This window comes from Streptomyces sp. NPDC014801 (assembly GCF_043082085.1).
GTDB lineage: Bacteria > Actinomycetota > Actinomycetes > Streptomycetales > Streptomycetaceae > Streptomyces.
Window position 1 is genome coordinate 168,956 of the sequence record NZ_JBIBXG010000003.1, and the last position, 115,343, is coordinate 284,298.

The 115,343-nt window shown below is 72.7% G+C and carries 78 protein-coding genes, 1 tRNA gene and 1 pseudogene (2 of these 80 running past the window's edge); 46 read left to right on the forward strand and 34 right to left on the reverse strand.

Annotation, left to right across the window (positions count from 1 at the left end; translation table 11 throughout):
• A protein-coding gene (locus ACF1AL_RS07525; RefSeq protein WP_391825525.1) for a glycoside hydrolase family 48 protein crosses the window boundary here: on the reverse strand, positions 1–1,808 show its 5' portion. It extends 1,132 nt beyond the left edge of the window; the window shows 1,808 of its 2,940 coding nt (coding positions 1–1,808); its start codon is at positions 1,806–1,808; its stop codon lies off the left edge, out of view.
• Between the two features lie 271 nt (positions 1,809–2,079).
• On the opposite strand from ACF1AL_RS07525, the gene ACF1AL_RS07530 reads away from it, so the two are divergent.
• On the forward strand, positions 2,080–3,573 hold the full coding sequence (locus ACF1AL_RS07530) for a cellulose binding domain-containing protein (RefSeq protein WP_391825526.1): 1,494 nt from the start codon (positions 2,080–2,082) through the stop codon (positions 3,571–3,573).
• A gap of 31 nt (positions 3,574–3,604) precedes the next feature.
• Positions 3,605–5,347: a glycoside hydrolase family 6 protein gene (locus ACF1AL_RS07535; RefSeq protein ID WP_391658141.1), complete on the forward strand. Its 1,743-nt coding sequence runs from the start codon at positions 3,605–3,607 to the stop codon at positions 5,345–5,347.
• A gap of 64 nt (positions 5,348–5,411) precedes the next feature.
• Here ACF1AL_RS07535 and ACF1AL_RS07540 read toward each other — a convergent pair whose 3' ends face one another.
• Positions 5,412–6,182, reverse strand: coding sequence for a phytanoyl-CoA dioxygenase family protein (locus ACF1AL_RS07540; protein ID WP_391658142.1), 771 nt, complete (start codon positions 6,180–6,182; stop codon positions 5,412–5,414).
• 137 nt (positions 6,183–6,319) lie between these two features.
• Between ACF1AL_RS07540 and ACF1AL_RS07545 the strand changes: the two genes are divergently transcribed.
• Together ACF1AL_RS07545 and ACF1AL_RS07550 are read left to right on the forward strand one after the other, a co-directional pair.
• On the forward strand, positions 6,320–7,213 hold the full coding sequence (locus ACF1AL_RS07545) for a class I SAM-dependent methyltransferase (RefSeq protein WP_391658143.1): 894 nt from the start codon (positions 6,320–6,322) through the stop codon (positions 7,211–7,213).
• 104 nt (positions 7,214–7,317) lie between these two features.
• Positions 7,318–7,654, forward strand: a pseudogene (locus ACF1AL_RS07550) (SDR family oxidoreductase); the annotation flags it as partial.
• A 13-nt stretch (positions 7,655–7,667) separates the two neighbouring features.
• On the opposite strand, the gene ACF1AL_RS07555 reads toward ACF1AL_RS07550, so the two are convergent.
• From ACF1AL_RS07555 to ACF1AL_RS07570, 4 genes are all read right to left on the reverse strand, one after another.
• Positions 7,668–8,378, reverse strand: a complete 711-nt coding sequence (locus ACF1AL_RS07555) for a glycoside hydrolase family 75 protein (protein ID WP_391695384.1) — start codon at positions 8,376–8,378, stop codon at positions 7,668–7,670.
• A gap of 97 nt (positions 8,379–8,475) precedes the next feature.
• Complete coding sequence (locus ACF1AL_RS07560) at positions 8,476–9,312, reverse strand: aldo/keto reductase (protein WP_366836748.1); 837 nt, start codon at positions 9,310–9,312, stop codon at positions 8,476–8,478.
• A gap of 98 nt (positions 9,313–9,410) precedes the next feature.
• On the reverse strand, positions 9,411–11,237 hold the full coding sequence (locus ACF1AL_RS07565; protein WP_391695386.1) for an AMP-dependent synthetase/ligase: 1,827 nt from the start codon (positions 11,235–11,237) through the stop codon (positions 9,411–9,413).
• Positions 11,238–12,029: 792 nt separating this feature from the next.
• Positions 12,030–12,911: a LysR substrate-binding domain-containing protein gene (locus tag ACF1AL_RS07570; protein WP_391825527.1), complete on the reverse strand. Its 882-nt coding sequence runs from the start codon at positions 12,909–12,911 to the stop codon at positions 12,030–12,032.
• Positions 12,912–13,074: 163 nt separating this feature from the next.
• On the opposite strand from ACF1AL_RS07570, the gene ACF1AL_RS07575 reads away from it, so the two are divergent.
• Entirely contained in the window at positions 13,075–14,109 is a 1,035-nt protein-coding gene (locus ACF1AL_RS07575) for a bile acid:sodium symporter family protein (protein ID WP_386420356.1), read from the forward strand.
• On the opposite strand, the gene ACF1AL_RS07580 is transcribed toward ACF1AL_RS07575, so the two are convergent.
• Positions 14,059–15,903, reverse strand: coding sequence for an exo-alpha-sialidase (locus tag ACF1AL_RS07580; RefSeq protein ID WP_391825528.1), 1,845 nt, complete (start codon positions 15,901–15,903; stop codon positions 14,059–14,061). The genes ACF1AL_RS07575 and ACF1AL_RS07580 overlap by 51 nt on opposite strands.
• A gap of 22 nt (positions 15,904–15,925) precedes the next feature.
• Entirely contained in the window at positions 15,926–16,843 is a 918-nt protein-coding gene (locus ACF1AL_RS07585) for a zinc-binding alcohol dehydrogenase family protein (protein WP_391825529.1), read from the reverse strand.
• A 103-nt stretch (positions 16,844–16,946) separates the two neighbouring features.
• Between ACF1AL_RS07585 and ACF1AL_RS07590 the strand changes: the two genes are divergently transcribed.
• Both ACF1AL_RS07590 and ACF1AL_RS07595 read left to right on the forward strand, forming a co-directional pair.
• Positions 16,947–17,384 carry a MarR family transcriptional regulator gene (locus tag ACF1AL_RS07590; RefSeq protein WP_366836754.1) on the forward strand — a complete coding sequence of 146 codons (438 nt, stop codon included), beginning with the start codon at positions 16,947–16,949 and terminating at the stop codon, positions 17,382–17,384.
• A gap of 19 nt (positions 17,385–17,403) precedes the next feature.
• Entirely contained in the window at positions 17,404–17,943 is a 540-nt protein-coding gene (locus ACF1AL_RS07595; RefSeq protein WP_391825530.1) for an isochorismatase family protein, read from the forward strand.
• A gap of 136 nt (positions 17,944–18,079) precedes the next feature.
• On the opposite strand, the gene fdhD is transcribed toward ACF1AL_RS07595, so the two are convergent.
• Genes fdhD through ACF1AL_RS07620 form a run of 5 tightly spaced genes read right to left on the reverse strand, consistent with a single transcriptional unit; the run spans position 18,080 to position 24,543 of the window.
• Positions 18,080–18,928 (reverse strand): formate dehydrogenase accessory sulfurtransferase FdhD, encoded by an 849-nt coding sequence (gene fdhD, locus ACF1AL_RS07600; protein WP_366836756.1) that lies wholly within the window; start codon positions 18,926–18,928, stop codon positions 18,080–18,082.
• Positions 18,916–19,806: a 2Fe-2S iron-sulfur cluster-binding protein gene (locus ACF1AL_RS07605; protein ID WP_391825531.1), complete on the reverse strand. Its 891-nt coding sequence runs from the start codon at positions 19,804–19,806 to the stop codon at positions 18,916–18,918. The genes fdhD and ACF1AL_RS07605 overlap by 13 nt, the downstream gene beginning before the upstream one ends.
• The gene (locus ACF1AL_RS07610) at positions 19,803–21,626 is read right to left on the reverse strand and encodes an NAD(P)H-dependent oxidoreductase subunit E (protein WP_391825532.1); all 1,824 of its coding nucleotides are present in this window, start codon (positions 21,624–21,626) and stop codon (positions 19,803–19,805) included. Before ACF1AL_RS07610 ends, ACF1AL_RS07605 begins: the two co-directional genes overlap by 4 nt.
• A gap of 6 nt (positions 21,627–21,632) precedes the next feature.
• Positions 21,633–23,552, reverse strand: a complete 1,920-nt coding sequence (locus ACF1AL_RS07615) for a molybdopterin oxidoreductase family protein (RefSeq protein ID WP_391825533.1) — start codon at positions 23,550–23,552, stop codon at positions 21,633–21,635.
• 19 nt (positions 23,553–23,571) lie between these two features.
• Positions 23,572–24,543 carry a 2-dehydropantoate 2-reductase gene (locus ACF1AL_RS07620; RefSeq protein WP_391695413.1) on the reverse strand — a complete coding sequence of 324 codons (972 nt, stop codon included), beginning with the start codon at positions 24,541–24,543 and terminating at the stop codon, positions 23,572–23,574.
• 343 nt (positions 24,544–24,886) lie between these two features.
• On the opposite strand from ACF1AL_RS07620, the gene ACF1AL_RS07625 reads away from it, so the two are divergent.
• The 18 genes from ACF1AL_RS07625 to ACF1AL_RS07710 all read left to right on the forward strand — a co-directional run bounded on the left by ACF1AL_RS07625 (position 24,887) and on the right by ACF1AL_RS07710 (position 47,354).
• Positions 24,887–25,834: a beta-ketoacyl-ACP synthase III gene (locus tag ACF1AL_RS07625; protein WP_384206089.1), complete on the forward strand. Its 948-nt coding sequence runs from the start codon at positions 24,887–24,889 to the stop codon at positions 25,832–25,834.
• Positions 25,835–26,058: 224 nt separating this feature from the next.
• The gene (locus ACF1AL_RS07630; RefSeq protein WP_391825534.1) at positions 26,059–26,736 is read left to right on the forward strand and encodes a GntR family transcriptional regulator; all 678 of its coding nucleotides are present in this window, start codon (positions 26,059–26,061) and stop codon (positions 26,734–26,736) included.
• A 313-nt stretch (positions 26,737–27,049) separates the two neighbouring features.
• The gene (locus ACF1AL_RS07635; RefSeq protein WP_391779817.1) at positions 27,050–28,231 is read left to right on the forward strand and encodes an ROK family protein; all 1,182 of its coding nucleotides are present in this window, start codon (positions 27,050–27,052) and stop codon (positions 28,229–28,231) included.
• A gap of 289 nt (positions 28,232–28,520) precedes the next feature.
• Entirely contained in the window at positions 28,521–30,038 is a 1,518-nt protein-coding gene (locus ACF1AL_RS07640; RefSeq protein ID WP_391825535.1) for a sugar ABC transporter ATP-binding protein, read from the forward strand.
• Positions 30,035–31,051: an ABC transporter permease gene (locus ACF1AL_RS07645; RefSeq protein ID WP_366836765.1), complete on the forward strand. Its 1,017-nt coding sequence runs from the start codon at positions 30,035–30,037 to the stop codon at positions 31,049–31,051. The genes ACF1AL_RS07640 and ACF1AL_RS07645 overlap by 4 nt, the downstream gene beginning before the upstream one ends.
• Before the next feature lie 17 nt (positions 31,052–31,068).
• Positions 31,069–32,109, forward strand: a complete 1,041-nt coding sequence (locus tag ACF1AL_RS07650; RefSeq protein ID WP_366836766.1) for a substrate-binding domain-containing protein — start codon at positions 31,069–31,071, stop codon at positions 32,107–32,109.
• A gap of 620 nt (positions 32,110–32,729) precedes the next feature.
• The gene (locus ACF1AL_RS07655; RefSeq protein ID WP_391695418.1) at positions 32,730–33,971 is read left to right on the forward strand and encodes a Gfo/Idh/MocA family protein; all 1,242 of its coding nucleotides are present in this window, start codon (positions 32,730–32,732) and stop codon (positions 33,969–33,971) included.
• 15 nt (positions 33,972–33,986) lie between these two features.
• Positions 33,987–34,985 (forward strand): sugar phosphate isomerase/epimerase family protein, encoded by a 999-nt coding sequence (locus ACF1AL_RS07660; RefSeq protein ID WP_384205798.1) that lies wholly within the window; start codon positions 33,987–33,989, stop codon positions 34,983–34,985.
• Between the two features lie 207 nt (positions 34,986–35,192).
• Positions 35,193–37,673, forward strand: a complete 2,481-nt coding sequence (locus ACF1AL_RS07665) for a PQQ-dependent sugar dehydrogenase (protein WP_391825536.1) — start codon at positions 35,193–35,195, stop codon at positions 37,671–37,673.
• A gap of 12 nt (positions 37,674–37,685) precedes the next feature.
• The gene (locus tag ACF1AL_RS07670) at positions 37,686–39,017 is read left to right on the forward strand and encodes a ThuA domain-containing protein (protein WP_391825537.1); all 1,332 of its coding nucleotides are present in this window, start codon (positions 37,686–37,688) and stop codon (positions 39,015–39,017) included.
• A gap of 85 nt (positions 39,018–39,102) precedes the next feature.
• Positions 39,103–40,215, forward strand: coding sequence for an inositol-3-phosphate synthase (locus tag ACF1AL_RS07675; protein WP_384205791.1), 1,113 nt, complete (start codon positions 39,103–39,105; stop codon positions 40,213–40,215).
• A complete protein-coding gene (locus tag ACF1AL_RS07680; RefSeq protein WP_391825538.1) occupies positions 40,212–41,306 on the forward strand; it encodes an SCO3242 family prenyltransferase in 1,095 nt (364 codons plus the stop codon). Before ACF1AL_RS07675 ends, ACF1AL_RS07680 begins: the two co-directional genes overlap by 4 nt.
• Entirely contained in the window at positions 41,303–42,151 is an 849-nt protein-coding gene (locus ACF1AL_RS07685) for a sugar phosphate isomerase/epimerase family protein (RefSeq protein ID WP_391825539.1), read from the forward strand. The genes ACF1AL_RS07680 and ACF1AL_RS07685 overlap by 4 nt, the downstream gene beginning before the upstream one ends.
• Positions 42,148–42,750, forward strand: coding sequence for an EboA domain-containing protein (locus ACF1AL_RS07690; protein ID WP_384205784.1), 603 nt, complete (start codon positions 42,148–42,150; stop codon positions 42,748–42,750). The genes ACF1AL_RS07685 and ACF1AL_RS07690 overlap by 4 nt, the downstream gene beginning before the upstream one ends.
• Positions 42,750–43,598, forward strand: a complete 849-nt coding sequence (locus ACF1AL_RS07695; protein ID WP_391825540.1) for a TatD family hydrolase — start codon at positions 42,750–42,752, stop codon at positions 43,596–43,598. The genes ACF1AL_RS07690 and ACF1AL_RS07695 overlap by 1 nt, the downstream gene beginning before the upstream one ends.
• 5 nt (positions 43,599–43,603) lie before the next feature.
• The gene (gene eboE / locus ACF1AL_RS07700) at positions 43,604–44,764 is read left to right on the forward strand and encodes a metabolite traffic protein EboE (RefSeq protein WP_391825541.1); all 1,161 of its coding nucleotides are present in this window, start codon (positions 43,604–43,606) and stop codon (positions 44,762–44,764) included.
• Entirely contained in the window at positions 44,761–46,206 is a 1,446-nt protein-coding gene (locus ACF1AL_RS07705) for an alkaline phosphatase family protein (RefSeq protein WP_391818656.1), read from the forward strand. The genes eboE and ACF1AL_RS07705 overlap by 4 nt, the downstream gene beginning before the upstream one ends.
• On the forward strand, positions 46,203–47,354 hold the full coding sequence (locus tag ACF1AL_RS07710; protein ID WP_391695444.1) for a sugar phosphate isomerase/epimerase family protein: 1,152 nt from the start codon (positions 46,203–46,205) through the stop codon (positions 47,352–47,354). The genes ACF1AL_RS07705 and ACF1AL_RS07710 overlap by 4 nt, the downstream gene beginning before the upstream one ends.
• Positions 47,355–47,420: 66 nt before the next feature.
• On the opposite strand, the gene ACF1AL_RS07715 is transcribed toward ACF1AL_RS07710, so the two are convergent.
• From ACF1AL_RS07715 to ACF1AL_RS07735, 5 genes are all read right to left on the reverse strand, one after another.
• A complete protein-coding gene (locus ACF1AL_RS07715) occupies positions 47,421–48,803 on the reverse strand; it encodes an OFA family MFS transporter (RefSeq protein WP_366836780.1) in 1,383 nt (460 codons plus the stop codon).
• Position 48,804: 1 nt separating this feature from the next.
• Positions 48,805–50,064 carry an MFS transporter gene (locus ACF1AL_RS07720; RefSeq protein ID WP_391825542.1) on the reverse strand — a complete coding sequence of 420 codons (1,260 nt, stop codon included), beginning with the start codon at positions 50,062–50,064 and terminating at the stop codon, positions 48,805–48,807.
• A gap of 221 nt (positions 50,065–50,285) precedes the next feature.
• The gene (locus tag ACF1AL_RS07725; RefSeq protein WP_391825543.1) at positions 50,286–52,418 is read right to left on the reverse strand and encodes an acetate--CoA ligase family protein; all 2,133 of its coding nucleotides are present in this window, start codon (positions 52,416–52,418) and stop codon (positions 50,286–50,288) included.
• A 4-nt stretch (positions 52,419–52,422) separates the two neighbouring features.
• On the reverse strand, positions 52,423–53,655 hold the full coding sequence (frc, locus tag ACF1AL_RS07730) for a formyl-CoA transferase (RefSeq protein ID WP_391825544.1): 1,233 nt from the start codon (positions 53,653–53,655) through the stop codon (positions 52,423–52,425).
• Positions 53,656–53,666: 11 nt separating this feature from the next.
• Complete coding sequence (locus tag ACF1AL_RS07735; RefSeq protein WP_391779829.1) at positions 53,667–55,349, reverse strand: thiamine pyrophosphate-binding protein; 1,683 nt, start codon at positions 55,347–55,349, stop codon at positions 53,667–53,669.
• A 136-nt stretch (positions 55,350–55,485) separates the two neighbouring features.
• On the opposite strand from ACF1AL_RS07735, the gene sucC reads away from it, so the two are divergent.
• Genes sucC through ACF1AL_RS07750 form a run of 3 tightly spaced genes read left to right on the forward strand, consistent with a single transcriptional unit; the run spans position 55,486 to position 59,106 of the window.
• Positions 55,486–56,616, forward strand: coding sequence for an ADP-forming succinate--CoA ligase subunit beta (sucC, locus tag ACF1AL_RS07740; RefSeq protein WP_391825545.1), 1,131 nt, complete (start codon positions 55,486–55,488; stop codon positions 56,614–56,616).
• Between the two features lie 12 nt (positions 56,617–56,628).
• Positions 56,629–57,513 (forward strand): succinate--CoA ligase subunit alpha, encoded by an 885-nt coding sequence (gene sucD, locus ACF1AL_RS07745; protein WP_391825546.1) that lies wholly within the window; start codon positions 56,629–56,631, stop codon positions 57,511–57,513.
• Between the two features lie 51 nt (positions 57,514–57,564).
• Entirely contained in the window at positions 57,565–59,106 is a 1,542-nt protein-coding gene (locus ACF1AL_RS07750) for an aldehyde dehydrogenase family protein (protein ID WP_391825547.1), read from the forward strand.
• A 42-nt stretch (positions 59,107–59,148) separates the two neighbouring features.
• Here ACF1AL_RS07750 and ACF1AL_RS07755 read toward each other — a convergent pair whose 3' ends face one another.
• On the reverse strand, positions 59,149–60,048 hold the full coding sequence (locus ACF1AL_RS07755) for an LLM class flavin-dependent oxidoreductase (protein WP_391695473.1): 900 nt from the start codon (positions 60,046–60,048) through the stop codon (positions 59,149–59,151).
• A 71-nt stretch (positions 60,049–60,119) separates the two neighbouring features.
• Here ACF1AL_RS07755 and ACF1AL_RS07760 point away from each other — a divergent pair, with 71 nt between their 5' ends.
• The 3 genes from ACF1AL_RS07760 to ACF1AL_RS07770 all read left to right on the forward strand — a co-directional run bounded on the left by ACF1AL_RS07760 (position 60,120) and on the right by ACF1AL_RS07770 (position 62,033).
• Positions 60,120–60,599: a MarR family winged helix-turn-helix transcriptional regulator gene (locus tag ACF1AL_RS07760; RefSeq protein ID WP_391695476.1), complete on the forward strand. Its 480-nt coding sequence runs from the start codon at positions 60,120–60,122 to the stop codon at positions 60,597–60,599.
• Between the two features lie 126 nt (positions 60,600–60,725).
• Positions 60,726–60,813 (forward strand) — tRNA-Leu (locus ACF1AL_RS07765).
• 275 nt (positions 60,814–61,088) lie between these two features.
• On the forward strand, positions 61,089–62,033 hold the full coding sequence (locus ACF1AL_RS07770; protein ID WP_391825548.1) for a serine/threonine-protein kinase: 945 nt from the start codon (positions 61,089–61,091) through the stop codon (positions 62,031–62,033).
• 34 nt (positions 62,034–62,067) lie between these two features.
• On the opposite strand, the gene ACF1AL_RS07775 is transcribed toward ACF1AL_RS07770, so the two are convergent.
• The 4 genes from ACF1AL_RS07775 to ACF1AL_RS07790 form a co-directional block, all read right to left on the reverse strand.
• The gene (locus ACF1AL_RS07775) at positions 62,068–64,335 is read right to left on the reverse strand and encodes a UvrD-helicase domain-containing protein (RefSeq protein WP_391825549.1); all 2,268 of its coding nucleotides are present in this window, start codon (positions 64,333–64,335) and stop codon (positions 62,068–62,070) included.
• Positions 64,332–71,270, reverse strand: coding sequence for a DEAD/DEAH box helicase (locus ACF1AL_RS07780; protein ID WP_391825550.1), 6,939 nt, complete (start codon positions 71,268–71,270; stop codon positions 64,332–64,334). Before ACF1AL_RS07780 ends, ACF1AL_RS07775 begins: the two co-directional genes overlap by 4 nt.
• Before the next feature lie 366 nt (positions 71,271–71,636).
• Entirely contained in the window at positions 71,637–71,765 is a 129-nt protein-coding gene (locus ACF1AL_RS07785; protein WP_391825551.1) for a hypothetical protein, read from the reverse strand.
• A gap of 68 nt (positions 71,766–71,833) precedes the next feature.
• Complete coding sequence (locus ACF1AL_RS07790) at positions 71,834–72,301, reverse strand: ATP-binding protein (protein WP_391825552.1); 468 nt, start codon at positions 72,299–72,301, stop codon at positions 71,834–71,836.
• Positions 72,302–72,764: 463 nt separating this feature from the next.
• On the opposite strand from ACF1AL_RS07790, the gene ACF1AL_RS07795 reads away from it, so the two are divergent.
• Complete coding sequence (locus tag ACF1AL_RS07795; RefSeq protein WP_391825553.1) at positions 72,765–73,670, forward strand: hypothetical protein; 906 nt, start codon at positions 72,765–72,767, stop codon at positions 73,668–73,670.
• Positions 73,655–74,884 (forward strand): hypothetical protein, encoded by a 1,230-nt coding sequence (locus ACF1AL_RS07800; RefSeq protein ID WP_391825554.1) that lies wholly within the window; start codon positions 73,655–73,657, stop codon positions 74,882–74,884. Before ACF1AL_RS07795 ends, ACF1AL_RS07800 begins: the two co-directional genes overlap by 16 nt.
• Positions 74,885–75,004: 120 nt before the next feature.
• On the opposite strand, the gene ACF1AL_RS07805 is transcribed toward ACF1AL_RS07800, so the two are convergent.
• Positions 75,005–76,141 (reverse strand): hypothetical protein, encoded by a 1,137-nt coding sequence (locus ACF1AL_RS07805; RefSeq protein WP_391825555.1) that lies wholly within the window; start codon positions 76,139–76,141, stop codon positions 75,005–75,007.
• A gap of 363 nt (positions 76,142–76,504) precedes the next feature.
• Here ACF1AL_RS07805 and ACF1AL_RS07810 point away from each other — a divergent pair, with 363 nt between their 5' ends.
• Together ACF1AL_RS07810 and ACF1AL_RS07815 are read left to right on the forward strand one after the other, a co-directional pair.
• A complete protein-coding gene (locus tag ACF1AL_RS07810; protein WP_391825556.1) occupies positions 76,505–77,320 on the forward strand; it encodes a Scr1 family TA system antitoxin-like transcriptional regulator in 816 nt (271 codons plus the stop codon).
• Positions 77,317–77,520 (forward strand): DUF397 domain-containing protein, encoded by a 204-nt coding sequence (locus ACF1AL_RS07815; RefSeq protein ID WP_391825557.1) that lies wholly within the window; start codon positions 77,317–77,319, stop codon positions 77,518–77,520. Before ACF1AL_RS07810 ends, ACF1AL_RS07815 begins: the two co-directional genes overlap by 4 nt.
• A 70-nt stretch (positions 77,521–77,590) precedes the next feature.
• On the opposite strand, the gene ACF1AL_RS07820 is transcribed toward ACF1AL_RS07815, so the two are convergent.
• From ACF1AL_RS07820 to ACF1AL_RS07835, 4 genes are all read right to left on the reverse strand, one after another.
• Positions 77,591–82,687, reverse strand: a complete 5,097-nt coding sequence (locus ACF1AL_RS07820) for a class I SAM-dependent DNA methyltransferase (protein ID WP_391825558.1) — start codon at positions 82,685–82,687, stop codon at positions 77,591–77,593.
• A gap of 23 nt (positions 82,688–82,710) precedes the next feature.
• Positions 82,711–85,605, reverse strand: a complete 2,895-nt coding sequence (locus tag ACF1AL_RS07825) for a DEAD/DEAH box helicase (protein WP_391825559.1) — start codon at positions 85,603–85,605, stop codon at positions 82,711–82,713.
• Positions 85,606–85,746: 141 nt separating this feature from the next.
• On the reverse strand, positions 85,747–86,997 hold the full coding sequence (locus tag ACF1AL_RS07830) for a protein kinase (RefSeq protein WP_391825560.1): 1,251 nt from the start codon (positions 86,995–86,997) through the stop codon (positions 85,747–85,749).
• Between the two features lie 168 nt (positions 86,998–87,165).
• The gene (locus ACF1AL_RS07835) at positions 87,166–89,316 is read right to left on the reverse strand and encodes an N-6 DNA methylase (RefSeq protein WP_391825561.1); all 2,151 of its coding nucleotides are present in this window, start codon (positions 89,314–89,316) and stop codon (positions 87,166–87,168) included.
• A 146-nt stretch (positions 89,317–89,462) separates the two neighbouring features.
• Between ACF1AL_RS07835 and ACF1AL_RS07840 the strand changes: the two genes are divergently transcribed.
• Positions 89,463–90,689: a hypothetical protein gene (locus ACF1AL_RS07840; RefSeq protein WP_391825562.1), complete on the forward strand. Its 1,227-nt coding sequence runs from the start codon at positions 89,463–89,465 to the stop codon at positions 90,687–90,689.
• Positions 90,690–90,789: 100 nt separating this feature from the next.
• Positions 90,790–91,368, forward strand: a complete 579-nt coding sequence (locus ACF1AL_RS07845) for a hypothetical protein (RefSeq protein WP_391825563.1) — start codon at positions 90,790–90,792, stop codon at positions 91,366–91,368.
• Positions 91,369–92,030: 662 nt separating this feature from the next.
• Here the strand turns inward: ACF1AL_RS07845 and ACF1AL_RS07850 are convergent.
• Together ACF1AL_RS07850 and ACF1AL_RS07855 are read right to left on the reverse strand one after the other, a co-directional pair.
• Positions 92,031–93,443, reverse strand: a complete 1,413-nt coding sequence (locus ACF1AL_RS07850; protein ID WP_391825564.1) for an aKG-HExxH-type peptide beta-hydroxylase — start codon at positions 93,441–93,443, stop codon at positions 92,031–92,033.
• A complete protein-coding gene (locus ACF1AL_RS07855; RefSeq protein WP_391825565.1) occupies positions 93,440–94,825 on the reverse strand; it encodes an FxsB family cyclophane-forming radical SAM/SPASM peptide maturase in 1,386 nt (461 codons plus the stop codon). The genes ACF1AL_RS07850 and ACF1AL_RS07855 overlap by 4 nt, the downstream gene beginning before the upstream one ends.
• A 288-nt stretch (positions 94,826–95,113) precedes the next feature.
• Here ACF1AL_RS07855 and ACF1AL_RS07860 point away from each other — a divergent pair, with 288 nt between their 5' ends.
• From ACF1AL_RS07860 to ACF1AL_RS07870, 3 genes are all read left to right on the forward strand, one after another.
• Entirely contained in the window at positions 95,114–95,365 is a 252-nt protein-coding gene (locus ACF1AL_RS07860) for a hypothetical protein (protein ID WP_391658178.1), read from the forward strand.
• Between the two features lie 184 nt (positions 95,366–95,549).
• Positions 95,550–99,389 (forward strand): FxSxx-COOH system tetratricopeptide repeat protein, encoded by a 3,840-nt coding sequence (fxsT, locus tag ACF1AL_RS07865; RefSeq protein ID WP_391825566.1) that lies wholly within the window; start codon positions 95,550–95,552, stop codon positions 99,387–99,389.
• Positions 99,390–99,494: 105 nt separating this feature from the next.
• Positions 99,495–100,520, forward strand: coding sequence for a hypothetical protein (locus ACF1AL_RS07870; protein ID WP_391818623.1), 1,026 nt, complete (start codon positions 99,495–99,497; stop codon positions 100,518–100,520).
• Here the strand turns inward: ACF1AL_RS07870 and ACF1AL_RS07875 are convergent.
• The 4 genes from ACF1AL_RS07875 to ACF1AL_RS07890 form a co-directional block, all read right to left on the reverse strand.
• Complete coding sequence (locus ACF1AL_RS07875) at positions 100,504–102,867, reverse strand: hypothetical protein (protein ID WP_391825567.1); 2,364 nt, start codon at positions 102,865–102,867, stop codon at positions 100,504–100,506. The genes ACF1AL_RS07870 and ACF1AL_RS07875 overlap by 17 nt on opposite strands.
• 211 nt (positions 102,868–103,078) lie before the next feature.
• Positions 103,079–104,233, reverse strand: coding sequence for an ATP-binding protein (locus ACF1AL_RS07880; RefSeq protein WP_391779836.1), 1,155 nt, complete (start codon positions 104,231–104,233; stop codon positions 103,079–103,081).
• Positions 104,230–105,060, reverse strand: coding sequence for a hypothetical protein (locus tag ACF1AL_RS07885; protein ID WP_391825568.1), 831 nt, complete (start codon positions 105,058–105,060; stop codon positions 104,230–104,232). Before ACF1AL_RS07885 ends, ACF1AL_RS07880 begins: the two co-directional genes overlap by 4 nt.
• Before the next feature lie 440 nt (positions 105,061–105,500).
• Positions 105,501–106,727 carry a hypothetical protein gene (locus ACF1AL_RS07890; RefSeq protein ID WP_391818616.1) on the reverse strand — a complete coding sequence of 409 codons (1,227 nt, stop codon included), beginning with the start codon at positions 106,725–106,727 and terminating at the stop codon, positions 105,501–105,503.
• 446 nt (positions 106,728–107,173) lie between these two features.
• Here ACF1AL_RS07890 and ACF1AL_RS07895 point away from each other — a divergent pair, with 446 nt between their 5' ends.
• The 6 genes from ACF1AL_RS07895 to ACF1AL_RS07920 all read left to right on the forward strand — a co-directional run.
• On the forward strand, positions 107,174–107,860 hold the full coding sequence (locus tag ACF1AL_RS07895; RefSeq protein WP_391779839.1) for a DNA polymerase beta superfamily protein: 687 nt from the start codon (positions 107,174–107,176) through the stop codon (positions 107,858–107,860).
• Between the two features lie 374 nt (positions 107,861–108,234).
• The gene (gene fusA, locus ACF1AL_RS07900) at positions 108,235–110,283 is read left to right on the forward strand and encodes an elongation factor G (RefSeq protein WP_391825569.1); all 2,049 of its coding nucleotides are present in this window, start codon (positions 108,235–108,237) and stop codon (positions 110,281–110,283) included.
• Between the two features lie 518 nt (positions 110,284–110,801).
• Entirely contained in the window at positions 110,802–112,118 is a 1,317-nt protein-coding gene (locus tag ACF1AL_RS07905) for an ABC transporter substrate-binding protein (RefSeq protein WP_391825570.1), read from the forward strand.
• Between the two features lie 7 nt (positions 112,119–112,125).
• On the forward strand, positions 112,126–113,112 hold the full coding sequence (locus ACF1AL_RS07910; RefSeq protein WP_386584930.1) for a carbohydrate ABC transporter permease: 987 nt from the start codon (positions 112,126–112,128) through the stop codon (positions 113,110–113,112).
• A 7-nt stretch (positions 113,113–113,119) separates the two neighbouring features.
• Entirely contained in the window at positions 113,120–113,959 is an 840-nt protein-coding gene (locus tag ACF1AL_RS07915; protein WP_384206086.1) for a carbohydrate ABC transporter permease, read from the forward strand.
• A 41-nt stretch (positions 113,960–114,000) separates the two neighbouring features.
• A protein-coding gene (locus tag ACF1AL_RS07920) for a GH1 family beta-glucosidase (RefSeq protein WP_391779843.1) crosses the window boundary here: on the forward strand, positions 114,001–115,343 show its 5' portion. It continues 22 nt past the right edge of the window; only the first 1,343 of its 1,365 coding nucleotides appear in the window; it begins with the start codon at positions 114,001–114,003; its stop codon lies off the right edge, out of view.

Consider the following 115,343-nt stretch of genomic DNA (forward strand, 5'->3'; position numbering starts at 1 on the left):
ACCGTGCCGGACACCGCCGAGCCCTTGCCCTGCTGCTTGGCCCACACGTCCGCCCAGTAGGCGGCCTGCACCGCACGCGCGTCGGCGTCCGGGGCGTCGGTGTACTTCCACTGCCTGGCGTAGGAGGAGTCGCCGGTGAACAGGTCCAGATAGCCGTTCTTCCCGCCGTACTTGAAGGCGTCGCAGGTGGGCTGCGGGACGGTCTCCCACACCGACTCCTGCGGGCCGCGCTGGAAGGTGTTGATGTACGACGGTCCGGTGGCCGTCGGTCCGGCCTCGCACTTGCCGGGCTCGTTGCCGTAGCCGTAGACGTTGTCGACGTCCTGGATCCAGTGCATGCCGTAGACGTCGTCGGTGCCGTAGGCGGACTTCAGCTCACCGGCGATCGGGTCGGAGCCGACCGGCACCGAGGTGTCGAGCTTGGCCGGGTACTCGTTCGGGGTGTCGTACTCGGGCGCGTAGGTGGCCGGCTTGGAGGCGTTGTAGGACGAGTTGGTCGGCTGGTCGGCGTGGGTGGGGATCATGTACTTCTCCATGATCTCCCAGGCGCCGTTGAACTTGGACCAGTCGCCGGTCACCTTGCCGTACATCGCCTGCAGCCACAGCAGGTAGCTGTACGCCTCGGACGTGGTCTCGTGGCCCTGGTCGGGAGCCTCGACGATCAGCGTCTCGACCGAGTGGTAGGGGATGCCTTCGGGCGAGAAGTAGCCGCTGGCCGGGTTGGTGATCTTCCCGTACAGGTCCAGGAAACGGGCGTCGTACTCCTTGGTGGCGCCGATCTGCGTGACCGTCACCGAGGCCTTGGCGAGCCCGGGGGCCGTCGACTCGAAGGTGGCCGCGCCGGTGCCGGAGGCGTCCGCGGTGACCGTCACCTTCTGCGGGGTGGACCAGTTCGCCGGGGTGAAGGTGAGGGTGGCGCCGCCGGTGACGCTCAGGCCGGTGTTGCCGCTCGCCCGCGCCGTGGTCACGGTGACGTTCCCGCTGGGCTGGGTGGACAGCTTCAGCTCGTAGGAGCCGGTCTTGCCCTGCTGGACGGCCAGCTGGTTGGTGGAGGCGACCACCGACGGCCCGGCGGCGACCGTGATGCCGACCGGCGTCGAGGACGCGGACGCGCCCAGGCTGTCGTAGGCCTTCGCCACCAGCGAATGACTGCCCACGGTCAAGCCGGAGGCGGAGAGCGTGTACGGCGCGCTGGTGTCCGTGCCGAGCAGCGTGGTGTCGTCGTAGAACTCCACCTTGCTGATGGAGGCGTTGTCCGCGGCGGCGGTCGCCGCGAGCGGGACGGCGTCGCCCTGGGTGTACACGGCGCCCGCGGTGGGGCTGGTCAGGACCGTCACCGGCGGCTGGTGCGCGCCGGTGCAGGGGGTGCCGTTGACCGCGAAGGACGTCGGCGCGGTGTTGGTGCCGCTGTAGGTGAACTGGGCGCCGGTGCTCACGCCCGCGCCGGCGGCGACCGTGCCGTTGTACGAGGCGTTCTTGACGGTGATCGTCTGGCCGGACTGGCTCCAGGTGCCGTTCCAGCCGTTGCTGAGCTTCTGGTTGCCCGAGTAGGCGTAGGTCAGGGTCCAGCCGTTGATGGCGTCGGTGCCGCGGTTGGTGAGCGTCAGATCCGCGGTGAAGCCGGAACCCCAGTCGTTGGTCTTGTAGTCGACGCTGCACTGGAGGGCGGCCGCGTGCGCGGTCGTCGCGCCGCTCGCCAGCAGGGACAGCGGCAGCGCGAGGGCCGCGGCGCCGGCCGTCCACAGCCGTCGCGCGGCTCTGCGACGGCGGGGCGGGGGACGCAGGGCGTTCGTCGGTGGGGGACTCATGGTGCTGGTTCCTCCTTGCGGCTCGGGGTGTGCGGGCTCGGAGAGGTCAAGGCTTGAACCAGTGGGAGCGCTCCCATGGTGGGGATCCGCTGAGGGAGCGTCAAGATGCTTGAAGAGTCGAAAAGATTCGACGAGGGCCGCCTTCGAAAATCCGCGCGGGCCCTCTGGTCAAGCCCCGTCGCGTGGCGCTACCTTCCCTCGCACCAGTGGGAGCGGTTCCACCCAGTCGGCGCGTGTGTCACGACGTGCCCGGTCTGCAAGGAGTCGCTCGATGAGACACCCCCCGCACCCCCCGCGTTCAGGACTTTTAGCCGTAGCCGGCGCGATCGCCCTCGTCACCACCGCGGTCGTCCCGGTCGTCACCGCCCAGGCCGCCGCCCCCGCGTGCACGGTGGAGTACTCCGTCACCGGTCAGTGGGACTCCGGCTTCCAGGGCGGCGTCAAGATAACCAACAACACGTCCGCGCTGAGCAGTTGGCGGCTGACGTTCGACTTCCCCGGCGGCCAGAAGGTCACCCAGGGCTGGAACGCCCAGTGGTCCCAGTCCGGTACGACCGTCACGGCGGGTAATGAGAGCTGGAACGGCGCGCTCGCCACCGGCGCGAGCGTCAGCGCCGGCTTCCTCGGCTCCTTCACCGGCACCAACCCCGTACCGACCGTCTTCAAGCTCAACGGCACCCCCTGCAACGTCGACACCGAACCGACACCGCCCCCGACCGATCCACCGCCCACCGACCCGCCCGGCACCGGCACGGCGCCCGCCCTGCACGTCGCCGGCACCCGGCTCGTCGACGCCGACGGCAAGCCGCGCCGGCTGCTCGGCGTCAACCGCTCCGGCGGCGAGTTCATGTGCGTCCAGGGCTACGGCATCTGGGACGGCCCCGTCGACGACGCCGCGATCCGGGCGATCGCCGACTGGAAGGCCGACGCCGTCCGCATCCCCCTCAACGAGGAGTGCTGGCTCGGCCTGCCCAACGTCAAGCCGGAGTACGCGGGCGCCCACTACATCGGCGCGGTCAAGGAGCTGGTGGACCGCGTCAAGGCGCACGGCATGACACCGATCGTCGAACTGCACTGGACCCACGGCCAGTACACCGGCAACTCGGCGGGCTGCTCCGACGTGCACGCCACCTGCCAGAAGCCGATGCCGGACGCGCAGTACTCCCCGTCGTTCTGGTCCTCGGTCGCGAGCACCTTCAAGGACGACCCGGCCGTCGTCTTCGACCTGTTCAACGAGCCCTACCCGGACCGCGCCACGTCCACCACCGCCCAGGCCTGGCAGTGCTGGCGGGACGGCGGCACCTGCCCGGGCATCGGCTACGAGGTCGCCGGCATGCAGGACCTGGTCGACGCGGTGCGCGCCACCGGCGCCAGGAACGTGATCATGCTCGGTGGTCTCGCCTACTCCAACGACCTGAGCCAGTGGCTGACGTACAAGCCGGCCGACCCGGCGGGCAATCTCGCCGCCGCGTACCACGTGTACAACTTCAACGCCTGCGCCGGCGAGAGCTGCTGGGACTCCACGCTCGCCCCGGTCGCCGCCCAGGTGCCCCTGGTGGCGGGGGAGATCGGCGAGAACACCTGCGGCCACTCCTTCACCGACCGGGTCATGAAGTGGTTCGACGACCGCGGCCTGTCCTACCTCGGCTGGACCTGGAACACCTGGGACTGCTCCTCGGGTCCCTCCCTCATCTCCTCCTACGACGGCACGCCGACCGCGTACGGCGTCGGCCTGCGCGACCACCTGCGTGCCCTCACCCCGTAACCCCCTCTCACAGAGAAGGAAACCCGCACCCATGAGTCGTACGAGACTTGCCCTGATCGCCGCCCTGGCGCTGACCGCCGGGTCCGGTGCCGCCGCGCTCTCGGCCGGCACCGCCGGCGCCGCGGCCGCGGCCGCCCCCTGTACGGTCGACTACAAGGTGTCCAACCAGTGGGGCACCGGCTTCACCGCCGCCGTCACCGTCACCAACAACGGCGCCGCCAAGACCGGTTGGTCCCTGAAGTGGACCTACGGCGGCGACCAGAAGGTCAGCAACGCCTGGAACGCGAAGGTCACTCAGTCCGGCGCCGCCGTCACCGCCGCCAACGAGTCCTACAACGGCTCGCTGCCCACCGGCGGTTCGGCGAGCTTCGGCTTCCAGGCGACCTACAGCGGCAGCAACGCGGTCCCGGCGACGTTCACCCTCGACGGCGTCACCTGCAACGTCGACGGCGGCGGCACCCCCACGCCCACCCCGACCGACCCCACTCCCACGCCCACCGACCCCACGCCCGACCCCACCGGCCGGGTGGACAACCCCTACACCGGCGCCAAGGTGTACGTGAACCCCGAGTGGTCCGCGAGGGCCGCCGCCGAACCGGGTGGCAGCCGCGTCGCCAACCAGCCCACCTACGTCTGGCTCGACCGGATCGCCGCGATCAACGGCGTGAACGGCGGCATGGGCCTGCGCGCCCACCTCGACGAGGCGCTCAAGCAGAAGGGCTCCGGCAACCTCGTCGTCCAGCTGGTCATCTACGACCTGCCCGGCCGCGACTGCGCCGCCCTCGCCTCCAACGGCGAACTCGGCCCGAACGACATCGACAAGTACAAGACCCAGTACATCGACCCGATCGCGTCGATCCTGTCCGACGCCAAGTACGCCGGTCTGCGCATCGCCACCGTCATCGAACCCGACTCCCTGCCCAACCTGGTCACCAACGCCGGCGGCACCAACACCACCACCGACGCCTGCGTGACCATGAAGTCCAACGGCAACTACGAGAAGGGCGTCAGCTACGCCCTCGACAAGCTGGGCGCGATCCCGAACGTCTACAACTACATCGACGCCGGCCACCACGGCTGGCTCGGCTGGGACACCAACCTGGGCCCGTCCGCCCAGGAGTTCTACAAGGTCGCCACCAGCAACGGGGCGAGCGTGAACGACGTGACCGGGTTCGTCGTCAACACGGCGAACTACAGCCCGACCAAGGAGCCGTACGTCAAGGTCACCGACAGCGTCAACGGTCAGACCGTGCGCCAGTCGAAGTGGATCGACTGGAACCAGTACGTGGACGAGCAGTCCTTCGCCCAGGGGCTGCGCGACAAGCTCGTCGCGGCCGGGTTCAACAGCAACATCGGCATGCTGATCGACACCTCCCGCAACGGGTGGGGCGGCACCGCCCGCCCGGCCGGCCCCGGCCCGCAGACATCGGTCGACGACTACGTCAACGGCGGCCGCACCGACCGGCGCATCCACGTCGGCAACTGGTGCAACCAGAGCGGTGCCGGTCTCGGCGAGCGGCCCACCGCGGCACCCGCCGCCGGGATCGACGCCTACGTGTGGGTCAAGCCGCCGGGGGAGTCGGACGGGGCCAGCTCCGCCATCTCCAACGACGAGGGCAAGGGCTTCGACCAGATGTGCGACCCGACCTACGCAGGCAACGCGCGCAACGGCAACAACCCCAGCGGGGCGCTGCCGAACGCCCCGCTGGCCGGGCACTGGTTCTCCGCCCAGTTCCAGCAGCTGATGCAGAACGCCTACCCGCCGCTGCCGTAGCGGCACCGCCCGACCGCCCGGGACCGGCAGTGGGGAGCCGGCCCCGGGCCCGCCACCGCCGGGGTCAGGCCTCGCGGCCCAGGCCCCGGCGGATGGCGAACTCCACCGCCGAGTAGTCGCCGTCCGGCCGCTCGAGGCACACCGGCTCGGCCGGGTGCAGCGGCGGCTGCGCCAGGAAACGGGGCCGGGTGCCGTGGTGCGGCTGGGCGGCGTGCACCAGGAACGGATGGCACAGATAGACGTCGCCCGGCCGCCCCGTCGCGTACGCGAGCGGCCGGTGCGCCGAGGCGGCGTCCACCAGCGGCCCCAGCTCAAGGAAGGAGGCACCGTCCTCGCCGTACGGCTCCAGGACCGCCGGCACGTCCAGGTGCGAGCCGACCCTGATCCGGGTCGGCGAGTCCGCCTCGGTGACCTCGCTGAACAGGAACAGCATCAGCAGCGCCCGGTCCCGCGAGCGCAGGTTGGTGTGGTAGTGCTGCGCGCCCCCGGGCAGATAGCTCGCCTCGATGTGCCAGCCGGCGTCGTCGGGCTCCTCCTCGTGCGGGAACCGCAGCGGGAACGTGCCGAGCGAGTACCGGGGCTGCCAGCGCCCCGCCCCGACGAGCAGGTCGAACGCCTCGTGCAGGACGTGCGTGTTGGCCGCGGCGGCGAACGGCCCCTGCGCCATGCCGCCCACCCACACCACCGGGTCCTTCCAGGTGGCCGGGTCGTCGGGGTCGTAGCCCGTCTCCCGCCACAGCAGCCGCGCGCAGTCCTGCGCCACCCGCGGCGGCACGGCCTGCTCGATCTTCACGAACCCGTCCCGTACGAACCGTGTCACTGCCTCGTCGTCCACCGCGCCATGGTGGGCGAGCCGGCGGGGCGCGCGCACCTCATTTTCCGGTGCGCGTTTTTGCCGTCCCGGCAACAGCACTGGCCGTGCGCCGGTGCGTCGGCGCACGCTGGCGGCAACCGGACGAGAGGCTGACCACCATGGCACACGAGCACGACCACCACGAGCACCCGCACGGCCACGCCCACGGCACCGACATCGACTGGGCCGAGATGGCGGCGTACCTGGAAGCGGAGGCCGAGCTGTTCACACCGCTGTACGAACGGGCGCTGGCCTGGCTCGGGAAGGAGGTGACCGAGCCGGGGCTGATCGTGGACGCGGGCAGCGGGCCCGGTGTGCTGTCGTGCCTGTTCGCCGAGGCGTTCCCGGGCGCGCGGGTGGTGGCCGTGGACGGCTCCGCCGAGCTGCTGGAGCGCGCCCGGGCCCGCGCCGAGCGCACCGGCGTCGCCGACCGCTTCTCCACCCTGGCCGGGGAGCTGCCCGAGGCCCTGCAGGAGCTGGACTACCCGGCGGACCTGCTGTGGGCCAGCCGCTCCCTGCACCACCTGGGCGACCAGCGGGCCGCCCTGGCCGCCTTCGCCGAGCGGCTGGCCCCCGGCGGCACCCTGGCCCTTCTGGAGGGCGGGCTGCCGGCTCGCCATCTGCCGCGCGACCTCGGGATCGGCCGCCCCGGTCTGCAGGCGCGCCTGGACGCGCTGCTGGAGGACCGCTTCCAGCGCATGCGGGAGGAGCTGCCGGGCAGCGTCTCGGTCACCGAGGACTGGCCCGCGCTGCTCACCGCGGCCGGTCTGAAGCACACCCGCACCCGTACCTTCCTGCTGGACCTCCCGGCTCCCGCGCCGGACCGGGCGCGCGCCCATGTCGCCACCTTCCTCGGCCGGCTGCGCGAGACGGTCGGCGAGCACCTGGACGCCGAGGACCGGGCCACCCTGGACCGCCTGCTCGACCCGGACGACCCGGCGAGCGTCCACCACCGCCCGGACGTGTTCGTCCTCGCCGCGCACACCGTGCACACGGCGGTCCGGCCGTACTGACCGCACGGCTTCCCGGGGGTGTCCTTGACATCGAGTGCGCTCCAACTGATGGACTCCCGCTCGTTCACGAACGGACGAGGAAACCTGGGGGCCTGTCATGACCGCTGGTCGGCAGCGTCGCCGGGTTCGTCAACACGCCGGGCAATCTGTACGGGGCGACCATGGGGGCACCACCCGCTCGAGCGAAGCCGAGAGTGGGGGAGGGCGGTGACGGGGCTCGCGGAGAACACCCGGCGCCAGGTCACCGAGTTCGGCGTCGGGGTGACGCTGGTGGCGCCGGGCCGGGTGGAGACGCCGTTCTGGGAGTCCTACGGCAGCCTGCCGCCCGGCCGGCTGCTGACCGCCGGCCAGATCGCCGACTCGGTCGTCTGGGCGATCCGTCAGCCGGCCGGGGTCGATGTCAACACCGTGGTCGTACGGCCCGTCGGGCAGCCCAACTAACTTCCGGCGCCCGTCAGTTGTTCGCGACGAACTCCTTGGCCAGCCGGTCGCCGAGGGTCACCGCCTCGCGGTGGCTCTCGATGGGGGTGACCTCGGAGTTCGTGAAGAGGATGTAGGTCACGGGGCCGTCGGTGCCGCCGCGCGCCGGGTCCGGGTCGATGCCCAGGGCCTCGGCGGCGGCGTAGGAGGCCTCGCCGATGATGTTCTTCGGGCCGAGGTCGCCGACGACCGCGTACTCCACCTGGTCGTCGCGGACGATCGCGACCACGCCCCCGCCCTTGACGCCCGCCGCCCGGTAGTCCCAGATCTCGCTCGGGACGGGGACGACGACGTACGGCAGGCGGTCGGCGCGCAGCGCGCGGCCGTCCGACTGGTGGAAGGCGGTGTCGTCCTGGAACCAGGGGTCGGTCTTCTTGCTGCACCGGGCGGTGGGGCGGCCGTCGCAGTCGATGTCCATGTCGGCGGTGAAGTACACCGCGCCCTTGGCCCCGCACACCGGGACGCTCGGCTCCTTCTCCTGGTCGGTGCGGTAGGTGCCGTGCGAGACCTGCTTGCAGGTGCGCACCTTGGCGAGCAGGTCGGCGGCGGGGACGGAACCCTCGTGGGCCAGGGCCGCGCCGCGGCCGGCGAGCGCCGGGAGGGCACCGGCGGCGAGCAGGGCCGCCGCGGCGGCGGCGAGGGCGAGGCGGCGGCGTCGGGTACGCGCTGGGGGAATCGGGTGCACGGGTCAGGGACGCTAGCACCCCCGGCGCGATTCCTGGCGGAAGCGCCACGCCGCCCCGGAATGGATCATTCCGGGGCGGCGTGCGATCGGGTGACGATCAGACGATCTCGAAGGTGGCCGGGTCCGGGCCCAGCCGCCGGTCCTCGTTGAGCGCGCTGATCGCGGCGAGGTCCTCGTCGTCCAGGCTGAAGTCGAACACCTCGATGTTCTCCTTGATCCGCGAGGGGGTCACGGACTTCGGGATCACGACGTTGCCGAGCTGCAGGTGCCAGCGCAGGACGACCTGGGCCGGGGTGCGGCCGTGCTTCTGGGCGATGGCCACGATCGCCGGGATCTCCAGGATGCCCTTGCCGGAGCCGAGCGGCGACCACGCCTCGGTGGCGATGCCCTGCTCGGCGTGGTACTCGCGGGCGGCGCGCTGCTGCAAGTGCGGGTGCAGCTCGATCTGGTTGACCGCCGGGACGACGGAGGTCTCGGCGATCAGCCGCTCCAGGTGCGGCTGGAGGAAGTTGGACACGCCGATCGCGCGCACCCGGCCGTCCGCGTGCAGCTTCTCGAACGCCCGGTAGGTGTCGACGTAGGCGTCCTTGGACGGCAGCGGCCAGTGGATCAGGTACAGGTCCACGTAGTCCAGGCCGAGCTTGGCCAGCGAGGTGTCGAACGCGCGCAGCGTCGCGTCGTAGCCCTGGTCGCTGTTCCAGAGCTTGGTGGTGACGAAGACGTCCTCACGGGGCAGACCGGAGGCGGCGATGGCCTTGCCGGTGCCCTCTTCGTTGCCGTAGATCGCCGCCGTGTCGATGCTGCGGTACCCGGCCTCCAGGGCGGTGGCGACCGCCCGCTCCGCCTCGTCGTCCGGCACCTGCCAGACGCCGAAGCCCAGCTGGGGCATCTCGATGCCGTTGTTGAGGGTGATCGGGGGGACCTTGCTGCTCACGAGCTCTTGATCCTTCGGTTGTCCGTCAGGTGGTACGCATATCGTCAACGATCAACCGGCCCGATGCATTCCTGACCGCGAAATCCGTGGCGGCCGGTTCACACCTGGTACAGGGCCTCGACCTCGCGGGCGTAGGCGTTCTCGATGGCCTTGCGCTTGAGCTTCAGCGACGGCGTGAGCAGGCCGTGCTCCTCGGTGAAGGGCTGCGCGAGGATGCGGAAGGTGCGGATCGACTCGGCCTGCGAGACCAGCGTGTTCGCGGCCACCACCGCGCGGCGCACCTCGGTCTCCAGATCGGCGTCGCGCACCAGTTCGGCCGGGGTGAGCCGGGGCTTGTTCCGCATCTGCAGCCAGTGCTCGACGGCCTCCTGGTCCAGGGTGACCAGGGCCGCCACGTACGGGCGGTCGTTGCCGACGACGATGCACTGGTTGACCAGCGGATGGTCGCGCACCCGCTCCTCCAGCACCCCCGGCGAGACGCTCTTGCCGCCGGAGGTGACCAGGATCTCCTTCTTGCGGCCGGTGATCGTCAGATAGCCGTCCTCGTCCAGCGAGCCCAGGTCGCCGGTGGCCAGCCAGCCGTCGTGCAGCGTCTGGTCGGTGGCCTTGGGATTGTTCAGATAGCCCTGGAAGACGTTGCCGCCGCGCAGCCAGATCTCGCCGTCGTCGGCGATGTGCACCGTCACGCCGGGGACGGGCTGCCCCACCGTGCCGTACCGGGTCCGCTCGGGCGGGTTCGCGGTGGCCGCCGCCGTCGACTCGGTCAGGCCGTACCCCTCGTAGATCTGCACGCCCGCGCCCGCGAAGAACAGCCCCAGCCGGCGGTCCATCGCCGAACCGCCGGACATCGCGTTGCGGATCCGGCCGCCCATCGCCGCGCGCACCTTGGAGTACACGACCTTGTCGAAGAACTGGTGCTGCATGCGCAGCCCGGCGGACGGCCCCGGCCCGGTGCCCCACGCCTTGGCCTCCACGGCGTCCGCGTACTTCACGGCCACCTCGACGGCCTTCTCGAACGGCCCCGCCTTGCCCTCCTTCTCCGCCTTGCGCCGCGCCGCGTTGAACACCTTCTCGAAGATGTACGGCACCGCCAGGATGAACGTCGGCTGGAACGCCTGCAGGTCCGGCAGCAGGGCGGCCGCGTTCAGCTGCGGCTGGTGGCCGAAGCGGACCCGGCCGCGGATCGCCGCGACCTCCACCATCCGCCCGAAGACGTGCGCCAGCGGCAGGAACAGCAGCGTGGAGGCCTGGTCGCCGCGCTTGGAGTGGAACACCGGCTCCCAGCGCTCGATGACCGTGTCCGCCTCGAACATGAAGTTGCCGTGCGAGAGCACACAGCCCTTGGGGCGGCCGGTGGTGCCCGAGGTGTAGATGATCGTGGCGACCGACTCCGGCGTGACCGCCTCGCGGTGCCGGTGCACCAGGTCGTCGTCGAGGTGGGCGCCCGCGTCGTACAGCTCCTGCACGGCGCCCGCGTCCAGCTGCCACAGCCGGCGCAGGTTCGGCAGCCGGTCGATGACGGTGGCGATCGTCATCGCGTGGTCCTCGTGCTCGACGATCGCCGCCGTGCACTCGGCGTCGTACAGCATCCAGAAGCACTGCTCCGCCGAGGACGTCGGGTACACCGGCACCACCTGCGCGCCGATCGTCCACAGCGCGAAGTCGAACAGCGTCCACTCGTAGCGGGTGCGGGACATGATCGCGACCCGGTCGCCGAACCGGATGCCGCTCGCCAGCAGCCCCTTGGCCAGCGCCAGCACCTCGTCGCGGAACTCGGCGGCGGTCACGTCCCGCCACTGCCCGCCCTCGTCCTTGCGGCCCAGCGCCACGTGCAGCGGGTCGGTCTCGGCATGCTGGAAGACGACGTCGGCCAGACCGCCCACCGGCGGTGCCGACGCCGACGGAGGGTTGGTGTACTCGCGCAAACCCGCTCCCCGCTCCCCGGTTCCGGCGCCCGGCTCGTCCTTGGCGCCCGCGCAGCGCCGTGAAAGCTACCCCACGCGGCGGCGGGGCGGGAGGGGCGACGAGTCCGGGCCGGGCGCGGGTCACGGCTGGTCACGGGAGGAAAATGGGCTCACATGCGGAAGGGTCGGACAGAAAACCGACGGTTCCGTAAGTTTCGGGGCCGTAATCTCCACCGAATCTGTACGACCCCCGGCCGGGCGGCCGGGCATCGGGTCGGTGCCTCACTTCGGTCAGCGTCCGCGCCGCCGATTCCGTCACAGCGGTCCGCCGGCGGCGCTTGGCGCGCGGGCTGCCCGGCACCGGGTCGGCGCCGGCACCCGCGCGCACGCCGACCGGGGCGGCCATGCCCGCCGCGACCGACGCGCCGCGCCCACGACGCCCGGCGGGACCGGGCCCGTGCCGCCCGCCCCGCCGGTCGGCGCGTGCGTCCTCTCGTGCCGTGCGCGGGTCTTCCGCATCCGCGAGGTGAGTACCGTGCCGAAGACGGTGATCGGCGAGCGCGCGGCCGAGCCTGCGGAAGACGTTGACCGCGCCACCCGCCATACCCACCCGCTGCGGCTCCGCCACGGCGGGCGTCGCGCCCGCGTTGCCGGGCGTGACCAGACCGTGTCGCCCGCTGGCCGGCAGCCGACCCGGCACCGGCGCCCTCGCCGTCGAGCCCGCGTCCGCCACCGTCGCCGTCGAACCCGCGTCGGCACCGCCGAGGGCGCCCCGCACCAGGGCGCACCCGCCCCGCCCTGGGGGCCCGGTGGCTAGCCCACCGTGCCGCGGGTGCGGCGTTGGAGGCGGTCGCCGCCTGCGAGGATCGCTGTGGCCAGGGCGTCGGCGGCGCCCTGGGCCGAGGGGCGGCGGTCGCCGTGGACCAGGACGAAGTCGACGCCGGACAGTTCCGGCAGGCCGGCCCTGTCGGGGACGCGGACCAGGCCGGGCGGGACCAGGCCACGGGAGTGGGCCATCACGCCGAGGCCCGCGCGGGCGGCCGCGATCAGGCCGTTCAGGCTGCCGCTGGTGCAGGCGATCCGCCAGGGGCGCCCCGCCCGCTGCAGCGCCTCGATGGCGACCGCCCGCGTGATGCCGGGCGGCGGATAGACGATCAGCGGGACCGGCCGGTCCGGGTCGAGCCGCAGCCGTTCCGCGCCGATCCACACCAGCTCGTCCCGCCACACCAGCTCCCCGCGCGGATCCTGCGGGCGCCGCTTGGCCAGCACCAGGTCCAGCCTCCCGGCCGCCAGCTGCTCGTGCAGCGTCCCGGACAGCTCCACCGTCAGCTCCAGGTCGACCTCGGGGTGGTCGTGCCGGAAGCCCTCCAGGATCTCCGGCAGCCGGGTCAGCACGAAGTCCTCCGACGCGCCGAACCGCAGCCGGCCGCGCAGCCGGGTCCCGGTGAAGAACGCCGTCGCCTGCTCGTGCACCTCCAGGATCCGGCGCGCGAAGCCCAGCATCGCCTCGCCGTCCTCCGTCAGCTCCACCGCGTGCGTGTCCCGGGAGAACAGCGTCCGCCCGGTCGCGGCCTCCAGCCGCCGCACGTGCTGGCTGACCGTCGACTGGCGCAGCCCGAGCCGCCGCGCGGCCTGCGTGAAACTCAGCGTCTGCGCCACCGCGAGGAAGGTGCGCAGCTGGGAGGGGTCGTACACGCGGCTCACCCTAGCCGGTCATCATGAAAGGCGATGACAGTCAGAGCCGTATGCCGGATTCCCGATCACGGCGCCGCGGAGCAGGATGGAAGGGGGCCCTCCGGCCCTCGCCGGGGGGCCGCGGGGGCGCCCCGCACGCACCGACGACCGCACGTGGAGCACCGTGAAACGCCTGCAGTGGCCGAGCTGGATGCCGGTCGACCCGTACATCGTCCTGCTGCTCGGGACGGTGGGCCTGGCCGCCCTGTTCCCGGCTCGCGGCACGGGCGCGGACGTGGCCTCCGGAGCCTCCACCGCGGCGATCGCGTTCCTCTTCTTCCTGTACGGCGCCCGGCTGTCCACCCGCGAGGCGCTGGACGGCCTGAAGCACTGGCGGCTGCACGGCACCGTCCTGGCCTGCACCTTCGTGATCTTCCCGCTGCTGGGCCTGGCCTCCCGCGCGCTGGTGCCGGTGTTCCTCACCCAGCCGCTCTACCAGGGCCTGCTCTTCCTCACCCTGGTGCCGTCCACCATCCAGTCCTCCATCGCCTTCACCTCCATCGCCCGCGGCAACGTGCCCGCCGCGATCTGCGCCGGCTCCTTCTCCTCGCTGGTCGGCATCGTCGTCACCCCGCTGCTCGCCGCCGGGCTGCTCGGCAGCGGCGCGGGCGGCTTCTCCGCCGACTCGGTGGTGCAGATCGTGCTGCAGCTGCTGGTGCCGTTCCTCGCCGGGCAGGTGCTGCGCCGCTGGATCGGCGGCTTCGTCGCCCGGCACAAGAAGGTGCTCGGGCTGGTGGACCGGGGGTCGATCCTGCTGGTCGTGTACACCGCGTTCAGCGAGGGCATGGTGCGCGGCATCTGGCACCAGGTCAGCCCGCTGCGGCTGGGCGGCCTGCTCGTCGTCGAGGCGGTGCTGCTCACCGTGATGCTGCTGCTGACCTGGTACGGCGCGAAGGCGCTGGGCTTCGGCCGCGCCGACCGCATCGCGATCCAGTTCGCCGGGTCGAAGAAGTCCCTCGCCTCCGGGCTGCCGATGGCGAGCGTGCTGTTCGGCCCGCAGGCCTCGCTGGCGGTGCTGCCGCTGATGCTGTTCCACCAGATGCAGCTGATGGTCTGCGCGGTGATCGCCAAACGCCGCTCGCACGACCCGGAGGAGCCGGCCGGCGGGTCAGCCGCGGACCCGGTCGAGGGGCAGCCACAGGACCGTGTCCTGCGTTGAGCCGGAGGCCGCCGCGGCGGCCACCTCCGCGTCCGTCAGCGTCCGGTTCCAGACGCGCACCTCGTCGAGGGCGCCGGTGAGGAAGGCCCGGCCGTCCATGCGCTGACCGAGGTGCACCCCGAAGGGGGAGTTCCGGCTGACGGAGCCCGGCACGTCGGCGGTGGTGACGGACCGGCCGTCGACGGACAGGGTCAGCCGCCCGCCGCCGCGCCGCAGCACGGCGCGGTGCCACCGCCCGTCGTCGTACCCGCCCGCGGTCACCACCGTCGCGGTGTGCACGGTCGTCGCGCCCGCCCGCACGGTCATCACACCGCGCACCCGCCCCGTGCCCGGCTCCCCGGTCAGCCGGACCTGCGGCTGAGCGGGGCCCACTCCGCCCATCGACAGCAACGGCCGCTCGCCGGGCCCGGTGGTGTAGCGGAAGGACAGCGCCACGGTGAAGCCGGCGGTGCCGAGCGGGAGCCGCCGGTCGTAGGGCAGGCGCACGGCGTCGTCGACGCCGTCGAACTCCAGGGCGCCGCCGTGCACCCCGGCCGTCGCGCGGGGGTGGCCGAGCACGGTGGCCGGGCGGCGGTGCGGGGCCAGGTCGGGGGTGACCGGGTCGGGTCCGCGCCGCCGGGCGAGGTCCGCCGCGGTGAACCGGGCGAAGCGGATCTCCTCCCGGGAGTCGGCCGTGCCGGCCTCGTGGAGCAGGCCGACGGTGGCCGGGGCGATCCGGGCCAGGTCGGAGTAGCCGGCCCGGTCCCGGGTGACCGGCGTGGCGCGGTCGGTGCTCTCCCAGGTGCGGCCGCCGTCGTAGGAGGAGCGCAGGAGCAGGGTCCGCCGGCGGTCGGGGTCGCCGGGGCTCGACAGCAGCAGTCGGCCGCCCAGCCGCACCACGGACCCCTGAACCTGGGGCGCGTAGAGGTCGGGCAGGGCCCGGAACGGGGAGGCGAAGGTGTCGCCGCCGTCGTGGCTGACGGTCTGGGTGCGGTGGCCGAGGTCGGTGCCGTCCTGTTCCCGGCCGCTCACCAGCAGGGAGCCGTCGGCGCGTTCGGCGACGGTCAGCTCCGACGGCTTCTGCCGGAACGTGCCGTCGGCGGCGACCGGCCAGGTGTCGGTGGCGCCGATGCGCCAGTGGGCGCCGTGGTCGTCGCTGACGGCCAGCGCGGCGTGGTGGGCGGTGATCCGGCCGCCCGACCGGGTCTCGGCGTTGACGCCGACCACGAGCCGGCCGGCGTGCGGGCCGCGGGTGACCTGGAGGCCGTGCCCGGGGCCGGTGGCGTACCAGGCGTTCCAGTGCGGGGGCCGGATCTCGGCGGCCAGCGGGCGCGCCGCCGACCAGGTCCGGCCGTCGTCGTCGCTGTGGCGCAGGTGCGGGGTGCGGACGCAGGGGGCGGCGCAGGCGCGGGCGTCGGTGCGGCCGGGGTTGTAGGTCTCGGCGAGCAGCACGCGGCCCGTGGCGTGGTCGACGACGGGGGCGGGGTTGCCGTGGGTGTCGCCGCCGCCGTCGTCGACGACCGTGAGCGGGCCCCAGGTGCGGCCGCCGTCGGTGGAGCGCCGGACGACGATGTCGATGTCGCCGGCGTCCCCGCAGTCGTGGACGCGGCCCTCGGCGAAGGCGAGCAGGGTGCCGGCGTCCGTCCTGACCAGCGCCGGGATGCGGAAGCAGGCGTAACCGGGCTGGTGGGACGCGGCGAAGAGGACCTGCTCGCCGGACACCGGACGGGCGTGCGCCGGGGCGGGCAGGGGAGCGGCGAGCAGGGTGGCGGCCGCGAGGGATCTCAGGCGGACGCGGCGGTGACGTGACGGCATGGCTTCGCCTTCGGGACGGACGTCAGGGGATCAGCACGACTTTGCCCAGATTCGCCCGGTTCTCTATCACCTCGTGCGCCGTTGCGGCGTCGGCGAGTGCGAACTCCGCGTGCACCGCGGGCTTCAGCGCGCCCTCCGCGAACAGCCGCCACAGCTCCTCGCGCCACCGCTCGTACCGCGCCGGCTCGCCGCGGGCGATGCGGGCCATCTGGAAGCCGATGACGGACTTGGCGCCCACCAGCAGGTCGTACGCCTGGATCGTGCCGCCGCCCGAGCTGTAGGCCACGAGCCGGCCGTCGGGCGCGAGCGCGGCGAGGGCGGGGGTGAGCAGCTCGCCGCCGACGGCGTCGAGGGCGTAGTCGGCCGGCTCGCCCCAGTCGGCGTCGCCGTACGTGACCACCTCGTCGGCGCCGAGCGCCCGCACGAAGGCCGCCTTGGCCGGGTCGGAGACGGCACCGGTCACCCGGGCCGCCCCGCGGGTCCGCGCCAGCTGGACGGCGAGATGGCCGACGCCGCTCGCGGCGGCCGTCACCAGCGCCGCCTCGCCGGGCTCCGGCCGGGCGGCCTCCAGGGCGCCGAGCGCGACGAGCCCGCTGCGCACGAGCGCGACGGCGTCCACGGCCGACGCCCCGTCCGGGACCGGAGAGGCCATGTGGTCGTGCAGAACGGCCAGATCGGCGTAGCCGTGGCCGAAGCACAGCCCGGTCACCCGGTCGCCGGGCGCCCGGCGGGTGACGCCCGCGCCCACGGCCACCACCTCGCCGGCGATCTCGCCGCCGAGCGCGATCGGCTCGGCCGCCTCGGTGACCTTGCGGACCACGGGGAGGGTGACGCCGACGGCCTCGCAGCGCACCAGCAGCTCACCGGGGCCGGGCTCGGGGACGGGGACCTCCTCCAGGTACAGCGGGCCGCCGGGGTGGTCGTAGCGGACACGGCGCATGGCATCCTCCGAGAGTCGTTGGGGTCACCCATGAATTCGTTGGGAGTCCCAACGTATCGACAGGTCGTGGGGAAGTCCAACGGTTTCCGGTTAAGGTGCCCCCATGACCGAAGCCCCGCTGCCCGCGATCCGCTCCCTGCCCAGCTGGCTCCTCGGGCGCGCCGCCGCCCGGGGCCGCGCCCTGGTCGCCGAGGCGCTCGCCGCCGAGGGCATGCGGATGTGGCACCACGTGGTGCTCTCCGCGGTCCGTGACCTCGCCCCGGTCGCCCAGGCCGACCTGGGCCGCAGCGTCGGCCTCGACCCCAAGGACCTCGTCGGCGTCCTCAACGACCTGCAGGCCGCCTCCCTCGTCCTGCGCGAGCCCGACCCCAGGGACCGCCGCAAGAACGCCGTCCGGCTCACCGACGAGGGCGAGCGCACGCTCCGGCGCTGCGAGGAGGCGGCCCGCCGGGCCAACGCAGAGCTGCTGGCGCCCCTGTCGCCGCAGGAGCGGGAGCGGTTCACGTCCCTGTTGATCAGGATCTCCGGTACGGAGCGCTGAGCGCCGATAGCCTTCCGCCGTGACCGCATCCCACGCCGCCGGCCCCGGCCTCGCGCTCGACCCCGCCGCCACCGCGCTCGTGCTCGTCGACCTGATGGAGCGCATCGTCGCCCTGCCGCTGGAACCCCGCACGGGGGCCGAGGCGCTCGCCGTGGGCGCGGACCTGGCCGGCCGCTTCCGCGCGGCGGGCTCCCCGGTCGTCCTGGTGCGCGTCGAGCGCCCCGGTGTCGCCGAACAGCCGCCCGGCAGCGGCCTCGTGGCCGGCCTGCGCGAGGACGGCGATCTGGAGATCGTGAAGCGGACCCTCGGCGGCTTCCAGGACACGGGCCTGCACGAGGCCCTGCGCGCACGGGGGATCACGACGCTGGTGTGCGGCGGCATCGCCACCAACCTCGGTGTGGAGTCCACCGCCCGCGCCGCCTGCGACCTCGGCTACGAGATGGTCTTCGTCGAGGACGCCATGGCTGCGCTCACCGCGGCCGAGCACGAGGCCGCGGTACGGCTCGACTTCCCCCGCCTGGGCACCGTCGTCACCGCGGACGGGCTGCGCTTCGAGTAGACGGCGGAACGCAGGGGCGGACGCCTCCGGCCGGGTGCCGGGTGCCGGGTGCCGGGGTGGGGCGGAGGCAGGGCCCCGGCGGCGCAGGGGGCGCTCCCCGCCGCCGGGGCCCCGGCCGCCGTGCCGCGTGCGGGGCTCAGCCCTGGGTGGCCGCGGCCTCCAGGGCGACGCGCTCCTCGCCCGCGTACACGTTCATGGAAGTGCCCCGCAGGAAGCCCACCAGCGTCAGACCGGTCTCGGCCGCCAGGTCCACCGCCAGCGAGGACGGCGCCGACACCGCCGCCAGCACCGGGATGCCCGCCATCACCGCCTTCTGCGCCAGCTCGAAGGAGGCCCGCCCGGACACCAGCAGGATCGCGCGGGACAGGGGCAGGTCGCCGTTCTGCAGGGCCCGCCCGACCAGCTTGTCGACCGCGTTGTGCCGGCCCACGTCCTCCCGTACGTCCAGCAGCTCGCCCTCCGCGGAGAACAGCGCCGCCGCGTGCAGGCCCCCGGTCCGGTCGAACACCCGCTGGGCCGCGCGCAGCCGGTCCGGCAGCCCCGCCAGCAGCTCCGGCGTGACCCGCACGGGCGGGGTGTCGGCGATGGGCCAGCGGGCGGTGGTGCGCACCGCGTCCAGGCTCGCCTTGCCGCACAGGCCGCACGAGGACGTGGTGTAGACGTTGCGCTCCAGGGTGATGTCCGGGACGACCACCTGCGGGCCCGTCTGCACGTCCACCACGTTGTACGTGTTGGAGCCGTCCACCGTGGCGCCCGCGCAGTAGACGATGTTGCGCAGGTCGGACGCCTCGGCCAGCACGCCCTCGCTGACCAGGAACCCGGCCGCCAGGGCGAAGTCGTCGCCCGGCGTGCGCATGGTGATGGCGAGCGGCTTGCCGTTCAGCCGGATCTCCAGGGGCTCCTCGGCGACGAGCGTGTCCGGGCGGGCGGAGACCGCACCGTCCCGTACGCGGATCACCTTGCGTCGTTCCGTCACTCGTCCCATGTCCCCATCCGTCCCGGTCGGTCCCGGTTCTGTACGTGCTGGTAGCCGAAGCGCCCCTTGATGCAGAGGTGGCCGTGGGTCACCGGGTTGTCGTGCGGCGAGGTGACCTTGACGATCTCATTGTCCTGCACATGGAGGGTGAGGTTGCAGCCCACACCGCAGTACGCGCAGACCGTCGTCGTCTCGCTCTGGCGTGCCTCGTCCCAGGTACCCGCCGCCCGCATCTCGAACTCCGAGCGGAACGACAGCGCCCCCGTCGGGCACACCTCGATGCAGTTGCCGCAGTACACGCACGCCGAGTCGGGCAGCGGCGCGTCGTGCTCGACGGCGATCCGCGCGTCGAAGCCGCGGCCGGCGACGGAGATGGCGAAGGTGTTCTGCCACTGCTCGCCGCACGCGTCGACGCACTGGTAGCACAGGATGCACTTGGCGTAGTCCCGCACGTAGAGGTCGTTGTCGATCCTCGGCGGCTCCTCCACGCGGGCCGCGTCCGGGCCGAAGCGGCCGGGGCGCGCCCCGTACTCCTCGATCCACTGCGCCGCCCGCGGCGTCGTCGACAGGTCGGTTGCGGAGGCCAGCAGCTCCAGGACGACCTTGCGGCTGTGGCGGGCCCGCGCGGTGTCCGTGCGGACCTTCATGCCGGGCTCCGCCGTCCGTGAGCAGGCCGGGACCAGGGTGCGGGAGCCCTCGACCTCGACGACGCAGACCCGGCAGGCGTTCTTCGGGGTGAGCGTGTCGCCGTGGCACAGCGTCGGCACGTCCTTGCCGGCGGCCCGGCACGCGTCGAGAACCGTCGCTCCCTCCGGCACGCGGGCCTCCTCGCCGTCGACCGTGCACTCCACCAGCCGGCGCGGCACTCCGAGCGGTATCGCGGTCATGCGTAGGCCCCCAGACGGTCGATGGCGGATTCCACGGCGTTCCACGCGGTCTGCCCGAGACCGCAGATCGAGGCGTCCCGCAGGGCGCGGCCGACCTCCCGGAGCAGGGCGATGTCGTCCGCGGCCGCCGTGCCCCGGCGCTCCAGCAGCCGGGTCAGCGCCTCCTGCTGGCGCACCGTGCCGACCCGGCACGGCACGCACTGCCCGCAGGACTCGGTGCGGAAGAACTCGGCGATGCGCAACAGCAGCCGGGGCAGCGGCACGGTGTCGTCGAAGGCCATCACCACCCCCGAGCCCAGCGTGGTGCCGGCCGCGCGGGTGCCCTCGAAGGTGAGCGGGATGTCCCGCTCGTCGGCCCGTACGAAACCGCCCGCGGCGCCGCCGAGCAGCACCGCCCGCAGCCCGGCCCGCACCCCGGCGAGGTCCAGCAGCTCGCCGAGCGTGGCGCCGAAGGGCAGCTCGTACACGCCGGGCCGGGCCACCGCGCCCGACACGCAGAACAGCTTCGGGCCGGTGGAGGCGCCGGTGCCGATCGCCGCGTACGCCTCGGCGCCCAGCGTCAGCACCGGCAGCACGTTCACCAGCGTCTCGACGTTGTTCTCCACCGTCGGCTTGCCGAACAGGCCCTTCTCCACCGGGAACGGCGGCTTGGAGCGCGGCTCGCCGCGGCGGCCCTCGATCGACTCGAACAGCGCGGTCTCCTCGCCGCAGACGTAGGCGCCCGCGCCGCGGCGGATCTCGATGTCGAAGGCGAAGTCCTGCCCGAGGATGTCCTCGCCGAGCAGCCCGCGCGCCCGCGCCTGCCCGATGGCGTGCTCCATGCGGCGCAGAGCGCGCGGGTACTCGCCGCGCAGATAGAGGAAGCCCCGGCGGGCGCCGACGGCGTACGCGGCGATGGTCATCGCCTCCACCAGCGCGTACGGGTCGCCCTCCATCAGCACCCGGTCCTTGAAGGTGCCGGGCTCGGACTCGTCGGCGTTGCACACCAGATAGTGCGGGCGGTCGGCCTGGGCCGCGGCCGCCTGCCACTTGCGGCCGGTGGGGAAGGCCGCGCCGCCGCGCCCGGCCAGCCCGGAGTCGGTGACCTCGCGGATCACCCCGGCCGGGCCGAGCGCGAAGGCGCGGCGCAACGCCGTGTAGCCGCCGTGGGCGCGGTAGTCGTCGAGGGAGTCCGGGTCGGCGACGCCGATCCGGCGCAGCAGGATCAGCCCGTCGTCGCCGGCCTGCGGGACGGCGGCGACGGCCGGGGGCTCCTCGGGCGCCGAGTCCGGGGCCGTCGCGGCGAGGACCACGGCGTCGACGGTCGCCGGTGCGGACACCGCCGTGCGCACCGGGTCGCCGGCGCGGATCGCCAGGGCGGCCGGGGCGCGTTCGCACAGGCCCAGGCAGGGGGCGCGCTCGACGTGGACGCCGCTGCCCGGCCCGAGCCGGGACTCGGCGGCCGCGCACAGCTCCTGCCCGCCGGCGGCCGTGCAGGCCAGGTCGGTGCACACGTGCAGCACGGTCGACGGCCGCGGGGTCAGCGAGAACATCGCGTAGAAGGTCGCCACGCCGTACGCCTGAGCCGGTGGGACGGTCAGGCGGCGGCACAGGTAGGCCAGGGCGCCCGGGCTGATCCAGCCGATCCGGTCGTTGAGTGCGTGCAGCCCCGGCAGCAGCAGGTCGCGGCGGTCCCGGGCGGCGCGCCCGCTCCGCGCCCAGCGCAGATCCGCGTCCGTGCGGCCGCCGCCCTCCCAGGAGGAGGGCGGCGGGCCCAGCAGGGCGTCCACGGCCGCCCGTTCCTCGTCCGTCGGTGTGCTGTCGCCGAAGTGCAGGTCCACGTGCGCTCACCTCACGTAGGTCACGACCGGAAGCTTCTCGATGCGGATGGCCGACGCCTTGAACTCCGCGGTGCCCGCGATCGGGCAGTTCGCCTCGATCGTCAGCCGGTTGGTGTCCACCTCGTCGGGAAAGTGGAACGTCATGAACGCGAGCCCCGGCCGCAGCGCCGGGTCGACCCACACGGGCGCCTCCACGGACCCGCGCCGCGAGGTCACCCGTACCCGTTCGCCGACCACGACCCCGTACCGCTCGGCGTCCTCCGGGCTCAGCTCGACGGACTCGCCGCGCCGCAGGGGCGAGGCGTAACCGCCGCTCTGCACACCGGTGTTGTAGGAGTCCAGCCGTCGCCCGGTGGTGAGCCGGATCGGGTAGGTCTCGTCGGTCAGGTCCACCGGCGGGTCGTGCCGCACGATGCCGAACGGCGCCGGCCTGCCCCGGCGCGCCGGGTCCTTCTCCCACAACCGGCCGTGCAGATAGGAGGGTTCGAGCCGGTCGGTGCTCGGGCACGGCCACTGGATGCCCTGGTGCTCCTCCAGTCGCGCGTACGTCATCCCGTGGTGGTCCGGCGACAGCGCGCGCAGTTCGTCCCAGACGGCCTCGGCGCCGGCGTAGGCGAAGTCGTGGCCGAGGCGGGCGGCCAGGTCGCACAGGATGTCGATGTCCTCGCGGGCCTGACCGGGCGGGGTCACCGCCCGCCGTACGCGCTGCACGCGGCGCTCGCTGTTGGTGGTGGTGCCCTCGGTCTCCGCCCAGCCGGCGGTCGCGGGCAGCACCACGTCCGCGAGTTCGGCGGTCCTCGTCAGGAAGATGTCCTGGACGACCAGGAAGTCCAGCGCGCCCAGCCGCCGGATCGCCTGCTCGCTGTCCGCCTCGGACTGGGCCGGGTTCTCGCCGATGCAGTACACCGCCCGCAGGGAGCCGTCCTCCATCGCCTCGAACATCTCCGTCAGCGTCATGCCGTAGTGCCGCGGCAGCACGGTGTTCCACGCGGCCTCGAACTTCGCCCGGACGTCGCCGTCGAGGATGTCCTGGAAGCCCGGCAGCCGGTTGGGGATGGCGCCCATGTCGCCGCCGCCCTGCACGTTGTTCTGCCCGCGCAGCGGCTGCAGCCCGGAACCGTAGCGGCCGACGTGGCCGGTGAGCAGCGCCAGGTTGATCAGGGCGCGGACGTTGTCCGTGCCGTTGTGGTGCTCGGTGATGCCGAGGGTCCAGCACAGCTGCGCGCGCTCGGCGCGGGCGTAGGCGTGCGCCAGCTCCCGGATCGCGCGGGCCGGGACACCCGTCACCTTCTCGGCGAGCGAGAGCGTCCACGGCTCGACCAGCGCCCGGTACTCCTCGAAGCCGGTCGTCGCCCGTTCCACGAACGCCTCGTTCACCAGCCCCGCGTGGATGATCTCCCGGCCGAGGGCGTGCGCCAGCGCGATGTCGGTGCCGACGTTCAGGCCGAGCCAGCTCTCCGCCCACTCGGCGGTCGAGGTGCGGCGCGGGTCGACCGCGTACATCCGGGCTCCGCCCCGGATCCCCTTCAGCACGTGCTGGAAGAAGATCGGGTGCGCGAAGCGGGCGTTGGAGCCCCACATCACGATGACGTCGGTGTGCTCGATCTCCTCGTACGACGACGTCCCGCCGCCGGAGCCGAACGCGGCCGACAGGCCCGCGACGCTGGGCGCGTGGCAGGTGCGGTTGCAGGAGTCGACGTTGTGGGTGCCCATCACCACCCGGGCGAACTTCTGCGCCACGTAGTTCGTCTCGTTGGTGGCGCGCGAGCAGGAGAACATCCCGAACGCGCCGCGGTTGCGGGCCAGTCCGCGCGCGGTGCGCTCCAGGGCCTCCTCCCAGCTCGCCGGGCGCAACGGCGCGTCGCGGGTGTCGCGGACGAGCGGATGGGTGAGCCGGGTGTAGGTCTTCGGCTGACGCTTCCTCATGCGGGGCTCCTCACCGTGGTCATGCGGCGCTGCCGAGCGCGAGCAGGTCGGAGATGGCGTGCACGGTGCGCAGGGTGGGGACCGGGACACCGGTGATGTCCGCGAGTTCGACGACGGCCGCGAGCAGCACGTCCAGTTCCAGCGGCTTGCCGCGCTCCAGGTCCTGGAGCGTGGAGGTGCGGTGCTCGCCGACCCGTTCGGCTCCGGCCAGGCGCCGCTCGACGGACACGCCGGGCTCACAGCCGAGGGCGCGGGCGACGGCCAGGGTCTCGTTCATCATGATCTCGATGACCCGGCGGGTGCCGCCGTGCCGGCACATCTGCGCCATGGTGGCCCGCGCGAGGGCGCTGATCGGGTTGAAGGAGATGTTGCCGAGCAGCTTGACCCAGATGTCCGCCCGCAGGTCGCCCTCCACGGGGCACTTCAGGCCGCCGGCCCGCATCGCCTCGCTGAGGCGCACGCAGCGGTCCGAGACGCTGCGGTCGGGCTCGCCGATCGAGAACCGCGTGCCCTCCAGGTGCCGCACCACGCCGGGGGCCTCGAGTTCGGTGGCCGCGTAGACGACGCAGCCGACGGCCCGTTCCGGGGCGAGCACCGCACTGACCGCACCGCCGGGGTCCACGCTCTCGAGACGACGGCCGTCGTAGGGGCCGCCGTGCCGGTGGAAGTACCACCAGGGGATGCCGTTCTGCGCGGCGACCACCGCCGTGCGCTCGTGCAGCAAGGGGGCGATCAGCGGCCCGCACGCCGCGTAGGAATGGGCCTTCAGGCCCAGGAAGACGTAGTCGGCGGGGCCGACCTCGGCCGGGTCGTCGGTGGCGTGCGCGCGGGCGGTGAAGTCGCCGCGCGGGCTGCGCACCCGGACGCCGTGCCGCCTCATGGCCGTCAGATGCGGTCCACGGGCGATGAGATGGACGTCGGCGCCCGCGCGGTGCAGGGCGGCGCCGACATAGGCGCCGATCGCTCCGGCGCCGAGGACTGCGACTTTCACGGGGACACTCCGTTCGGTTTGAGGGATACCGCGGAGGTGGGGGAGAAGGGCGTGGGGAGAGCCGGGGGAGGGGGCGGGGGAGACGGGGGCTGGACGCCTGGAGGAGCGTGGCTGACGCCTCGGCGGGCGAACCGCCCCGGCATCCTGTCGACGAAATATTGTCTACAGTATGGAAGGTGGGGCGGCAAGGGTCCGCGCAGCAGCAGTCCGACCGGGTGCCGCGCCTCTGACGGAAGCCGACAACGCGCGCGTCCGTTTCCTGTCGCTTCGCCTGCCCTCGTACCCGTCGGTCACTGATCACACTGGGGAATCCGTGTCCGACGCAACGAGGGGGACCATCCACATGAACGGCTCGCGGATCGCCGCCGTCGGCCACTACCAGCCCGCCAAGGTGCTCACCAACGAGGACCTGGCCCGCCTGGTCGACACCAGCGACGAGTGGATCACGAGCCGGGTCGGGATCCGCACCCGGCACATCGCCGGGCCCGACGAGCCCGTCGACGAACTCGCCGCGCACGCCGCTGCCAAGGCGCTCGCGGCGGCCGGTCTCACCCCCGGCGACATCGACCTCGTCCTGGTCGCCACCTCCACCGCGGTCGACCGCTCGCCGAACACGGCCGCCCGGGTCGCGGCCCGGCTCTCCATCCCGCAGCCCGCCGCGATGGACGTCAACGTGGTGTGCGCCGGCTTCACCCACGCGCTGGCCACCGCCGACCACACCGTCCGCGCCGGCGCCGCCCGCCGGGCCCTCGTCATCGGCGCCGACAAGATGTCCGACGTGGCCGACTGGAGCGACCGCAGCACCTGCGTCCTGGTCGGCGACGGCGCGGGCGCCGCCGTGGTGGAGGCCTGCGCGCAGGGCGAGGAGCCCGGCATCGGACCGGTGCTGTGGGGCTCGGTGCCCGAGATGGGGCACGCCGTGCGCATCGAGGGGCAGCCCGCGCGGTTCGCGCAGGAGGGGCAGGCCGTCTACCGCTGGGCGACGACCCGGCTGCCGCCGCTGGCCCGGGAGACCTGCGAACGCGCCGGCATCGCCCCGCGCGACCTGGCGGCCGTCGTCCTCCACCAGGCCAACCTGCGCATCATCGAACCGCTCGCCGAGCGCATCGGCGCCGCGCACGCCGTCGTCGCCCGCGATGTGACCGACTCCGGCAACACCTCCGCCGCGAGCATCCCGCTCGCCCTGTCCAAGCTGGTCGAGCAGGGCCGGGTCACCTCCGGCGACCCGGTGCTGCTGTTCGGCTTCGGCGGCAACCTGTCGTACGCCGGGCAGGTCGTGCGCTGCCCCTGAGGGGTGCCCGGGTCGGGCGTGCGCTTCCTTGAGGGGTGCCCGGGTCGGGCGTGCGCTGCGATGAGGGGCGCCCGGGCAGGTCCTTCGCTGGCCGAGGGGTCCGGGGAGACGGGGCGGGGGGCGCCACGGCGGGATTTTGTGCGCCGTAGACTGTAGACGAAAGACAATCGATACTGATGGTCTGCTGCGCGTGCCGTCCCACCGAGTCCCACCGAGGGGGAGCGATGTTGTCGACCGGACTGCCGCAGGGCGCGGTGCCCCGACTGGAGCGGCCCGGCCCGCTGCGCGAGCGCGTCTACGAGGCCCTGCTCGAACTCATCACCACCCGGGCCCTGCGCCCGGGCCAGCACCTCGTGGAGAGCGAACTCGCCGGGCACCTCGGCGTCTCCCGGCAGCCGGTGCGCGAGGCACTGCAGCGGCTCAACACCGAGGGCTGGGTCGATCTGCGGCCCGCCCAGGGCGCGTTCGTGCACGAGCCGACCGAGGAGGAGGCCGACCAGCTGCTCACGGTCCGCACGCTGCTGGAGGCCGAGGCCGCCCGGCTCGCGGCCGCGGCGGCCGGCAGCGACGGCGTCGCCCGCCTCGAAGAGCTGTGCGCGCAGGGCGAGGAGGCCGTCGCCGCCGACGACGTCGACGCCGCGGTCGCCCTCAACGCCCGCTTCCACGCCGCCGTGATGGAGCTGGCCGGCAACACCGTCCTCGCCGACCTCGCCGCCCAGGTGGACCGCCGGGTGCGCTGGTACTACACGCCGGTGGCCCGCCGGCGCGGGCGCCAGTCCTGGATCGAGCACCGGGAACTCATCGCCGCCATCGCCGACGGGGACGAGCAGCGCGCCACCCGGCTGATGCGCGAACACACCGAGCACACCCGGCGGTCGTACCACGACCGCGAGACGTCCTGACCCCCACGCCCGAACCGCCGCGTCCCCGGTGAACGCCTTGCGCCCACCGGGGACGCGGTCTGTACGGCGCCCCTCCGGCGCGGACTGCCGCACGGGCGCCGCAGGCCACCGTTCCCGCAGGTGATCGGGGTTGGGCCGGTCCCAAGAGCCGTACGTATCAGGGCCGTTGTACGCCGGTCTTTGTCCTGCCAGTGGAGAAAGTCTGCGCGAATTGCTGCGCTACTTCTTCCCACATTCAACCGTCACTGCTACGTTCCCCTCGAAAGCCCGACGACGGTGGCCGAATTGAGGCGGGGAGGGGCACGTGAGACGCATGACGGCACGACCCGCGAACACGCATCAGGCCCGGCTGCTGAAGCTGCTGCGCGACGGAGGACCCAACTCCCGGGCGCAGCTGGGCGATCAGGTCGACCTCTCGCGGTCCAAGCTCGCCGTGGAGGTGGACCGGCTGCTGCAGACGGGTCTGGTCGTGGCCGACGGACTCGCCGCCTCGCGCGGCGGGCGCCGCTCGCACAACGTCCGGCTCAACCCGCAGCTGCGCTTCCTCGGCGTCGACATCGGCGCGACCTCGGTCGACGTCGCCGTCACCAACGCCGAGCTGGAGGTCCTGGGACACCTCAACCAGCCCATGGACGTGCGCGAGGGACCCGTCGCGGTCTTCGAGCAAGTCCTGTACCTGGCCGCGAAGTTGCGCGCCTCGGGGCTCGCGGAGGGGTTCGACGGCGCCGGCATCGGCGTCCCCGGCCCGGTCCGCTTCCCCGAGGGCGTCCCGGTGGCCCCGCCGATCATGCCGGGCTGGGACGGCTTCCCCGTACGGGAGGCCCTCAGCCAGGAACTGGGCTGCCCCGTCATGGTCGACAACGACGTGAACCTGATGGCGATGGGGGAGATGCACGCGGGCGTGGCCCGCTCCGTGGGCGACTTCCTCTGCGTCAAGATCGGCACCGGTATCGGCTGCGGCATCGTGGTGGGCGGGGACGTCCACCGCGGTGTGACGGGCAGCGCGGGCGACATCGGCCACATCCAGGCCGTGCCCGACGGCCGTCCCTGCGCCTGCGGCAACCGCGGCTGCCTGGAGGCCCACTTCAGCGGTGCCGCCCTGGCCCGCGACGCCGCCGAGGCGGCGCGGCAGGGGCTGTCACCGGAACTGGCGTCCCGGCTGGAGACGAACGGCACGCTCAGCGCCGTCGACGTGGCCGCGGCCGCCGCCGCGGGTGACGCCACCTCCCTCGACCTCATCCGGGAGGGCGGCACCCGCACCGGCCAGGTCATCGCCGGCCTGGTCAGCTTCTTCAACCCCGGCCTGGTGGTGATCGGCGGCGGGGTGACGGGCCTCGGCCACACGCTGCTCGCCGCGATCCGCACCCAGGTCTACCGCCAGTCGCTGCCGCTCGCGACCGGCAATCTGCCCATCGTCCTGGGGGAACTGGGACCCGTCGCCGGAGTCATCGGCGCGGCCCGGCTGATCAGCGACCACCTGTTCTCACCCGCGTAGTCACCGACCGACCGCAGTCCGGCTCACCAGTACGGGGACCCTTGCCCGGCCGCGCCCGGCCGAGCCCAGCACGCCGCTCCGCCCTGCCCAGCTCCGGAAAACGCTCCACACCAGGTCCGCTCACCGCTCCGCCCCAGGTCCGCACCTTGCGCCACCCTGCCCGGCCGGGCTCACCGCGCCACCCCGCCCGGCCCGGCCCACCGCTCCACCCCGCCCACGGTCACAGATCGCTCCGCCCTGCCCGAAACCGCCCTGACCCGGCCCGCACGCCCGCCGAGGGGATTGACGCATGGCACCACAGACACCTCTGCTCAGCATGTCCGGCATCACCAAGTCGTTCCCCGGAGTCCGGGCCCTCGACGGCGTCGACCTCGACGTCCAGGCCGGTGAAGTGCACTGCCTGCTCGGTCAGAACGGCGCCGGGAAGTCCACCCTCATCAAGGTCCTCGCCGGCGCCCACCAGCCCGACACCGGCACGATCCGCTGGCGCGGCGAGGACGTCACCCTGCGCTCGCCGATCGCCGCCATGCGCCTCGGCATCGCCACCATCTACCAGGAACTCGACCTGGTGGAGCACCTGTCGGTGGCCGAGAACGTCCACCTCGGCCACGAACCCACGGCGGCCGGCTTCGTCGTACGGCGGGGCGCCGCCAAGGCGTCGACCGCCCAATTGCTCAAACGGCTCGGTCACCCGGAGATCGATCCGGGCCGCCTGGTGGGGGAGTTGTCCGCCGCCCAGCAGCAGATCGTCTCCATGGCCCGGGCGCTCTCCCACGACGTACGGCTGATCGTGATGGACGAGCCGTCCGCCGCGCTCGACCCCGACGAGGTGGACAACCTCTTCCGGATCGTCGGCGACCTCACCGCCGACGGTGTCGCCGTCGTCTACATCTCGCACCGCCTGGAGGAGATCCGCCGCATCGGCGACCGCGTCACCGTCCTGAAGGACGGGCGCGCCGTCGCGGGCGGGCTGCCCGCCAAGACCACCCCGACCAGCGAGGTCGTCGCCCTGATGACCGGCCGCAACGTCGAGTACGTCTTCCCCGAGCGGCCCGCCGAACCGCCCGCCGGCACCCCCGTGCTCCAGGTGCGCGGGCTGGCCCGCGACGGCGAGTTCGCGCCGCTCGACCTCGAGGTGCACGCCGGGGAGATCGTCGGGCTCGCCGGGCTCGTCGGCTCCGGACGCTCGGAGATCCTGGAGACGATCTACGGCGCGCGCAAGCCGACGGCCGGTCAGGTCCTGGTCGACGGACGGCCGTTGCGGCCCGGCAGCGTCCGCGCCGCCGTCCGCGCCGGCCTCGGGCTCGCCCCCGAGGAACGCAAGGCTCAGGCCCTGCTGATGCTGGAGTCCGTCACCCGCAACGTCTCCGTCTCCTCGCTCTCCCGCTTCTCCCGCGTCGGCTGGATCGACCGCGGGGCCGAGAACGGCGCCGCCCGCGCCGCCGTCCGCGAGCTGTCGCTGCGGCCCGACAACCCGTCCGTGCCCGTGCGCACCCTCTCGGGCGGCAACCAGCAAAAGGCCGTCCTGGCCCGCTGGCTGCTGCGCGGCTGCCGCGTCCTGCTGCTCGACGAACCCACCCGCGGCGTCGACGTCGGCGCCCGCGCCGAACTGTACGCGGTGGTCCGGCGCCTGGCGGACGAGGGCCTCGCGGTGCTCCTCGTCTCCAGCGAGGTGCCCGAGGTGCTCGGCCTCGCCGACCGCGTCCTGGTGCTGCGCGAAGGCAGCGTGGTGCACACCGCGCCCGCCCGGCAGCTCGACGAACACCGCGTCCTCGACCTCGTCATGGAAGGAAGCCCGGCGTCATGACGCAGCACGTCTCCCCGCCGCGGGACGGCACCGGAAAGGTGCCGCCGGTCCCTCTGCCCGCCTGGCGCACCCTGCTGGCCCGCGCCGACGTCCGCACCCTCTCCCTGCTCGGTGTGCTCGCCGTGCTCGTGGTCATCGGCGGCGTCACCAAGCCCGACGAGTTCCTCGACACCCGCAACCTGCAACTCGTCCTCACCCAGGCCTCGGTGATCGGTGTCGTCACCGTCGGCATGACCTTCGTCATCACCTCCGGCGGCATCGACCTGTCGGTCGGCGCGATCGTCGCCCTGGCCTCGGTGTGGGCGACGACGCTCGCCACCCAGGAGTTCGGCTTCGCCGGCATCCTGTTCACGGCGGTCGTCGTCGGCCTCGGCTGCGGCCTGGTCAACGGCCTGCTCATCGCCTACGGCGGGATGGTCCCGTTCATCGCCACCCTCGCCATGCTGGCCTCCGCCCGCGGCCTCGCCCTGCAGATCACCGACGGCAAGACCCAGATCGTCACCATCGACTCGGTGCTGAGCCTCGGCGAACGCGACTCCTACGTCCTCGGCATCCCGCCGCTCGTCCTGGTCTTCGCACTCGTGACGATCCTCGGCTGGCTGCTGCTGAACCGCACCACCTTCGGCCGGCGCACCGTCGCCGTCGGCGGCAACGCCGAGGCCGCCCGGCTCGCCGGCATCGACGTCCGCCGGCAGCGGCTGTACCTATACCTGCTGTCGGGGCTGTGCTGCGGCATCGCCGCCTTCCTGCTGATCGTCCTGTCCGGCTCCGGGCAGAACACCAACGGCAACCTCTACGAACTCGACGCCATCGCCGCCGCCATCATCGGCGGGACCCTGCTCAGCGGGGGCCGCGGCACCATCACCGGCTCCGTGCTCGGCGTCCTGGTCTTCACCACGATCACCAACATCTTCGCCCTGAACAACCTGCAGAGCGACGTCCAGCAGATCGCCAAGGGCGCGATCATCGTCGCCGCCGTGCTGGTCCAGCGCCGTACCGCAAGCACGACCTGAGGAAAGGGTTCCCCGCCATGCCACAGCTGCCCACCCGCAGAGGACTGCTCTTCGGATCCGCCGCCGTCTCCGCCGGAGCCCTCCTCACGGCTTGCACCAGCAACGAGCCGAAGGACTCCGAGCCGGCCGCGGACAGCCGGCCGGCCGCCGACGACAAGCCCGGCAAGCACGTCACCATCGGCTTCGCCGGACCGCAGGCCGACCACGGCTGGCTCAACGCCATCAACGACAACGCCAAGAGCCGCGCGAAGAAGTACTCCGACGTCACCCTGGAGATCACCGAGGGCTCCAACGACACCGCGCAGCAGATCGGCCAGATCGAGACCCTCATCAACAAGAAGGTCGATGTGCTGGTGGTGCTGCCCGCCGACGGCAAGGCCCTCACCCAGGTCGGGCTGAAGGCCATGCGGGCCGGCATCCCCGTGGTCAACCTCGACCGCGTCTTCAACACCCCGCAGGCGTACCGCTGCTGGGTCGGCGGCGACAACTACGGCATGGGCCTGAGCGCCGGGCACTACATCGGCGAGAAGCTCAAGGGCAAGGCCAACGCCAAGGTCGTCGAGCTGGCCGGCCTGGACAACCTGGAGCTGACCAAGCAGCGCACCCAGGGCTTCGACGACGCGCTGAAGAACTACCCCAACATCCGCAAGGTCGCCCGCCAGGCCGCCGAGTTCACCGTGGAGTCCGGGCAGGCCAAGATGGCCCAGCTGCTGCAGGCGCAGCCGGACTTCGACGCGCTGTGGAACCACGACGACGACCAGGGCGTCGGCGCGCTGCGCGCCATCGAGCAGGCCGGGCGCGACGACTTCCTGATGGTCGGCGGCGCGGGCGCGCTGTCCGCCTTCCAGGCCATCAAGCAGGACAACGGCGTGCTCAAGGCGACCGTGCTCTACCCGCCCACCATGGCCGCCTCCGCGATCGACCTCGCCCGCGCCCTCGGCCAGGGCAAGGGCATCGGCGGCCTAGCCGAGTTCGAGATCCCGGCGTCGATCACGCTCTACTCGGCCGTCGTCGACAAGACCAACGTCGACCAGTACATGCCCACCGGCTTCCGCTGACCGGCGCCCGCCGGGCCCGCGGCCCGGACCGGGCGGCCTGCGCGGGGCAGGGGGCCGGCCCGGCCCCGGCTCGCGCCGGACGGGGGGCCGGCCCGGTCCGGCTCGCGCCGGGCGGGGGGTCCAGCCCGGGCCCAGCTTGCGCCGGGCGGGGGGCGAGCCCCTCCCCGGCTCGCGCCGGCCGGGCGGGGACCGGGCCCGTCCCCGGCTCGCGCGGGGGTCACGGGGGTGTCCCCGCGCGAGCGCGCCAAGCCCTCCGCTGGAGGACGCGGCGCGAGCGCACCAGGCCTTCGGTCGCAGGACCCGGCGCGGAAGCGTCAGGCCCCGGCCCGCCGGTGGCCCGGCGTGGACGTGTCAGGCCCCCGCCGCGGGACCTGGCGCGGAAGCGTCTGGCCCCCGGTCGCAGGACCCGGCGTGGAAGCGTCAGGCCCCGTTCCGCCGGTGGCCCGGCGCGGCTCCGGGCCCCGCAGCCGGTGGTCCGGAGCCGCGCGCCAGGCCCCCCGGCCGGTGGATCCGACGCGAGGGCGTCCGCCCCGCAGGGATCCGTACGGCCGGACCGCACGCCCCGCACCCCCCACCGCACCGCCACGACGTCATCACGACGAGGACGGAGGACTCACCCCATGGCACAGCCGCAGCAGTCAGACGCATCGGAGAGCCCGGGCACACCGGGCTCCGCGCAGGGCCCCGGCCGGCCGCCGCTGCGCGTCGGGATGGTCGGCTACGCCTTCATGGGTGCCGCCCACTCCCAGGGCTGGCGCACCGCGGGCCGGGTGTTCGACCTGCCCCTGACTCCGGTGCTGTCCGCGATCTGCGGCCGGGACGCGGCGGCCGTGCGCGCGGCGGCCGACCGGCACGGCTGGGCGGCAGCGGTCACCGACTGGCGGGAGATGGTCGAACGCGACGACGTCGACCTCGTCGACATCTGCACCCCCGGCGACAGCCACGCCGAGATCGCCCTCGCGGCGCTCGCCGCCGGCAAGCACGTGCTGTGCGAGAAGCCGCTGGCCAACACCGTCGCCGAGGCGGAGGCGATGGTACGGGCGGCCGAGGAGGCGCAGTCCCGCGGCCTGGTGGCGATGGTCGGCTTCAACTACCGCCGGGTCCCGGCCACCGCGCTGGCCCGCCGGATGGTCGCCGAGGGCCGGCTCGGCACCCTGCGGCACGTGCGGGTGTCGTATCTGCAGGACTGGCTCGTGGACCCGGCGTTCCCGCTGACCTGGCGGCTGCGCAGGGAGCAGGCGGGCTCCGGCTCGCTCGGCGACCTCGGCGCGCACATCGTGGACCTCGCCCAGTACCTCGCGGGGGAGCACCTGGCCGGGGTGTCCGCGCTGACCGAGACCTTCGTGCGGGAGCGCCCGCTGCCCGCGGGGGCCGTGCAGGGCCTGTCCGCGGGCCCGGCCGGCGCCCGTACCGGCACGGTCACCGTCGACGACGCCGCCCTGTTCACCGGCCGTTTCACCTCCGGCGCGCTCGCCTCCTTCGAGGCCACCCGGTACGCCACCGGCCGCAAGAACGCGCTGCGCATCGAGCTGAACGGGGAGCGCGGCTCGCTCGCCTTCGACCTGGAGCGGCTCAACGAGCTCTGGTACCACGACGGCACCGAGCCCGGCGAGCACGCCGGTTTCCGCCGCATCCTCGTCACCGAACCCGGCCACCCCTACCTGGAGGCCTGGTGGCCGCCGGGGCACGGCCTCGGCTACGAGCACACCTTCGTCCACCAGGCCCGTGACCTCGTCCACGCGGTCGCCGAGGGCACCCGCCCCGAACCCTCCTTCGCCGACGGGCTGCAGGTGCAGCGCGTGCTCGCGGCGGTGGAGGAGAGCGCCGAGAAGAACTCCGTCTACACACCCGTCACCGTCTGAGGAGGGGGCACCCCCGTGCCGCGCCAGTTCACGCTCTTCACCGGCCAATGGGCCGACCTGCCGCTCGAGGAGGTCTGCCGGCTGGCCCGCGACTTCGGCTACGACGGCCTGGAACTCGCCTGCTGGGGCGACCACTTCGAGGTCGACAAGGCCCTCGCCGACCCCGGCTACCTCGACTCCAGGAAGGCCCTGCTCGACAAGTACGGCCTGATGTGCCGGGCGGTCTCCAACCACCTCGTCGGGCAGGCCGTCTGCGACGCCATCATCGACGAACGCCACCAGGCGATCCTGCCGGCGGCGATCTGGGGCGACGGCGAGGCGGAGGGCGTCCGGCAGCGGGCCGCCGCCCGGATGAAGGACACCGCGCGGGCCGCGGCCGCGTTCGGCGTCGACACCGTCATCGGCTTCACCGGCTCCGCGATCTGGCACCTGGTCGCGATGTTCCCGCCGGCGCCCGAGTCGATGATCGACCGCGGCTACCAGGACTTCGCCGACCGCTGGAACCCGATCCTGGACGTCTTCGACGCCGAGGGCGTACGGTTCGCGCACGAGGTCCACCCCAGCGAGATCGCCTACGACTACTGGACCACCCAGCGGGCCCTGCAAGCGGTGGACCACCGCCCGGCCTTCGGCCTGAACTTCGACCCCTCGCACTTCGTGTGGCAGGACCTGGACCCGGTCGGCTTCCTGTGGGACTTCCGCGAGCGCATCTACCACGTGGACTGCAAGGAGGCCCGCAAGCGCCTCGACGGCCGCAACGGCCGCCTCGGCTCCCACCTGCCCTGGGGCGACCCGCGGCGCGGCTGGGACTTCGTCTCCGCCGGCCACGGTGACGTGCCCTGGGAGGACGTCTTCCGGATGCTGCGCTCCATCGGCTACGAGGGGCCCGTCTCGGTGGAGTGGGAGGACGCCGGCATGGACCGGCTCCAGGGCGCCCCCGAGGCGCTGGCCCGCCTGAAGGCGTACGACTTCGAGCCCCCGTCGGCCTCGTTCGACGCGGCGTTCGGCAACTGACACACACTCCGCGGCCCTCCGGGACGACGTCCCGGAGGCGACCTCCGCCGGGCGCCGGGACCCCGTCCCGGTGACCCGAACCGCCGGGACCTCGTCCCGGTGACCCGAACTCCCGGGACCTCGTCCCGGTGACCCGCGCTCCGGGATGACGGCGCATCCCGGCGTCCGCACCCGCCCGTACAACCGGCCCCTCATCTGGAGGCATTCGTGCACGGGAACGACCGCACCACCAGATCCCCTCGCTCACGTCTGCGCACGGCACTCGCGCTGTTCAGCGGTGCCCTGCTCGCGGGCGCCACCCTCACCCTCACCACACCCCCGGCCGGCGCAGCCGTCGCCGACACGGGGAGCGCGGCGGCCGCCGAGGACTTCCAGCAGGTCACCCTCGCCAAGGGCGAGGCGGAGGTCGGCGAGCCGATGTCGCTGGCCGTGCTGCCGGACCGCTCCGTCCTGCACACCTCCCGCGACGGCGAACTGCGCCTGACCGACGCCGCCGGCAACACCAAGCTCGCCGGCAAGCTCGCCGTGTACTCCCACGACGAGGAAGGACTCCAAGGCGTCGGCGTCGACCCGGACTTCGCGAGCAACCGCTTCATCTACCTGTACTACGCGCCGCCGCTGAACACCCCCGCGGGCGACGCCCCCGAGACCGGCACCGCCGCCGACTTCGCGCCCTTCGACGGCGTCAACCGGCTCTCGCGGTTCGTGCTGAAGACCGACGGCACCCTCGACCTCGCCAGCGAGAAGCAGATCCTCGACGTCCCCACCACCCGCGGCCTGTGCTGCCACGTCGGCGGTGACATCGACTTCGACGCGGCCGGCAACCTCTACCTGTCGACGGGCGACGACACCAACCCGTTCCAGTCCGACGGCTACACCCCGATCGACGAACGCGCGGACCGCAACCCCGGCTTCGACGCCCAGCGCACCGCCGGCAACACCAACGACCTGCGCGGCAAGATCCTGCGCATCAAGGTCAACGCCGACGGCTCCTACTCCATCCCCGACGGCAACCTGTTCGCGCCGGGCACGGCGAAGACGCGGCCCGAGATCTACGCCATGGGCTTCCGCAACCCGTTCCGGTTCAGCGTCGACAAGAAGACCGGCATCCTCTACGTCGGCGACTACGGCCCCGACGCCGGCTCCGCCAGCCCCACCCGCGGCCCCGCCGGCCAGGTCGAGTTCGCCCGGGTCACCGCCCCCGGCAACTTCGGCTGGCCGTACTGCACGGGCGCCAACGACGCCTACGTCGACTACGATTTCGCCACCAAGACCTCCGGCGCCTCCTTCGACTGCAACGCGCCGAAGAACACCTCCCCGCACAACACCGGCCTGACCGACCTGCCCCCGGCCCAGCCCGCCTGGATCCCCTACGACGGCGGCTCCGTGCCCGAGTTCGGCACCGGCTCCGAGTCCCCGATGGGCGGCCCGGTCTACCACTACGACCCGGCGCTCGACTCGCCCGTGAAGTTCCCCGAGGCCTACGACGGCAACTTCTTCGCCGGTGAGTTCGGCCGCCGCTGGATCAAGCGGATCGTCACCGACGACGCCGGCACCGTGCAGTCCATCAACCCCTTCCCCTGGAACGGCACCCAGGTGATGGACATGGCCTTCGGCCCCGACGGCGCGCTCTACGTCCTCGACTACGGCCTGGCCTGGTTCGGCGGCGACGACAACTCCGCGCTGTACCGCATCGAGAACGCCACCGACGGCCACTCCCCGGTCCCGCAGGCCGCCGCGAGCCGCACCAACGGGCAGGCGCCGCTGAAGGTGACCTTCTCCTCCGCCGGCACCACCGACCAGGACGGCGACGCCCTGACGTACAGCTGGGACTTCGGCGACGGCGGCACCTCCACCGAGGCGAACCCGACGTACAAGTACAAGAAGAACGGCACCTACACCGCGACGCTGACCGCCAAGGACCCGAGCGGCCGCACCGGCAGCGCGAGCGTGCAGATCGTCGTCGGCAACACCGCCCCCACCGTCACCCTGGAACTCCCGCAGGACGGCCAGCTGTTCAGCTTCGGTGACGCCATCCCGTTCAAGGTGAGGGTCACCGACCCCGAGGACGGCAAGGCGATCGACTGCTCCAAGGTCACCGTCACCTTCGTCCTCGGCCACGACAGCCACGGCCATCCGCTGACCTCCGCCACCGGCTGCTCCGGCACCATCCAGACCAGCGCCGACGGCGGCCACGACGAGGACGCCAACATCTTCGGTGTCTTCGACGCCCAGTACACCGACAACGGAGGCGGCGGCCAGGCCCCGCTCACCACGCACGCCCGGCACGTCACCCAGCCCAAGCACCGCCAGGCCGAGCACTTCGGCAACAGCTCCGGCGTCGACGTCATCACCAAGGACACCGCGCACGGCGGCCGGACCGTCGGCAACATCGACAACGGCGACTGGATCTCCTTCACGCCGTACGTCCTGAGCAACGCCACCAAGATCACCGCCCGGGTCTCCTCCGGCGGCGCCGGAGGCACCCTCGAGGTGCGCGCCGGCTCCCCGACCGGCACCCTGCTCGGCACGGCGGCCGTCCCGGTCACCGGCGGCTGGGAGACCTTCCAGGACGTCCAGGCCGACCTGTCCCGCGCACCGCGCGGCACCACCACGCTGTACCTGGTCTTCAAGGGCGGCACCGGCGCGCTGTTCGACGTGGACGACTTCACCTTCACCACGAGCTGAGAGGAGGACGCCATGCGAACCGTCGGCAGAGTCACCACCGCCGCCGCGACCGCCGCGCTGCTGCTCGGCTGCGCCACCGGCCCGGCGACCTCCCAGCCCGGTGACGACGGCAAGCGGGTGCTGGTCTTCTCCAAGACGGCCGGCTTCCGCCACGACTCCATCCCGGACGGCGTGGCCGCCCTGAAGCAGCTCGGTGCCGGCGGCGGCTTCACCGTCGACGTCACCGAGGACGCGGGCGCCTTCACCCCGGGCAACCTGCGCCGGTACGACGCGGTGGTGTTCCTGTCCACCACCGGGGACGTGCTGAACCCCGCCCAGCAGCGCGCCTTCGAGGACTACGTCCACCGCGGCGGCGGCTACGTCGGCATCCACGCCGCCGCCGACACCGAGTACGACTGGGCGTTCTACGGCGGCCTCGCCGGCGCGTACTTCCAGTCGCACCCGGCGATCCAGCCCGCCACCGTGAACGTGGAGGACCGCGCCCACCCGGCGACCGCCCACCTCGGGCCCACCTGGGAGCGCACCGACGAGTGGTACAACTACCGCTCCGACCCGCGCGAGCGGGCCCACGTCCTCGCCTCAATGGACGAGTCCTCCTACTCCGGCGGCACCATGAACGGCGACCACCCGATCGCCTGGTGCCAGGAGTACCAGGGCGGCCGCGCCTTCTACACCGGCGGCGGCCACACCAAGGAGTCCTACGCCGACCCCGCCTTCCGGCAGCACCTGCTCGGCGGCATCCGGTACGCCATCGGCGCCGCCCAGGCCGACTGCCGCCCGGAGAACGGCTACCGGCCGCTCTTCGACGGCACCTCCCTGGACGGCTGGCGGCAGGCCGGACCCGGCTCCTTCACCCTGTCCGACGACGGCACGCTCACCTCGTCCGGCGGGATGGGCCTGCTGTGGTACGCCGACCAGAGCTTCGGGTCGTACTCCCTGAAGCTCGACTGGAAGACGGCCGGCGACGACAACTCCGGTGTGTTCGTGGGCTTCCCGCCCTCGGACGACCCGTGGTCGGCCGTGAACAACGGATACGAGGTCCAGATCGACGCCACCGACGTCCCGGAGAAGACCACCGGGTCCGTCTACGGCTTCCAGTCCGCCGACCTGAAGAAGCGCGACCTCGCGCTGAACCCGCCGGGGGAGTGGAACACGTACGAGATCCGCGTGCAGGGCGAGCGCCTGCGCGTCTGGCTCAACGGCGTGCAGATCAACGACTTCACCAACACCGACCCGGCCCGGAGCCTCACGGACGGCCACATCGGCATCCAGAACCACGGAGCGGATGACGAGGTGTCCTTCCGCGACATCCGGATCAAGGAACTGCCCGCCCAGGGCGACTGAGCGGCGGCGGGCGGGGGACGCCGGACCCCCGCCCGCCGCTTTCCCACCCGTCACGGGTTTCCCGTACGCGACAAGGAGGCTGCCCATGTCCGCGTCCAGAACCGGAGTGTGGCTGATCGGCGCCCGAGGTTCGGTCGCCACCACCGTGGTGGCGGGCTGCGCCGCGCTGACGGCGGGCCTGCACCCGCCGACCGGGATGGTCACCGAGAGCCCGGCGTTCGCCGCGGCCGGACTGCCCCCGCTGGGCGCGCTGGTCTTCGGCGGACACGACACCGTCGACTGCCCGCTGCCCAAACGGGCCGAACACCTGGCGTCGGCCGGCGTGCTGCCGCACGGCCTGCCCGCCGCCGTCGCCGCCGAACTCGCCGCCGCCGACCGGGAGATCCGGCCCGGCGGACCCCTGTCGGGCGACACCGGCACCGCCGACCGGCTCATCGGCACCTTCGCCGCCGACCTGCGGGACTTCCGCGAACGCCACGAGCTGGCACGGGTCGTCGTGGTGAACGTCGCCTCCACCGAACCGGCACCCCGCGACGCGGAGCTGCCCCCGAGTTCCCTCTACGCGGCGGCCGCCCTGCGCGCCGGCTGCCCGTACGTCAACTTCACCCCCTCCACCGGACTGCACCACCCCGCGCTGGCCGACGCCGCCGCGGCGAGCGGACTGCCGTACGCCGGACGCGACGGCAAGACCGGGCAGACCCTGCTGCGGTCCGTGCTCGGGCCGATGTTCGCCCAGCGCGCGCTCACCGTGCGCGCCTGGTCCGGCACCAACCTGCTCGGCGGCGGCGACGGCGCCGCCCTCGCCGACCCGGCCGCCGCGGCCGCCAAGAACGCCGGCAAGGAACGCGTCCTGACCGACACCCTCGGCACCGTCCCCGAGGGCGAGGTGCACATCGACGACGTACCGGCCCTCGGCGACTTCAAGACCGCCTGGGACCACGTCGCCTTCGACGGCTTCCTCGGCGCGCGCATGGTCCTGCAGACCATCTGGCAGGGCTGCGACTCCGCCCTCGCCGCGCCCCTCGTGCTCGACCTGGCCCGGCTCACCGCACGCGCCCACGAGGCGGGCCTGAGCGGCCCGCTCACCGACCTCGGCTTCTACTTCAAGGACCCGGTGGGGGACGGCCCGGCGGCGCTCGGGGAGCAGTACGCGGCGCTGCTGCGCTTCGCCGCGCGGCTGAGCGGGGACCGGCGGTGAGCCCCCGGCTGCGCGCCTGGGCCGAACTGCTGCGGCTGCCCGCCCTGTGCACGGTCCCCGGGGACGTCCTGGCGGGCGCCGCGGCCGCCGGCGTACGGCCCGGCCGGCGCACGCTGCTCGCCGTCGGCGCCTCCGTGTGCCTGTACGAGGCCGGCATGGCCCTCAACGACTGGGCGGACCGCGCCGAGGACGCCGTGGACCGCCCGCACCGGCCGCTCCCGTCCGGCCGCGTCCGCCCCGCCGCGGCCCTCACGGCGGCCGGTGCGCTCACGGCGGCCGGCCTGGGCCTCGCGGCCCGCGCCGGCCGCCCCGCCCTCACGGTCGCCGCCCCGCTCGCGGCCACCGTGTGGGCGTACGACCTGGCCCTCAAGCACACCCCGGCCGGTCCGGCCGCCATGGCGGCGGCCCGCGCCCTCGACCTCCTGCTGGGCGCCGCCACCGCCGGCCGCACCCGGGCGGCGCTGCCGTCTGCGGCCCTGCTCGGCGCCCACACCCTCGCGGTCACGACCGTCTCCCGCACGGAGGCCCGCGGCGGCAACGCCGTCGCCCCGCTGGCCGCCCTGGCGGCGACCGCCCTGCTCGCCCACCGACTCCCGGCAGCCCGCGGCGCCGCAGCCACCCGCGGGCTGCCGGGCCCCACGCCCGCCACCGGCACCGCGGCGCACCCGACGACGGCCCGCACCCGGGCCCCCGCCGCGGGGCCGGCCCGCACACGGACCCCCGCCGCCGGGACGGCCCGCACACGGACCCCCGCCGCGGGGCCGGCAGGCACCCGGACCCCCGCCGCGGGGGCGCCCGCCGCCCGGACGCGGCACGCCGCCGCCCCGGCCGCCTTCGCCCCGCGCCCGGCCGACGCCCTGGTCCCCGCTCTCGCCGCCCTGTACGCCCTCACCGCCGCCCGTCCCTACGCCCACGCCGTCCTCAACCCCTCGCCCCAGCTCACCCAGCGCGCCGTCGGCGCCGGCATCCGGGCCACCGTCCCGCTCCAGGCGGCGCTGGCCGCCCGCTCCGGCGCCCGGGCCGGCGCCCTGCTGGTCGCCGCGCTCGCCCCCCTGGGCGCCCGCCTCGCGAGGAAGGTGAGCATCACATGAGCCTCCGCTTCGGCTACGGCACCAACGGCCTCGCCGACCTGCGCCTGGACGACGCCCTCGGCCTCCTCGCCGACCTCGGCTACGACGGCGTGGGCCTGACCCTCGACCACATGCACCTCGACCCGCTGGCCCCCGACCATGCCGCCCGCACCCGGCACGTCGCCCGGCGCCTGGCCGCGCTCGGCCTGACGGTCACCGTGGAGACCGGCGCCCGCTACGTCCTCGACCCGCGCCGCAAGCACGGCCCCTCCCTGCTGGACGCCGACCCCGGCGACCGGGCCCGCCGCACCGGCCTGCTGCTGCGCGCCGTGGAGATCGCCGCCGGCCTCGGCGCGCACGCCGTGCACTGCTTCAGCGGTGTCACCCCGGACGGCACGGATCCGGACACCGCCTGGAAGCGGCTCGCGGACGCCCTCGCGCCCGTGCTGGACGCGGCGGCCGACGCCGGCGTCCCGCTCGCGGTCGAACCCGAGCCGGGCCATCTCCTCGCCACCCTCGACGACTTCCACCACCTGCGCCACCTGCTCGGCGACCCGGCACCCCTCGGCCTCACCCTCGACATCGGTCACTGCCGGTGCCTGGAGCCCCTGCCGCCCGCCGACTGTGTGCGCGCCGCAGCGCCCTGGATCCGCCATGTGCAGATCGAGGACATGCGGCGCGGCGTCCACGAGCACCTCCCCCTCGGCGACGGCGAGATCGACTTCCCGCCCGTCCTTGAGGCCCTCGACGAAACCGGCTACCGGGGCCTCACCGTCGTCGAACTGCCCCGCCACTCCCACGCGGGACCGCACTTCGCGGCCCTCTCCCTGCCCTTCCTCAGGCACGCCCAAGGGAGCACCTCATGACCCACCGCACCGTCGACGACCTGCGCGAGCGGCTCCCCGGCGCCGCCCGCGCCTGGCTCGACCAGGCCCTGGACGAGGCCGCCGCACACCCCGGCGCGCACGGCCCGATCTCCGTGTGGGAGCTGCGCCTGGCCGAGGCCGGCCGGCGCTGCGGCCCCGAGCACGCGGCGGCCGCCCGCGCCCTCATCCTCGCCGCGGCCCGCCCCGCACCGGACGCCCTGGCCCGCGTCTACCACCAGGGCACCGCCGAGGAACGCCTCGCCGTGCTGCGGGCGCTGCCCCGGCTGGTGACCGGCCCCGAGGCGCTGCCGCTCGTCGAGGACGCCCTGCGCACCAACGACACCCGGCTGCTGGCCGCCGCCGTCGGCCCCTACGCCGCCGTCCACCTCGCCCCGCACGCCTGGCGGCACGCCGTACTGAAGTGCCTGTTCACCGGCGTGAGCGTGGACGCGGTCGCCGACCTGGACCGGCGCGCCGCCGGCGATTCCGAACTCGCCCGCATGCTGCGCGACTACGCCGCCGAACGCACCGCCGCCGGCCGTGCCGTCCCCGGCGACCTGCACCGCGTGCTCGCCCTGACCGAGAAGGGGGACCGGTGATGCGCATCTTCGACCCGCACATCCACATGACGTCCCGCACCACCGACGACTACGCGGCGATGCACGCCGCCGGCGTGCGCGCCGTGGTCGAGCCCGCCTTCTGGCTGGGCCAGCCCCGCACCGCGCCCGCCACCTTCTACGACTACTTCGACTCCCTCCTCGGCTGGGAGCCCTTCCGCGCCGCCCAGTACGGCATCGCCCACCACTGCACGATCGCCCTCAACCCCAAGGAGGCCAACGACCCGCGCTGCCTGCCCGTCCTCGACGAACTGCCCCGCTACCTCGTCAAGGACCGCGTGGTCGCCGTCGGCGAGATCGGCTACGACTCCATGACGCCGGCCGAGGACAAGGCGCTGGCCGCGCAGCTCCAGCTCGCCGCCGACCACGGCCTGCCCGCCCTGGTGCACACCCCGCACCGCGACAAGCTCGCCGGGCTGCGCCGCACCCTCGACGTCGTCCGCGAGTCGGCCCTGCCGCCCGAGCGGGTCCTCGTCGACCACCTCAACGAGACCACCGTGAAGGAGGCCAAGGACAGCGGCTGCTGGCTGGGTTTCTCCGTCTACCCGGACACCAAGATGGACGAGTCCCGCATGGTCGCGATCCTGCGCGACCACGGCCCCGAGCGGGTCCTGGTCAACTCCGCCGCCGACTGGGGCCGCAGCGACCCGCTGAAGATCCGCAAGGTCGCCGACCTGATGCTCGCGGAAGGATTCACCGAGGACGACGTGGACCGCGTCCTGTGGCGCAACCCGGTCGACTTCTACGGCCTCAGCGGCCGCCTCGCGCTCGACGTGACCGGCACCGGCCCCACCCACGAGGGCAACTCCGTGCTGCGCGGCGGGGAGTGACGCCGATGCGCTTCCGCCACCCCGACGGCTCCACCGTCCACCTCGCCTACTGCACCAACGTGCACCCGGCCGAGACCCTCGACGGCGTCCTCGCCCAGCTCCGCGACCACTGCGAGCCGGTGCGCCGCCGCCTGGGCCGCGACCGCCTCGGCATCGGCCTGTGGCTCGCCCAGGACGCGGCGGCGACCCTCGCCGCCGACCCCGCCGCCCTGCGCGGCCTGCGCGACGCACTCGACCGGCGCGGCCTGGAGGTCGTCACCCTCAACGGCTTCCCCTACGAGGGGTTCGGCGCCGAGGAGGTCAAGTACCGGGTGTACCGGCCCGACTGGGGCGACCCGCAGCGGCTGGAGTACACCACCGCCCTCGCCCGCATCCTCACGGGCCTGCTGCCCGACGACGTCACCGAGGGCAGCATCTCCACCCTGCCGCTCGCCTGGCGCACCACGCCGGACATCCGCCCCGCGCTCGACGCGCTGCGCCGGCTCGGCGAACGCCTCGACGCCGTCGCGGAGCTGACCGGCCGCACCGTCCGGGTCGCGGTGGAACCCGAGCCGGGCTGTGTGGTGGAGACGACCGGCGACGCCCTCGCCCCGCTGACCGCGATCGGCCACCCCCGCCTCGGCGTGTGCGTGGACACCTGCCACCTCGCCACCTCCTTCGAGGACCCGGACACCGCCCTGGACGCCCTGACCGCCGCCGGCGTCCCCGTCGTCAAGGCGCAGCTGTCCGCGGCCCTGCACGCCGAGCACCCGCACCTGCCCGAGGTGCGCGAGGCACTGGCCGCCTTCGCCGAACCCCGCTTCCTGCACCAGACCCGCACCCTGACCGCCGCCGGCCTGCGCGGCACCGACGACCTCGACGAGGCCGTGACCGGCGACGCCCTGCCCGACGGCGCGCCCTGGCGGGCCCACTTCCACGTGCCGCTGCACGCCGCCCCCGCCCCGCCCCTGACCTCCACCCTGCCCGTCCTGAAGAGCGCCCTGGCCCGGCTGGCCGGCGGACCGCACCCGCTCACCCGCCACCTGGAGGTCGAGACCTACACCTGGCAGGCGCTGCCGCCCGAGCTGCGCCCCCGCACCCGCGACCGGCTCGTCGACGGCATCGCCGCCGAACTGACCCTGGCCCGCGACCTGCTGACCGACCTCGGCCTGAAGGAGCTGCCGTGAGCCGACCCGAAGCGGACGCCGCCCCGAGCGGCACCGAGCCGACGCCCCTGCTCGTCCTGGACGTCGTCGGCCTCACCCCGCGGCTGCTGGAGCACATGCCGCGCCTGAAGGCCCTCGCCGGCAGCGGCTCCCGCGCCCCGCTGGACACCGTCCTGCCCGCCGTCACCTGCTCCGTGCAGGCCACCTTCCTCACCGGCACCCACCCGGCCGGGCACGGCGTCGTCGGCAACGGCTGGTACTTCCGCGACCTCGGCGACGTCCTGCTGTGGCGGCAGCACAACGCGCTGATCGAGGGCGACAAGGTGTGGGACGCCGCCCGCCGCGCCCACCCCGGCTACACGGTCGCCAACGTCTGCTGGTGGTACGCGATGGGCGCCGACACCGACTGGACGGTCACCCCCCGTCCCGTCTACTACGCCGACGGCCGCAAGGAACCCGACTGCTACACCTGGCCCCCGTCCCTGCACGACGAACTCACCGAGCAGTTCGGCACGTTCCCCCTCTTCCACTACTGGGGACCCACCGCCGACCTCACCTCCAGCCGCTGGATCATCGACGCCACCCGCCACCTCAACCGCACCCGCAGGCCCGACCTGACGCTCTGCTACCTGCCCCACCTCGACTACGACCTCCAGCGCTACGGCCCCGACGACCCGCGCTCCCACCGCGCCGCCGCCGACCTGGACGCCGCGCTCGCCCCGCTGCTGGACGACGCCCGCGCCGAGGGCCGTACCGTGCTCGCCCTGTCCGAGTACGGCATCACCCCCGTGCGCCGCCCCGTCGACATCAACCGGGCCCTGCGCCGCGCCGGGCTCCTCCAGGTCCACACCCAGGACGGCATGGAGTACCTCGACGCGATGGCCTCCCGCGCGTTCGCCGTCGCCGACCACCAGATCGCCCACGTCTACATCCGCCGCCCCGAGGACCTGGCCGCCACCCGCGCCGCCCTCGACGGCCTGCCCGGCCTCGCCGAGCTCCTCGACGACGAGGGCAAGAAGGCCCACCACCTGGACCATCCCCGCGCCGGCGACCTCGTGGCCGTCGCCGACGAGGACGCCTGGTTCACGTACTACTACTGGCTCGACGACGCCCGCGCCCCCGACTTCGCCCGGCTCGTCGACATCCACCGCAAACCCGGCTACGACCCGGCCGAGCTGTTCATGGACCCGCTCGACCCCTATGTGAAACTCCGCGCGGCCGGCGCCCTGGCCCGCAAGAAGCTCGGCCTGCGCTACCGCATGGCGGTCGTGCCCCTCGACCCGGCACCCGTGCGCGGCAGCCACGGCCGCCTCCCCACGAGCGACGACGACGGTCCGCTCGTCCTGTGCTCCACCCCCCGCGCCGTCGGTGACCGTGTCGCGGCCACCGACGTGAAGTCCCTCGTGCTCCACCTCGCCGGTCTGGACGGACCGGCGCACACTGGCGAAGAGAGGCACCCGTGAACGACACGCACACCACCGACGAGCAGCTGCGCCGCTCCCTCGGCATCGGCCGCCGCTCCTTCCTGAGCACCTGCACCGCCGTCGCGGCCGGCGCGATCGCCGCGCCCGTCCTCGGCGCGGCCCCCGTGCACGCCGCCACCCCGGCGGCCGCGGACGGCGGCACCGCCAGAGGCCACGAGCTGGTGCCCGCCGACAAGCGCGGCATCATCCTGTACACCGTGCGCGACGCCATCGGCCGCGACCCGCTGACCACCACCCTGCCCTCCGGTTTCCGCGCCGTCTTCGAGCAGCTGGCCCGGTTCGGCTACCGGCAGGTCGAGTTCGCGGGCTACGGCCAGCACGCCAACGCGCCCGGCGGGGCGAACCTGGAGTCCGTGCAGGGCGCGAAGCTGCTGCGCGGCTGGCTCGACGACTACGGGCTGCGCGCCCAGGGCAACCACGGCTTCATCCCGCCGTCCTGGCCGCTGACCAGCGCCGACCTGGACACCTTCAAGAAGCACCTGGAGATCGCCAACATCCTCGGCATGGCGCACATGGGCACCGGTGGCGACCCCACCTCCAGTGCCGTCAAGTCCGACTGGGACGTGGCCGCCGAGAAGTGGAACGCCCTCGGCGAGATCGCCCGGTCCGCCGGGATCAAGCTGTACACCCACAACCACGACGCGGCCTACGGCTTCCTGCTGGACGGCGGCCCGCTCGACGCCCAGGGCCGGCCGACCCGCAGCTCCGGCCTGCGCAAGCTGGAGTACTTCCTCACCGTCACCGACCCGCAGCTGGTGTGGCTGGAGATGGACGTCTTCTGGGCGCACGTGGCGCAGTACAAGTTCCGCACCTACACCGCCCACGACGGCTCCACGCAGACGAACATCTTCGACCCGGCCGGCCTGGTCGAGCGGTACAACAAGCGCTACCCGCTCTTCCACGCCAAGGACGGCGTCGTCAACACCACCAACGGCATGGGCTACGACATGGTGCCGTTCGGCACCGGCGTGATCGACTACACCACGTTCTTCACCCGCGTCGGCCACCGCAACTACCACAACCCGATGGTCGAGCAGGACAACGCGCCCAGCGCCACCAACCCGGGGCAGTCGCTGGAGCACGCGGCGATCGGCTACCGCAACATGGCGGCCCTGCGCCGCAAGTGACACGACCCCATGAGGAGGGGCCTCCCCGGCGTCACGGGGAGGCCCCTCCTCATGTGCCCGGGTGCCTCAGCCGGCCGAGGCCCGGCCGCGCCCCGGCTGCCGCAGCAGCAGCGCGATCGCCGCAGCGACCATCGAGACACCGCCGGCCAGCGCGTACGCGCCGTTGTAGCCCCACGCCGAGACCACCAGGGACCCCAGGCCGCCGCCGAACAGGCCGCTGATCAGCTTGCCGCTGTACACCAGGCCGTAGTTGGTGGCGTTGTAGTTCTCGCCGAAGTAGTCCGGGGTGAGCGCCGCGAACAGCGGGTAGAACGCGCCGCCGCCGAAGCCGGACAGGAACGCGAAGAACAGGAACAGCCACTCGTTCTTCACGTCCCCGGCCCAGATGACGCCGAACTGCGCGAGGCCCAGCACCACGATCACGAACACCAGGGTGATCTTGCGGCCCCACAGGTCCGACAGCCAGCCGACCACCGCCCGGCCGACGCCGTTGATGACGGCCATCAGGCCCATCGAGGACGCGGCGACCAGCGGCCCGAAACCGACCTCCTTGGCGAAGTCCACCTGGAAGGAGATCCCGAAGATCGACACTCCGGCCGTCATCACGACGGTGATCCACATCAGCGGCAGCATGCCGGTCCGGATCGCCTCCTTCGGCGTGAACTGCCGTACCGCGGGCGGGTTCTTCGCCAGGCTCGTCGCGCTCTTGCCGTTCCCGGAGTGCGACAGCGGGTCGATGTCGGCCGGCCACCAGTTCTTCGGCGGGTCCTTGAAGAAGAACGCGCACACCGCCACCACGACCAGCACGTACACGCCGATCAGGTCCAGCACCTCGTCGTAGTTCCCGGTGTCGAAGGCGTAGTTGAAGATGAAGATGAACGGCAGCGAGCCGTAGGCGAAGCCGCCGTTGACGAAGCCGGTCTTCGCGCCGCGCCGCTCGGGGAACCACTTGCCGACCATGTTGATGCAGGTCGCGTAGACCAGCCCGGAGCCCACTCCGCCGACCACGCCGAAGCCGAGGATCGCCAGGAGCACGTCGTCGAGGTGGGACAGCGCCAGGAAGCCCAGCAGGCACATCCCCGAGCCGGTGTACATGGCCCGCCGCGCGGTCAGGATGCCCCGCTCGCGCAGCCAGCCCGCCGGGAAGGCGATCCCCGCCTGGAAGAACACCCAGACGCTGAGGATCCAGAAGGTGTTGCTCTGCGTCCAGCCGTGCGCCTGGGAGAGGGTGTCCTCCGCGGAGCCGTAGGCGTACTCGGAGACGCTGATCGCCATCATGGATATCCACGGCAGGTACACCATGAACTTCCGCGAGTGGCCGAGCAGGTCCCGGTCCGTCTCGCCGACGCGGTACACCCGCCCCCGGGAGTCGGTCACTTCACGGTACGCGCGCTGTGCCGTGCCGGGGTCGGCCGGCGTGTTCCTTGCTGCCATCGGATCAGCCGTCATGTCAGGCCATCTCCTCGCCGAGGGGGTGGGGATTGGGGAGGACGCGCCGGGCGATGAGCCGGCCCGGAGCCTTGAGGAACAGCGCCAGTGCGGCGCAGAGAAGCCCCGCGCAGCCCGCCGGGAGCAACGCGCCGTGCGGGGTGCGGACAGCGGGGGCGCACAGGACGGGCAGGGCCCAGGCGGCGGCGAGCAGTCCGTGGACGCTCGCGCTGTGGTTCTCACCGAAGTGGTCGGCCGTCATCGCGGTGACCAGCGCGAGGACCGCCCCGCCGGCCAGCCCCACGGCCACACCGGCCACCAGCGGCGGCCGGGCGGCGCCGGCCGCGAGCACGAACTGTGCGGCGCCCAGCACCAGACAGGCCGCGACGAGGGTGGCGCGCCGCCCGAGGAGGTCGGAGACGGCCCCGGCCGCGGCGACGGCGGCCCCGCCCGCCGCGAGGCCCGCGGGAGCGGGCGGCACCGGCAGTCGGAGGTCGAGGACGACGACCGCGGCCGCGCCCAGCAGACACAGTCCCGTCAGCCACAGCACCGGGCTGCGCGCGGCCTCTGCGGGCGTGTGCTGCCGTACGGCGGGAGGGTTGCGCACCCGGACGCGCCGGGCGAGCGGATCGGCCGGCACCCGCAGCGGGCAGGAGTGCGGGGGCCACCAGTCGCGCGGCGGGTCCCGCAGCAGCCGCCCGGCCGCCGCCACCGCCAGGCAGGCCCCGGCGCCCGTCACCGCGAGCCCGGCCGGCCGCAGCCCGAGCAGGAACGGTACGGCGCCGGCGGCGCACCCGCTCACCACCCACCCGGCCGGCCCGCCCCGGCGTTCCGGATACCACCGGCCCGGCAGCGTCAGACAGACCGCCACCACCAGCCCGGCACCGGCGCCGCCCACCGCACCGGCGACCGCGAGCCGCGCCCCGTCGGCGAGCGCGGGCCCCGGCAGGCCGGTGAGCGTCACACAGGCGGCGAGGACGCCGAGCGCTCCAGCGGTGACGGCCCGGCCCGCCGGGAGCCGGCCGCTCTCCCGCAGCCGCCCGGCCGGGAAGGCCACGGCTGCCTGGGCGAGCACCCACACGTGCAGCGCCCCCGGCCGGGCCGCCAGGCACGCGGCGCCGGCCCAACTGATGCCCGCCATGCCCGCCCAGGGCAGGACGACCATCCAGATCCGGGCCCGGCCCAGCAGATCGGCGTCGCGCTCGCCGACCCGGTACACGCGGCCCCTTCGGTCCCGCACCTCCCGGCAGAGCGGGGAGGCGGGGGGATCGGTCGTTCTCACGGCTGTACCCCTTGCGTCGAAAGTTCTGGCCAGCGCCCCCTGTCCATTGCCTTTCGTGCGCGCGCGGGTCCCGGGACCGGCCGACGCGCACCGCCGGCCGGTCCCGTACGTCACTCACCTCATGAACCACCCCCGAGCAGCCCCGCGGCCCGGGCCCAGCGGGCTGTTCCGCCCGGGGGCAACCCCCGGACCCCCGGCCGGTCGTGTCGGGACCCCGGCCGTCACAGCAGCCCCGCGGCCCGGGCCCACCGGTACTTGGCGCCCAGCACCGCCACCGGCTTCTCCGTCGTGTACGGGTAGGCCACGACCCCCCGCTCGAAGAGGTACTGGCAGGCCTCCTCCACCTCCACGTCCCCGGCGAGCGAGGCCACCACCGGCTTGTCGATGCCGCGCTCGCGGAACTCGGCGACCACGCGCGCGGTCAGCTCCGCGAAGACCATCGGCGGTGTGACGATCGTGTGCCAGTAGCCGAGGACGAGCGCGTGGACGCGCGGGTCCTCCAGGCCCAGCCGGATCGTCGCCTCGTACGTCGACGGCGGCTCGCCCCCGGTGATGTCGACGGGGTTGCCGGCCGCGCCGAACGGCGGGATGAACCGGCGGAACGCCTCGTCCAGGTCGGGCGGGATCTCCATCAGCGACAGCCCGTTGTCCGTCACCGCGTCCGACAGCAGCACCCCGCTGCCCCCGGCCCCGGTGATGATCACGACGTTGTCGCCGCGCGGAGTGGGCAGCACGGGCAGCGCGCGGGCGTACTCCAGCATGGCGTTCAGGCCCGGCGCCCGGATGACACCGGCCTGCCGCAGGATGTCGTCGTACACGGCGTCGTCGCCGGCGAGCGCCCCGGTGTGCGAGCCGGCCGCCCTCGCCCCGGCCGCCGTGCGGCCCGCCTTGAGCACCACGACCGGCTTCTTCGGCACGGTCGCCCGCGCGGCCGCCACGAACGCGCGCCCGTCCTTGAGGTCCTCCAGGTGCATCGCGATGCACTCGGTGTGCGGGTCCTCGCCGAACCAGGTGAGCAGGTCGTCCTCGTCCAGGTCGGACTTGTTGCCCAGCCCCACGATCGCCGACACCCCCGTCTTGGTGGCCCGCGCGAAACCGAGGATCGCCATGCCGATCCCGCCCGACTGCGAGGTCAGCGCCACCCCGCCCTTGACGTCGTACGGCGTGCAGAACGTGGCGCACAGGTCCTGCCAGGTGGAGTAGTAGCCGTAGATGTTGGGCCCGAGCAGCCGCACGCCGTACCGCTCGGCGATGGCCACGATCTCCGCCTGGAGCGCGTGCTCGCCGGTCTCCGCGAAACCGGAGGGGATGAGGACGGCGTTGGGGATGCCCTTGCGTCCCACCTCCTCCAAGGCGCCGGCCACGAAGCGGGCGGGGATGGCGAAGACGGCCACATCCACCTCACCGGGAACGTCCGTGACACTCTTGTACGCCTTGCGGCCCAGAATGTCATCGGCCCTGGGGTTCACCGGATGGATGTCCCCGGCGAAACCGCCGTCGACGAGGTTGCGCATCACCGAATGGCCGATCTTCCCTGGCTCGTTGGAGGCGCCGATCACGGCGACTGCGCGGGGCTGCATCAGGCGGCGCATCGAGGTGAGGATCTCCTCGCGCGTGTAGCCGCGGCGGGCGGCCGGCCGGCCGTCCCCGAGAATGATCCGGATGTCGGCGGCGACCGCCCCGTCCGGCGTGGCGATCACCGGGTTCAGGTCCACCTCGGCGATCTCCGGGAAGTCCGCGACCAGATGGGACACCCGGCGGATCTGCTCGGCGAGCGCCCACCGGTCCACGCCCGCCCGGCCGCGCACCCCGCGCAGCACCTCGGCCGCCTTGACGGAGTCGAGCATCGACAGCGCCTCGTCGCCGCTGACCGGGGCCAGCCGGAACGTCACGTCCTTGAGCACCTCGACGAGCACCCCGCCGAGTCCGAACGCCACCACCTTCCCGAACGTCGGGTCGGTGACCGCGCCGACGATGACCTCCTGCCCGGGCGGCAGCAGCTCCTGCACCTGCACGCCCTCGATACGGGCCCCCGGGTCGTACGCCCGCGCGTTCCCGACGATCCGGTGGAAGGCGGCCCTGACGTCCGGCGCGCCCTCCACGCCCACGACGACCCCGCCGGCGTCGGTCTTGTGCAGGATGTCCGGCGAGACGATCTTCATCACCACGGGCCCGCCGAAGCGCGCCGCGGCCGCCACCGCCTCGTCCACGTCCCGCGCCAGCGCCTCACCGGGTACGGCGATGCCGTACGCGTCCGCGATCACCTTGCCCTCGGGCGCGGTGAGCGCGGTGCGCCCCTCGGCGCGCACGGCGTCGAGCAATGCGCGCACCCTCAGCTCTCGGTCCTCGGCCATCACCTCAGATCACCCCGTTCGCCTTCAGCAGGTGCAACTCCTCGTGGCCGAGCCCCAGTTCGCCCACGTACACCTCCGCGTTGTGCTCGCCGAGCAGGGGCGAGCCGGTGATCTCGACGGGGGAGTCGGACAGCTTCAGCGGGCTGCCGACGGTGACGAACTCGCCGCGCTCGGGGTGCGGGACGCGCACGATCATGTCGTTGGCCGCCAGCGAGGCGTCCTCGATGATCTCCTTGGTGGACAGGATCGGCCCGCACGGGATGTCGTGCGCGTTCAGCCGCTCCAGCACCTCCCACTTGGGCAGCGTGGAGGACCACTCCTCGATCAGCTGGAACATCTTGTTCAGCTTCGGCAGCCGCGCCTCGGGGGTGGCCCACTCGGGGTCGTCGGCGAGCTCGGGCCGGCCGATCAGCTCACTGATCGGCTTCCAGCCGACGGGCTGCACGATGACGTACACGTAGTCGTTGGGGCCGCCCGGCGCGCACTTGACCGCCCAGCCGGGCTGGCCGCCGCCGGAGGCGTTGCCGGAGCGGGGCACCTCGTCGCCGAAGTCCTCGTTGGGGTACTCGGCGAGCGGCCCGTGCGCCAGGCGCTGCTGGTCGCGCAGCTTCACCCGGCACAGGTTCAGCACCGCGTGCTGCATGGCCACGTTGACCCGCTGCCCGCGCCCGGTGCGCTCCCGCTGGAACAGCGCGGCGAGGATGCCGGCGACGGCGTGCACGCCCGTGCCCGAGTCGCCGATCTGGGCGCCGGTCGCCAGCGGCGGGCCGTCCTCGAAGCCGGTGGTCGCCATCGAGCCGCCCATGGCCTGCGCGACGACCTCGTACGCCTTGAAGCCCGTGTACGGCCCCTCGCCGAAGCCCTTGATGGAGGCGTACACGATCCGCGGGTTGATCTCCTGGATGCGCTCCCAGGTGAAACCCATCCGGTCGACCGCGCCGGGCCCGAAGTTCTCCACCATGACGTCGCTGCGGCGGATCAGTTCGGTGAGGATCTCCTTGCCGCGCTCGGTCTTGGTGTTCAGCGTGATGCTCCGCTTGTTGCAGTTGAGCATCGTGAAGTAGAGGGAGTCGACGTCCGGCAGGTCGCGCAGCTGCTTGCGGGTGATGTCCCCGCCGGGCGCCTCCAGTTTGATCACGTCGGCGCCGAGCCAGGCGAGCAGCTGGGTCGCGGACGGCCCGGACTGCACGTGCGTCATGTCGAGGACGCGGATGCCGTCAAGTGCCCTGGCGGTCATGTCCGTTCACCTCACTTGTACATCGTCTGGTTCATGGTTCCGGGGGCGTAGGCGTCCGGGTCGACCCACACGTTGATCAGCGAGGGCTTGCCGGACTCGCGGGCGCGGCGCAGGGCCGGGCCGATGTCGGCGGGGTCGCGGACCTCCTCGCCGTGGCCGCCGAGGATCTGCGCGAACTTGTCGTAGGGGACGTCGCCGAGGGTGTTGCCGACCCGCTCGCGCTCCTTGCCGTACTTGGCGGCCTGGCCGTAACGGATCTGGTTCATCGAGGAGTTGTTGCCGACGATGCCGACGAAGGGCAGGTCGTAGCGGACCAGGGTCTCGAAGTCCCAGCCGGTCAGGGAGAACGCGCCGTCGCCGAAGAGGGCGACGACCTCCTTGTCGGGGCGGGCCTGCTTGGCGGCCAGGACGAAGGGGATGCCGACGCCGAGCGTGCCGAGCGGGCCCGGGTCCATCCAGTGGCCGGGCGACTTGGGCTGCACGACCTGCCCGGAGAAGGTGACGATGTCGCCGCCGTCGCCGATGTAGATCGAGTCCTCGGTGAGGAAGTCGTTGATCTCGCCGACCAGCCGGTAGGGGTGGATCGGCGAGGCGTCGGACCGGAGCTGCGGCAGCCGCTTCTCGATCGCGGTCTGCTCGGCGGCGCGCAGCTCGTCCAGCCACTCCTTGCGCCTGGCGGCGCCGCCGTTGACGCGCCCGGAGGCCGCCTCGGTGACCGCCTTCAGCACGAGCCCGGCGTCCCCGACGATGCCGAGGTCGATGTCGCGGTTCTTGCCGACCGTGCGGTAGTCGAGGTCGATCTGCACGACCGTGGCCGCGGGGGAGAGGCGCTTGCCGTAGCCCATGCGGAAGTCGAAGGGGGTGCCGACGATCACGATGACGTCGGCGTGGGAGAAGGCGTAGCGGCGCGAGAGCTGGAAGTGGTGCGGGTCGCCCGGGGGGAGGGTGCCGCGTCCGGCTCCGTTCATGTACGCCGGGATGTTCAGGGTGCGGACCAGCTCGGTCGCGGCCTCGGTGCCGCGGGTCGTCCACACCTGACTGCCCAGCAGGACGGCCGGTTTCTCCGCGTGCACGAGGAGGTCGGCGAGCTTCTCGATCGCCTCCGGGTCGCCGGCCGAACGGGTCGAGGCGCGGTAGGCGCCGGCCTTCGGCACCCGGGCCGTTGCGGCCGGCACCTTGGCGTCCAGCACGTCGCGCGGGATCTCCAGGAACGAGGGGCCGGGCGCGCCGTGGAAGCACTCGCGGAACGCCATCGACACCATGTCCGCCGCGCGGGCCGTGTCCGGCACGGTCGCCGCGAACTTGGTGATCGGCGCCATCATGTCGACGTGCGGCAGGTCCTGCAGGGACCCCATCTTGTGCTGGGTGAGCGCCCCTTGGCCGCCGATCAGCAGCAGGGGGGACTCCGCCCGGAAGGCGTTGGCGACACCGGTGACCGCGTCGGTGGTGCCCGGCCCGGCGGTGACGACCGCGCAGCCGGGCCTGCCGGTGAGGCGCGCGTAGCCGTCGGCGGCGTGGGCGGCGACCTGCTCGTGCCGGACGTCCACGACGTCGATGCCCTCGTCCACGCAGCCGTCGTAGATGTCGATGATGTGGCCGCCGCACAAGGTGTAGATGCGGTCGACCCCCTCCGCCTTGAGCGCCTTGGCGACGAGGTGACCACCGGAGATGAGGTCCTGGTTGTCGTCGGGCATGGCGACGTCCCGTCCCTTCGTTGGGGGCTCGCTTCGTACATTGCATACAGTCGACGAATACTGTATGAACCTTGTTATCCCGCATCCGATGGGTGGTGTCCAGGGGGCGTGCGGCACTTTCACGACAGGAGCCGGAATGGACCTGTACGAACACCAGGCAAGGCAACTCCTCGCGGACCACGGCGTGTTGGTGCCGAGGGCGGAGGTCACGGACTCGGCGGACCGAGCCCGCGAGCTCGCCCGCGCACTGGGCGGCCGCGTCGTCGTCAAGGCACAGGTGAAGACGGGCGGACGCGGCAAGGCCGGCGGGGTGGTGCTCGCCGCCGACCCGCCGGCCGCCGAACGGGCGGCGCGCCGCATCCTCGGCATGGACCTCAAGGGCCACACCGTCCGCACGGTCATGCTGGCCGAACCCGTCGGCATCGAGGAGGAGTTCTACGTCTCCTACGTCCTCGACCGCGCCGCGGGCGGCTTCCTCGCCATCGCCTCCGCCGAGGGCGGCATGGACATCGAGGAGGTCGCCGCGAGCCGCCCCGAGGCCGTGGCGCGCATCCCCGTGGACCCCGCCGAGGGCGTCACCCCGGCGAAGGCGGCCGCCATCGCCGCGGCGGCGGGACTTCCCCCGCAGACGGTGGACACCCTCGTACGGCTGTGGCAGGTGCTCGTCCGCGAGGACGCGCTGCTCGTCGAGGTCAACCCGCTCGTACGGACCACGGACGGCCGGATCGTCGCCCTCGACGGCAAAGTCACCCTGGACGACAACGCCCGCTTCCGCCACGCCCGTTGGGGAGCGGCCGACGGGGAGCACGACGACCCGCTGGAGGCGGCGGCCGCCGCCAAGGGCCTGCACTACGTCAGGCTCGACGGCGAGGTCGGAGTCATCGGCAACGGCGCCGGCCTGGTCATGTCGACCCTCGACGCGGTCGCCGGCTGCGGCGCCCGGCCCGCCGACTTCCTCGACATCGGCGGCGGGGCGTCCGCGACGGTCATGGCCGACGGACTGGACATCGTCCTGTCCGACCCGGCCGTCCGCGCCGTGCTCGTCAACGTCTTCGGCGGCATCACCGCCTGCGACGCGGTCGCCGACGGCATCCTCCAAGCCGTCGACCGCGTCCGGCTCACCAAGCCGCTCGTCGTGCGCCTCGACGGCAACAACGCGGCGCGCGGCCGGGCCCTCCTCGACGCGCGCGCCCACCCCCTCGTCCAGCAGGTCCCCACCATGGACGGCGCCGCCCGCCGCGCCGCCGACCTCGCCACCGCCGGCTGAAGGAGCCCCGCCATGGCCATCTACCTCACGCAGGACAGCAGGGTCCTCGTCCAGGGCATGACCGGCGGCGAGGGCATGCGGCACACCCGCCGCATGCTCGCCGCCGGCACCCACGTCGTCGGCGGCGTCAACCCGCGCAAGGCCGGCCGCACCGTCGACTTCGGCGACCACGCGGTCCCCGTCTTCGGCTCCGTCGCCGAGGGCGTCGCCGCCACCGGCGCCGACGTCACCGTCGTCTTCGTCCCGCCCGCCTTCGCCAAGGCGGCCGTCCTGGAGGCCGCCGACGCCGGCATCGGCCTCGCCGTCGTCATCACCGAGGGCATCCCGGTCCACGACACGGTCGCCTTCACCGCGTACGCGAGGAGCAGGGGCACGCGGATCATCGGCCCCAACTGTCCCGGCCTGATCACGCCCGGCCGGTCCACCGCGGGCATCATCCCCGCCGACATCGCCAAACCCGGCCGCATCGGCCTGGTCTCCAAGTCCGGCACGCTCACCTACCAGCTCATGCACGAACTGCGCGACACCGGCTTCTCCACCTGCGTCGGCATCGGCGGCGACCCCGTCGTCGGCACCACCCACATCGACTGCCTCGCCGCCTTCCAGGAGGACCCCGACACCGACCTGATCGTCCTCATCGGGGAGATCGGCGGCGACGCCGAGGAACGGGCCGCCGCCTACATCCGTGACCACGTCACCAAACCGGTCGTCGGCTACGTCGCCGGCTTCACCGCCCCCGAGGGCAGGACCATGGGCCACGCGGGTGCGATCGTCTCCGGCTCGACGGGGACGGCCGTAGCGAAGAAGCAGGCCCTGGAGGCGGCCGGGGTGCGGGTCGGCGACACCCCGACCCGCACGGCACAGCTCGTCCTGTCCGCGCTCGACGGAACGTCGTGAGGAGACCCCCATGACCGTGAGGGAGAGCCCCATGACCGTGAGGGAGACCCCATGACCATGACCCTGACCCTGAAGGCCGGGACCTCCTGGGCCGACGCCTGGCGGCGCTGCCTCGCCGCCGCCCCCGAGGCGTTCCGCGACGACCGCGTCCTCAACCTCTGGGACGCGGGCTGGCGGGCCGACGGCCGCGTCCTGCCCGCCACCAGCCCGGTCGACGGCACGCCCGTCGCCGGCCCGCCCCGCCTCGACGGGGACACCGCCCGCCGCGCCGTGCGCGCCGCGCTCGACCAGCACCGCGCCTGGCGCCACGTCCCGCTCGCCGAGCGGCGCGCCCGCGTCGCGGCCACCCTCGACGCGCTCGCCGCCCACCGCGATCTGCTGGCGCTGCTGCTCGTCTGGGAGATCGGCAAACCCTGGCGGGCGGCGCGGGCCGACGTGGACCGGGCGATCGACGGGGTGCGCTGGTACGCCGACGGCATCGAGCCGATGCTGGCCGGGCGGGCCCCGCTGGACGGGCCGGTGTCCAACATCGCCAGCTGGAACTACCCGATGAGCGTGCTGGTGCACGCCCTGCTCGTACAGGCCCTGGCGGGCAACGCGGTCGTCGCCAAGACCCCCACCGACGGCGGTGTCGCCTGCCTGACCCTCGCCTGCGCCCTCGCCGCCCGCGAGGGCGTGCCCGTCACCCTCGTCAGCGGCAGCGGGGGCGAGCTGTCCGAGGCGCTGGTGCGGGCGCCGGAGATCGGCTGCGTGTCCTTCGTCGGCGGCCGCGACACCGGCGCCGCGGTCGCCACGGCCGTAGCCGACCTCGGCAAGCGGCACGTGCTGGAACAGGAGGGGCTCAACACCTGGGGCGTCTGGGAGTACTCGGACTTCGCCGCGCTGGCGAGCGCCCTGCCGAAGCTCTTCGACTACGGCAAGCAGCGCTGCACCGCCTACCCGCGCTTCGTCGTGCAGCGCACGCTGTTCGACGCGTTCCTGGAGGCGTACCTGCCGGCCGTGCGGAGCCTGAGGTTCGGCCACCCGCTGGCCGTCGAGCAGCCCGACGACCCCTTCCCCACCCTCGACTTCGGCCCGCTGATCAACGCGGCCAAGGCGAAGGACCTCACCGACCAGGTGGCGCTCGCCGTCGACCGGGGCGCCGTGCCGCTCTACCGCGGCAGCCTGGCGGACGCCCGCCTCCTGCCCGGCCAGGACACCTCGGCGTACGTCCCCCCGGTCACGCTGCTGAACCCGCCCCCGTCCTCACCGCTCCACCACGCGGAACCCTTCGGCCCGGTCGACACGATCGTCCTGGTCGACACCGAGGCGGAGCTGCTGGCCGCCATGAACGCCTCCAACGGCGCCCTGGTGGCCACCCTGTCCACCGACGACCGGGCCACGTTCGACCGGCTGGCCCCGCAGATCCGCGCGTTCAAGGTCGGGCACGGCGTGCCCCGCTCGCGCGGTGACCGCGACGAACTGTTCGGCGGCTTCGGCGGCTCCTGGCGGGGCGCGTTCGTCGGCGGGGAACTGCTGGTACGAGCGGTGACGTGGGGCCCGGCGGGGGAGAGGCTGCCGGGCAACTTCCCGGAGTGCCGGCTGATGCCGTGAGGCGCGGACGGAGACGCGGACGGAGACGCGGCGGGTGAGGACTCAGTGGGCCTTGGCGATGATCTCGTCGGCCAGCCAGCGAGCGACCCCCTGTGGGTAGGGCCGGGGAAGGCTGAGCACGATGTGGTTCATCCCGGTGGCGACCAGCGCGGCGACCGTCTCGCGGGTCGCCGCCGGATCGTCGTACGAGACGAGCACCTGCACCGAGCGCTCGATCTCCCTCGGGTCGCGCCCGAGGGCCGCGCAGTGCGCGTCGAGGACGCGGGACCGCTCGGCGACGAACTCGACGCCGTGGTGCGGCGGTCCCGGGATGTTCCAGGCGTCGGCGTGCTCGGCCACCAGCCGCAGCAGCCGGGTGCCCCAGCCGCCGATCAGCAGCGGGGGTCCCGGCCGCTGCACGGGCTTGGGCTCGTTGCGGGTGCCCTTGAGCCGGTAGTGGCGGCCCTGGTAGTCGAAGACGTCCTCGGTCCACATCAGCTTCAGGATCTCGGCGGTCTCCGCGAGCCGGGCGATGCCCTCGGCGGGCGGGACCAGGTCGAGCCCGTACGCCGCGTACTCCGCGAGCGCCGGATTGGGTCCGGCGATCCCTCCCGCGCCGGGCGGCTGGTGGGTGCCGCCGACGCCGATCCCGAGGACGAGCCGGCCGCCGGAGATCACGTCCAGGGTGGAGGCCATCTTCCCGAGCAGGGCGGGCGGCCGTATCCGGTTGCTGGTCACCAGCAGCCCGAGGCGCAGCCGCCGGGTCTGCGCGGCGAGCGCGCTGAGCAGCGTCCAGCCCTCGTGGATCTGCCCGTCCGCGGGCCCCGCCACCGGCAGCAGGTGGTCCCACAGCCAGGCGTCCTCGATCTCGGGCACGGCGTCGGCCTCCAGCCAGACGCGGCGGATGTCCTCGTAGCTCACGTGCATGGGAGTGGTCTTGAGGCCGAAGCGCACAGGGTTCATGACGATCAGGCTAACCAATCATCAGCGATGCTGACAATCAGTTGCCCGAATGCAGCCGATAGAGTCATGGAATGCGTGGAACGGACCGCCCTCAGCCCCCGACGCCGCCGACGCCGCTCGAATCCCGGCTCGGCTACCTGCTCAAGCACGCCCAGGCCGCCTTCGCCCGCGCCTCCGCGGAGGCCCTCGCGCCCCACGGCGTGGACGGCCACGAACTGGCCGTCCTGGTCGTTCTCGCCGGCGACGAGCCGCTGTCCCAGGTGGAGGCGGCGGCCCGGCTCGGCGTCGACCGCACGACGATGGTGGCGCTGATCGACGGCCTGGAGGACCACGGCCTGGTACGGCGCCGCCGCAGCCCGCAGGACCGCCGCAAGAACATCGTCGAGCTGACCGAGGCCGGCCGGGAGCGCCTGCACGCCGCGGAAGAGGCCCGCCGGGCGGCCGAGCGCCGCTTCCTCGCCGCCCTGGACGAGGAGACTGCGGCCACCCTTGTCCACGCGCTGCGGACACTCGTCACGGGGGACGCGTCACCACCCGCACACACCCCGTGACCAGCGGCCCAGCCCCGCCCGCGCACCGCACCCCCGCACGGATACGCAGGTGAAACGCACCGCGAAACCTTGGTATGGTTGTCCTCGTCGCCGCGGGGAAGACCCCGGCCGGTCGACAGACACCTTGTCCGGGTGGCGGAATGGCAGACGCGCTAGCTTGAGGTGCTAGTGCCCTTTATCGGGCGTGGGGGTTCAAGTCCCCCCTCGGACACCAGCGAGACCCCTGCGATGCAGGGGTCTTCTTTTTTGCTCCCGCCCGGCTTCCGCCGTACCTCCGGGCCTACCCGGACCATCCTGCCGGGCCGCCTGCCGGTTCATGAGACGGGTCGGCGCGCATCACCCCTGCGAAAGCCGGCCGCCGCTGTCCGGGAGAATCGTCCCGGTGCACGCGAGATCCGGTCGCGCAGCTCCGTTCGGGCTGTCGGCGACGGCCTGTGCCGGGTGTGACGCCCACCGACGTGCCGCTGGAGCTCACCGAGGGAAGTGAACGTGGAGCAGTTTGCCGCAGGCAAAGTTCTGCGCAACAGGTACCGGCTGGACCGGATTCTGGGCAGAGGCGCGATGGGCCAGGTCTGGCAAGGGACGGATGTCTATCTGGACCGGCCAGTGGCGATCAAGACCGTTGCCGCGGATCTTCTGGCCCTGCCGGACTGGCGCCCCACCGCCCTGGCCCGCTTCGAGAGGGAGGCGAAGGCCGCTGCCCGTCTGGACCATGCCAACATCACCACCGTGTACGACGCCGCCGTCACCGAGGACGTCTGCTGCCTGGTGATGCAGCTCGTCGACGGGACGACGCTCGACAACGTCATCGACGGCGCCGACGGCGGGCGCCTGTCCGTTCCCGCGGCCGTCTCCGTGGCTGCGCAGATGTGTTCGGGACTGTCCGCCGCGCATGCGGCCGGCCTCGTGCACCGCGATCTCAAGCCCCAGAACGTGATGGTCAGCTCCAGCGGTCTGGTGAAGATCCTCGACTTCGGGCTGGTCAAGATCCTCTCGGACACCGACCCGCGGCTCACCATGACGGGTGAAACGCTCGGCAACGTGTCCTACGCGTCGCCCGAACTCCTGGCCGGTGAAAATCCGTTGGACGCTCGCAGCGACTTGTATGCGGTGGGGTGCCTGCTGCACCACATGCTCACGGGACGGCCGCCCTTCCATGGAAAGGTGCCCGCCGAGCTGGTGACCCAGCACCTCACGGCGTCCCCGCCCCGGCTGGCCGACTGCGGTACCGAGGCCCCGGCGGAACTTCAGGAATTGCTGCAAGCCTTGCTCGCCAAGCGTCCCGAGGACCGTCCCCGCGGTGCGGCGGAAGTGTACGTGGCGCTCGCCCCGTACCTGCCGGTTCCTGACGCGGCTCTCGCGATCCGCAGGATGCCGCCGGAGGATCCCCGGCGGCCGTTCCTCGTCCCCCATGGACCGGTCGTGCCGCGCTAGCCGGAGCGAGACGCGGCACGGTCCCGGGAGTCGCTCATGCCGCGACGGGCGGCCGAACCTTGATCAGTTCCTTGAGGAACGGGCTCGGCTCCCCGTGCCAGAAGATGTCCAGGCTGTCCCGTGCGCGCGTGGCCGCCACGAAGAGCAGGGAGCGGGAGCGCTGCATCTCCGCCCGGTGGCGTGCGGGGTCCGTGGCCCGCCGCTGCTGGACACTCGCATGGGGCACCAGTCCGTCGGTCACACCGGCAATGATCATGCGCTGGTATTCGAGTCCCTTGAACCGGAACATCGTGCCGACGTGCACGCCGCTGTCGCCGCGGGGCCCGTCCGGGCCGATCTCCAGCGCTCGGATGCCGTGCCGGCCCAGCGCAAAGACGACTTCACTCGCCATCTTGTTGCTCGGCACGGCGATCGCGATCTGCTCGTGGGGCACGTCGCCCCAGGACTCGATCAGCGCCGCGATCGCCTCCAGCTCGTCCTCCCAGTCGTCGAGCCGGTGAAGGTTCGGGACGGCGCCACTGAGCACGGACCGGTAACCGCCCAGAGTCTCCGTACTGCCGTCGAGGTCGTCGTACGTCTCCTCGCCGAGCAGGTTCAGCGCGGAGCGCAGGATCTGCCGGGTGGTGCGGTAGCTCAGCGACAGCTTCGAGGACCGGCCGCGGATGTTGATGCCGAGACTGCCGAGGGTCACCTGGTTCTTGTAGATGCGCTGGTGGGTGTCACCGACCAGGAAAAGGTCGTTCCGGTCGGGAGCGGTCATCGCACGGAGCATCTTCCAGTGCGCGGGCCGCAGGTCCTGAGCCTCGTCCACCACGATGTGCCGGTACCGGTAGCGCAGCCAGCCGCCGGAACCGTCGGCCATGTGGATGTTGTCGAGGCCGCCCGCTTCCTCTCGCTGACGGTCGATGGCCTGGATGCGCCGCGCCCGCTCCGTTTCGAGCTGGGCTGCGCGCTCCGCGATCTGATCCCAGGTCTGGACCTCGAGCCGGTCCAGGCGCTGCGTGAACCGCTCGGCGAGCTGCCAGATCTCAGCGCGTTCGGACCGGCTGACCGTGCGTCCCCGTCCGGCGCGGCGGGCCCGGAAGTAGTCCGTGCGGGACGTGACGGCCTGGCCGAGGATGACTTGCGTCCATTCGTCGTTCAGGAATTCCGCGTCCCAGCTGTCTTCACCGAGTTCGTCGAGGAGCGAGCGCCATTCGCGGACCGCCTGCGCCTCGTCGATGATCCGCTTGCGGTTGCCGGGCTCGGCCTCCCGGACGGTCCGCAGCGCGAGCTGGTCGACGTGGCTGATCTCGACGCGCGACAGCAAGGGCTCGCCTCCCAGGGCGAGAAGCCGTGACCGCAGATCCGCGGCGAGGTTCTTGTTGTACGTGGTCAGCAGGACCGGCTTGTTCCGGCCGGCCGGGAGCTGCTCGACCAGGTGCTTGACCCGGTGCAGTGCCACGATCGTCTTGCCGGTGCCGGGCCCGCCGCCCACGCGGGCCGGACCGCTGTAGTCCCGCGTGACGCGCTTGGCCTGCGTCGGGTGCAGGAACACCTTCCAGCGTCCGAAGTCCCCGCCCTCCAGTGCCTCGCGCAGCGCGTCGTCGGTCGTGGTGACGATGGTGGCGGGACGTTCCACGGCAGCCCGGAAGTCCTCGGTGTCCACAGGTTCCGGCGCCGCAACGGGAGCCGTGACCTGCTCCAGGACATCGTCGTACTCCTTGCCGTCGTACAGCGCCAGCAGCACCTCGCCGGTGAGCTGCGGCGCGTACTCGACGAGCCCGAGGAGCTGGTCCTCGGTGGTCAGCGCAGCGACGACAGGGATCAGCGAGGGTGCCACACCCAGGTCGGTGAGCTGCTGTTCCGACCACTTCTCGAACAGCGGCTGCGGACCGGCGGGCTCGGCCGGGTGAAGCGGCTCGGCCGGCGTGGAGGGCGTGTCCGTCCGCGGGGCTGGAGGACTGAGCACTTCCTCCTGCACGACCTGCAGGTCCACGTACTCGATGCCACCGGTGACGCGGTTGACCGAGTACGTGAGCCGGTCGAGGTGCGCGTACACGTCCTTGCGGTGCTTGACCGAGACGATCAGCCAGTCGTCGTCGGCCAGCCGCAGCAGCAACGCACGGTACTCGTCGTTGATGCGCGCCGAGTACAGCTTGTCGTGTCCCTGCAGCTGCTTGAGACGCAGTCCCGCGGAATCGGGGTTGGTCTTGAACTTGTGCTGGAAGTCGTAGATGGCGCCCTTGACCGGGCGGGGGAGCTTGAGGATCTCCCGGTCCGCCTTGTCGAGCAGGCGCAGCGTCACGTTCTTGCCGGTCACGGCTGTTCGTTCTCCCCGTTGTCCGTGGTGGTGCCGTCTGGCTGGGTACGACCTTCTCGCTCGCCGGAAGGTTGTGCTCCGCCGATTCGGTCCGCGATGTCGCGCGCAGTCCAGTCGGCTGCGGGGCGCACCTCCCAGCCCGCCGCGGCAAACGCTCGATCGCGGTCGGCGGCTTCCTGGTCCTCCGTCTGGCCCTCCGGCGGGCGCGGGGCGAGGACGACGCCGATGCGTGCGCCGGGCCACGCCAGTTCCGCCAGCCAGCCGTTCTCGTCGAGTTCGTAACCGTCCTCGGGGACCGGAAGGCCGCGTGCGGCGAGGGCCTCGGCCAGGGCGAGCAGGCCGGGCTCGTCCGGGTCGAGGTACTCGACGATCCGGGCCCACGCAGCGTCTCGTGCGGGTGGTGCCTGCCCGGCCGCGGACGCCTCCGCGGCGACCGATGGCGAGGGCGCGGTCGTCCCGGCATGGGCGGACTGGCCACGGGCCCTCACGGAGGCCACGGTCGCGGTGTCAGGGCCGGCGGTGGAACCGACCTCGATGCAGACGCTCTCCAGGACTCCACGGCCGCCGGTGATCGCCAGCGTCTCGACGATGAACCCGTCGAGGCGGCTGGTGGTGAGCTGGACGGCGTCACCGCCGCCGGCGTCCAGGAACTGCAGCACGTTCGACCAGTACAGCCACGCCCGCCAGCGACGCTTGTGCGCCTCCTCGTGGGTGTGGACGCCCGGCCCGTCGTCGAGAAGGACGATGCCGGTCCACGAGGGCGGTGTCGCCCGCCCGTCCGCCGCGAACACCAGCGGCAGTCCCGAGCGGTCGGTGACCGTGAACAGCTGCACGGGGCCACGGGGCCCCGAGGGTGTTCCACCGCGCAGCGCCAGCGTGATCTGCTCACCGAGCGCATCGGGCGGCAGCGGCACGGGGCGGACCCCGGCCCCCATGAAGCCCGCGAGGGCCGCCTCAGCACGCCCCTGCCAGCGCTTCGCGTCCGGCTGCCGCAGGTACTCCACGAGTTGCACAGCCGGATTGACCCAGACGGTCTCGGCGAGCTCACCGGGCAGGGCGCGCCACACCTTCTCGTAATAGCCGCGGGCCCGGGCGCGCGCCTGGTCCCCGTACGGCTCCCACACGGGATCAGCGGGGCCGGCACCCGCGTGCCCGATGTCGCGGATGCGGCGCTGCCACTCCTTCACGTCACCGTAAGTGAGCTGGAAGACGCGCAGCCCTTCCGCGCGCAGCCCAGTGCGCTTGTCGGCATCGTCGCCCACGCGGTTGTGCTCACGGCCGGCGTGGAACTCGTAACCATCCAGGTAGACGGCCACGCGGGGCCCCGGGGCGTCGACCCGTTCGAAGAGGACGTCGGGACGGGTTCCGTCGAGGACACGCTGCTGCGACACCCGCCAGCTCAGTGTGGTGCCGTCCGCCGCCGTCAGCCGCAGATCCAGTGCGTGGGTACCGGCCGGCGTTATGTACGCGTCGCCGCTGGCGTGGCTTTCCGGCAGGCCCGCCCACTCGCGCAGGGTGTCGATGAACAGTACTTCGAGATCGCTCTCGGCTTGCCTGTGCATCGGGATGTGCTGGGTGGTGGCGACGGGCGAGGTGTGCCAGCGCTCACCGTCCGCACCGAGCAACTCGTCCAGCATCTGCCGGACCTCGTTGCGGCTGACCTTGTCGTAGTCGGCCGGCGGCACGCGGCGCAGCAGGCAGCGGTGACAGCCGTCGAGCCCCTTCTCCAGGCACCCACAGCTCTCGATCACCTCACGGGCCTTGAGCAGCACCTCGCGGAAACCGTCGGAAGTCGCCAGACGGTGCAGGTAGCCGGTGCCGCCGGGCAGCCGGTCGTACACCACCAGGAACCGGCGCGGCCAGTCGCGGTCCTCGCCGTCCGGCATGGAGGCGGCGGTGATGTCGATGTGGTCGGGGTCGCCGCCGTAGCGGGCGGCTATGCCCGCGAACAGCGCGGCGGTGAAGGAGGCGAGCCGCTCCTTGGCCCGCGCGACGGACGCCGGCAGCAGGATGCGGACGGCCTCCGTCGTCAGCTCGTGCGCGAGAAGCAGTGGTACGTCGAGTCCGGCGCCCTGCTCCTCCCCACTGCCGTGCAGCCGGCGGCGCGGGCACCACAGCTGATGGTGGGCGCTGGCACGCGTGGAGCGGGCCAGGGACGCGGTGAGCGCGTGCTGTGACTGGTCGACGACCGGCCGCCCGTCGGCTGTCGCGCCACCGCAGATGGTGCACACGTAGAACGGGTTCAGCCGCACGTCGTCCCCGGCCAGCGGAACCGTGCTGCTGCCGTCCTGCCGGTCGATCCCGAGGTTCAGGGTGCGGATGACGGCCTTGCGTGTGAAGTCGGCGCCGAAGACCGCGGTGTCGTGCCGCCACGAACCGGCTGCCAGGTGCGCCGGGTCGATGTCGACGGTGGTGAGGACCGCGTACCGCTTCTGGTCCCGTTCGTCACGGTCGTCCCGCACCCGTGCGTCGTCCCGCTTGTCCCGTGACATCACGCGCCGGGGCTCGAGCACGTGGTGCACGCAGCCTGCGTCGGCGATCTCCCGTGACCCGCACCGCGGGCACGGCGAGGTGTCGTTCTTCGGGTCGCCGTGCGTCCGCGCGTAACCGCAGGCCGGGCACATCCGCCAGACTGCCCAGGCACGCCGCTCCGGGCTGCCGATGTCGAGGGCGCGCACGACGTGCCGATAGCCGTTGACGTAGAAGCTGTTGCCGGGCGCGAGTTCGGTCAAGGCCAGTTTGCGGGACCGCTCATAGTCCCGGACCTCGTTGCGGTACACCCAGTCCCGACGCCCCTCGTCGCCTTCCGGATCCTCCGAGCCCTCCTCGTCGCCGGTGGGCTCCTTCCAGTAGAGCGTGGCCTCCAGGGAAGTGGTCGTGTCGGTGAGGCTGTAGTTGGGCAGCAACCCCAGTTCGACGAGGGCCCCGTGGGCACTCGTCTGGCTGATCGCGCGCAGCAGTTCGCCGGTGGCGCGGCGTTCCGCGAGCAGCTCACGCCGCTCGGCGCCCTGTTCACGGTCCTCGACGAGCAGGCCGTCCATCGCGGTGTCGATGGCCGCGATCCGGCGGCGCAACTCCTCACGGCGCGCGGTCCACTCCTCCTCGGCCTCTTGCAGGGCCCGCGCGATCCCGCCGGTGGCGTACGCGCGCAGTTCGTCCGCGGCGTGCTGGGACACCCCCCGGTCGTCGTCCGCCCCGCCGGATGCCTGCGGGAACAGCGCCAGGAACTCCTCCACCAGCCGGGCCCCATGAGTGAGCGCCGCGTCCGACAGGTCCTGGCACCAGCCGGTGGTGCCGAACAAGGCCGACGACAGGCGCGGCACCGGCATGAGCGGCTCGCCGTCCGCGGTGGTCAGCTCGCCGCGCGCCGCCCGGTCCAGCAGATGCGCTGTGTACTGGCGGCGCAGGATCTCGACGGCCGACAGGTAGCAGCCCGGCGGAACGATGTCACCGGCGATCATCTCGGTCGGGTCGTCCAGGTAGTACCGGTCACGGGCCCGGCGTCCGCCGAAGGCGACCACCAGGGCGTTGCCGGTCCGGCGTCCGGCCCGCCCGGCACGCTGCACGTAGTTCGCAGGTCCTCCCGGCAGCGAGCCGAGCAGCACCGCCGAGAGGTCTCCGATGTCGATGCCCAGTTCCAGGGTGGGCGTGCAGGACAGCACGTTGGGGTCGGTGTAGTGGGTGCCCTGCCGGAACGTCCGTTCCACGCGCTCCCGTTCGGGCCGGGTCAGCATGCCGGTGTGCTCGGCCGTGACGACGCGGTAGGTGCCCCCGGTCAGGTACAGACGGCGGTAGTAGTCGGCCCGGTAGTCGCGCTCGAGCTTCCTGCCGAAGCCACCGCTGCCGGCTCCGGTCGACGACATGCCGTTCTGCGGCGGCGTGAGCGTGCCGGTGCAGCGCCAGCGCGGACAGGGGTGCCCGTACCATCGGGTGCGCCGCTCGGGCGGCACCACCTGTTGCCAGCCGCACTCCTCGCAGGACACGAACGCCTTGTTGACCAGGTCGTCCGCCAGCAACCTGACGTGGACGTGGCCCGGCTGCAGCCCGTAGACACGGGTCGTGCGGTCCTTGGCGGTGCGCACCGACAGCACGCCCTCGTCCGCTAGTACCGGCAGCAGCCTGCGCAGGTATTCGGTCGCCTGGGGCGTGTCCAGCCCGAGGCAGCGCCGCGTCCAGTCCTGGTACCAGTTGTTCTTACCGGTGATCGTGTCGAACTTCGTCTTCTCCTTGGGCCCGTCGAGCAGGAACCTCGGCGGCGCGACGCGTCCCTCGGGGAAAGCGGGCATGCCTTCGGGCCGCCGGCCGGAGATCAGGTACTGGTTGACGCCCGCTTCCCTGATCCAGGTGTCCAGCCACCGGTGCCGCACGCCGCCGCGCAGCCGCAGCCGCTCCAGCAGCCCGCGCACGAACGCCATGTACCGCTCGGGCGTGGGCAGCCCGCCGTCGAGTCCCAGTTGCCCGGGCAGGGTGAGGTGGAGGTCACGGGCGAGTGCGACGATCCGGTCCGGGTCGTCGACCACCACCTCCGCGGCCGTGGTCCGTGTCAGCTCCAGGGTGCGCCCGAGCCGGGAGCGCAGCCCGAACTCCATGACGGTCGCGAACGCCAGCCGTTCACCGATCAGTTTCCAGGTCCGCGCGTCCCCGGTGCCGCGCCCCGACAGGAGCCGGTCCACGCCCGGTTCGTCATGCAGGTCCGGCGGGACGACCGCGGCGAGTGTCTGCGGGTCGTCCACCGAGTCCAGGACGTCGCCGATGAGGTCGTTGAGGGGGAGCGGTGCACCGGAGTCGTCCAGCTGGTGCGCCAGCAGGGAGCGCAGCGAGAACTTGTACGAGGCGTTCGCGACGTACCCGGCTCGGTGCGCCGCGTCCTGCGTGGAGTCGTTGAACAGCAGCGTCTTGCGTTCCTCCGGCGCCAGAGCGATCTCGTGGCCGCCGGTGAACAGCTGGGTGACGGCGGCGGAGGCCAGCGCGGCGAGCGCGGTGCCGAGGAACCTGATGCCGTTGTCCGTGTTGCAGGCCGGGCAGGTGTCGTCCTTGGCGGCCTGGTCGGCGGTCTTCTTGTCGAGAATGGCCCGCGCGAACCAGGCGTCCTGCAGCCCCTCCCCGTCCTCGGCGACGGGCAGGCGGTAGGTTCCCTGCGCCCCGTCCAGCACCACCACGGTCTGCGGGTCGACGCCGCCCGCCTGCTTCGGCCCGGTGCCGGTCAGCGCCGCCAGAGCGTCCCGCGCCTCGGCCGGCGTCGCCGAGATGAAGTACCGCAGCCGCCGCTTGTCCCGTCCGACGGACGCCGACCAGATCTTCGTCGGGCTGGTCTCCAGCTTCTGCGGATCGGCCTCCGGGGACAGAGCCGCCCAGCCCGACCGGCCGCACACACGGCAGTAGACGGCGGGCAGATGGGCCTGCGCCGGACGCTGCACGGTGTCCGAACCAGGCAGCGCCTCCGGCCGCCGGGAGTCCGAGGTCGGCCACTCGTCGCTGTCGGACAGTTCCTCCGACGCCGACGCCGCGGTGAGCGCGGAACGCCGCGCGGCGGCGCGCTCGTCCTCGTACCAGCGGAACTCCGGACGGCCGCTCACCCCGCTGAGCACACGCCCCACCGGCCGCACCCACAGATGCGCCTCGATGTGCAGCAGCGGACGCGGCCGGCGCTCGTCGGACTTCGGGTCCCGCGCGGACGACAGCAGCGCCACGAACCGCGACAGCGCCTCCAGCGCGAGCCGCGGGTTCTCCCGCGCGGTGCGTGCCCACGCGTAGCCGAAGCGGGCCATCCGGTCCCGCAGCCCCCACTCGTCGAGCGGCTCCCCGTTCAGCAGCGCGAGGACGCCGTGGGTGAAGTCGTGCTTCTTCAGCAGCTGCCCGATCTGGAAGGCGTCCAGGCCGCGCCGCCCGAGCAGCCGCTCCGCGAGCCCGTCCAGGTCGAGGCGGTCCGGGTCGGACTCCACGCCCGGCCCGCCCGAGACCTCGATGACCTCCTTGGGGCCGGGAGGCTCAGGCAGCTCGTAGTCGATGTCTCCGACGAATTCGTCGGCGCTCAGCCGCTCCTCACCGATCACCGAGTCAGGTCCGAACGGCACGCCGAACACCTGCTCGGCGACGGCGAGGATCCCACCGGAGTCGCCGCCACCTTCACCGAGGGTCGCCGAGGTCGCCACCGGGCAGATCGAACCGAGCGGGCGCTCCGGCTTCGAGGCTCCCACGGCCGCCGCCAGGCGCCGCAGCAGCATCGCCACGTCGGTGCCCTGCGCGCCGTCGTAGGTGTGGAACTCGTCCAGCACCACGTACGCCGGGTCCGCGCCCTCCCACAGCGGCCGGTCCTCCGCCCGCTGCAGCAGCAGGTCCAGCATCTTGTAGTTGGTGATCAGCACGTCCGGCGGTGCCTGGCGCATCTCCTCGCGGCGCGTCATCACCCGCCGGAAGTCCGTGTCTGGCTTGTCCCCGATGTAGAGACCGGCCGTCACCTGCGCCAGCTCCGGCTGCGCCAGGTAGTCGCCGATACGGCCCGCCTGGTCGGTGGCGAGCGCGTTCATCGGGTACAGCAGCACGGCCTTCACCCCGCGCCGGCCCAGCGCCTTCTGCCGGCGGCAGTGGTCCAGCACGGGAATCAGGAACGACTCCGTCTTGCCGGACCCGGTGCCGGTCGTCACGAGCGTCGGCTCGGCCGCCCTTTTGTACGTGCTCAGCCGCTCCCACGCCTTCGCCTGGTGCCGCCACGGCGTGAACGACGGCTGCCACTCCAGCGCCGACTGCCACCCGTCGTCGGCGGGATGGAACGGAGTCCTGATCCGCAGGTACGGCCCTCGGAAGATCCCCGTCTCCGGGTCCCCGAGGAACCGCTCCAGCGCGCGCCGCGTGTCCTCGTCGGCCAGCGCGTACGTCGTCGTGAGGTACTGCGTCAGACTCTCGCGGAGCTGCGCGGCGGCCAGGGTGGGCTTCACGAGGACCTTTCGGGCAGGACGGCTTCCAAGACCGCCGGGCGCACACCGCCGTGACTGTCGGCGAGAGTGGCGTGACGATCAGCATCAAAAATACCGCTCACCTCCGACAACGGGAGCCGCCCCGGCATATTCAGGTCCCGGCCGCGCGCTGCGCACATGCCCGGTAGGGGCTACATGTCCGTAGACGGGCTCGCCCGGCCCCCGCTTGAGTTCCTCCTTGGCGTCCCTGATACGCCCGGTGTCCTTGTCCAGGAGCTTCGAGGGCACCTTCCACCGCGGACGCACCTGCGGAAAGGCGTCCGGAAACAGCAGCAACCAACTCTCGCTCTCCCAGGCAGCGAGCGCGAGAGCCGTGCGAAACCCCGGTCACTGGCGGGCCAGTTCACCGGCGAGCGCCTTGCGGATCCGGTCGTAGCCGGCATCCGCATACCCGCCCAGGTCCTCGTGGACGACGAAGCCGAGCAGGGCGGCGCGCTCCTTTGAGGGCCTTCGCACGGGCCTTCCCGGCCAGGGTCTTCACGGCGGCGGCCAGCTCCGCGCCGGTGTTCGCGCATTCGGCGTGCTCATTCCGCCGGGAGCAGGCACGTGCCCAAGATTGCCCACACGGTCTTGCCGGGACCGCCACGGCGGTCCCTGACGCCCCAGTCGTCGGCCAGGGCGGTGACGAGGAGGAGTCCGCGGCCCGATTCGGTGACGGGGTCCGCGGACGGGAGGACGGTGGGTCGGCGCTCGCCGCGGGTGTCCGACACCTCCAGCCGCAGTTCACCGCTTGCCTCGCTGGTCAGCCGGACGTGGAAGTCCCGGCCGGGGACCCGGCCGTGCCGTACGGCGTTGGCGCACAGTTCGGCGCTGATCAGGGTCAGCCTCTCGTTGACATCGCCGTCGTACGGGTGGCCCCAGGAGTCCAGGCAGTGCGAGACGAACAGCCGGGCCAGGCGCGCGCCACGCGGCGTGGAGGTGAAGGACATGGCGAATTCCGTTGTGGTCGCGGGGGCGGCGGGCGGGTAGTACCGGGACGAGTAAGCGCACATGCCGTCAGCGTCCCGACTGTGATCGGTGTGTCACCAGAGGTGACGTCTGTACGGCGGGCTGCTGTACGCGACGGGGCGAGCCCGTACACGGTCCGGGGAAGGGGGCCTCAAGTGGCGGGACAGGCACGGCCCGTGTCCCTATTGTGAGCGGTCGGCCCTCGTACGGCCGGATTCTGTACGAGCGCCCTGGCCCAAGGTGCCGGGTGGTGAACGGAGACGGGATGTACCACGTTGCAGGGGGACGGGTATGACGACGACCACGTCATCGGACGGGACACCGGAGCCGCAGCCGGACGGTGATGGCGGCACGTCAGGGGAGCCGGCGGGCCAGGGCGGGGACGCGAGCGGCAACCAGACGTCCCAAACCGCGGACTCGTCTCAGCAGGGCGACGCCGACCCGGGGAGCGCACGCCGTGAGGGCTTCTGGGCGAGAGCCTGGGCGGCGATCGCCGAAGCTCTCGGCTTGACCTCCGGCGGTTCCTGGCGCAGGAGGGCGGTGGTGGTGCTGGCGGTGGCGTCGATCTCGCTCGTGGCTGCCTTCCGGGACGTACTGATCGACTACTTCATGACCAAGCCGAACGTGACCAGAGAGAACGACGCCAACACGGAGTACGACGCCTCCAAGCTTCCGTTCACGGTGTCCGTCCAGCCCGAGAAGGGCGACCCCCGTCAACAATGGGTGATGGTTCTCGATCGGGAGCTGACTGCGGCCGAGACACGGAAACTGACGTCCAGCCATGACAGCTCCGTCACCTTCGCATATCTGAAGTCCCTGGGCGGCCGTCTGCTCGAGTACCCGTCCGTGCTGGAACACGCCCCGAAGCAGTACACGCAGCACATGTCGACCGGCCGCACGGAACTTTCCGACACGTTCAAGATGACCGTGCTGAGTACCCGGGCTGCCGCGGTGGTCATCGACAACTGGAAGGTCACCGACGTCGTGTGCCGCAAGAGCACCGCGCAGACGGTCGTCGCCTATCCACCGCAGGGCGGCGCCGTCTACCAGGGCATCCAGCTCCATGTTCCCTCCCATGCCGATGAGCCGGTGCTGACCGACGACACCGAGGGACAGGGCGAGCCCTACTTCGACACCCACTACATCGAGGTCGGAGGCGGTCAGCCCTCGGGCGGACTCAGGGTGGAGGCGATCGCGCCCCGGGGACAGTCGTGCGAGTGGGGCGTCGAGGTCCACTACGTCGACGCCTACCAGAAGGCGCAGTGGCTCCAGCTGAAGGACCGAAAGGGGCAGCCGCTGCGTCTCCGCACGGAGTCCGTTCCGCTGCGCCCACGGCAGGAGTGGTTCTTCGGTTCCACCCCCTGGACGCCGTGTCACCTGAAGCCGAAGGAGCCGGCATGCGACCTGCTGTAGTCGACAAGGCCGTGGCCCTCGTCGTCCTGGCACTCCTGTGTGTCCAGGCGTGCAGCGCGCAACCGGCCAAGGACAAACCCGACTCCCGGCCTTCCACCCCGTCGGCGCCCTACCTGGGCAACCGCGCCTACGCCGTCCCGGACAGCCCGTTCACCCGCAAGAACACGGTCGTCACGGCCACATGCGGGATGGGCTCACGCTGGGCCAGCGTCTCGGTCCAGGCATGGGATCCCGAGACGTGGCAGAAGCGCGCGGAGCGGACGTTCCCCATCCCGAGCGATGCCGCGTTCTCCAACTACGAGGGCGTGAAGGCGGTCAACAGCCCCCTCGTGGAATTCTGCGGAGTGGGCCCGTACAACCCCTCCCCCTACGGCGTGGCCACCTCGGAGTACGTGACTCCCCGGGTCCGCGCCCTCTTCGACCTCGCGTTCACGCGCATGGCGGTGGTCCTCCGCGACCCCCACGACAAGAAGGTCACCCACGTGGGTTACGTGGTCAGCGGTGCCAACCTGGAGGAAGTCGTGCGCCTGGGAGGCGCCGCAGGCGATGTCGAGCAGAACGCGGTGATGGCGCCGGACGGGCGCAGCGTGTGGTTCACGTACACGGCCCCCGACGGCAAGCGGAGGATCGGTTCCCGGTCGGCTGACGGCGACCACCACCTGACGGACGAGGGGCCGGCCGCGGGACTCGGCTTGCCCCTGACCGTCACGGGCAAGCCGGCGCGCGCCGTCCAGGCGAACATGGTGCACCTCGCGCCGAGCGGCCGTCGGCTCACGGCCACCGCACCCAAGGTCTTCGGAACCGTCTTCGACACCTGGAACTCTTCGGGGCCGCTCACCAGGACCTCGGCGCACGGGGCGGTGCTGCTCAGCGGATGCCTCGGCGTCGTGGGCTGGGTCGGTGACGAACGGGTGCTGTGCCGGACGTCTTCCGGCGCTTTCCGAACCATGGACGCACGCACCGGCCGCGCCGTGGGCGCCCCTGTCAACGTGGTCGGGCCGCAGGACGGGATGGTCGCGGAAGGGATGCTGGTGTCGCCGGACGGGAAGAGGTTCATCGTCTCCGTCCACCCGCCCAACGCCCAGCAGAACGACGACGACTACGCATACGAGGACCCCGGCTTCAGGGTGGTGCCGATCACTCCGGGAGGATCGTCGACCCCCATCTCCAACCCCTTCCTGGACCGGCGCACGGTTTTCGTGAGCTGGTCATAGGGTTGGGTGCGGCTTCGGCGCCAGCGCCGTCGCGGTGGCCGTGCTGGTGGCGGGCGCTCGGGTCTGGTGGGTACGGACTAAAGCGGGGGAGTGGCGTGCGGGTGGTGCCGCACGACGGCGTCAGCCCCGGCGGCACCGCTCACGAAGCTCTGCGAGGATCGCCTTCTCACGGGAGTCGACGTCACCGTCCACGGTGGCCACTCGCTCCGCCGCGTCGAGGACATCGCTGAGATCGCCCGGCTCGGCGTTCACGCGCTTCCACACCTCGGCGGGGTCGATGTCGACGACGTTCGCGAGCTTCTCGTCGACCACCTCGTGCCGTTCCCGGACCAGCCGCACCAGATGCCGCATCAGCAGCGCCTCGTCGTCCGCGATGTTGGCCTTCGCGTTCGCCCTGAGCACGAGCCACGCGACCCACAGCATCAACTGCGGGTGGCGACTGCGCTCGCTGATTCCCTCGGCGATCTCGATCACCCGCGCCTCGTTCCGGAACACGGCCCGCGCGTGGCGGCCGGCGAGGAGGGTGGTGTAGCGGTTCAGCAGAACGGCGAGGGGGACACCGACCAGGGGGATGCCGATCTTGATGACGTTGCGCTGCAGGAGGTGCCTCCCGACGACGGGGAGCGCCCTTCCGGCGGTGAGCGCCGATCCTGAGTAGAAGCGCTTGACCAACGGTCGCACCAGGGCCGGGACCGCCTTGACCACGGTCTTGTTGGCCGCTTCCCCGCTCTTGATCGTGAAGGCCACGCGGATGAGCTTCCACAGATCCTCGGGGTCGTGCACGTCGAGCGGGACCCGGTAGAGCACGGAGACGTCGTAGGCCAAGCGCAACTGGAGCTGGGTGAGGAAGGCGACGTCGACCATCATGGTCGCCACGGCCGCGGGGACGGTGGCAGGTGAGGCACCGCCGAGGCTGCCGATCGTGGCGGCGACGGTCGCCGTGTACGCCCCGGCGGAGAGCCCGCCTTCGAGCGCGGCGTACCGGGCTGCCATCTTGATCCGCTGATCCACGATGACGTCCGCGGGCACACCGGCGTACCGGTCCTGGAAGTACTGCCAGTCCACCTTCTGGGTGTACGAGTTCATGGCGTGGGCGGCGAGCTTGTTGAACCAGTTGCCCGACTTGATGTCGTCCGCGCTCAAGCCCTTGACGAAGTCCTTGATCTCGGCCTGCTCTTGCTCGACGACCTTCCGGTCGGCGGCGTCGTCGGCTTCGTCCGTTTCGGTGTCGGCAGCGTGCGTTGGTGCGTCTGTCATGGCGTGTGCCCCCAGGCTGTTCCGCGGCCGGTTGAGCTGCGGGGGGCGGGCACCCCGGCTGCCGTCGCCGCGAGTTGATGCGGCGAGCGGTCCAACGGCCGCTCTGTCCTCCCCTTGAGGCGCAACCTTAACGCTTTGGGAGGCGATCGGTGCCGTGGTGGATCACACTGGTGCGCGTGTACAGGCGGAGGCTGTACAGGGGGGCGGACGCTCGTACGCGGTGCGGGGGGATTTGCGCGGAGTGAGGCCATGGAGACGCTGCGTATCCCTACAGTGTGCTGTGAGTGACGGACGGGTGCGGCGCCTGCGGCGGGACGAGGGGCGGGCGGGTGCTTCCCGGCGGGTGGGTGAGGTGAGGTCACCATGGCGGCGCACGAGGAGAGCGAGGCGGGCATCCTCCGGTGCTTCGGGCAGCAGGTGCGGTTGCTGAGGACGAGCCGGGGGCTGACGCGGGCGGAGTTGGGCGTGAAGCTCGGGTACGGCGAGGACATGATCGCGTCGGTGGAACTGGGGCGGCGCATCCCGAGGCCCGAGTTCATCGACCGGGCGGATGAGGTGCTGGACGCCGGCGGGCTGCTGGTGGTGATGAAGGAGGAGGTGGCACGAGCGCGGTATCCGGCGTTCTTCCGGGATGCGGCGAAGTTGGAGGCGGAGGCGGTTGAGCTGCATGTGTACGCGAGCAAGGCGGTGCCCGGCCTGTTGCAGACCAAGGAGTACGCGCGAGCGGTGTGCGAGATGTGGCTGCCTCTGCTTGATCCTGAGACTGTCAACCAGCGTGTGGGTTCCCGTCTAGCTCGCCAGGTGATCTTTGACCGCCAGCCGTCCCCCACGATCAGCTTCGTCATCGAGGAGCACGTGCTACGGAGACCGCTCGGTGGGTGGGGCGTCATGCGCGGCCAGTTGGAGGAGGTTCTGCTGCGCGCGCAGCAGCGGAACGTGGTCGTTCAGGTCATGCCTGTCGGTTGCGTGGAACATGCCGCCCTGGACGGGCCGTTCACCCTGTACGAGACGCAGAAGGGCCAGCGACTCGCGTACGTTGAGGCACGTAACGACAGCCGACTCTTCAGTGAGCGGAGGTCGGTGCGCGAGTATGAGGAGCAGTACGGCATCCTGCGTGCTCAGGCCCTGACTCCACGCGAGTCGCTGGGGCTCCTCGAAAAGATGCTGGGAGAGCTATGAACGCGGAAGACGCGACGGGCGGTCAGGTCAATCTGCCCTGGCGCACGAGCAGTTACAGCACTGGGTCGGGCGGCGAGTGCGTCGAGGTCGCCCTGACGGCTGCGGGCGTGCACGTGCGTGACTCGAAGTGCGTGGCGCAGGGTGGGCCAGTGCTGAAGGTCGGCTCGACGGCGTGGGCGGCGTTGCTTGAGGCGACGTGAGGTTTACGGCTACCTGCGACGGTCGGCGCTTCCTTCAAGGAAGCGCCGACCGTCCTTATGAGGAACGTACTCAGGCCTCACGGTTCCCTGGCGGAGTCCAGCGCCCTGCGGCGATCTCCTTGTCCAAGCGAGCTTGGAAGTGGGCGTGCGCGGCGCGCATCTCGGCCTCGCGGTCTGCCTTGTAGAAGGGGGCGGTGTAGCCGGCGGGCGGTGGGGTGTGATCCGGATCTTTCAGGTGGGCCAACAGGTCGATGTAGTCCTGCTTGGTTTGACCGTATCCGTAGGCGTGGAATTCACCCGAAATCTTTCGGCCGTTGGCATCGAAGTAAGTTACTGAATCGAAGTCGTACAGCTGTGGATAGCGTGACTTGAAGATCGCCACGAGCTGGTCGGCGGTGATCCCGAGCCAGACTGAGACGAGAGCGTCGAGCTCTACGCTAGCGGCGCGGCGTTCATGCTCGGTGCGGAGTGGGGTGGTATATGTCCAGGTCGGGTTGAGGCTGGCGGCGAGGGGTTTCAGGTGGGGCCAGCTTGGATTGGCCCAGTCCTCGTAGCCCGCCCAGCTAGGGTCGAACAGTTCCTCCCAGAGAGGGGCGTAGTGGATGGTGAGAGCGTTCAGGCGAAGGGTACGGAGAAGGAGGGCAGGGCTTAGGGGATGCGCCGGGTCGGGAGCCGGCATTTTGCGAGCGTCTCCACTAAGCAGGTTTGAGCGGCCTGTGACGCGCAGCAGATAGTCGAGAGGCAGTGATGCCCAGAAACCTGCGTTCAAGGCGGTGAGGAGGTTATTATCCAGGGCAGTTGAATTCACGCCATCGATATGGGTAGGGCCCGGGGGAATGAGGGCTGCGTGGAGGCTTAGGGTGGAGTTGTAGGCAATCATTCTCCGCCATGCAAGCCGAAAGAAGCGACTGTAAGGCTCGCCGCGCCAGGAGTCCTGGGCCTCCAGATATGTCTTCTTATCTGTGGCTCGCACATAGTTGGTCACAGGGGTAAACGATTCGTGTAGCGCGGTTGGCGGGAGCAAGCTCCAATCCTGGATGCTGCGGCATGGGATTCTTGGCTCTTTCGAGAAGGGGTGCGCCGAGGCGAAATGCGGGCCTTGAAGGATGACATCTGATAGCTCAGGCACGGTTTGGTTGGCCCAGCGGATCAGCCCGTCTTTCTTGGCGCCAGACTCGTGGTAGCCGCTAGAGATCATTGGCTGGTAGTCGGCCAGACTCTTGCTATAGGTAGCCAGCGCTTCGATTGCACCTTGCTCACCAACAAGGACCGGATAGAGAAGGGGAGCCTGCTCCACCCCGCCCGTTGAACCCTTCAGAGAGTGCCAACTGGTCAGTCGTGCGGTGTCCACATGCACTACGCGGTCACGGTGCGGCCGGATATCCCATGAGCCGTGATGTCTGATGCCAGGCGCTGTGCCCTTTCCGTCATGGGCGAGTGAATCGGGTAGGACTTCGGCGCTGCGGAGCTCGCTGACGTGTAGAAAGTCAGGCTCCTGCGGCTCCCCGTAGACGTGCATCCCAAATGCCCGAGAGTCAGTGAGGTCTTCGAAGGCCCAGTACGCCGAGTTCACGAAATGCGCGTGTACCCGAAGGTGCCGATAAGCGGCAGCCCGTATGGCACCCTCTCGCACACCCCCGAAGTGCGTGTCAGGGTGGATCATCCCCGCGCTGCCCTGCGGCGCGATCTGTTGCCACACCCGAGTCATGAAGGCTCTGTACAAGTCCCCCTGCGTACCGACGAGGAGCGGATATGCGGCCGGGCTCCCCAACACGGCAGCGGCCCCCGCATGTGCTGCCAGCTCATCGAGAAGGAATCCTTGAGCGGCTGCGCTCGCGCCTAGCACATCTTCCTTGCGAAGCCGCCACTCCGCTGTACCTGGCTTCTCCGCCAGTACAAACCATGGCTCCAGCTCTGCTAGGACCAAATCCTCCTGCCACCGCGGCCGAACCCAAGGCGGATTCCCCACCTGCAGGTCAAACCCGCCCCGCATCCCGAAGACCTGCCCGAACTCCAGCTCCCAGTGAAAGAACCCCTGCCGCTCAGCCACATCCCGTGCAACCCCCGCCCACGGATACCGCGACTCCAGCGAGTAGAACCGCTCCATGCCCATCCACTCGGGCAGCTCGTCCTCGTACCGCTCAAGCTCATCGAGCGTGTCGAACTGAGCCACCAGCGAGTCCTCCGGTACCCCCTGCGTACCGAGCAGCGACTCCGCGAAGTCCAGCCAGTCGTCCAGCGAGGCCAGCGGGATCACCGGGCGTCGCTCGCCCCGGATCTGGCCCTTGCGGCTGCCGCCCCGCCCGCTCTTCGACTTGACCTCGACGACCTCGACCCCGCCGAACAGGTCCTCCGTCTCATACGTCTCCCGCGTGGGCGCACCCGACTGGCCCGGAACCTGAACCGAAGCCGGGGCCGACGGCACGACCCACTCGCCCGACTGCGACGCGACCTCCGCCGCCCGCGCATACGCCTCATGCGAACCGTCCAGCAGCGTAGCCTCCTGCACCGGCCAGAACCACAGCGCGCACCACGCGTCCATCAGGGTCTTCAGTCGCCAGTACGGCGTGTCGACGGCCTCCAGGTCCGCCTTGACCTTCTCCCTCGGCACCGCGACCTCGGGCGAGCGCAGCCAGCCGTCCTCAGCGCCCCAGACATCGATCCGTCGCGAGATCTCCCGCTCGGAGATCTCCAGCCGGCGCACGACCAGCCCCCACAGGTACTCCGCCCGCCGGGCCAGCCCCTGCAACCGCTTGGTCTGCGTGGCGTTCGGCGACTTCGTGATCGCCTTCCTCCACGCCGCGAGCGCCTTCGCCTGCGCCGGGGCCAGCGCCTTGGCCTCCTTCTCGGCCGCGACCGCGCCCCACTCCTTCGCCGGGAGCAGGAAGTGGTGCACCGCCCCCTCGGGCAGCGCAGCCCCCGCCAGCGCCTCCGACAGCGGGAAGCGTTCCGGAGTCGTACCCAGCCAACCGCCCTTCTTCAGACGCTCAGCCGAGTAGATCTCCCTGCGCCCGCCGATCAGAGAGTTGCCGCGCCGCAGGTGCAGCCCGAACCACGGCGCCTCCATCCCCGGATGCATCGTGTTCAGCCACAGCGAGACCTCCGCCAGCTCCACTGCAGTGTCGTTGAGGTCGACGCCGTAGGAGTTGTGCAGCGCGATGTACGCCTTGGCCTTCTGCAGCTCGACCGCGTACTTCTCCGTGTCAATGGCAACGCCCAGTTCCTCCTGCCGGCGCCGCAGGTACTCCGCCGCGACCTGGTTGATCGCCTCGTTGAGGAACGCGCCCGAGCCGAGCGCCGGCTCGCAGATCTTCCAGTCCAGCAGCTCGCGGGCCTCGGTCTTCGTACCCTCCTGATCCAGGCGGTGCTGCAACGCGAGCTGGACGGTGACCCGGGTCAGCGACTCCGGCGTGTAGTACGACGCCGAGGTCTGGCGGTCACGCCCCGACAGGCGGTACACGAAGGCGCCCGGCGCGTACCGTACGCGCCGCTCCTCGCCTGTGTCCTCGTCCTTGTGGCGGACGAACACCTCGTCCGGGTACTCGTCGGCCTTGGTCGCCGGGATCAGCCACGAGCCGTCCTTCGGGTCGCCGTTCTTCGCGACCTCGTACAGCTCCTCGCCCGCGACGAAGCCCGAGTACGACATCAGGCCCTCGTACACGGCGCCGAGCTGGTTGATGCCGAGCTGGGCGTAGGAGATGAAGCCGCCGCGCTCGCGCTTCTTGCCGCGCGTCAGCATCAGCAGGCGCAGCACCCGGTACAGCGTCTCGTTGCGCAGGCGGGTGTCGATGAAGCGCTCCCCGCCCTCGGCGCCTGCCTCGGCCTCACTGTCGGCGCGCGGGTCCGGAACCGCGTTCCGCCCGATCAGCCGGATCGCGTCCGGCTCGAACAGCTTGGAGTGCAGCGGCTCGAAGCGGAGGCCCAGGTCCTCCGACGTCTTCTCGGTCACCGTCTCCGCCGGCTCCGCGTCCACCCCGTGCGTACGGCGCGGGCGGTAGCCCTCCTGGACCTTGCGGAAGAGGAGGTCGAGCGACTCGTACAGGTAGAAGCCCTTCCGGGACTTCTCGTCCACGAGGTCCCGCTCGGCGATCAGCTCGCCGAGGCGGCCCAGGCCGTAGCCCATCTGGTACTCGGGGTAGTCCGAGGGCAGGATGCCCAGTTCGGGGCGGGCCTCCGCGTACAGCAGGAACAGGATGCGGTAGAGGTAGCGCAGCGACTCCCGGGTCAACTGGCGGCCCAGCTCCGGGAGTTCCTTGACCTGCTCGGGGCGGACGCCCGCCTCGCGCAGCCGGTCCAGGACCTCGTTGGCGATCAACTCCACGCTCAGCCGCAGGCCGTCCCGCAGCTCACTCGAAACGCCCACCGCGTGCTTCGTCGACTTGTCGACGAGCGTGGCGAGAGGGTTCTCGCCGCCTTCCTCCGGCGTACGCAGCGAGTCCGCGCCGAACAGAGCGGCCACCGTGTCGAGTTCGCCGCCCGCCTTGGTGTCGTTGCGCTCCAGCGCCGTGTCCAGGGACACCGCCAGGTAGCGGCCCTCGCCCCACGCCGCCCGGTCGGCGAGCACGACGACGCCGCCGACCAGCAGCAGCACATAGCGCGGGGCGTCCTCGCACGCGAACAGGAAGGAGGCCAGCTTGGAGCCGGTGGTGATCGTGTGCTGGCCGTCCAGGCGCAGCTCGTCCAGGAGGCGGCCCGCGCCCTCCGGGTCCAGCGCGTCGTCCGGCTCGGCCGACCAGCCGCAGTTCAGGGCGACGAGGTCCTTCTCCGTGTGCGCGACCTTCACCTCGTAAGACTGGTCGGCGCGGACGACGGTGATCGTGCCGGGCTTGGCATCGAAGCCGAGGGCGCGCAGCACTTCCGCGTTGAGGGCGCGGACGCGGTCGCACCACTCGGGGGCGTCGTACGTCACGGCGTCGTCGCCGGTCGCCGCTCGCTCCTCGTCCATCGTGAAGTAGGAGCGCGCCGCGAAGTAGGGGCGGCGCAGTGCCCGCAGGCCCGCGCGCGGGGTGACCGGCAGTGCACCCTCGGGGCGCTCGGTGCCGGCAGCGTCCTCCTCGCGCTGCTTCCACTCGGCGAGCAGGCCGGACTTGAGGTCCTTGGGGAGGACCTCGGCGAGGTAGTGCGCGGAGAAGTAGTCGCCGCGGTTGACCAGGGAGTCGAACGTCATCGTGGTGAACCTCAGGTGATGAGTCAGGCGGCGTGGGCCGGGGCGAGGACGGCGAGGACGCGGAGCATCGGGCGGCCCGTGGTGAGGAGGGAGTCCGCGAGGGAGGCGAGTCGTTCGCGAGTGCCGGTGGGCGCGGAGCCGCCGCCCGTCAGCGTCGGCTGCTCCCAGTCGCCCAGGCGGGTCTTGTACTCCTCGATGGGCGCCCGCAGCGGCTCGTCCCAGGCCTCGCGGTGCTGCTCCAGGAATGCCTCCGCGGTGTCCAGGACGCCGGGGATCGCCTCGGCGAGGCGGGTCGTGTCGTGTGCGAGGCCCGGGTTCGCCATCGTCGGGCCGACCTTCGCGCGGCGCAGGACGGCCACCATGTCGTCGTCTACCTCGCCGTCCTCGGTCACCGCCATCCACTTGACGACGGTCGGGCGGCCGAGCGCGTTGGAGTAGATGCCCTGCACGAGGTACGTGGGACCGGACACGTCTGCGGTCAGTACTGGCGCCTCCTGGCGGTCCAGGCGGACCAGGACCTTGTCCGTGAGCCACTCCATGACCGGGTGCAGGTCGGTCAGCAGGGAGATGTCCGGCCAGCTGGACGTCGCGGAGGCGCGGGCGCGCGTGAGGCTGTGGTCGGCGAGCCGCCGGTTGAAGGTGACCTTCAGACGGTCGCGCAGGCCCTGCTCGCGGACGTAGTCCGGGGGCAGCGCCTTGAGGCGGTGGACCAGGTCGGACGGCGGGACGAAGGAGAGCAGGCCGGTCTCCGGGTCGACGGCGAGGTCCAGGCGGTCGTGCGCGTCCGGGTAGACCTCGCGCAGCGCCTCGTCCAGGAACTCGCGGGCGGAGGCGAACAGCCGGGGCACGTGCGCCGTGGGCACCGCCGTGGTGCCGTCGCCGCCGTCCGTGCCGGTGCCGGCGGTCTCCTCCGGCTCGTCGTTCACGGCACCGAAGAAGTCGGCGAGGAAGTCGTCCATGGCGTCGTCGTCGGTGGCGGCGGCGCCGGTGCCGGGGGAGCGGCGGGTGTCCAGGGACTCGTCGACGGTGCGGCCCCGCAGCAGGTCCTGGATGAGGGACTTCTCCTCGGCCTCCGCCCGGTACAGTCCGGACACCGCCTCCGCCGTGCCCAGCGACTGGTGGGCCTGCGCCTCGCGCTCCAGCAGGCGCTCCGCGACGAGCGTGTCGTCCTTGGCCCCGTCGACCGAGCTGGTGAGGATCAGTGCCCGGAACTGCGGCTCGTGCGCCTGCCCGTAGCGGTCGATGCGGCCGTTGCGCTGCTCGATGCGGATCAGCGACCAGGGCACGTCGTAGTGGATGAGCTGGTGGCATTGGCGGTGCAGGTTGACGCCCTCGGAGGCGACATCACCGGTGAAGAGGATGCGTACTGGGGTGTCCGCGAGGCCGAAGTCCTCCACGCACTGCATCTGCTGCTCGTCCGACAGGCCGCCGTGCATCACACGAGCTGCCTCCTGGGCGGCCTTGCCCTTGAAGCCGAGGGCCTGCGGCACGGTTTTGGCCAGCCACTCCAGGGTCTGCACACGCTCGGAGAAGACCACGACCCGGCTGTCGGACTTCGGGCCCACCCTGATCTCCCGCAGCTGCTCCAGCAGGGCCTGGAACTTGCCCGAGTCCGCCTCCGTCATGCCCGAGGACAGCTCCAGCAGCCGGTGCAGGGCAGCGCGTTCGGCGGCAGTCGACTCGGGGGCGTTCTTCTTCTCCAGCGTCTTGATGCGCGTGGTGACCGTGGCCTTCAGCGCCGCGTGGGAGGAGAGGAAGGACTTCAGCAGCGTGTACGGGAACAGGGGGACGTCACTGACCGACTTCGAACCGTCGGACGGCAGCCAGACCGCGGCCAGTTCCTCGAAGATCCTTTCCTCGGCGGGGGTGGCCGTCACGTGGATCGAGCGGGAGGGACCGCGGTCCGCCCACTGGCCCTTCATCTGCTCCCGCACCTCGGGGCTGACCTTCGTACGCCGGATGAACAGGTGCTTGATGTCCTCGGCCCGGTAGTGCTCCGGGTCGCGGATCGCGGCCGGGTCGAGCAGGGAGATCAGCTCGGCGAAGGAACGGGCGTCACCGTTGTGCGGGGTCGCGGAGGCCAGCAGGAGGGCGTCCGTGTGCGGGGCGAGGGTGCGGGCCAGCTGGTTGCGCAGGGAGCCCTTGTTGATGAGGTTGTGCGACTCGTCGATGACGACGGCGTCCCAGGTGATCCGCTCCAGGTGGTGCTTGTACTGGTCGGTGTTCTTCAGCGTGTCGATGGAGACGATGACCCGCTTGAAGTACGTGAACGGGTTGCGGCCGGCGGGGATCTCCCGCTGGATCCGCTCGATGCCCACCGAGTCCAGGCGCACCAGCGGGATCGCGAACCGCGTCCACAACTCGTGCTGGAACTGCTCCAGGACGTGCTGCGGGGTGACGACGAGGATGCGTTCGCCTCGGCCGCGGCGGATCAGCTCGGCGAGGGTGAGGCCGATCTCCAGGGTCTTGCCGAGGCCGACGACGTCCGCGATGAGCAGGCGCGGGCGCAGGTTGCGGCCCGACAGGGCGAGTTGCGCGGGACGCTGCTGGTAGGGGAGCGAGTCGAGGAGGAAGGAGTCCGCGAGCGCCAGGCCGCGCTCGGCCTGCGGCAGCGGCGTCTTGCGCAGGACCGCCTCCAGGAAGAGGCGCGAGCGGCGGAAGTTCGGCGAGTCGTCCCGCACCAGGCGGGTCCGCCTCGGGTCGAGCAGTTCGATCCGGTCAAGGCCGGTGAAGAACACCGCCTCCTGGTCGCGTACGAAGTCCGACGCGCCGACGGCCTCGACGCGGACCCCGTCGTGCTCGGTCCGCGTCGAGTTGCGCACCAGCCACACCTCGTCGCGTACGAGGATCTGGGCGCCCGGCGGGAACTGGGCGTCCTCGGCGCTCGTCGCGGGAGCGGTGCTCAAGTCGGCGGTCACGCGGGTGCCTCCTGGGCGTTCGTGTTCATACGGTGGTCATGTCCTGTCCCGTTGCGGCCGGTGGGGTCACGGTCGCGCGGGCGGGACGTGGGGCCGGCGGGAGTGGCCGTGCGGTTCGGCACCGCCGGTCGGTTGCCGGGCTCAGAACGGAGCCTTCGCCGCATACGCGGTACGGAGACGCTCTGCCGTCCTGCGGGCCTGTGCGGAGTGCCGCAGCGTTTGTGTGCCCTCCTTGGGCCGCCTGGACGCCGTGGGCGGGCGGCCCGGCGCCGGCTGCTCATGCCGGGAGCCGTCGGAGTGGTCCCGAGGGGCGGCAGGCAGAGCACCGGGAGAGTCAGGCATCGAAGGCTCGGCGGGGTCGGGGGTCTCGACCAGAGTGGGGGAGATCGCCGGCGCGTCGGACGGGCGCGGCGTTTCCAGGTCGGCCGGGATGATCTCCGTTGCCGGCGTGTCACTCGCGGGGGCGGGCCACGGGAGAGTGGGGGCGGCGTCGGCGGATGCCGCCTTGTGCCGTTGCCCCGCCGTGTGCGCGGTGAGCCTGCGCCTCGCCTGGGCGATCTTCATGCCCTGGGCCTCGATCACCGCGCGGCACTGCTGCACCACATCGGTCAGCGACGGCCGGTCCTCGGCGCTCTTGGCGAGCATGCCGGTCAGGAGCGGCAGCAGCTCGCTCGGCACACCGGACAGATCCGGCGCCGTGCCGGGGTCCGTGACGAGGTGGAACACCATGTACGGGGTGGCCGCCTCATGCGGATAGTGCCCTGTCACGGCGAAGAGCAGCAGCGCGCCCAGCGCGTACACGTCCACGGCCGCCGTCAGCGGCTTCACACCCGCGGCCTGCTCCGGAGCCATGCAGATCGGGGTGCCGACGACCTGATGGGGGGCGGTGAGGGAGATGGTCGACTCGGTGAACGCGGCCAGGCCGAAGTCGATGATCTTCGGGCCGTTCGGTCCGAGCAGGACGTTGGCGGGCTTGAGGTCACGGTGGAGCAGGCCCTGGGTGTGCACGGCCGACAGCGCCTCGGCGAGGATCGCGCCGAGCGCCGCGGTGAGGACGGACGGCAGCGGTCCGTGCGTACGGACGTGCCGCGCGAGGTCCGGGCCGTCCACGTACTCCGTGGCCAGCCATGGTTGCTCGGCCTCCGCGTCGGCTCCCAGGAAGGCCGCGAGGCGCGGACCCCAGATGGTCTTGAGTACCTCGATCTCCTGCGCGAACCGCTGCCGGGACTCGAAGTCCACGACCGACGGTTTGATCACCTTCACCGCGGCGGGCTCCCCGCCGAGCGACTCACCCAGGAAGACCTGGCCCATACCGCCTTGGCCGATCCGGCCGAGGAGTTCGAAGTCGCCCAGCGAGAGCGGGTCCTCGGGGTTCAGGGGCGTGATCTGCACGTGTGTCCTCGAAACTCGGTCATGGGCGCGCGTCTGACCAGCCGCGATGCGCGCCTGGAGACACCGTAGTGGATGGGCTCGGGGTCAGGAACGGGGATTGCCAGATGGAGATGTCAACCTCTATCCGTGAAGAATCCGTGGAGGGCGTTGGTCCAATTGGGGTGCCACCTATGAAGTCTCATCGCCGGATGGAAGCAGCTGCCCCCCGGTCAGCCCGCCCGTGAGCAGCCGTGCCGTCTCTTGCGCCAGCAGTGTGGCCCGCTGTGCCTCGGCCCGGAGCTCGTGCACGTGCCGGAACGCCGCCCCGTACCGCCGCTGCTCCTCCAGCGGCAGCAGCGGCACGCGCAGCCGGCCCGGGCTGACGGTCAGGACCGTGCTGCCCGTCGACGCGCCCGCGATGTTGTCCTCCGCGCCCAGGAAACCGGCGAGGAACCAGGCGTCCAGGCGGTCCGGGTCCGGCCGGAAGAGGTGAACGTGGGGGCCGAGGAGCGCGCCCGCTTCCTCCTCGCCCGCGACACGGACCATCGAGCCCTCGCCGCCCGCGACCGCACGGACGAGGACATCCCCGACGGCGATCACGGGCGCCGTGTCGCTGCGCAGCTCGGCCGGATCGCCCGTGGGCCCCGACCCACGCGCGATGTCCGAGCCCGTGAGCACCGCGCGGGCACCGGCCGACCCCCCGCTCCCGTCCTCCGCGCGCCCACGCCCAGCCTCGGGCACCGTGCGCAGCAGGGTCAGCGCCCCACCGCGAGCCAGGTCGGACGCGGTCGCCGTACGCCACTCGCGTGCCGTCGCGCCCGCAGCGTCCCAGTTCTCCACTCCGGCCACGCGCGCGAGCGACTTCGCAGCCTTGACGAGATCGCGGCGTGTGGCGTCGACGTCGGCCGACAGTTCCGCCGGATCGATGTCGGCCCGTGATGCCCGTACCAGTCGTGCAGGGGTCAGGTCCACCACGTCGTCCAGCAGGTCGACCACTCCGGCCGCGTGGGCGACGCCGGGTTCGCCCTCGAACGCGTCGGGGTTCTCCGTGAAGGTCCGCCAAGCGCGCAGGGTGCGGGCGGTGATCTCCTCCCAGTCGACCGAGGCCGATCGGCTCCCGCCCCTCGTCCGCGCGGCCACTGCGGCCCCACCGTGCCCGGCCGCTGCCGACGCATCCGTCGCCGTGTCCACGAACAGCACCGACTTGCGCTCGGGGCCGCCCGGCTCGGGCCGCTGCAGCACCCACACCTGGAGTCCGATGTGCAGAGGCACCGACGCGCCCGCCGGCAACGCGATCACCGCGCGCAGTGCCCCGCTGCGTACCAGCTCCGCCCGTACACGACGCCCCGACGCACGGCCGGCCGTGGCCGGCGGCAGCAGCAGGGCCGCGTAGCCGCCTGGAGCCAGGTGGGCGAGGGCGTGCTGCACCCACGCCAGCTCCGACTCGGCGCGAGGCGGCACGCCGTACGCCCAGCGGGGGTCGTACGCCAGCTCGTCGTGGCCCCAGTCCCGGACTCCGTACGGCGGGTTGCACAGCACCGCGTCGGTGAGCAGGTCGGGGAACGCGTCCGCGCGAAGGCTGTCGCCGGCGCGCACGGTGACTTCTGCCTCCGGAGCCGTCAGCATCAGGCTCACGGCGCTGCGCCGGGCCTGTACCGGAAGCGTGTCCTGGCCGTACAGCTTGCGTGCGCCCCGGCGGGCGGCGGCCGCCAGGAGGGTTCCGCTGCCGCAGGCAGGATCGAGTACGCGGGCCGGCGAGCCGGGGATCAGGCCGGCGAGGAGGTCCGCGAGCGGTGCAGGGGTCCGGTAGGCGCCGGACGCCGCGCTCTCCTCCAACTCCCGTTCGGCGAGCACCTCCAGCGCGGCCTGGCTGCCCTCGGCACGTACGCACGCGTACAGCGCGCGCAGCACCGCCGCGTCACCCGCCTCGAAACGGACCGCCTCCCCGCCCGGCACGGAGTCGGTCACCAAGCCGGCGTCACGCTGTGCGCGGGCGGCGAGGTCCGCGTCCGGCAGCTCGGTGACAGCCGTCAGCTCCTCAGGCGAGCGGCCCGCCGCCAGCACGAGGAGCAGCAGGTTCTCCGACGTACGTGCGCCGCTCTGCGCGCGCAGACGCAGGGTGGTGCGCAGTTCCTCCGACGGGTTCGCCGCCGACGTGTGCCCGCGTGAGGCGAGCCAGGCGCGCACGGACTCCAGGTCGTACAGCGGGCTGCTGTCCGTGCCGCCGGACGGGGCGGGGAAGTCCTCGTGCCGGCGGCGCCAATTGCTGACGGTCGCGCGTGTGACCCCTGCGATACGGGAGATCTCTGCGGCGGTGACCTGGGCGGATGGCTGCGGCATGACGGAAGTCCTGAGCCTCTCGGTAGTGGACAGCTAACAAGATACAGCAGCCGTCAACCCCGCATTCCTGTTTGACGGCGCTTTCACGGATGTGCTTACCTATTATCGCTTCCACATGGAAGCATTTGATCGCCGGGGGGAGTTTCATGCGCCTGACCATGCCGACTGCCGTCGTCGAAGGCACTCAGCTGACCGTCATGCCGTTCCGCGAGGACGCCGTCGTCGGAACGATGTCCGTGCCCACGCTCGTCCAGCTCGTGCCGTCGCCGCGTGCCGAGGAGGACCCGCGCCGGCTGAAGGCCGCCTCGGGCCTGGTGCGCCGGCACGCCGAACTGCGGGCCACGGTGCAGCGCACGCTCAAGTCCTCGCAGAAGGGCAAGAACGTCGGCCCGTACGCCGAGTACATCGCCGCGGGCCTCAAGGGCGAGCTCGGCGCCGCCTGGTCCACGCCGCCGGTCACTCTGTGGCACGCCGGACCGCTCGCCGCACTCAGCGACGAACTCGCCCCCGGCAGCGGCCTGCGCACCCTCACCGTCGCGCCGGGCACGATGGTCGTCGCCATCGACGGCGAGACCCAGACCACCGCCTGGCACGACCTGTACGACAATCCGGAGGCGCACGGCCTGACGTACCCGGAACTCGCCCAGGTGCGGCTTCCCTTCGAGATGTACGTCGACCTCTCGCCGGCCGACGCGCGGCAGATCTTCTACGACCGCAACGTCGAGGGCGTGGCCGTCGCGAAGAACCTGGCCATGTCCATGGACCAGCGCGATTTCGGCACCCGGCTCGCGCACATCGTCGCCGACTCCGTGCGGGTCGACATCGATGGGCAGCGCATTCCCTTCGCCCGACTGGTGAACGCCAGCAAGCGCCAGGTGTCGGCGAGCGACCGCGAGGTCGTCACCCTCTCCGCGCTGCGAGCCCTGGTCGTCACCGCGATCTACGGCCGGAACGGACTCCAGCGGTCCGCCGAGTCGCTGCACGAGGACGAACTGCCCACGGGGTACGGGCCCGAGCAGGTGGAATCCGCCGTCGTCCCCATCCTGGGGCAGCTGATCGCCCGCCACGCACGCGACTTCACCGAGCGCAGCGCCATCACCGCGCCCGCCGTCCTCGCCGGCATCGGCATCGCCGTCCACCACACCATGCCGTGGAGCGATCCGGCATCCGCCTTCCGCACGGACGACCTGGTGCGTCTCCTCGACGGCGTCCACTGGGAGCGGGAGGTGAAGTACTGGGACGGGGTCGCCGCCAAGACCGGCACCTCGGGGCGCCTCAACTTCAGCGGAGGTGTCAAGGACTCCGGCGGCCGGGTCGCCGAGGCGATCCTCTACCCCGCTACCGAGGCGGGCCGCAGGATCCGTGGCCTCTGAACCCGTCACGCCCCCACGGTCCGGCCTGCCACCGATGCCTGTTCTGCACGGGCATCACGTCCCCATCCGCGTCGCACCCACACACGAAAAGGAGCGCACCATGACTTTCCACCAGCCGCCGCCGCCCGACCACAGCCCGCAGGGTGTCGGGCCGCTCGGTGCCGGCGCACCCACCGGCCCTGTACTGCCCGCGCGCAAGGGCAGACGGTGGCTCAAGTACGGCGCGGTCGCTCTGGTGTCCTTGTTCATCGGCGTCGGCATCGGCACCAGCGGTGGCTCGGCGGAGCCCGGCGAGGGAACCGCCAGTGCCAAGGCCGCACCCCGCCCCACGGTCACCGTCACCCAGACCGCCGAGGCCGGCACTCCCCGGCCTGCACCGACCGTCACCGAGACCGAGACGGTGACGGCGCAGCCGAAGAAGACGGAGAAGCCCGGTCCGGCGGTCGCCTTCTCCGGCGAGGGCGAGTACTTGGTCGGCCAGGACATCAAGGCCGGCACCTACAAGACGGCCGGACCGGAGAACGAGTTCGGCTGCTACTGGGAGCGGGCCAAGGATGCGAGCGGCGAGTTCGGCTCCATCATCGCCAACAACAACCTCAACGGGCCGGGTCGCGTGACCCTGAACAATGGCGAGTACTTCAAGACCAACCGCTGCCAGGAGTGGAAGCGGGTCGGCTGAGGCCCGGCGTTCCATGTCGCAGCGTGAGCCCAGGACCGATGTCCGTTCCGGAGCCGGCAGTTCAACGCCTCGGTCTCCGGAACAGGCTCGCCGTTTCGCCTGATGCACCCCTGTTCATTCAGTCCCAGGCAGGCGACACATGACGGGCCGGTCCCTCGGAGGTGGCCTGTCAGGGCTGGTCGGCCGGGGCGGCGTGAGCCCGCTTCGCATGGTTGGAGATGCTCGCCGGTGCGCCGACGTAGTCGCACGCCGGACACTTTCGCCATACGCCCTCGGAAACGGCCCGCGCGCTGACCGAGTGCCCCGGACCATATCCGTGTCCGTGGAGCAACTGGGCGACGGAGGAACCGTATTCGACAGCGAGCAGCGCTGCCTCTGCCACCTTGTCGTGGCCGGGAGCGAAGAATGACCCCGATCCGACCTTCTTGGCACAGCCGCACCAGCAGGTGCCGGTCGGAGTGAGGTGAGGGAGAGGTCTCGACGTCATGACGCCACGGTAGATCAGTGAGGGTAACTGCCTTGCCGGTTTGCCGTGTTCGGTGGCGGGGACAACTCTCGATGTCAATGCCTGCCGCCGTAGGCCGGCGAACGCGGTCACGACCTCTGCCCCTTACGCCTCTGCACCGCACGGGGCTTGGTTCTCCCGCTCGGGTTCTGTGCGACTACGCCGTCAGCATCCGTTCCCCCTCCGTGCCGCCGTGGCGGTCGTGCCAGGCCTCGCGGTGGGCTCGGGCCGCGGATTCCGCGCGGTGCAGGGCCGGGGGCGGGACCGGGAGGCGGCACAGGGCGTCCAGGGTGTCGAGCATGCGGTCCGCGAAGCGGCGGCCCAGGGGGGTCAGGCGGTCCGAGGCCAGCAGGACGAGCGTGGCCTCGCGGGCCGCCAGCCGCCAGCGGGCGAACTGCACGTGCGCCTCGAACCGCGCGTGCGCCTCGGCCTCGCGTTCGCGGCGGCGGTTCCAGAAGCGGGCCACGCCCAGATGCGCGTACGCCCCGTGGAACAGCCCCAGCAGCGGGCGCGGATCCGGACGCCAGGGGGCGTAGAAGCGCTCCGGGCCGCCGGGGTCGAACAGGTCGAAGAGGTGCAGCAGCGCCGCGAACTTGTTGTGCTGCATCTCGTGCGCCACCGTCACGGCGAACCCCGCCGCCGTGGGCGGCAGCGACAGCGCCACACAGCCGAAGGTCTCCGCGCTGCTGCCGCTGACGATCCCCGGACCCGGCCGGTCCAGCGGCACCAGCAGGCGCTCCCCGGCCGCCAGCTCCTCGTACACCTGCGGATGGCCGGCCCGCAGCAGCGCGCACGCCTCCCGTGCCACCGCCGCCCACGTGGCCGCCTCCCGCGGGCCGATGCCGTCGGGGCGCACGGCCGCGTGCGGGAACGACGGCCGGTCCACCACGTCCAGCAGCAGCGACGCGCCGCCCTCCAGCGTGGTCAGCAGACGCGCCCCGTGCCAGCGGCCCGTGCCGGGGTACGGGCTCGGGGGCATCGGCGTGCCGCGGTACGGCGCCGGGGGCAGGACGACCGTGTCCTCCGTGCCGTCCGGCGCGCGCAGCACGATGCGCGAGCCGCCCTCGGGATCGGTGCGCACCTCCGCGCGGTCAGCGGCGGTCGCGCCCGGGAAGCGCGCCCTGCCCAGCCCCGGCAGCGCGACCCACACCCCGTCCACCGGCAGCGCCGTACGCCCCGGCAGTCCGGCGCGGACCGCCGCCGCGGCCGCCAGCGCCGTGAACCGGGCCACCGACGGCTCCTCGCCCCGGCGCGGACGCGTCAGCCGTGACAGCACCTCGAACAGCAGCGGGCCGGCGGTGGGATGCGTCAGGACGGCCGCCGCCGCATCGGGCGCGGTGCGCGCGGCCGCGGTGAGCAGCTCCCAGGCGCGCCCGGCGTCCTCGGCGACCCGGCCGCCGGCCCGGCCCGCCGCTTCGGTCACGGCCCACGCGCAGGCCAGACGCCGGCTGTGCTCGGCGCGGGCCAGCAGCCGCAACGCCTCCGCCCCACCGCCACCCGCGGCGACCGCGTCGAACATCGCGCCCGGCATCCGGTAGGGCGCCGGCATCCGGTACGGCGACGACGTCATCCCACCTCCGCGCTCATCGGCGTCGTCCGGGGGCCGTCGTCGCGGCCGCAGTGTCGTCCCGCCTCACGAAGCGGGCCGGGCACGCTGGGCGGTGGCCCACCGACACGGCGTGTCGCGGGCACCGAGCCGGCGGCACGGGCGGTTCCCGGTTCCCCGGGCGCCGCAGCCACCGCCCCGCCCAGGTCCGCCGCCAGGCGGCGCCGGACCCGGGTGATCAGGGCGGTCAGGTCCGCGCAGTACACGCTCGGGTTGGCGAAGCCGGTCGGGCGGCGGTAGCGGGTGGCGTAGTGGCCGCCGCCGCACACGGGGTGCAGGGGACAGGCGCGGCACTGTGCGCACAGCCCGTCCGCGCCCCACTGGCGCGCCGCGATCCCCGGGTGGCCCAGCAGCGTGTCGAAGGAGTGGTGCCACACGTCGAGGCCGGTGCGCGCGGCCCCGTCGTACGCCGTGCGCAGCGCGTCGTCCTGGGCCAGGGAGCCGTCCGTCTCCACGACCGCGTAGCGCACGGGGGACAGGCCCAGCGACTCGGTGCGCACCGGCGCGCCGAGCAGCAGCGCCATCAGGTCGTCCAGCAGGCGTACCTGCGTCTCCTTCACCGGCGCGTCGTACCAGCGGGTGAAGACGGCCCACAGCCAGTCGGCGTAGGGGGTGCGCCGGCCCGTGGGGTCCAGGCCGGGCGGCGGGACGTGCCAGGTGCCCAGCGGCAGCAGGAAGTCGACGGACGGCGGGGCGTACGCCAGCAGCTCCTCGTAGGTGCGCACCGGGTCGTTCGCCAGGTCGACCGTGCACAGCAGTCCCGCGAACAGGGGCCGGTAGGGCTCGCCGGCGAGCAGTCGCAGCGCCGCGCTCACCCGGGCGTGGCTGCCGCGGCCGTCCGCGCCGCGCCGGTGCCGGTCGTGGGCGGCTCGCCCGCCGTCGGTGCTCACCCCGACCCGTACGCCCAACTCGCCGAGAAGGTCGAGCCGTTGGCGGGTGAGGCGGACGCCGTTGGTCTGCAGCGACACGTGCAGCCGCACCCCGTCGCCGGTGGCCGCCCGCAGGGTGCGCACCGTGTGGGCCAGGGCCCGGTCGCCCGCGAGCAGCGGCTCGCCGCCGTGCAGCACCACGCCCGCCTCGCGGGTCCCGTGCGCGCTCAGGTGCTCGGCGATGCGCTCGGCCGCCCGCTCCACCGTCGCGGGCGCCATGGTGCGCGGCTGCCGGCGCCAACCGGTGTCCCGGGCCCGGTACATGTAGCAGTAGTCGCAGGCCAGGTCGCAGCGGCTGTGCACCTTCAGGACGAAGGAATCCAGCGGATACGGCTTCCAGCCGGCCGCCCGCCGCGCCGCCACGTCGGCGGCCGTGGGCCAGGGCGGCTCGGCGCGGCGCAGTGGCGGTCGACTCATCCGCTTCCCCCCGACGGCCTCGCCACGGGCCCCGCTCGCAGGGCCGGCGGCACACCCGTCCGGCCCGTCCGACGACCAGTATTCGGGGGTCGTCGGTGCACCGTCAACATCGCTAATGAGACAACGCAGGTGGGAGGCGGGGGAGTTGGCCGGACACCGCGGTGCGCGGATGGCGTCCGGACGCTGCCGCCGCGGGGTGCCCCGGCGTTACGCTGAAACGATGGACGCCGGCGCGGCCCGCGGCTGCCCGGTGCTCCACGACGCCACGAGACCCCAGGGAGTGACCCCGTGGAAGCAGCCGAGGGCACCGCCTCCGCCGAGGCGCGCGTCGCGGGACGCGCGCCGGGGCGGCGGGTGGCGGACGGCGGCGGTGACGCCGGCGCGGGCGACGTCGAGTCCGTCGTCCTGGACATCGCCGGGCTCTCCCCGCAGGACGTCGCCACCCTGCCCGGTTCCGTGCTCGACGCGCTGCTGCGCCGGGTCCACGACAGCTGCGCCGAGGGCGACCCGTTCGTCACCGGGCACAAAGAGAGCCAGTGAGCACCGGGACACGGAGCCGCGGCCGTGACGCCACCGGCCCCGCCCTGTACTGTCACCCCCCGAGCGTCCGTTTTGTCCCGCGGTGGGGCGGCTCCGGCCCCGTCCGGCGCCGCCCGCGCCCCGTTGCCGTACCGCCTCCTTGCCCCTCGCACCGTCCCGTCGTGCCGCGCCGAGCGGAGAGGTCATGTCCGACGTCAACTCCCCCGACCGCACCGGTCCGTTCGCCGTCTTCGTCGCCGCCTCCGAGAACCTCGGTCTGAGCACGACCCTGCGCAACGTCGCGGACATCCTCGCCGAGGCGGGCCGCAGCGTGCTGCTCGTGGACTGCCGCACCGGCGCCCCCGACCCGGCGCCGCTGCCGCCCCCCGCGCCCGGGCAGGTCACCCTCGCGCGCCCGCCCGCCGGACAGCCCCTCGCGGCCCTCGCCGCCGACCCCGTCGCCGCCGCCTACGACCACGTCCTGATCGAGGCGCCCGTACCCGACACGCCCGACGCGGACGAGCCCGCCCGCACCGCCGCCCCGGCCGACGCGCTCGTCGTCTGCTTCGCGATGACCGCCTGGTCCATCGACGGCGCCGCCGCCCTCGCCGAGGACCTCACCGGGCGCGCCCGGCGGCCCGTGCGGCTGCTCACCCTCGGCCTCAAGAGCGACGTGCGCGTCCACGACCGGCTGCGCGACGCCCGCGAACGCGTACGGCGCCGCTTCGGTCCGCTCGCCGCCGCCCTCGGCGACGCCGACATCCCCTTCCTGGAGGTCCCCTACAACCCCCTCTACCAGGACGTGCGCAGCCTCGCCGTCCAGTCCGAGGACGCCGGCACGGTCATCGGACTGCGCCCCTACTACGAGCGGCTCGCCGACTGGCTGCGCGCCCGTCGCGCCCCCCGCCTCGACGAGGTCACCGTCGTCCACTCCACCCGGCACGCCCCCTGGGCCGCCTGGGTGCGCGACCGGCTCGCCGCCAGGGGCGTACGCACCCGGCTGCGGCGCGCCGACACCTACACCGGCGAACGCCCCGACCGGGGCACCGCCCTGCTCTTCCTCGCACCGGACGGCACCGACGAGACCCTGCTCGGGCAGATCGGCGCGCTGTCCCACACCGATGTGCGCATCGTCCTGGTCGACGAGCCGTTCCCGTACGCCGCGGCCGCCCACCACGAGCGCATCGACCTGCGCGAGGCCGGCGAGGAGGAGGCGCTGCGGCTGCTGTACACCGGCCTCGGACTCGACGCCGCACGGCCCGCCGAGCAGGCGGGCGCGGCCCCCTTCCCACGGCTGCCGGAGACGAACAACATCGGCCCCCGCAACCGCTCCTTCATCGACCGCGACGAGTTGCTGGCCGCGGTGGAGGACCGGTTGCGCGACGCCGGGCGGGACGGCGCCTGCCTGGTGCTGCACGGGCCGAGCGGCTGGGGCAAGAGCGAGACCGCGCACGAACTGTGCCACCGTCACGGCTCCGGCTACGACGTGGTGTGGTGGGTGCGGGCGTGGGAACGCGGGCGGGTCGAACGCGGGTTGCGCCGCCTGGCCGGCCGTCTCGACACGCCGCAGGACCGCCTCGGACCCGCCGACACCGCCGGCGACACGGTCCCGCGCCTGCTCGACCGCCTCTCCCGCCCCGACGAGCCCACCCGCTGGCTCCTGGTCTACGACGGCGTCGCCGACCCCGCGACCCTCACCGGTCTCCTGCCCACGCCCCACGACCACGGCCACGTCCTGATCACCAGCCGGACCGCCCCGGCGACGGAGGAGGAGCGAGGGGAGCGGCCCGTCGCCGTGCTCCGGGCGGCGGACGGGGAGGAAGTCCGGCCGGGTGGCGAACCGTCCGTCGCCGACGCCGAGTCGCGCGCCCTCGCCGACGCGCCCTCCCCGGGCGGCGAGGCCTCCGCCTCCCAGGACGACCCGCCCGCCGTCCACCCCAGCCCCGCTGCCCCCGTCGGCCCGGGCCCCCGCCTCCGGTCGTACCCCATGTCCCCGATGGCCGGCGACGAGAGCCGTGCGCTGCTCGCCGAGCGGGTGCCGGAGATCAGTGAGCGGCAGGCCGGGCAGGTCGGCAGCGTCGTCGACTTCGTGCCGCACGCGCTGCACCTGGCCGCCCACTGCCTGGCCGAACGGGCCGCGGGGCACCGGCGCCACGACCACCTGACGCAGGACGCGGCGGTGCGGGACGCCGTCGGGGACCTGCTCGCCGAGTACCGGGCCGGCAAGACCGAGCTGATGCGGCGCGGCGGGACGGCCACGCCGGTCGCCGTGATGGTGCACGTCGCCCGGCGGTTCGCCCAGACCACCGAGGGCGCCGCCGCCTGGCGTTCGGAGGCCCCGCAGCGCGACGCGCTCGGCTGGCTGCTGGACGCCGCCTCCCTGCTCACCGGCCGCGGCATGGGCCTGGAGCTGCTGCGCTCGCGCCGCATCCTGTCCGAACTCGCGCGCGACGACGACGTGGCGGGCACCGGCGGCCCCCGTCACGCCGACGAAGTCCAGCTGCCGGACGAGCACATGGTCAGCGTCGCCCTGTGGGCGCTCGCCCAGGTCGGCCTGCTCGACGTCGACTTCGACCGCGCCGCCCAGCCGCTCGCCCAGCACCACGGCCTGCGGGACCTGATCCGCGCCGGCATGAGCGACGCCGAACGCGCGCACATCGAGTCCGTCCTGCGCGGCGTGCTCGCCGAGTACGTCCCGCAGGAGAGCCAGGACCTGCCCGCCGACTGGGCCCGCGAGGTGTACTCGCTGCGGTTGTGGGAGGACACCCGCCCCCGCGTGCGCCGCTCCCTGCTGCGCCACCTCAACGCGCTCAGCCAGCGCGCCGAGGCCGCCGACCTCGAACGCCTCCTCGACATCGCCGCGCAGGCGCGCACCGCCTGGCACTCCGACGACGACGAGCAGTCCCCCGAGTACCTGCGGCTGCTCAACCTGACCGCCCGCGCCCACCGGCTGCGCGGCGACTACGACGCCTCCCGCCGCTTCGCCCAGGACGCCCTGCTCGGCCACCGCAGGCTCCTCGGCATCACCCACCCGCGCACCCTGCTCTCCGCCGACTCCTACGCGGCCACCCTGCGCGCCCTCGGCCGGTTCGAGGACGCCCTGCTCGAACTGCGGCCCGCGCTGGACGGCTTGACGCTGCTGCTCGGCTGGAAGCACCCGGCGACCGTGCAGGTCGAGCACAACCTCGCCCTCACCGAGGCGCTCACCGGCCGCGCCGCGCAGGCCCTGACCCGGCTCCAGGAACGCTTCCGCTACCGGCAGGCCGTCGGCGGCAAGGACGACCCGGTCGCCTGGGACTCCGCCGACCTGCTCGCCTATCTGCTGCGGGCCACCGGCCGCGACGGCGAGGCCCGCGACCTGCTGCGCCAGCGGCTGCGGCGGCTCGGCGACTCCTGGGGCCGCGACCGGCTGTGGACCGAGGTCGGCCTCGCCGTGAGCGAGCGCCGGCTCGCCGACGGCTTCCCCGCCGTCAAGGACCCCCGCTACGGCTACGAACGCGCCCACGAACGCGACCGGCGCGCCCTGACCGAGTACCTCGCCCGGTTCGGCGCCGCCCGCTTCGACACGCTGCGCTGCCAGTTCAGTTACGCCGCCGACCTGGGCGCGCTCGGCAAGGCGGAGGAGGCCGAGGCCCAGGCCCGCCGGTGCGCCGGCGTCTTCGCCCGCAGCTTCGGCGCCGGACACCCGTACACCGGTCTGTGCCATGTCCGCCAGGGCGTCTACCTGCGGGCCATGGGCGCGCTGCGGCCGGCCGAGGAGGTGGGCCGCGCCGGGCTCAACCTGCTCACCCACAAACTGGGCGGCGCCCACTCCTGGGTCGCCGCCGCCGAGAACTCCCTCGCCGCCACGCTCGCCGCGGCCGGCCGCACCGACGAGGCCGTCGAGCTGGCCCGGTCCGCTCTGGCCCGGCTCGGCGACCTGGGCGTGGCGGACCGGCCCGACGGACGCCGTGTCGCCCTCCACCTCGACCACCTCACCGGCACGGCCGCCCGCCCGGCGCCGCCCTCCGGCTACGACATCGACCTGGAGCTGCCCGGCCTGTGACCCCGGCCGCCGGGAGCCACCCTCCGGGGGCACCAACCCCCGGGGTGCCGGCGGCCCCACCGCACCACCCGCAGCAAGCCCCACCCCACCGAAAGGCGCGTACCCGTGGCAGCTCCCGCACCCCAGCGCACCAGCACGCTGAAGCAGTCCCACTGGACCGTCAAGCGGCACGGCGTGATCACCGAGATGTGCGAGGAGACCGTCGCCGCCACCCCCGCGATACGCAGCCTGTGCCACTACAGCAACGGCATCCTCGACTTCGCCGTGCTGCGCGCACCGCTGGCACCGCTCAGCAGCCTCGTCACCGAGCCCGGCGACGAGGACTCCGGCGAGTCGCTGCCCGGCAGCCGGCTGCTGCTGTGCGCCCAGGACCTCGGCCTGGTGCTGCGCCCGCTGGGCACCGGCGAGCTGATGCGCACGGTCGTCGCCGGCCCCCGCGGCGGGCTGTGGGGCGGCCGCGCGCGGCCCGGTGAGTTCCTCGCCGCGGTGACCGACCTCGGCGACGGCGTGCCCGCCACCGACGCCGCCATGAACCGGCTCGTCACCCGCATCCGCACCGAGATCCACTCGCTGCCCGACGAACTCCTCGGCGGCGACCCGGTGGCCAAGGCGCACCTCACCTCGATCCCGGCCCCCGAAGGCCCGCGGATCGACTTCGGCACCGGCGCCGCCGCCGACACCGGCTACGAGGAACGACTGCGCCACCTGTGGCGCGCCCACGTCAACACGACCGATCTGCACTACGCCGGCTACTACCGCGACTGGACGCTGGTCTGCGTCGGCGACGTCTTCGACGCCCGCGAACTCGGCCCGCGCTTCATCGACGTCAGCGTGCGCACCCGGCGCACCGCCTACCGGGACCTCTCCCGCAGCCTGCGCGGCCATGTCGTACGGCTCACCGACGCGCTCGGCCTGATCGCCCCGCCCGTCCCCGGCCGCGCCCCCCTCGACCGGCTCGTCCTCGACGTGCAGGAGGGCGCCGTCCACGTGCACTGGACGTCACCGCACGCCTTCCTGCTCGGCGTCACCCTCGACCAGCGGCAGGTCGGCCACGCCGAACAGCGCCTGGCGGGCCTGGCCCGCGCCCTGGGCGACGAACCGGACCCGCGGCGGTTCACGACGCCGCGCTGAGCGTCCCCCACACCTCCTCCGCCAGCGACTCCACCGTACGGGCGGGGGTGAGGCGGTGGCGCTGGTCCGCGCCGCCGAGCAGATGCACCGGCAGCACCTCCACCGCGGACTCGTACTCCCGGCAGATCCGGCGCAGTTCGCTCAGCTCGTCCTCGGTCCGTGCGGCACCGGGCGCCCTCCCGGCGGCCCAGTCGGCGACCGCGCCCCGGAACCGCTCCGTCAGCTCCCGCACCAGCGTGGCGCAGCCCAGCACGCTCAGATCGGCCGGCGTCGCCCCCACCCGGTCCGTGGCACGGCCCGCGACCCGCCCGGTCACCGACTCCAGCATGGCGAGCGCGTCCTGGAAGCGGCGCCGCACCGGACCGGGCAACCCCGCGGTGTTCGGCTTCGGTTTGCCGCGCGGCGGATGGTCCGGCGACGCGGCGACGGGCCGGGTGTCCAGGGCGAGACCGGCCAGCGTGCGCTGCATCTGGTCCAGCCGGGCGGTCTGCAGCTCCAGGTCGCGGCGCATCCGCTCGCCCAGCTCCAGCAGGTCCTCCTCGCGCCGCTCCTCCACCAGGCGCCGCTCCAGCTGCAGCAGCGCCTCGTGCGCGCTCACCGCGAAGCCGCCCTGCCGGTACACCAGCGGCCGCGAGCCGATGGCCCGCCCCAGCCGGTCCTGCATCGCCTGCGACACCAGGCCGTTGACCACCAGCAGCGCCTCCAGCCGGCCCGGGCGCACCGCGCTGCGCAGGCCCAGCACATGGGCGGCGACCCGCTCGGCGTCGTCGGCGCGCAGCACCGACCGGGCGCGGATCACCGCTATGTAGGCGTCCTGGGCGGGGGAGAGCCAGTACACGACCTCCTCCCGGCCGTCGGCCGAACGGGACAGACGGGCCGGCACCGGGTCACGGGAGGCGATCCGCCACTGCCCGAGGTCGAGTGCCTCGTGCAGGTCGGCGAGCACCTGACGGTCCGTCACCCGCTCGTGCAGCCGGCGCACCGCCGCCAGCACCACCGAGCCCGGGATCCGGCGCACCGCGCCGTCGACCTCCGCGATCTGCCAGGCCTGCCGGCACGTCTTGAGGATCTCCCGCGGCACGCCCTCCGTCAGCTCCGGCAGCAGCCGCAGCGCCTCCTCGTCGAACGGGCCGGTGTCCGGCGGACCGGTGTCGGGCGTACCGATCACAGGCGAATCCGCGCCCTCGCCGGTACCCGTGCCCGCGTCCGTATCCGTACTCGCCTCCGTACCCGTACCCGTACTCGCCTCCGAGCCCGGCGTGCCGGCGGCGGCGAGATAGCGGGAGACCAGGGCCCGGGTGTCGCGCGCGTCCAGGCCGTTGGCCCACAGCTGCACCACCCGCTCGTGCACACTGGCGCGCAGCGCCCGCAGCCCGTCCGGGGAGGTGCAGAACACCAGCAGACCGCCGTGGCTGGTGAAGATGTTGACGAGGCGTTCGAAGGCGTCGATGAACGTGCGCCGGTTCTCCTCCGGCCACTCCAGCACCTTCTCCAGGGAGTCCAGCAGCAGCACGTACGGGTTGCCGACCCGGCCGTGCAGGAAGCCCTGGACGGCGAGCGCGTCGAAGACCCGGTCGATGCCGGCCGCGGTGTCCGCCCGGCCCGGGTGCGGGCCGATCGCCTCGGTGATGCCGCGCTCGCGCAGCGGCTCGGCGGGCTCCTCGCCGCTCAGCCAGTTCCACACCATGCGGCGGAACGGCGGCTGCAGCAGCAGCGCGAGCGCGGTGGCGAACCGGCGGTGCTCGGTCACCTCGCCCAGCGTGCCGCGCAGGTCGGCGTGGATCACCTCCGGGTCGTAGCGCAGCGCGGAGACCACCTTGTCCGGGTCCAGCGTGCGGTCCCGCAGTCCGGCCGCGATCTCCCGCAGGGTGCCGCGGCGGGGGTCGTCCTCCTCGCCGCCGACCCACGCGGCGGTGACGTACGCGTAGTAGTCGCGGACCAGTTCCTCGAAGGCCTGCCGGCCCTGCGCGGTGTCGGCGGGGCCGCGCAGCCGGTCGCGGTAGAGCCGCCCCATGTCCTGCGCCGGCTCGTCCACGATCCACATCGCCGCCTCGCCGTGCCGCTCGCGCACCGTCTGGTAGGTGCGGCGCAGCGCGTGGCTCTTGCCCAGCCCGAACCCGCCCACCAGGGCCACCGCCCGCCCGCGCCGGCCGCCCGCCGAGGGTGGCGCGAAGTAGTCGGCGACCAGGGCCCGCAGATCGGTGACGAGCGGGGTGTCGAGGTGGGCGTTGCCCGAGTCGGCCGCCACCGCCGCCGGCTCCCCGAGGTCGGACGCCGGTCCGAGGCGCACGACCGGGCTCAGCGGGAAGGGGTTCTCGTGCCAGAGGTCTCCACTGTCTGGGGCCATGGTGGCACTCCTCGGTTCTCCGAATGATGTCGGCGGTGCGAGCGGCGGCGGGTGCGGTTCCTGTGCGGTGCGGGTGCGGTGCGGGGACACGGGCCGGCAGGTGCCGGGGCACCGGCTGCGGGGACGGCCCCGGGAGTGCCGGCTCCGGGCCGGGACAGCCTCGGGAGTGCCCGCTCCGGGCCGGGACGGCCTCGGCGCCGCGCCCGTCGGTTCAGCGGCTGGGCGGCAGCGCCGAGCGCCGGTCCGGGGGCGGAGCCGGCCGCCGGTCGGCCTGCGGTGCGGACCGCTGGCCCGGCGGACGGGCTGGGGCAGGTGCCGTGCTGCGGCCGAGGGCCGCCGGGTCCAGGGTGGGCGCCCGCAGGTCGGCGGCGGTGACCCGCACGCGGCCACCCTGGCGTCTTTGGCGCTCGGCGGCCTCGAAGCACTCCTTGCGCAGCTGCCGCACGTCCAGCAGCTCCCACGCGACGTCGGGCGCCGGCGGCGGGGTGTCGTCCACGGCGGGATGTCCGCCGCGCACGGCCTCGGTGAACTTCACGGGGTCCTCCGGGGTGAGCGAGCCGAGCGAGAGATGGGTGACCTCCGGGAAGGGCAGCAGGTCCCCGACCACCTCGTGGGCGGTGTGCGGATGCTGATGGCTGATCTCGACGAACAGTACGATCCGGCTCTGGGCGTGTCTCAGGCACGTTCTGAGGAACTTGCCGCGCACCTCGCCGCCCGCGTCCCGCCAGTCGATGTGCGGCACGATCGCGAACAGCAGGCAGTTCTGCTGGGCGAGCAGCGCGCTGATCGCGCTGAACGCCTTGTGCACGTCACTGCCGTCGATCACGGGGTCGAACGGCACCCCGGGGAAGTACCCGCGCAGCGCCTCGGCGATCTTGTCCCGTATGGCCGCGTTGATGCCCGGCGTCTCGGCGAAGTCGCCGCGCTCGTCCCAGCTGACGTCGTTGCCGTAGTTGACGTATCCGCCGGTCATCGCCACCACCGGGCGCGGTGGCCGCCAGCCCTGCTCGTACGCGGGCGTGCCGTGGGCCTGCTCGTCCAGGTCCGCGAGGTACTGGTGCGCCAGGTGGATGCACTGATGGATCAGCGTGGTCTTGCCCATGCCGACCGGACCCGTCACCACGACCAGGTGGCCGCGGTCCACATGCGGCATGATCATCTCGGGCAGCCGGTCCAGGCAGCGCCGGAACTCCTCGAGCTGCTCCCGCACATGGTCGACGTCGACCCACTGCCCGGCGTGTTCCTCCTCCGCCCACGGCACCAGCGGATGGTCGTCGCGCGGAACGGCGGGGATCCCGGGCAGATGGCCCCTGCTGCCCGGCACGTACACCCCGAACGGGTTCGGGTGGTGCTCGCCCCCGCTCATACGGCCGCCCCCGCAGTGTCCCGACGCGTGATCCGGTCCCGCACGGTACGCCAACTCCAGTACAGCTTGCTCCGGTTGAGCTCGGATATCAGTCGCAGCCGGTCCTCCATGGCGCTCCGTTGCTCCTCCGCGTACTCCACACGGCCCTCGGTGTCCAGCAGATAGCCGTCCCGGTCCCCGCGCAGCGGCTGGGCCAGCGGCAGGGTGTCGGCGGCGGCCCGCGCCGCCTCCCGGCGCGCCCGCGGGCCGGGCACCCGGTTGAGGGTGCCGGCCAGTGCCGTACGGGCCGCGCGCACCGCGGTGTGCTCGGCCCGCTCGTCGGTCTCGTACGCGGCGAGGTAGTCGTGCACCGCCGTCCGGTACGCGCTCTCGTCGCCGCCCAACTGCTGCCGGAACTGGCGTCGTTCGGCCGACAGCCGCTCGGAGGCCTGGCCGCCGAGGGTGAGCAGCGCACCGGCGGCCAGCAGCGGCAGCTGCTTGAGGAAGTCCGCCAGCCAGCCGCCCCCGCCGTCGTCCTGGGCGGCCGTGCCCGGGGATTCGGAGGCGGCCGCCATGAGCGCCGAGCAGGCCCGCCCGAAGTCGTCCCGCCGCCGCTCGGCCCACTGCTGCAGCGTCAGGGGCCCGCCGCCGCCCCGGCCGGCGCTCGCGACGGGCCGCACGGCGTCCGGCACGGCCGTACTGCCCGGCGCGAGCACCTTCAGCCGTACGCCCGCGGTGACGAGACCCGCCCGGTGCGGCCCGTCCAGGCAGTACACAAGCTGTACGTCCCGTTCGGAGGAAGAGCGCGGCGCCGCGCACGCCGGTCCGGCGCCGGCGGCCAGCAGCACCAGTGCCGCCGAGCAGGCCGCCGCGTACGACGGGCGGACCCGGCGTGGGGGGCGCGGGCGGCGTGGGGGAGCGCCGGCCCGCGCCGCGGACCGGACGCCGGGCGGCCGGCCCGCGCGCGCCGCTCTCCGCCGACCGTGTCCCGTCCCCTGCCTCATACGCCTCTCCCCGTCCGGCCACCACGATGCCCGGTCCTCGCCTCGGCCTCGCCCGTCACGCCCACGTCCGGCCCGTCACGCCCGGGTCGGGCCCGTCACGCCCGGGTCGGACCCGGCGCGAACCCCACCGCACGACGCCACCGCCCTGCGTTCGGCGCCACCGCCTGCATCAGGCGCCACCGCCCTGCGTTCGGTGCCACCACCCTGCGCGGCACCGCCGTCTCTCCCTCGCTCCCTTCCGCCCCCGCCGGTCGGCGAAGACCTGTCCGCCCCGCCAACCGGCCCTACGCCGCCGTCCGTTCGTCCGCCGGCTCCGGCTGCGGAGCCCGGCGGTTGTACGGAGAGTGACGAATCGTGGCGCTCGCGAGTTCCCGCAGACCGGTCAGCGCCCGGAGCCGGGGCGGGCGGTCCTGCAGCAGGCGACCCGCTCCGTACAGGGCGTTCACGGTGAGGACGGCCGGTCCGACCGTGCCCGCGGTGCCCGGGAAATCACGCTCAAGAGTGAGCGCGATGAGCACGGCGGTGATGCCGTTCTGCTGGGCGAGCCCCAGCGCGATCCGGTCACGCCGGGGCAGGCCCCGCACGAACAACGGCAGCACCAGCAGCGCCACCAGCGCCTGCGCGGCGAACGCGGCCGCGCCCAGCACGACGCCCTGCGTCCAGGACACGCCCCGCGCGAGCAGCAGGCCCAGCGCGAGGAACGCGGCGAGGAACGCAGCGCCGACCGCGCGGTCGACCGCCGTGCTCACCGCCTTGGAGCGCACCACCAGCCCCGCGAGGGCGACCGCGAGCATCAGTTGCCGTGTCGCGGCGAGCACGAGCAGGGCCGCCAGGAGCAGCACCGCGCCCGTGCCCCTGGCCCGCCGCACGGCCGCCGTGTCGGGCGCCCGCCCGGCGGCCCACCGTCCCGCGCACCACACCGCCACCACCGCGCCGAGCAGCGCGGCGTTCAGGCCGAGCCCGCTCAGATATCCGCCGGCGCCCCCGGCGGCCACCTCCGGTGTCCCGGTGTGCCCGGCCGCCCGGTAGGCGTACCCGGCCAGATACAGCGTCAGCAGGACCGTCATGGGATCGTCGAAGGACGCCCACGCCTTCAGCAGCGACCGGGCCCGTGGCGACATCCGGCCCTCGCGGTCCAGCGCGGCGACGGACAACGGGTCGATCTGCGCGACCGCCATGCCCAGCACCAGCGACTCCGGCCGCCGGAAGAACAGCAGCATCGTCCCCGCGATCAGCGCCGCCTTCAGCACCACGCCGAGCGTGACCGCCACGAGCACCCCGGTCAGGTCCGCCCGCAGCGCCTTCACGTCGATCGCGTACGTGCTGCCGTAGAGCCCGACCGCCAGCAGCAGGCCCGCCGTGAAGACGTAACCGCCGGAGTCCATCAGCCCGGTGGTGTCCACCGGCAGCCCGATGAGCACCCCGGCGACCAGCGCGGCCGCCCCGCCGAGCACCAGGCCCGGCACCGCCTCGGTGAGCCGCCGCAGACGCGCGCGCCCCGGTGTCGCCATGGCCTGGTCCCCCCTTCGCCTTCCGGGCCCGCACAGCGTCCGGGACGGGCGGGGACGCCTGAGCACGGCGTCGCGCCCGCCGCCGCGGGGCAGGTGAATCGTAGGGGGCCCACCCGCCGCGCCGACAGCCCGACACCGGACGTGTCCACGGCAGTCGACCGCCCGCCGGCCCGCCCTTGCGCGCGCGGGCTGCGGCGCCGTTGCCGCACCCCGGTGTCATGCCTCGAGTTCACGATGCCCGTCCGGGCCCGCCGCCGAACCCGCGCACCCCTGCCGACCGGGCGCATCCGGCCGCCCGGCTCACCCGTCCCGGTGACACGGGGGCACGGCGGGGCTCCCGGGAGGCGCGCACGACGCCCCGCGAGCCCCCGGCGCGCGGAAAATGCGAGGTCGCGGGAGCCCGGCGCGGTGCATGATGACGGACCGCACCACCACCGGGGGGACTCGTGAGCGTGAAGAACGTCCTGCTGTCCGGCATCGTCGGCTCCACCGCCTACGGCCTGGCCCGCGAGGGCTCCGACATCGACCGGCTCGGCCTGTTCGCCGCGCCGACCGAGGAGCTGCACGGCCTGCGGCAGCCCAAGGAGTCCCACGTCGGCTCCGCGCCGGACCTCACCCTGCACGAGGCGGCCAAGTGGTGCCGGCTGGCCCTCGGCGGCAACCCGACCGTCATGGAACTCGTCTGGCTGCCGGACGAGCTGTACGAGGTGCGCACCCCGCTCGGCGACGAGCTCATCGCCCTGCGCACCTCCCTGCTCGGCGCCCGCCGCGTCCGCGACGCCTACCTCGGCTACGCCACCCAGCAGTTCCGCAAGCTCGTCAACCGGTCCGAGGGCGGCGCCGCCCCGCCCGCGCGCGTCGCCAAGCACGCCCGGCACCTGCGGCGGCTGTGCGTGCAGGGCTTCGAGCTGTACGCCACCGGCGCGCTCACCGTGCGGGTGGAGGACCCCGACGCCTACCACGCCTTCGGCGAGCGGGTCGCGCGCGACCCGTCGGCCGCGGAACCGCTGCTGCGCCACTACCAGGACGCCTTCGCGCGCACGCCGAGCGCGCTGCCCGACCACCCCGACGAGTCGGCGGCCGACGCCTGGCTGCGCCGGGTACGCGCCCACTTCTACACGCCGGGGGAGTGAGAAGGGCCGCCCGGGAAGCGGCCCAAGGGGTCCTTCGCCAGCGGTAGCTGATGGAAAATCAGCTGCCCGGACCTCACCGTTCTCCTTAGACTCGCCACGCATCGCGCGCCGCCCCTGTCGACGGCGCGCGATGACCATCGACACCGCATCACGAGTGAGGGGAGCAGGCCGTGCGTGACCGCACCGCTGTCGCCGCTCCCCGCGCCCGCTACGAGGTGATCCTCGTGTCCCGGGCCGTCCGGTGCCCGCTGCGCGGCCGGCACCGGAGACCCGCGACGCACATCTGACGGCCCGTCACCTCACCGGTGCGCCGGTCGACGCGTCCGGGAATCGCGCTGCCCCGAACCCAGCTCATTCCGAAAGGAACGAGGGCCGTGCGCACCGCACTCGACCGTCATCTCACCCACCCGCTCGCCACCGTCCGCAACCTGGGCATCCTCGCCCACGTCGACGCCGGCAAGACCACCGTCACCGAGCGGATCCTGTACGCCACCGGCACCACGCACCGACGTGGCGAGGTGCACGACGGCACCACCGTCACCGACTTCGATCCGCAGGAACGCGACCGCGGCATCACCATCTTCGCCGCCGCCGTCAGCTGCGCCTGGGACGGCCACCGGGTCAATCTGATCGACACCCCGGGCCATGTCGACTTCGCCGACGAGGTCGAGCGCTCCCTGCGGGTGCTGGACGGAGCGGTCGCCGTGTTCGACGCGGTGGCGGGCGTGGAGCCGCAGAGCGAGTCCGTGTGGCGCCAGGCCGACCGGCACGGCGTCCCGCGCCTGGCGTTCGTCAACAAGATGGACCGCGCGGGCGCCGACCTGGACGCCGCCGTCGCCTCGATCCGCGCGCGGCTGCACCCGGCGCCGCTCGTGGTGCAGCTGCCGCTGGGCGCGGAGAACGCCTTCACCGGCGTCGTCGACCTGGTCCGGATGCGCGCGCTGACCTGGTCCGACGGGGCCGAGTCGGCCGACGAGGGCCCGGTGCCCGACGCCGTCCTCGACGAGGCCCGCCGCCGGCGCCGGCTGCTGGAGGAGGCCGTGGCCGAACGGCACCCGGCGGCGCTGGAGGAGTTCTGCGAGGGGGAGCGGCTGTCGGCGGCCACCCTCACCCGGGCGCTGCGCGACCTGACCCTCACCGGTGACGGCGTGGTCGTGCTGTGCGGCTCCGCCTACCGCAACCGGGGCATCGAACCGCTGCTGGACGCCGTGGTCGCCTATCTGCCCTCGCCCGCCGACCGGCCGCCGGTGCGGGACGCGCGGGACGGCCGGGAACGCCCCGCCGACCCGGCCGCCCCGTTCACCGGCCTGGCGTTCAAGGTGAGCGCCACGGCGACCGGGCGCCTGACCTATGTGCGCGTGTACGCGGGAACACTGGAGAAGGGAGACACCGTGTGGGACGCCACCGCACGCCGTACCGAGCGCGTCGGCCGCATCCTGCGCGTCCAGGCCGACCGCCACGCACCCGTGCAGCGGGCCCACGCCGGTGACATCGTCGCCGTCGTCGGCCTGAAGACGGCGCGCGCCGGGGCGACCCTGTGCGCGCCGGACGCGCCGATCGTGCTGGAACCGCCGGACGTCGCCGAACCGGTCGTCTCGGTGGCCGTGGAGGCCCGCCGCGGCACCGACACCGAGCGCCTGGCGGCCGCGCTGGCCCGGCTGGCCGAGGAGGACCCGTCGCTGGTGGTCCGCACGGACTCCGAGACGGGCCAGACCGTGCTGTCCGGCAGGGGGGAGCTGCACCTGGAGGTCGCGGCGGAGAAGCTGCGCCGGGCGCACGGCCTGGAGATCACGACGGGCCGCCCGCGGGTCAGCCACCGCGAGACGGTCGCCCGGGGGCTGAGCGGCTTCGTCTTCCGGCACGTCAAACAGGACGGCGGTGCCGGGCAGTTCGCGCACGTCGTCCTCGACGTGGAGCCGCTGCCGGGCGGGCCGGGCACCACCGGCTTCGCCTTCGCCTCCACCGTGGTGGGCGGCCGGGTGCCGCAGGAGTACGTCCGCGCGGTCGAGGCCGGCTGCCGTGACGCCCTCGCGGCGGGCGGCCCGCTCGGCGGGCACCCGGTGACGGGCGTGAAGGTGACGCTCACCGACGGGTCCACGCATGTGAAGGACTCCTCGGAGACGGCCTTCCGCACCGCCGCACGGCTCGGCCTGCGCGAGGCGCTGCGCGGCTGCGCGATGCTCCTGCTGGAGCCGGTCGCCGAGGTCACGGTGACCGTGCCCGAGGACGCGGTCGGCGCGGTCCTCGGTGACCTCGCGGCCCGCCGCGCCCGGGTCACCGGGTCCGGCACCCGCGGGGGCGCGGCGGTGGTGACGGCGACGGTGCCGCTGGCCGAACTCTTCGGCTACGCCACCCGTCTGCGCAGCCGCACCCAGGGTCGCGGCACCTTCACGGCCCGCCCGACCGGCTACGCGCCGGCGTGAGCCACGCCTGCGGCCCTCCCCGCGCACAGGGGAGGGCCGCAGGCGGCCGCCCTCTCGGAGAGCAGCGGCGTCAGGGGCACGACACCACGGCCGACGGCGTGGTCGACGCCCCCGACGTCCCCGACGCCGGCGCGCCGGTGTCGTTGATCACGTGCGCGTACTGGCCCGCCGCCGCGGGCACCGCGGCCAGGGCGGCAGGGGGGAGCACGGCCGCGGCGGCGAGGACGGCCGGCGGCCGGGTCCGGAGCTCGACGGGCCCCGGGCGCCGTGAGGTTGGGAAGGCATGGGGCGGCTCCCCGGAGGGACGGAGGAGACACCGGTCCTTCGGGAAGTGAACGGTCCTGGCTGCGGGGAGCGCCCTCTTGCCGGGGAATGGTTCATCCTTGAAAGGTGCGCGTCAAGTCCGGCGCCGGAGTTCGACGATCCGCGCCAAAAGCCTTGACGTGCCTGCCTTTCGCGGATTAACTCACGCCCTAAATTAAGACGTGATGAGCTTCCCGGAAGGGACCACAAGGAGCATGCGCAGCATCCGAGCCGCGGCCGTCGGCGCCGTCACCCTCTCCCTCGTCCTCGCGGCCTCGGCCTGCGGCGGCGGGTCGGCCACCGGCGGCGGGTCCAACGACTCGCCCAAGACGCTCACCTACTGGGCCTCCAACCAGGGCGCCAGCATCGAGGTCGACAAGAAGGTCCTCCAGCCCGAACTCGCCAAGTTCGAGAAGCAGACCGGCATCAAGGTGAAGCTGGAGGTCGTCCCCTGGTCCGACCTGCTCAACCGCATCCTCACCGCCACCACCTCCGGCCAGGGCCCCGACGTGCTCAACATCGGCAACACCTGGAGCGCCTCCCTCCAGGCCACCGGCGCGCTGCTGCCCTGGGACGCGGCGAACTTCGGCAAGATCGGCGGCAGGGACCGCTTCGTCGACTCCGCGCTCGGCTCCACCGGCACGGTCGGCAAGGACCCGGCCGCCGTGCCGCTGTACTCGATGGCGTACGCCCTCTACTACAACAAGAAGATCTTCGCCGACGCCGGCATCGCCCGGCCGCCCGCCACCTGGCAGGAGCTGATCGCCGACGGGAAGAAGATCCAGGCCGGGGGCAAGCAGGTGCTCGGCGCTGAGGGCGCCAACGTCTCCGAGAACATCCACCACGTCTTCGTCTTTGCCAAGCAGCACGGCGCCGACTTCTTCACCGCCGACGGCAAGCCCGACTTCACCAGTGACGGCGTGGTCGCCGCGGTCGAGCAGTACGTCGGCCTCATGGCGAAGGACAAGGTGATCCCGGCCGGCAACGCCGAGTACGCGCAGAACCAGTCCGTCAGCGACTTCGCCAAGGGCCGCACCGCGATGCTGCTGTGGCAGTCCGCCTCCGCCAACCTCGCCTCCCAGGGCATGAGCGAGGACGCCTACGGCATCGCCCCGGTCCCGGTGCAGTCCGGCACGCCCGGCAGCGGGACCCAGGTCAACTCCATGGTCGCCGGCATCAACCTCGCCGTCTTCAAGAACACCCACAACCTCGACGGGGCGACCTCCTTCGTGAAGTTCATGACCAGCGACGAGGAGCAGAGGATCCTCAACAAGGCCTACAGCTCCATACCGCCGGTCAAGACCGCCCAGGCCGACCCCGCGTTCAACGCCCCCGCCAACGCGGTGCTGAAGAACACCCTCGCCACCAGCGCCGCCGCGCTGCCCCAGGTCGCCGACGAGTCCCAGTTCGAGACGGCGGTCGGCACGGCCGTCAAGGAGCTGTTCGCCGACGCCGCCGCCGGACGCCCCGTCACCACCGCCTCGGTGAAGGCCAAGCTGGCCAAGGCCCAGCAGCAGATGCCGGCGAAGTGAGAGCGCGATGACGACCGCCACCGCCGCCGAACGGCCCGTGCGCAAGGGAGCCCCGGCCCTCGCCGGCGCTCCCCGCCGCCCCGGACGCATCCGCCGCGCCGGCCTGCCCTACCTGCTCCTGCTGCCCGCCCTGCTCCTGGAACTCCTCGTCCATCTGGTGCCGATGGTGATCGGCGTCCTGATGAGCTTCAAGGAACTCACCCAGTTCTTCATCCGCGACTGGGGCACCGCACCCTGGAACGGCCTCGCCAACTACTCGGTCTCCGTCGACTTCGACGCCCCCGTGGGCGAGGCTCTGCTGCACTCCTTCCTCGTCACCCTCGCCTTCACCCTGCTGTCCGTCGCCCTGTGCTGGCTTCTCGGCACCGCCGCGGCCGTCTTCATGCAGGACACCTTCGCCGGGCGCGGCCTGCTGCGGGCGCTGTTCCTCGTGCCGTACGCCCTGCCCGTCTACACCGCCGTCATCACCTGGGTGTTCATGTTCCAGCACGACAACGGCCTGGTGAACCACGTCCTGCACGACCAGCTCCACCTCACCGACCAGCCGTCCTTCTGGCTCATAGGCGACAACAGCTTCTACGCCCTGCTCGTCGTCTCGGTGTGGAAGGGCTGGCCGTTCGCCTTCCTCATCGTCACGGCCGGGCTGCAGAACATCCCGCGCGAGCTGTACGAGGCGGCCGCCCTGGACGGCGCCGGCCTGTGGCAGCAGGTCCGCCGCATCACCCTGCCGTCCCTGCGCCCGGTCAACCAGGTGCTCGTCCTGGTGCTGTTCCTGTGGACGTTCAACGACTTCAACACGCCCTACGTCCTGTTCGGCAAGGCCGCGCCGGAGGCCGCCGACCTGATCTCCGTGCACATCTACCAGGCGTCCTTCGTCACCTGGAACTTCGGCACCGGCTCGGCGATGTCCGTCCTGCTGCTGCTCTTCCTGCTGGCCGTGACGGGCGTGTACCTGGCCGTCACCTCGCGCGGACGGAGGACCGCCGATGCGTAACTCCCCGATGGCGCCGCCGGCTTCCTTCCTCTGGTCCCGGCGGATCTTCCTCGCCCTGCTGTCCGGGTTCGTCCTGGTGCCGGTCTACGTGATGGTCTCCAGCTCGCTGAAGCCGCTCGCGGACGTGTCGGGGAAGTTCCGCTGGCTGCCCAGCGGCCTCACGATCCGGCCGTACATCGACATCTGGTCGACGATCCCGCTGGCGCGCTACTTCACCAACTCCCTGATCGTGGCGGGCGCGGCGACCGTGTGCTCGGTGGTCATCGCGGTGTTCGCCGCGTACGCCGTCAGCCGCTACAGCTTCCGCGGCAAGCGCGTCTTCACGGTGACCGTGCTGTCGACGCAGATGTTCCCCGGCATCCTCTTCCTGCTCCCGCTCTTCCTCCTCTACGTCAACATCGGCAACGCCACCGGCATCGCCCTGTTCGGCTCGCGCGGCGGGCTGATCCTGACGTACCTCACCTTCTCCCTGCCGTTCTCCATCTGGATGCTGATCGGCTACTTCGACTCGGTGCCGCGCGACCTGGACGAGGCCGCCCTCGTGGACGGCTGCGGCCCGCTCGGCGCCCTCTTCCGCGTCGTCGTCCCGGCGGCCGTCCCCGGCATCGTCGCGGTCGCCGTCTACGCCTTCATGACCGCCTGGGGCGAGGTGCTCTTCGCCTCCGTCATGACCAACGACACCACCCGCACCCTGGCCGTCGGCCTGCAGGGCTACTCGACCCTCAACGACGTGTACTGGAACCAGATCATGGCTGCCTCGCTCGTGGTCAGCGTGCCCGTGGTGGCCGGCTTCCTGCTGCTGCAGCGCTACCTCGTCGCCGGCCTGACGGCAGGAGCCGTCAAGTGACCGCCACCTCCTCCTTTTCTCCCGAAGGGACCTCCGCTTCCGTGACCATCGACCTCGCCGCGTTCCCGGCCGACTTCCTGTGGGGCACCGCCACGTCGGCGTACCAGATCGAGGGAGCCGTCGCCGAGGACGGCCGCTCGCCGTCGATCTGGGACACCTTCTCGCACACCCCCGGCCGGACCGCCGGCGGCGACCACGGGGACGTGGCCTGCGACCACTACCACCGCTGGCGCGAGGACATCGCGCTGATGCGCCGCCTCGACGTCAACGCCTACCGGCTGTCGGTCGCCTGGCCCCGGGTGATGCCCGGCGGCGACGGACCCGTCAACCCCAAGGGCCTCGCCTTCTACGACGAGCTGGTGGACGGCCTGCTGGAGGCGGGCATCACCCCGTCCGTCACCCTCTACCACTGGGACCTGCCGCAGGCGCTGCAGGACCGCGGCGGCTGGCCCGAGCGGCACACCGCCCTCGCGTTCGCCGACTACGCCGCGGCCGTCGCCGAGCGCCTCGGCGACCGCGTGCGGCTGTGGACCACCCTCAACGAGCCGCTGTGCTCGGCGTGGATCGGCCACCTGGAGGGCCGCATGGCCCCCGGCTGGCGGGACCTCACCGCCGCCGTGCGCGCCTCCTACCACCTGCTCCTCGGCCACGGCCTCGCCGTCCAGGCGATCCGCGCCGCCGTGCCGCACGCCGAGGTCGGCATCGTCAACAACCTCTCCCCGATCCACCCGGCCACCGACCGCGCCGACGACCGCGCGGCCGCCCGCCGCCTCGACGGCCACACCAACCGCTGGTGGCTCGACCCGGTGCACGGCCGCGGCTTCCCCGCCGACATGCGGCAGGTGTACGGCGTCGACCTGCCGGAGCGGTCCGGCGACCCGGAGGTGATCGCCGCGCCGCTGGACTGGCTCGGCCTGAACTACTACTTCCCGCAGACGGTCGCCCACGACCCCGACCCGGCCGCCCCCGCCCCCTACGTCCGCACGGTCAGCCGCGCCGGCGTGCCCCGCACCGGCATGGACTGGGAGATCGACGCGAGCGGCATCGAGTCGCTGCTGCTGCGCCTCACCGAGGACTACGGCGCCCGCCGGCTCTACATCACCGAGAACGGCTCGGCCTACCCCGACGTCGTCCGCCCCGACGGCACCGTGGACGACCCGGAGCGCCGCGCCTACCTGGAGGCCCACCTGTCCGCCTGCGCGTCCGCCCTGCGCAAGGGCGTCCCCCTGGCCGGCTACTTCGCCTGGTCCCTCCTGGACAACTTCGAGTGGGCGTACGGCTACGACAAGCGCTTCGGCCTGGTCCACGTGGACTACACGACCCAGAAACGCACGATCAAGGGCTCCGGCCACCGCTACGCGGAGATCATCCGGGCGCACCGGGG

Bases quoted from the DNA above. Each gene is read 5' to 3' on its own strand.
- ACF1AL_RS07835 (WP_391825561.1), bottom strand. From the start codon at position 89,316: ATGCCGCAGCCATCCGCCCAGGTCACCGCCGCAGAGATCTCCCGTATC.
- ACF1AL_RS07535 (WP_391658141.1), top strand. From the start codon at position 3,605: ATGAGTCGTACGAGACTTGCCCTGATCGCCGCCCTGGCGCTGACCGCC.
- fxsT (WP_391825566.1), top strand. From the start codon at position 95,550: ATGTCCGACGTCAACTCCCCCGACCGCACCGGTCCGTTCGCCGTCTTC.
- ACF1AL_RS07690 (WP_384205784.1), top strand. From the start codon at position 42,148: ATGACCCACCGCACCGTCGACGACCTGCGCGAGCGGCTCCCCGGCGCC.
- ACF1AL_RS07625 (WP_384206089.1), top strand. From the start codon at position 24,887: ATGAACGGCTCGCGGATCGCCGCCGTCGGCCACTACCAGCCCGCCAAG.
- ACF1AL_RS07605 (WP_391825531.1), bottom strand. From the start codon at position 19,806: ATGACCGCGATACCGCTCGGAGTGCCGCGCCGGCTGGTGGAGTGCACG.
- ACF1AL_RS07905 (WP_391825570.1), top strand. From the start codon at position 110,802: ATGCGCAGCATCCGAGCCGCGGCCGTCGGCGCCGTCACCCTCTCCCTC.
- ACF1AL_RS07735 (WP_391779829.1), bottom strand. From the start codon at position 55,349: ATGCCCGACGACAACCAGGACCTCATCTCCGGTGGTCACCTCGTCGCC.
- ACF1AL_RS07585 (WP_391825529.1), bottom strand. From the start codon at position 16,843: ATGCGCCGTGTCCGCTACGACCACCCCGGCGGCCCGCTGTACCTGGAG.
- ACF1AL_RS07715 (WP_366836780.1), bottom strand. From the start codon at position 48,803: ATGACGGCTGATCCGATGGCAGCAAGGAACACGCCGGCCGACCCCGGC.
- ACF1AL_RS07650 (WP_366836766.1), top strand. From the start codon at position 31,069: ATGCCACAGCTGCCCACCCGCAGAGGACTGCTCTTCGGATCCGCCGCC.
- ACF1AL_RS07915 (WP_384206086.1), top strand. From the start codon at position 113,120: ATGGCGCCGCCGGCTTCCTTCCTCTGGTCCCGGCGGATCTTCCTCGCC.
- fdhD (WP_366836756.1), bottom strand. From the start codon at position 18,928: ATGGGACGAGTGACGGAACGACGCAAGGTGATCCGCGTACGGGACGGT.
- ACF1AL_RS07530 (WP_391825526.1), top strand. From the start codon at position 2,080: ATGAGACACCCCCCGCACCCCCCGCGTTCAGGACTTTTAGCCGTAGCC.
- ACF1AL_RS07850 (WP_391825564.1), bottom strand. From the start codon at position 93,443: ATGACGTCGTCGCCGTACCGGATGCCGGCGCCCTACCGGATGCCGGGC.
- sucD (WP_391825546.1), top strand. From the start codon at position 56,629: ATGGCCATCTACCTCACGCAGGACAGCAGGGTCCTCGTCCAGGGCATG.
- ACF1AL_RS07580 (WP_391825528.1), bottom strand. From the start codon at position 15,903: ATGCCGTCACGTCACCGCCGCGTCCGCCTGAGATCCCTCGCGGCCGCC.
- ACF1AL_RS07615 (WP_391825533.1), bottom strand. From the start codon at position 23,552: ATGAGGAAGCGTCAGCCGAAGACCTACACCCGGCTCACCCATCCGCTC.
- ACF1AL_RS07545 (WP_391658143.1), top strand. From the start codon at position 6,320: ATGGCACACGAGCACGACCACCACGAGCACCCGCACGGCCACGCCCAC.
- ACF1AL_RS07750 (WP_391825547.1), top strand. From the start codon at position 57,565: ATGACCATGACCCTGACCCTGAAGGCCGGGACCTCCTGGGCCGACGCC.
- ACF1AL_RS07845 (WP_391825563.1), top strand. From the start codon at position 90,790: ATGACTTTCCACCAGCCGCCGCCGCCCGACCACAGCCCGCAGGGTGTC.
- ACF1AL_RS07635 (WP_391779817.1), top strand. From the start codon at position 27,050: ATGACGGCACGACCCGCGAACACGCATCAGGCCCGGCTGCTGAAGCTG.
- ACF1AL_RS07695 (WP_391825540.1), top strand. From the start codon at position 42,750: ATGCGCATCTTCGACCCGCACATCCACATGACGTCCCGCACCACCGAC.
- ACF1AL_RS07755 (WP_391695473.1), bottom strand. From the start codon at position 60,048: ATGAACCCTGTGCGCTTCGGCCTCAAGACCACTCCCATGCACGTGAGC.
- ACF1AL_RS07725 (WP_391825543.1), bottom strand. From the start codon at position 52,418: ATGGCCGAGGACCGAGAGCTGAGGGTGCGCGCATTGCTCGACGCCGTG.
- ACF1AL_RS07855 (WP_391825565.1), bottom strand. From the start codon at position 94,825: ATGAGTCGACCGCCACTGCGCCGCGCCGAGCCGCCCTGGCCCACGGCC.
- ACF1AL_RS07590 (WP_366836754.1), top strand. From the start codon at position 16,947: ATGACCGAAGCCCCGCTGCCCGCGATCCGCTCCCTGCCCAGCTGGCTC.
- sucC (WP_391825545.1), top strand. From the start codon at position 55,486: ATGGACCTGTACGAACACCAGGCAAGGCAACTCCTCGCGGACCACGGC.
- ACF1AL_RS07840 (WP_391825562.1), top strand. From the start codon at position 89,463: ATGCGCCTGACCATGCCGACTGCCGTCGTCGAAGGCACTCAGCTGACC.
- ACF1AL_RS07880 (WP_391779836.1), bottom strand. From the start codon at position 104,233: ATGAGCGGGGGCGAGCACCACCCGAACCCGTTCGGGGTGTACGTGCCG.
- ACF1AL_RS07670 (WP_391825537.1), top strand. From the start codon at position 37,686: ATGCGAACCGTCGGCAGAGTCACCACCGCCGCCGCGACCGCCGCGCTG.
- ACF1AL_RS07630 (WP_391825534.1), top strand. From the start codon at position 26,059: ATGTTGTCGACCGGACTGCCGCAGGGCGCGGTGCCCCGACTGGAGCGG.
- ACF1AL_RS07760 (WP_391695476.1), top strand. From the start codon at position 60,120: ATGCGTGGAACGGACCGCCCTCAGCCCCCGACGCCGCCGACGCCGCTC.
- ACF1AL_RS07675 (WP_384205791.1), top strand. From the start codon at position 39,103: ATGTCCGCGTCCAGAACCGGAGTGTGGCTGATCGGCGCCCGAGGTTCG.
- ACF1AL_RS07640 (WP_391825535.1), top strand. From the start codon at position 28,521: ATGGCACCACAGACACCTCTGCTCAGCATGTCCGGCATCACCAAGTCG.
- eboE (WP_391825541.1), top strand. From the start codon at position 43,604: ATGCGCTTCCGCCACCCCGACGGCTCCACCGTCCACCTCGCCTACTGC.
- ACF1AL_RS07790 (WP_391825552.1), bottom strand. From the start codon at position 72,301: ATGTGCGCTTACTCGTCCCGGTACTACCCGCCCGCCGCCCCCGCGACC.
- ACF1AL_RS07655 (WP_391695418.1), top strand. From the start codon at position 32,730: ATGGCACAGCCGCAGCAGTCAGACGCATCGGAGAGCCCGGGCACACCG.
- ACF1AL_RS07890 (WP_391818616.1), bottom strand. From the start codon at position 106,727: ATGGCGACACCGGGGCGCGCGCGTCTGCGGCGGCTCACCGAGGCGGTG.
- ACF1AL_RS07645 (WP_366836765.1), top strand. From the start codon at position 30,035: ATGACGCAGCACGTCTCCCCGCCGCGGGACGGCACCGGAAAGGTGCCG.
- ACF1AL_RS07685 (WP_391825539.1), top strand. From the start codon at position 41,303: ATGAGCCTCCGCTTCGGCTACGGCACCAACGGCCTCGCCGACCTGCGC.
- ACF1AL_RS07875 (WP_391825567.1), bottom strand. From the start codon at position 102,867: ATGGCCCCAGACAGTGGAGACCTCTGGCACGAGAACCCCTTCCCGCTG.
- frc (WP_391825544.1), bottom strand. From the start codon at position 53,655: ATGACCGCCAGGGCACTTGACGGCATCCGCGTCCTCGACATGACGCAC.
- ACF1AL_RS07815 (WP_391825557.1), top strand. From the start codon at position 77,317: ATGAACGCGGAAGACGCGACGGGCGGTCAGGTCAATCTGCCCTGGCGC.
- ACF1AL_RS07910 (WP_386584930.1), top strand. From the start codon at position 112,126: ATGACGACCGCCACCGCCGCCGAACGGCCCGTGCGCAAGGGAGCCCCG.
- ACF1AL_RS07810 (WP_391825556.1), top strand. From the start codon at position 76,505: ATGGCGGCGCACGAGGAGAGCGAGGCGGGCATCCTCCGGTGCTTCGGG.
- ACF1AL_RS07805 (WP_391825555.1), bottom strand. From the start codon at position 76,141: ATGACAGACGCACCAACGCACGCTGCCGACACCGAAACGGACGAAGCC.
- ACF1AL_RS07820 (WP_391825558.1), bottom strand. From the start codon at position 82,687: ATGACGTTCGACTCCCTGGTCAACCGCGGCGACTACTTCTCCGCGCAC.
- ACF1AL_RS07800 (WP_391825554.1), top strand. From the start codon at position 73,655: ATGCGACCTGCTGTAGTCGACAAGGCCGTGGCCCTCGTCGTCCTGGCA.